General features: G+C 70.2%; 51 protein-coding genes (2 of these 51 running past the window's edge). 38 read left to right on the top strand and 13 right to left on the bottom strand.

Annotation, left to right across the window (positions count from 1 at the left end; genetic code table 11):
* From ABD987_RS28225 to ABD987_RS28210, 4 genes are all read left to right on the top strand, one after another.
* Window positions 1-411: the end of an MFS transporter gene (locus ABD987_RS28225; protein WP_345400303.1), read on the top strand. The gene continues 810 nt to the left of window position 1, outside the view; 411 of the gene's 1,221 nt are visible here — the last part of the coding sequence; the start codon falls outside the window, past its left edge; it ends in the stop codon at window positions 409-411.
* On the top strand, window positions 411-2,147 hold the full coding sequence (locus tag ABD987_RS28220; protein ID WP_345400300.1) for a glycosyl hydrolase family 95 catalytic domain-containing protein: 1,737 nt from the start codon (window positions 411-413) through the stop codon (window positions 2,145-2,147). The genes ABD987_RS28225 and ABD987_RS28220 overlap by 1 nt, the downstream gene beginning before the upstream one ends.
* Window positions 2,148-2,271: 124 nt before the next feature.
* Complete coding sequence (locus ABD987_RS28215) at window positions 2,272-3,183, top strand: ABC transporter ATP-binding protein (protein ID WP_345400297.1); 912 nt, start codon at window positions 2,272-2,274, stop codon at window positions 3,181-3,183.
* Window positions 3,180-4,745, top strand: coding sequence for an ABC transporter permease (locus ABD987_RS28210; protein WP_345400294.1), 1,566 nt, complete (start codon window positions 3,180-3,182; stop codon window positions 4,743-4,745). The genes ABD987_RS28215 and ABD987_RS28210 overlap by 4 nt, the downstream gene beginning before the upstream one ends.
* Window positions 4,746-4,817: 72 nt before the next feature.
* Here the strand turns inward: ABD987_RS28210 and ABD987_RS28205 are convergent, their stop codons facing one another.
* Both ABD987_RS28205 and ABD987_RS28200 read right to left on the bottom strand, forming a co-directional pair.
* The gene (locus ABD987_RS28205; RefSeq protein ID WP_345400291.1) at window positions 4,818-7,562 is read right to left on the bottom strand and encodes a ferritin-like domain-containing protein; all 2,745 of its coding nucleotides are present in this window, start codon (window positions 7,560-7,562) and stop codon (window positions 4,818-4,820) included.
* A 5-nt stretch (window positions 7,563-7,567) separates the two neighbouring features.
* Window positions 7,568-8,548 carry a TauD/TfdA family dioxygenase gene (locus tag ABD987_RS28200; RefSeq protein ID WP_345400288.1) on the bottom strand — a complete coding sequence of 327 codons (981 nt, stop codon included), beginning with the start codon at window positions 8,546-8,548 and terminating at the stop codon, window positions 7,568-7,570.
* A 239-nt stretch (window positions 8,549-8,787) separates the two neighbouring features.
* Between ABD987_RS28200 and ABD987_RS28195 the strand changes: the two genes are divergently transcribed.
* Window positions 8,788-10,275 (top strand): carboxylesterase/lipase family protein, encoded by a 1,488-nt coding sequence (locus ABD987_RS28195; protein ID WP_345400285.1) that lies wholly within the window; start codon window positions 8,788-8,790, stop codon window positions 10,273-10,275.
* 378 nt (window positions 10,276-10,653) lie between these two features.
* Here ABD987_RS28195 and ABD987_RS28190 read toward each other — a convergent pair whose 3' ends face one another.
* The 7 genes from ABD987_RS28190 to ABD987_RS28160 form a co-directional block, all read right to left on the bottom strand.
* On the bottom strand, window positions 10,654-11,241 hold the full coding sequence (locus tag ABD987_RS28190) for a hypothetical protein (RefSeq protein ID WP_345400282.1): 588 nt from the start codon (window positions 11,239-11,241) through the stop codon (window positions 10,654-10,656).
* Between the two features lie 116 nt (window positions 11,242-11,357).
* Window positions 11,358-12,050, bottom strand: coding sequence for a TIGR00645 family protein (locus ABD987_RS28185; RefSeq protein WP_345400279.1), 693 nt, complete (start codon window positions 12,048-12,050; stop codon window positions 11,358-11,360).
* A complete protein-coding gene (locus tag ABD987_RS28180; RefSeq protein ID WP_345400276.1) occupies window positions 12,047-13,060 on the bottom strand; it encodes a DUF4436 family protein in 1,014 nt (337 codons plus the stop codon). Before ABD987_RS28180 ends, ABD987_RS28185 begins: the two co-directional genes overlap by 4 nt.
* A gap of 517 nt (window positions 13,061-13,577) precedes the next feature.
* Complete coding sequence (locus ABD987_RS28175; protein ID WP_345400273.1) at window positions 13,578-14,003, bottom strand: DUF4234 domain-containing protein; 426 nt, start codon at window positions 14,001-14,003, stop codon at window positions 13,578-13,580.
* 19 nt (window positions 14,004-14,022) lie between these two features.
* The gene (locus ABD987_RS28170; protein WP_345400270.1) at window positions 14,023-14,559 is read right to left on the bottom strand and encodes a hypothetical protein; all 537 of its coding nucleotides are present in this window, start codon (window positions 14,557-14,559) and stop codon (window positions 14,023-14,025) included.
* 309 nt (window positions 14,560-14,868) lie between these two features.
* Window positions 14,869-17,697, bottom strand: coding sequence for an ATP-binding protein (locus ABD987_RS28165; RefSeq protein ID WP_345400267.1), 2,829 nt, complete (start codon window positions 17,695-17,697; stop codon window positions 14,869-14,871).
* Window positions 17,694-20,492, bottom strand: coding sequence for an AAA family ATPase (locus tag ABD987_RS28160; protein WP_345400264.1), 2,799 nt, complete (start codon window positions 20,490-20,492; stop codon window positions 17,694-17,696). The genes ABD987_RS28165 and ABD987_RS28160 overlap by 4 nt, the downstream gene beginning before the upstream one ends.
* Before the next feature lie 192 nt (window positions 20,493-20,684).
* Here ABD987_RS28160 and ABD987_RS28155 point away from each other — a divergent pair, with 192 nt between their 5' ends.
* The 15 genes from ABD987_RS28155 (at window position 20,685) to ABD987_RS28085 (ending at window position 52,058) form a co-directional block, all read left to right on the top strand.
* The gene (locus ABD987_RS28155; RefSeq protein ID WP_345400261.1) at window positions 20,685-22,493 is read left to right on the top strand and encodes a helix-turn-helix domain-containing protein; all 1,809 of its coding nucleotides are present in this window, start codon (window positions 20,685-20,687) and stop codon (window positions 22,491-22,493) included.
* Window positions 22,494-22,534: 41 nt separating this feature from the next.
* Window positions 22,535-25,159 carry an AfsR/SARP family transcriptional regulator gene (locus ABD987_RS28150; RefSeq protein WP_345400258.1) on the top strand — a complete coding sequence of 875 codons (2,625 nt, stop codon included), beginning with the start codon at window positions 22,535-22,537 and terminating at the stop codon, window positions 25,157-25,159.
* A gap of 102 nt (window positions 25,160-25,261) precedes the next feature.
* Window positions 25,262-25,930 (top strand): hemerythrin domain-containing protein, encoded by a 669-nt coding sequence (locus ABD987_RS28145; protein WP_345400255.1) that lies wholly within the window; start codon window positions 25,262-25,264, stop codon window positions 25,928-25,930.
* A 181-nt stretch (window positions 25,931-26,111) separates the two neighbouring features.
* The gene (locus ABD987_RS28140; RefSeq protein WP_345400252.1) at window positions 26,112-26,429 is read left to right on the top strand and encodes a WXG100 family type VII secretion target; all 318 of its coding nucleotides are present in this window, start codon (window positions 26,112-26,114) and stop codon (window positions 26,427-26,429) included.
* Window positions 26,430-26,465: 36 nt separating this feature from the next.
* Window positions 26,466-26,774 carry a WXG100 family type VII secretion target gene (locus ABD987_RS28135; protein ID WP_345400249.1) on the top strand — a complete coding sequence of 103 codons (309 nt, stop codon included), beginning with the start codon at window positions 26,466-26,468 and terminating at the stop codon, window positions 26,772-26,774.
* A 3-nt stretch (window positions 26,775-26,777) separates the two neighbouring features.
* Window positions 26,778-27,335 carry a hypothetical protein gene (locus ABD987_RS28130; protein WP_345400246.1) on the top strand — a complete coding sequence of 186 codons (558 nt, stop codon included), beginning with the start codon at window positions 26,778-26,780 and terminating at the stop codon, window positions 27,333-27,335.
* Window positions 27,336-27,356: 21 nt separating this feature from the next.
* A complete protein-coding gene (locus tag ABD987_RS28125) occupies window positions 27,357-28,787 on the top strand; it encodes a hypothetical protein (RefSeq protein ID WP_345400243.1) in 1,431 nt (476 codons plus the stop codon).
* Between the two features lie 276 nt (window positions 28,788-29,063).
* Complete coding sequence (locus ABD987_RS28120; RefSeq protein ID WP_345400240.1) at window positions 29,064-29,525, top strand: YbaB/EbfC family nucleoid-associated protein; 462 nt, start codon at window positions 29,064-29,066, stop codon at window positions 29,523-29,525.
* Complete coding sequence (locus ABD987_RS28115; protein ID WP_345400237.1) at window positions 29,525-29,857, top strand: WXG100 family type VII secretion target; 333 nt, start codon at window positions 29,525-29,527, stop codon at window positions 29,855-29,857. The genes ABD987_RS28120 and ABD987_RS28115 overlap by 1 nt, the downstream gene beginning before the upstream one ends.
* Window positions 29,857-42,183, top strand: a complete 12,327-nt coding sequence (locus ABD987_RS28110) for a WXG100-like domain-containing protein (protein ID WP_345400234.1) — start codon at window positions 29,857-29,859, stop codon at window positions 42,181-42,183. Before ABD987_RS28115 ends, ABD987_RS28110 begins: the two co-directional genes overlap by 1 nt.
* Window position 42,184: 1 nt before the next feature.
* On the top strand, window positions 42,185-43,375 hold the full coding sequence (mycP, locus tag ABD987_RS28105; RefSeq protein ID WP_345400231.1) for a type VII secretion-associated serine protease mycosin: 1,191 nt from the start codon (window positions 42,185-42,187) through the stop codon (window positions 43,373-43,375).
* On the top strand, window positions 43,372-47,319 hold the full coding sequence (eccCa, locus tag ABD987_RS28100) for a type VII secretion protein EccCa (RefSeq protein ID WP_345400228.1): 3,948 nt from the start codon (window positions 43,372-43,374) through the stop codon (window positions 47,317-47,319). The genes mycP (ABD987_RS28105) and eccCa (ABD987_RS28100) overlap by 4 nt, the downstream gene beginning before the upstream one ends.
* A complete protein-coding gene (eccD, locus tag ABD987_RS28095) occupies window positions 47,316-48,695 on the top strand; it encodes a type VII secretion integral membrane protein EccD (protein WP_345400225.1) in 1,380 nt (459 codons plus the stop codon). The genes eccCa (ABD987_RS28100) and eccD (ABD987_RS28095) overlap by 4 nt, the downstream gene beginning before the upstream one ends.
* A gap of 1 nt (window position 48,696) precedes the next feature.
* The gene (gene eccB, locus ABD987_RS28090) at window positions 48,697-50,124 is read left to right on the top strand and encodes a type VII secretion protein EccB (protein WP_345400222.1); all 1,428 of its coding nucleotides are present in this window, start codon (window positions 48,697-48,699) and stop codon (window positions 50,122-50,124) included.
* Complete coding sequence (locus tag ABD987_RS28085; protein ID WP_345400219.1) at window positions 50,121-52,058, top strand: hypothetical protein; 1,938 nt, start codon at window positions 50,121-50,123, stop codon at window positions 52,056-52,058. Before eccB (ABD987_RS28090) ends, ABD987_RS28085 begins: the two co-directional genes overlap by 4 nt.
* 45 nt (window positions 52,059-52,103) lie before the next feature.
* Here the strand turns inward: ABD987_RS28085 and ABD987_RS28080 are convergent, their stop codons facing one another.
* On the bottom strand, window positions 52,104-53,558 hold the full coding sequence (locus ABD987_RS28080; RefSeq protein WP_345400216.1) for an amino acid permease: 1,455 nt from the start codon (window positions 53,556-53,558) through the stop codon (window positions 52,104-52,106).
* A 277-nt stretch (window positions 53,559-53,835) separates the two neighbouring features.
* On the opposite strand from ABD987_RS28080, the gene ABD987_RS28075 reads away from it, so the two are divergent.
* Window positions 53,836-55,218: a hypothetical protein gene (locus ABD987_RS28075; protein WP_345400213.1), complete on the top strand. Its 1,383-nt coding sequence runs from the start codon at window positions 53,836-53,838 to the stop codon at window positions 55,216-55,218.
* Between the two features lie 156 nt (window positions 55,219-55,374).
* Here the strand turns inward: ABD987_RS28075 and ABD987_RS28070 are convergent, their stop codons facing one another.
* Both ABD987_RS28070 and ABD987_RS28065 read right to left on the bottom strand, forming a co-directional pair.
* On the bottom strand, window positions 55,375-56,106 hold the full coding sequence (locus ABD987_RS28070; RefSeq protein ID WP_345400210.1) for a response regulator transcription factor: 732 nt from the start codon (window positions 56,104-56,106) through the stop codon (window positions 55,375-55,377).
* A 477-nt stretch (window positions 56,107-56,583) separates the two neighbouring features.
* Window positions 56,584-59,301 carry an ATP-binding protein gene (locus ABD987_RS28065; RefSeq protein WP_345400207.1) on the bottom strand — a complete coding sequence of 906 codons (2,718 nt, stop codon included), beginning with the start codon at window positions 59,299-59,301 and terminating at the stop codon, window positions 56,584-56,586.
* Between the two features lie 219 nt (window positions 59,302-59,520).
* Here ABD987_RS28065 and ABD987_RS28060 point away from each other — a divergent pair, with 219 nt between their 5' ends.
* The 4 genes from ABD987_RS28060 to mycP (ABD987_RS28045) are packed head-to-tail and all read left to right on the top strand — an operon-like array spanning window position 59,521 to window position 68,485.
* Window positions 59,521-62,196, top strand: coding sequence for a helix-turn-helix transcriptional regulator (locus ABD987_RS28060; RefSeq protein ID WP_345400204.1), 2,676 nt, complete (start codon window positions 59,521-59,523; stop codon window positions 62,194-62,196).
* A 37-nt stretch (window positions 62,197-62,233) separates the two neighbouring features.
* Window positions 62,234-64,651 carry a right-handed parallel beta-helix repeat-containing protein gene (locus ABD987_RS28055; RefSeq protein ID WP_345400201.1) on the top strand — a complete coding sequence of 806 codons (2,418 nt, stop codon included), beginning with the start codon at window positions 62,234-62,236 and terminating at the stop codon, window positions 64,649-64,651.
* A gap of 1 nt (window position 64,652) precedes the next feature.
* Window positions 64,653-67,256 (top strand): hypothetical protein, encoded by a 2,604-nt coding sequence (locus tag ABD987_RS28050; protein WP_345400198.1) that lies wholly within the window; start codon window positions 64,653-64,655, stop codon window positions 67,254-67,256.
* Window positions 67,253-68,485, top strand: coding sequence for a type VII secretion-associated serine protease mycosin (gene mycP / locus ABD987_RS28045; RefSeq protein WP_345400195.1), 1,233 nt, complete (start codon window positions 67,253-67,255; stop codon window positions 68,483-68,485). Before ABD987_RS28050 ends, mycP (ABD987_RS28045) begins: the two co-directional genes overlap by 4 nt.
* Before the next feature lie 816 nt (window positions 68,486-69,301).
* Here the strand turns inward: mycP (ABD987_RS28045) and eccCa (ABD987_RS28040) are convergent.
* Window positions 69,302-73,282, bottom strand: a complete 3,981-nt coding sequence (gene eccCa / locus ABD987_RS28040) for a type VII secretion protein EccCa (RefSeq protein WP_345400739.1) — start codon at window positions 73,280-73,282, stop codon at window positions 69,302-69,304.
* A 148-nt stretch (window positions 73,283-73,430) separates the two neighbouring features.
* Between eccCa (ABD987_RS28040) and eccD (ABD987_RS28035) the strand changes: the two genes are divergently transcribed.
* The 13 genes from eccD (ABD987_RS28035) to ABD987_RS27975 form a co-directional block, all read left to right on the top strand.
* A complete protein-coding gene (gene eccD, locus ABD987_RS28035) occupies window positions 73,431-74,828 on the top strand; it encodes a type VII secretion integral membrane protein EccD (protein WP_345400192.1) in 1,398 nt (465 codons plus the stop codon).
* Window positions 74,828-76,252, top strand: coding sequence for a type VII secretion protein EccB (gene eccB / locus ABD987_RS28030; protein ID WP_345400189.1), 1,425 nt, complete (start codon window positions 74,828-74,830; stop codon window positions 76,250-76,252). The genes eccD (ABD987_RS28035) and eccB (ABD987_RS28030) overlap by 1 nt, the downstream gene beginning before the upstream one ends.
* Before the next feature lie 174 nt (window positions 76,253-76,426).
* Window positions 76,427-76,774, top strand: a complete 348-nt coding sequence (locus tag ABD987_RS28025; protein ID WP_345400186.1) for a WXG100 family type VII secretion target — start codon at window positions 76,427-76,429, stop codon at window positions 76,772-76,774.
* Window positions 76,775-76,823: 49 nt separating this feature from the next.
* Window positions 76,824-77,123 (top strand): WXG100 family type VII secretion target, encoded by a 300-nt coding sequence (locus ABD987_RS28020; RefSeq protein ID WP_345400183.1) that lies wholly within the window; start codon window positions 76,824-76,826, stop codon window positions 77,121-77,123.
* A 130-nt stretch (window positions 77,124-77,253) separates the two neighbouring features.
* Window positions 77,254-78,405: a hypothetical protein gene (locus tag ABD987_RS28015; RefSeq protein ID WP_345400180.1), complete on the top strand. Its 1,152-nt coding sequence runs from the start codon at window positions 77,254-77,256 to the stop codon at window positions 78,403-78,405.
* Between the two features lie 134 nt (window positions 78,406-78,539).
* On the top strand, window positions 78,540-81,134 hold the full coding sequence (locus ABD987_RS28010; protein WP_345400177.1) for a hypothetical protein: 2,595 nt from the start codon (window positions 78,540-78,542) through the stop codon (window positions 81,132-81,134).
* Window positions 81,135-81,137: 3 nt separating this feature from the next.
* On the top strand, window positions 81,138-82,967 hold the full coding sequence (locus ABD987_RS28005) for a hypothetical protein (RefSeq protein WP_345400174.1): 1,830 nt from the start codon (window positions 81,138-81,140) through the stop codon (window positions 82,965-82,967).
* Complete coding sequence (locus ABD987_RS28000) at window positions 82,957-83,412, top strand: YbaB/EbfC family DNA-binding protein (protein WP_345400171.1); 456 nt, start codon at window positions 82,957-82,959, stop codon at window positions 83,410-83,412. The genes ABD987_RS28005 and ABD987_RS28000 overlap by 11 nt, the downstream gene beginning before the upstream one ends.
* Window positions 83,413-83,417: 5 nt before the next feature.
* Window positions 83,418-83,735 (top strand): WXG100 family type VII secretion target, encoded by a 318-nt coding sequence (locus ABD987_RS27995; protein ID WP_345400168.1) that lies wholly within the window; start codon window positions 83,418-83,420, stop codon window positions 83,733-83,735.
* 210 nt (window positions 83,736-83,945) lie between these two features.
* The gene (locus ABD987_RS27990; RefSeq protein ID WP_345400165.1) at window positions 83,946-112,814 is read left to right on the top strand and encodes a DnaJ domain-containing protein; all 28,869 of its coding nucleotides are present in this window, start codon (window positions 83,946-83,948) and stop codon (window positions 112,812-112,814) included.
* A 283-nt stretch (window positions 112,815-113,097) separates the two neighbouring features.
* A complete protein-coding gene (locus ABD987_RS27985) occupies window positions 113,098-114,384 on the top strand; it encodes a YrhB domain-containing protein (protein ID WP_345400162.1) in 1,287 nt (428 codons plus the stop codon).
* A gap of 11 nt (window positions 114,385-114,395) precedes the next feature.
* Window positions 114,396-115,076, top strand: a complete 681-nt coding sequence (locus ABD987_RS27980; RefSeq protein ID WP_345400159.1) for a type VII secretion system-associated protein — start codon at window positions 114,396-114,398, stop codon at window positions 115,074-115,076.
* A 22-nt stretch (window positions 115,077-115,098) separates the two neighbouring features.
* Window positions 115,099-115,343: the start of a toxin glutamine deamidase domain-containing protein gene (locus ABD987_RS27975; RefSeq protein WP_345400156.1), read on the top strand. Its footprint extends 418 nt past the window's final position; only the first 245 of its 663 coding nucleotides appear in the window; the start codon lies at window positions 115,099-115,101; its stop codon lies off the right edge, out of view.

Genomic DNA, 115,343 nt, shown 5'->3' with positions numbered 1-115,343 from the left:
ATCGGCGCCGCGATCGCCCCCCGGCTCCACGCCGCGCTGCCGGCGCCGGTGATCGTCATCGGGGTGTCCTGGATCGCCGCGCTGCTGACCCCGTTGCTGGCGTTCTGCTCGACCGCGCTGCAGTTCGGCCTGGTACTGGCCATGGTGATGGTGTTCGCGCCGACCGCGAACACCACGATCATCACCTACCAGATGATGACGGCCCCGGACGAGTTCCGCGGGCGGACCAGGGGCGCGGTGCGGCTCGGCACCGGCATGGCGGGGGCGCTGGGCCCGATGCTGGGCGGCGTGCTCACGGCCGTCACCGGCGGCCGGAACGTGGTGCTGGTGTGCGTGGCGGCGCTGCTGGTCGTCGCGGTGGCGACCACGGCGAGTCCCACGATCCGCGGCCTCGCCGGGAAGGACCGATGATGGCCGGCGTCACCAGGAGGACCTTCCTGCACGGCGTGGCGGGCGCGGCCGCGGCGGGTGGCGTCCGTCCTCTGTGGACGGAGACGGACCGGCAGGCGGTCGCCGGTTTCGCCGAAACCGTCACCAGGGACGCCCGCCTGGTGTGGCGCCGCCCGCCGATGGACTGGACCACCGCCGCGTGCCTCGGCAACGGGGTGAGCACGGTGCGGGTCCAGCGGGCGGCCAGGGAGGACGCGCTGGCCTTCCGCTTCGGCGACACGGCGGCGTGGGAGTCGGCGGGGCCGAGCCTGGAACTGGTACTCGCCGGTACTCCCACCGCCGTGGACTGGGAACTGGACCTGTGGGACGCCGAACTGACCGGCACGGTCACCACGACCAGGGGCAGCGTCGGCCTGTCCGCGCTGGTGCACCGTGACCTCGGCGCGCTCCTCGTCTCGCTTTCCCCCGGCGCCGGTGAGGAGGCGGCGGCCTGGGCGCCCACGGCGGGGGTCGCCTGGCGGGAACACCGGATCGGCACCCGGCGGCTGCTGGTCGCCGCCACCCGGCCCTCGGCCGTGACCGGCGCGCTGGCCGGCACCCCCGACTCGCTCGTCGTCACACACCGCGCCTGGTGGCACCGGTTCCACTCCGGCGCCGTACTGTCCATTCCGGACAAGACGATGCAACGGTTTCACCGGGTTCAGCGCTACCACGCCGCGGTGACGCCCCCGAGCGTGCCGTCGCCCTCCGGGTTCACGCTGCCCGGTACCGGCTCGAAGTCCGGGCCGCGGACGCATCCGGTCCTCGCCGGTGATCTTCCGGGCCGCTGGCGGAACTGCCGTCACGACAAGGAAATGCTCCGGGACACCGTCCGTCCGGCGTTGCGGGACACCGTCGACTTCTACGCGGAGTACCTCGTCGAGGGCGCCGACGGCAGGCTGCACCTCCCGCTCACCCATTCCCCCGAGTACGCCGACGTCGTCGACTGCACCTACGACCTGTCGATACTGCGGTGGGCGATCGCCAGGCTGGGCGAGCTCGACCGGCCCGCGCCGCCCCGGTGGGCGGACCTCGCCACCCGGCTGGTTCCCTACCACACCGACGCCAGTGGCGTCATGATCGGCGCCGGGGTCCGGCTGGCCGAGTCGCACCGGCACGCTTCGCACCTGCTCTGGCTGTACCCGTTCCGGGAGAAGGTAGGCCTGGCCCGGCGGTCCTTCGACCACTGGACGAGCATGCGCTCGGGGTGGCACGGACACTCCCACGTCACCGCCGCGACGATGGCCGCGTCGCTCGGTTGTCCGGACGAGGCGCTGGAGCACCTGCGGCACTTCCTGGGCGGAACCGCCCTCCTGGACACCGAACTCACCCCGAACGCCTTGTACCGCAGGGGATCCGTGTCGGACCACACCGTGCCCGCGGCCGCCGGGGAGGCGCTTCTGGAGATGGTGGTGCGCGCCGGCGAGGACGGGCCGGCGGCGTTCCCCGCGATCCCGGCCTCCTGGCGGGACGTGGCCGTCGCCGGGGTGCCGGTACCCGGTGCGGGGACGATGGACGCGCTCCGGCGGGACGGCCGCACGGAGTGGGTCCGGATCACCGACGATCGGTCCACTGTGGAGACAACGGGCGGCGCGGTCGTGCCGGGCGGGGGAGCCGGCCCGCCACTGGCGGACGTGCCCGGCGAACCCGGCGCGCGCCGGTGGGGCCTGCCGGACCCGTTCGTCGGTAGACCTACGTCTACCGATCGCCTCAGCTGACTGGAGGTTTTTGTTCGGGCTGACCTGGTTCCGCGCCCGGGCCCCGGCCGAGATGCTGGTGACCAACGGTGAAACGACTTCCGGGTACCGACGTGGAGGCGTCGCCGGAAGGGAGAGGATCGTCATGGAACTTGACATCTCCGAGGTGTCCAAGGTCTACCGCGGGGGTAAGCGCGCACTGGGTGGTGTCACCCTGCGGCTCGGCCCGGGGGTGCTCGGGCTGCTGGGCCCCAACGGGGCGGGCAAGTCTTCGCTCATGCGGATCATCGCCACCATCACCCGCCCGTCCGACGGGACCGTGCGGTGGGACGGCGAGGACGTGGTGGCGCGGCCGGACCGGCTGCGCCGGGTGCTGGGATACCTGCCCCAGGAGTTCGGCGTCTACCCGAACCTCACCGCGGCGGAGTTCCTGTCCTACCTGGCCGCGGTGAAGGGGCTGTCGGCCCAGTCGGCACGGGCGCGCATCGACGAGCTGCTCGAACTGGTCAACCTCACCGACGTGGGCAAGCGTCCGCTCGGGAAGTTCTCCGGTGGCATGCGGCAGCGGGTCGGGATCGCCCAGGCCCTGCTCAACGATCCGGAGCTGCTCATCGTGGACGAGCCGACGGCGGGGCTGGATCCCGAGGAACGGGTGCGCTTCCGCAACCTGCTCGGCGACCTGGCGGCCCATCGGGTGGTGATCCTCTCCACGCACATCGTGTCCGATGTGGAGGCCACCGCCGACGACATCGCGATCATGGCCCAGGGACGGTTGCTGCGCCGGGGAACGCCCGAACACCTGCTCGGCATGGTCGACGGATACGTCTGGGAGACCATGATCCCGTCGGCGGAGCTGATCGAGTTCCGGGAGCGGCACGTGGTGAGCCGGGCCGTGCGCACCCCGGACGGTATCCGCGTCCGGGTGCTCGCGCCGGAGCCGCCCACGATCGACGCGGTCAACGTGCCGCCGGACCTGGAGGACGCCTACCTCAACGTCGTGCGCGGCGTGAACCAGGCGACCGCCGCGCGGGCGGAGTTCACCAGGGAGGCGCCGTGAACCCGCGGATCCTCGGCGCCATCGCGCTGGCGGACTTCCGGGACCGGGTGCGCCGCCCGGCCTTCCTGATGGTTCTCGTCGCCGCGGTCGCGCTCGGCTACTTTTCCGCGCCGCCGGGCGATTCCCAGTGGATGGTCTTCCGGCTCGGGACGTATCGCGGCGTCTACACCAGCGAGTACCTGGGCGCGGTGACCGCGCTGGCCGCCGGCGCCTGGCTGGCGCTCGGTGGTTTCTACTTCGTGAAGAACGCGGTCGCCAGGGACGAAACCACCGGGGTGGGCCAGATCCTGGCCACCACTCCGCTGCGCAGTTCCGCCTACGTCCTCGGCAAGTTCCTCAGCAACCTCCTGGTGCTGGTCGCGATGGTGGCCGTGCTCGCGGTGACCACGCTGGGGGTGCAGCTGATCCGGGCCGAGTCCACCTCGATCGACCTGGTCGCGCTGTGGCTGCCGTTCCTGGTGCTGACGGTCCCGATGCTGGCCGTCTCGGCGGCCGCCGCGGTGGTGTTCGAGACGATCAAGCCGCTGCGCGCCGGGCTGGGCAACATCGTCTGGTTCATCGTGTGGCTGGCGGTCTTCGGCGTGGGCAAGACCGTGGCCGCGGTCGACCTGATGGGCTATGGCGCGGTCGAACCCGCGATGCAGCGCGACATCCTCGCCCAGCACCCGGATCCCGGCGACACCAACCTGTCGGTCGGCCTGAACTTCTCCGAGGCGCCGACCGGCCGGTTCTTCGCCGGCGGTATCGACCTGTCGGCGGGCATGCTGGCCGGCCGGCTGGCGTTCCTCGCGGTGGCCGTGGTGCTGGTGGTGCTGACCGCGTTGTGGTTCCGCCGGTTCGACCCGTCGCGGGACAGCCGGAAGGGGGCCGACACCGCGCCCGCCGCGGAACCGGAACCCGTCGCCGTTCCCGCGGCCGCCGCGTTCGGACGGCCCACCACGCCCGTCGAGTTCGGCAGCACCGCGGTCCGGCTGTTCGTCGGCGAGACCCGGATCCTGATCCAGGGGGTCTCGCGCTGGTGGTGGCTGGTCGCGCTGGCCGTGGCCGTCACCGCCGCCCTCGTGCCGCTGAAGTTCCTGATCTCGTTCGTGCTTCCGGCGGCGTGGATCCTGCCGATCCTGATCTGGTCCCGGATGGGAACCCAGCAGTACGAGCACGACGTACGGCTGCTCGTCGGCGCCTGTCCGGCACGCCGGACCCGGCTCGCGGCCGAATGGCTGGCCGGGCTCGCCCTGACCTTCGTGACCGGCCTGGTGCCGCTGGTGCGCCTCGCGGTCGCCTCGGACTGGCCCGGCGTGCTGGCCTGGCTGGGCGGGCTGGTGTTCATCCCGTCCCTCGCGCTCGCGTTCGGCCTGCTCGCCCGCAGCCACCGGCTGTTCCAGATCGGCTACCTGCTCCTGTGGTACGCGGTGGTCAGCCAGACCCCGGTGCTGGACTTCATGGGTGCGGTGCGGGTGGACGGGCACCTGGCCGGGCCGAACCCGGTGGTCTTCATGGCGATCGCCGCGCTGTTGCTGGCCGCGGCGTTCACGACCGGGGAAACCCGGCACGCGCGGCGCTGACACCCCCAAAGGCGCCGCGACCGGGCCCGAGTGGACTCCCTCCCCCAGGGCAGGTCACTCGGGCCCGGTTCTTCAGAACTTCACGCCTGGCGACTGGAACGCGGGCCCGAGCACGGTGTGCTCGTCGAACCGGATGCCGTAGAGCTTCTTGGCCTGCAGCTGGAGCTGGAACATCAGCCCCACGGTGTCGTCCAGCCCTTCGGAATGGCCGTTGAACACCCGGTGCAGCGCGGTCAGCAGACGCGTGTACGACTCGTCGCACATGATCGATTCCCGGCGCGCGACCGACCCGATCGGCGACCGGTAGGTGTCGGCGTCGTCAACCACTGGGTAGACCCCGTTCGGGTCGAACGGGATCTCCGGGCCCGTGTACGCCCACCTGCCGCGGTCGTCGCGCGCGAGCTGGCGGCCTTCGACGATCTCCGCGAAGCGGTAGTAGTGGCCGAGTTCGTTCGGATCGCCGAGGCCGTCGCCGTTCAGGTCGTGCGGGCTGCCCTCGCCCTGCTCGACGATCTGGTAGATGCCCAGCAGCGCCGAGCGCCGGTCGGTGACCTTGTACAGCAGGCCGGGCGCGTCCGGCCAGCTCACCTGGGTGGCGGGATCGCCGGTGAACAGCCGTCCCTCGCGGTCGAGCCGGATGATCGCCCGCGCGATCCGGTTGTAGAACCAGCCGATGGTCATCGGGGTGTATTCGGCTCTTTCGAACCATTCCGCCAGGGTCCGCATCGCCCCTTCGTCCGCGGAGAGCACCGCGCCCGCCCGGTCCAGCCGCACGCTCGCCGGGTCGATCACCCGGCCCCGGAACGTCCGGCCGTCCACGGTGGGATGTGCCGGCCGTTCGATGGCCATGAAGACGTCACGGACGTGTTCGATGGACAGCCGCCGCAACCGGACCCGCAGGTCCGGCAGGACCGGCCCGGGAAGACGGCCGGGATAGGTCGGCACGAACCCGGGCCTGCCGATCTGCGGTTTCCCGCCGACGGCGTTGAGGATGTTGCAGACCTGGGCCAGGTGCTGCATCTCCTCCAGCACCACGCCCCGGATCAGCTCGGCGATCTTGAGGTTGTGTCCCGGCTTGACGGAGAACAGCGCCGCCAGGTACGGCGGGATGGTGGCCAGCTCCACCAGCAACGCCTGCTGGAGCGTGTCGCGAAGGTCGGCGGGTGACTCGATTTCGAGCACCGGTGGCGCCGGTGTGGTGTTCAGCCAGTTCACGATCATGTCTCGCTTTCCGGGGGACAGATCCCTGGTCGCCGGCATGTGGTTGGGGGAGTGCACGTCCGCCAGCAGGGTCCGCCTGATGTAGTCGGCGTGGCGCGTCACCTCGTGGTAGTTGCCGAGGTCGAGCACGTCGTGCATGACCGGGACGAGGTTGGCGTAGCGCTGGAAGATCGGCTGCACGTCGCGTACCCAGGTCGGCCGCCGCGGTGCCCGGTACAGATCGAACACCCGGACCATGAGCCGTCCCTCCGGTTCGGTGGGCCGGTCGGGGAACCCGTAGTGCAGGGCGGTGAGGGAGCCGTCGATGAACCGGCGCGGATTGCCAGGATCGGTCCCGGTGATCGTCACCGGTGCCCGGCCCCGCTCGTCGGTGACCACCAGCGCCGGCACGGTGAGCTCGCGCGGTGGCTGCCCGGTGCCGACGAAGATCCGTACTCCCGCGGCGGGCAGGCCGAACCGCGTGGCGTGGATGACGGTGCCGACGGTGTCGTGTGGCGGCCTCGGATAGAGCCGGAACACCTGCCCGTCGGCCTGGACCATGGTGGCGTCGTGGTTCTCCGCGAGCAGGATCATCCCCGTGCCGTCGGTCACCGCGAGCCGGTTCCCGGCCACGAGCGCGCGCTGTCCGGGATCCAGGCGGGCGGTCACGATGCCCGCGTCACGCCGGTAGAAGTCCCCGCCGACGCCGTCCAGGGGAGCGACCACCCGCGGCTGGTCGCCACCGGTGAGCACGGCGAGGAACAGCGCGCCGACCTCCACCAGCGGCCCGCCGCGCGAGGTGGCCGGAACGCTGTTTCCGAGGTCGACGAAGACCAGACCGGACTGCTCGTCCACCCGGCAGGGAGCGTGGTTGAACCGGCCGGCGCCGAACTTCCGCAGCCGCCGGCCCGCCACGAGCCGTTTCGGCTCGCCCGTGCGGTAGGGCCCGAGCGAGCCGACGATCCGGCCGAACGTCACGTTGTCCGGCCAGTGCTCGGAGCCGTCCTCGACGCCGTCCGTCGTGAACTTGATGGACAGCGTGTTCTCCTGCGTCGCCGAACGCAACGCCCGCAGGAACGGCGAATTCACGCCTTCGCCCCACTCCAGGCCGGTCAGCACGGACTGGTAGGTCGCGGACATGTCCGGGCGCCCGGTGGGCAGCTGGGCGCGGGGAAACAGGTCGGTCATGGACGAGGGCACGAAGTCACCGCGCAGCGCCTCGCGGCCGGTGCGGTCCACCAGCCGCAGGCGCACGCCGAACAGCTCGGTGACGAGCTGGTTGTGCGGGTCGAGATCGACGAACTTGCCGTGCGGGCGCCGATCGTCGTCGGTCACCCTGCTCCCGACGACCGGATCCTCGGACGGGGAGGTCACGATCCGGCCGTCCCGGTCGTACACACTGGTCACCCGCACGTCGGTGAAGCGCAGGTCGTTGGTGCCCCGCGGGTTCCACTGCCCGTTGACGTCGACGTTGCCGTCCGGCGACCACACCAGCCGCCACTGGAAGCGCGGCTCGAACACGTTGTTGTCGTGGTGGGAGGCGGGATTGTTCGCGGTGTCCACATCGGCCTGGAAGGTCCCCGCGAAGTTCAGCCGTGGATATCCCAGGTAGGACACGGCGCTCAGGCCGCCGTGCCCGCCATGGCCACCAGGATGCGACGCTTGCCCGTGTACGGGCGGCGCCCGTGCGACATCAGCAGGTTGTTGATCACCAGCAGGTCGCCGTTACGCCAGGGAAACTGGTGGCACGTCTCGTCGAACGCGCCGCGGATGGCCGCCATGTCGTCGTCGCTGATCGGGGACCCGTCCCCGTAGTAGGCGTGTCGCGGCAGGTCCTGCTCGTCGTACATCTCCAGCAGCGCTTCCCGGACGCCCTTCGCCAGGTTCGACACGTGGAACAGATGCGCCTGGTTGAACCACACCTCCTCACCGGAGGCGGCGCGCGCGGTCGCCGGCCGGTGGTGGCGGGTCCGCAGCCCGTCCCCGCCGGTCCACTCGAACTCCATCCCGTGCCGCCGGCAGAACTCCTCCACCTCACCGCGGTCCTGGGTCTGGAAGGTCTCCTGCCAGGTCAGGCCCATGCCCTCGCGGTAGGCCCTGGTGTAGAGCACACCCTTGTCCCGGAACCGCCGCACCAGATCCGCGGGCAGCCGGTCGACCACCGCGCGGCTGTCCGCGAGCGGCGTCTCCCCGCCGGTCTCCGACGCGAGCGCGCAGGCGAAGAACAGCCAGAGCGGATACTGGTGCGCGTAGGAGTTTTCGTTGTGCTGCGGGATAGTCTGGTTCGCCGGGTACTCGGTCGAGGTGTACACGTTGCCGCTGACCACGCTGCGCGGCGTGGATCGCTCGGTGTACTCCAGCAGGTCGCCGGCGCCCACCACGCGGGAAACCCGGTCCAGCAGTTCGGGGTTGTCCACCGCGTTCCTGATCAGGACGGCACCGTAGGATTCGAGCAGCTCCATGAGCGCGGGGCGGTGCGCGGTCACCCACCGGACGATGTCGATGTCCTTGTCCTCGGGTTCGTAGACCGCCACCTGGGTGTGGTCGGTTCCCCTGACGTCGCCGACGAAGGGGCCGAGCTGGGTCGGAAGTCCGTTTCGCATGCTTCTCCTCAACGCTGCCAGGACGGTCGACCGAGCCGATTCTTCAGCGGCGCCGGGGCGTACGCAGTGAGCTTGACTCCTGGGCGAAATGCGGGGCCGGTCGTTGTCATGGGTGGCGAGGGTGAGCATCGCGGTCCGGGTCGAGAAGTAGTGCCGGATCTGCCCGGCAAGACACCCCTTCCCCTCGTTGCAATACACATGACATAATACAGCTGACCTGAAAAACTGAGGGGGCGATGATGACCGACCGGACGCGGCAGCCAGAGGTCCGCACGAGCGAGGGGGTCGTGGCGGGCCGTTGGCGATCGGGGGTGGCGGAGTTCCGGGGTGTTCCCTATGCCCGGCCTCCGGTGGGCGAGCTCCGTTTCGCCGCGCCCGTCCCGAGTCCGTCCTGGGCCGGTACGCGGCAGGCGACCGAGTTCGGGCCGCTGCCTCCGCAGTCCGGGCCGGTCCGGGTGGAGGCGGCGCACGAGACGGACTGGCTGACGCTGAACGTCTCGACGCCGGATCCCGGCGCGGCCGGGCTGCCGGTGCTGGTGTGGATACCGGGCGGCGGATACGTCATCTCGGTGAGCGGTGATCCGACCTACGACCCGGCCGCGCTGTGCGGGGCGGGCGTGGTCGTGGTCAGCGTCAACTACCGGGTCGGCGTCGAGGGGTTCGGGTTCATCGACGGGGCGCCGGCCAATCGGGGCCTGCTGGACCAGATCGCCGCCCTCGACTGGGTGCGGCGCAACATCGCCCGCTTCGGCGGCGACCCCGCGCGCGTCACCGTCGCCGGGCAGTCGGCGGGCGCGGGGTCGATCGCGGCCCTGCTCGTGACGGCCCCGGCGCGAGGGTTGTTCCACCGCGCCATCGCCCACTCCGTCCCCGGCCTCTTCGCTCGTCCCGCGCTCGCGGAACGGGTCACCGCGGCGCTCGCGAAGGGGCTCGGAACCAGTGCGACGGCTCTTCACGAGGTCGATCCGTGGCGGCTGGCCGACGAGCTCACCGCGTTCAACGCCGGGCTGTCCGGCCGCCACGATCTCTGGGGCCCGATGGCGCAGACCGGGACAGGAGTCTGTCCCGTCCTCGACGGGACCCTCCTGACGCGGACGCCATGGTCCGCCCTCGCCGACGCTCGCCAGAGCGGCGTCGATCTTCTCGTCGGCCATACCCGCGACGAGTTCCGGCTGTTTTCCGTGATGGCCGGACTGGTCGGCGCGTTCACCGCCGAGCAGGCGCAGACCGCGCTCGACCGCTTCGCCCCGCGTCCGGACGGCGAACACGGCTACCGCGCCGCCTACCCGGAAGCCAGTCCGGCGGAACTGCTGGAGACCGTCCTTTCGGACGCGCTCTTCCGGATGCCGTCCCAGCAGCTGGCCGAGGCGAACGCCCTGGCGGGCGGCACTTCGTACCTCTTCGAGCTCTGCCTGGCCGCTCCTGGCCTTGGCGGATCCCTCGGCGCTTGCCACAGCCTCGACGTGTCCCTCGCGTTCGGCACCCTGGACAGCCCCACCGGTCGTCAGGTGTTCGGCGAGGTGCCCGCTCCCGCGGCGCTCCGCGTGTCGCGGGAACTCCAGCGGGCGTGGATCGGCTTCGTCACCACCGGCGACCCGGGATGGGCCGCCCATCGCCCCGATCGGCGCCTCACCCGCGTCCTCGACGTCGAGTCGAAGACCGTGCCCTATCCCGAAGAGGCCTCGCGCCGGATCTGGGCGCACCACACCCCGGTCCCTTTCGGCTGATCGGGGACGCCGCGTACGCGTCGTCGAGCCGCGGCAGGCCCGTTCGACCTCCACCCGGCCCGGATTCGGGCCCATGAGGTGACTACCGCCGGACACCTGCTCACGGAGATGCCCACCTCGCGCGGCCGGGACCGCTCCGGCGGATTCGGCGACAGCTTGCCCGCACCACCGTCGCACGGAACGGGATCCGCCCGATGGAACCCATCACCCTGATCACCGGGACAGCCATCGCACTGGCCGGCTACGCCATCGGCCAAGGACCGGTGTCGCGAATGCGACATTCGCGGCGTTGAACGTCGGCAATGCGCCATTCGCGACATCGCACACCGCGCGGTGCAGCCGGTCACCCGCGTCGGCGGGTGACCGGCCACCTCCGGGTCAGCTGGCGAGCTTCTTGCAGGCCGGTGCCTTCGCCGCGGCGTCCTCGATGCTCTTGTCGGTCTTGGTGTCGAAGTCGAAGGTGACCTTGGCGACCTCGGCCTCGGTGTCCTGGCCGAGCTGCACGAGCGCCGGGCCGTCCGCCGGATCCGCCTTGTCCACCTTGTCCTTGAGGCCGTCGGCCACCTGCTTCAGCTGACCGAGGGACCCCGCGAGTTTGCGGGAGGTCTCGTCGAGACTCGTGACGGGTGCCTTGCCCAGTGCCTTGAGCTTGTCCACCATGCCGCTCAGCGAGGTGGACAGCTGGCCGAGGTACCTGCCGAGTTCGGCCTTCATCTGGCTGGGCGAGGCGGACGCGTCGAACTGCGGGGACTTCTTGGCGAGATCCGTCATGGGGCCTGCCGCGGTGCAGAACTGGTCCAGCCACTTCACGGTGTCCGCGCCGGTGTTCGGCGCGGACACCGACGTCGCGGTGGGTACGCTCGATCGGTCCGCGGCCTTCGGCGTCTCCGGCTTGGAACCGCACGCACCGAGCCCGAGCGCGCAGGTGATCGCGAGCAGCGCCGCGCCGATGGTCTTACTCTTCATGAAACAATCCCTTTCACGACAACATTTTTCACCGACGCGCCGCGGGCGCGTGGAAGTACCGTTTCCGATCTCTGGCGACTGTGCCGCCCGCCGGACACCGATCGGTCGACGTCCGGTCAACGCACGGATTCCCGGCCGTTGACGGTGGCCGGGACGTGGTCCGCGCCGGACGGCCAGGCCGTCAGCCCGTCTTGGTCGGCTTCCCGATGGGCCCTGGAGAGTTTCTCGGTTCCGCTCATGATTCTGTCCACAACGGACAGTCCGATCGCGGAGAGGATGAACACCGTGTGCAGGATCGCCTGCCACATCACCGCGGTCACGTCGATCTCGCCGGTGGCCCGCAGATCCGGTTTGATGAACGTCCGCAGCAGGTGGATCGAGGAGATGCCGATGATGGCCGTGGCCAGCTTGGCCTTGAGCACGTTGGCGTTGACGTGCGACAGCCATTCGGGTTCGTCCGGGTGACCGCGCAGCCGGATCCTGGACACGAAGGTCTCGTAGCCGCCCACGATGACCATGATGAGCAGGTTGGAGATCATCACGATGTCCACGAGCTGGAGTACGGTCAGCATGACCTCCGACTCGGCGAAGGGCCCGCCTTCCGGGCCGCGCCCGCTGAAGCCGTGCAGGGCGAGTTCCCAGGTCTCCAGGAGGAAGCGCCAGACGTAGACGGCCTGTGCCACGATCAGTCCGACGTACAGGGGGAACTGGAGCCACCGGCTGAGGAACAGCGCGTAGCCGAGCCGGTTCGGGCGCCGCCGGCGGGGGTGGTCCTCGTCGTGGCGCACGCCCGCCACCTGTTCGCTCATCGGGGGAAGTGCTGGCCGGGCCAGCCGGGCTGGTGTCCCTGCCGGACAACGGGGCCGGCCGGTGCCGGTGGGGCCGCCATCGCCATCGGCATCGGCAGGGGCCCCGAAGGCAGGGGCCCCGAAGGCGGGGGCCCCGCGGGCGGTGGTGCCGGGTCGTTCTCGGCCGCTGCCTTCTTCTCGTTGCCGCGTTCGACGATGTACCCGAACACCACCGTGGTGATCAGCGAGATGGAGATCAGCGCCTCGGCCATGAAGAACGCGCCGAAGTCGGCGATCGAGCCGATGGGCGGCGAGCCGGGCAGCGCGTTGCGCAACGGCACCAGCGCGAACAGCAGCGCGCCCATGAAGCTGAGCGACGGCCAGAGCAGACCGCGCCTGCCTCCCGTCGCGAACCGGGCGGCGATCATCGCGGCCAGGCTCAGGCCCCACATGAAGGCCATGATGAACACCGCGAAGACCATCGTCCCCGTGGATCGCCCCGCCTGCGCGGTGAAGGTCAACGCGCCGCCGTCGGTCTTCAGGTCGGCGGGCTTGATCTTGAAGAACGAGTCGGCGTTGGTGAACGTCACGCTCACCGGGACGGCCTGGTTCCCCGACTCGGCCGCGAACAGGAAGTCGAACTTGTAGCGGTCGAACGGGTAGTCGGTGACCACGCCGTCGTGCAGGGCGATCTTGAAGTCGGACACCCCGGCGTTCTTCCCCGGCTTGAGTGAAAGGGTTTCTCCCTTGAGTCCGTTGGTGTGGACGGTGATCTCGCGCCGTGGCGCGCCGGTCTCGCCGTCGGCCAGCTGTCCCTGCGGGTGCAGTTCGACCTGGACGGACAGTTCCTGGGTCACCGCGTCGACCTTCTGGACGAAGACGTAGACGTCCACCCGGTCGGCCGCGTTCGTGTCCCCCATGACGATCTGGCTCTGGCCGTTGCTGCGCTCGACCGTGTAAGCCCATAGGCTGACACCGGTGAGCAGCGTGACGACCGCCGAGACGATGACCGCTTTGACCCAACCTGCCATGCCGCGCATGGCGGTCCCTCTCGAATTCATTTCATCCTTCTCTGCTTCACACGTGCGCCAGGCAGGCTAGGAAAACGTCGTCAACGGGTGCTCGACAACGGGTAAACGTCGGCCGCGATAGGCGAAGGCTCCGTTGGGGACGTTCAACGTCGCGTACGGAGCTTTCGGGACATCGCCGAGATCACGTGCCACCTCGCCGGCCCTGCCAGCCTCACCAGTCATGCCAAGGCGCCTTACCCCGCGCACGACGCTCCCGCATCAGTGACCACGGCAAACAACCCTCGCCACACAGGTCACACCCCACGAGACCCACCGCACGCCCTGAAGGGGTCCTTCACGGCACTCAACGCCCCCAAGGCCCCCTTCACAGCGCCAAAGTCCACAAAGGAGCTTTCGCGGCATCGTCGAGAGCACGTGCCGCCCCGTGAAACCACACGGTCCGTGAATGCCACATTGAGGGACTCAGAGTCCCTCAATGTGGCATTCACGGACCGGGGATCCGGGCGAATCCGTCAGGTCACCGCGACTGGCCGCGCGACTCCGCGATCTTGTTCAGTTCGACCTGGTAGTAGAGGACACCGGCGCCCCACAACAGCATCAGCAGCGTGCCGAGCGCGGGGTTGCAGGACTCGGGCAGTCCGGCGTGCCGCTGGGCCTGGCGGATGCGTTCCCCCGTCCGGTAGTAGGAAACGAACGGCGCGACGAGGGTCCAGGACAGGAACAGGAGCACCAGCATCGGACCGGCCACCGGGGAGTCCGGCTTCCGGTGGAGCGCGGCCATCTCACGGTGGATCTTGTAGTACCAGACGAAGTGGTAGATCCCCAGCGTGATCAGCGGCAGGCCGAGCCAGACCCCGACGGGGTTGCGCCGCTTGAACTCGGGGCCGGTGATCTCGGTGTCCTGCGGCGCCAAGGGCGCGTGGGTGGCTTCCGGGTAGGTCATGTCGTCAACCTCTCTCTGGCTACTTCTGGCCCGCGGAGGGGAGCTTCTTGCAGTTCGCGGCTTTTCCTTCGGCATCGGCCAGATCGGCCCCGACGGTGACGCCCTTGTACCCGGCACGCAGCTTGTTGACCTCGTCGGTCTCCTTGTCGACCGTGGCGATGGCGGTGTTCACCGCGGCGGTGTCCTGCTCGTCCGCCGCCCGGATCGCGGTCCGTGCGCGCTCCAGCCCCGGCTTCATCTTCGTGTACAGGTCGACCAGTGCCGAGACGTACTTCTCGGAGTCGGCGTGCGGTCCCTTCTTCAGGGCGTTCAGCTCGTTCACCGCCTGGTCGACGGCCGTCACCCGAGCGTCCGATTCGGACACCGACTGGGCCCTGACCTTGGCCGCCTCGTCGTTCATGGGCTTGGCCGCGGCGAAGACGTCGCCGAGCTTGACCGAAACCCCGCACACCTTGTCGATCCAGGCGATCGTCGCACTGTCCGCTGTGGACGAACACGCGGCGAGCGGCAGTACGGCGGCCACGACGCCGGCCGCGACGATACGTTGATACTTCATTGGTTTCTCCAGATGAACAGCGAACTAATTGTCTTTTGACGGAGCGGTTTTTCGCCGAATCGCGTGCGTGATCGTGGTCGGCGGCGCCGGAACCCGGTCACGCATCCGCACAGGGCCCAGCACACGGACATCGCCACCGCGCCGGCGAGCAGCTGCACGGCCACCCGGGAAAGGACCACTCCGCCGAGCGTCAGCTCGGAAATACCCACGAGTCCCTCTCAAGCCCTCAGGCCCGGCGAATTCACCGTAGAGCGCGCGAGTTTTGCTTACCAGGAAGAACAGGTGGCAGAAGTACGAGGATCGGCGGAACTAGCGGGAACGCAGGGCGCCGGCGAGTTCACGACGGCCGTCGATGCCGAGTTTGCGGTAGACGGAGGTGAGGTGCTGCTCCACCGTGCGCAAGGTGAGGAACAACTCCTCGGCGATCTCCCGGTTCCCGGCGCCCGCCGCGGCCCGGTCCGCGATCCGGCGTTCCTGGGCGGTCAGCGCGGCCACCCCGATCCGGGGCGCGTTCGGCCGGCGGCCGGCGATCCGCTTGATCGCCTCGGCGGCGTTCTCGGCCAGCCGGAGGGCACCACATTCGTGCGCGAGGTGGTGCGCCTGGGTGAGCACCGTCCTGGCGTCGGCGCGGCGGCTTTCCCGGTGATGCGCGAGTCCCAGGTGGAACAGCGAAAAGGCACGGGCCAGTTTCGCCGGGGAATCCGCCAGTACGGCGACGGATTCGACGAGCGGTTCGGTGTCGCGGGTGATCCGGCCGAGCGCGCGCAGGGCCTGGCCGAGCGCGCGTGGCGCGCCCCAGCGGCGGGCCAGCTCGAGTTCCTCGGTCGCGAGTTCGACGGCCGGTCCGGTCCGTCCCAGCCGGTGGCTGACCAGCGCCGCTCTGGACCGCCACGGGATCTCCGCCGGATTGTGGATGTCGTATCCGGCGAGACTGCGGCCGCATTCCCGGTAGTCGGCCAGCGCGCCTTCGAGGTCCCCGCGCAGCGAACGCACCTGCCCGCGCTCGTACAGCAGCCAGTTCACGAAGTAGCTCGGTTGCCAGGTACCGGGTTCCCCGGCCGAGGCCAGCAGCTGTTCGGCCGCTTCGAACTCTCCTCGGGCGAGGTGGACCCGGATCAGGTGCCCTTCCCAGCCCGACGCGGACCAGCTGCCCCCGGACAGGCTGTCCCGGAGTTCGATGGCCGCGCGTGCCTCGTCGAGCGCGTCGGTGAGCCGTCCGGTGTGGAAGGCGACCACGCCGTGCAGCGCGTGCCCGAGTTCGGCGAACATCGGCTGGCCAGCCAGCGACGCGCCGGCGATGAGTGCTTCGCTGAACCGCGCGGCGAGGTCGAACTCGTCGGCCCGGCACAGCCCGGCGGCGCAGAACGCGAAGGCCCCCAGCCGTTCGATGGCCGAGGCCGCGGGCATGTCCCAGGCCCGTCCCAGATCCTCGACCACCCGCTCCCGGTCGGTTCCGGTGCCGGATCGGTGATGCGCGGTCAAGGCCGCCGCCAGCAGCGCGGAGTCGGGAAAGGACGCGGCCCGTGCGCGCAGGCGAGCCAGCCGTTCCTCGTGCGGGAACCCGGGGATGCCGACGCCGGCGCCGATCGCGTACGCCTCCAGATCGCAGACCAGCTGGGGTTCGCTGTCCCCGAGCGCCGCCGCCACCTGGTCGAGCACGTCGCGGCCCATCGAGAAGTTCCCGCTCGCGCCGGTGGCGAGGGTGAGATCCTTCGCCACGGTCGCGGTGAACAGCCGGTCCGGCCAGGATGCACGGGGCAGCGCGACCACGGCCTCGAACGCGTCGGTGAGATGCGCCGCGGCGGAACGCAGATCGACGGAGAGTTCGGCCCGGCCCAGTTCGGCGGTCACCACGATCCTGGCCGCCTCGTCGCCGCCTTCGGCGAGCGCGCGGCGCAGGTACCGGATGGCCGGCTCGGCGACACCCCGGTGCAGCGCCAGCCGGGCCGCCCGGCGCAACGCGCCCGCCGCCCACGGCTCGCCGATCGGATCGCAGGCGAGCAGATGCGCGGCGATCCGTTCCGCGTCGCCGCCGCGGGCGTCGAGCACGCGGGCGGCCTGCGCGTGGACGGTCCGGCGCCGCCCGGCCGGGATTTCCCCGTCGACCGCGGCGCGGACGATGGAGTGCGCGAACCGGATCGGTGCGCGGCCGTGGAGCAATCCCATGCGGGACAACACGTCCGCGGCGTGCCCGGTGGCCTCCTCGCTGAGCCCGGCGACGGCGGCCACGATCGGTGGATACGCGCTCTCGCCGAGGATCGCCATCGCTTCGGCCACCGCGGCGCAGGCGGCGGAGGCGGCGGGATCGGCGCGCCGGATCCTGGTGAGCACCCAGCGCGACACCTCGTGCGGGCTGAACTCGGCGAGCCGGGTGATCGCGTCCTCGGTGGGCGGTACGCCCTCCCCGGCCAGGGTGGCGAGCAGTTCCCCGAGCAGAAACGGGTTCCCGCCGGTGACCTCCCGGCAGGCGGCCACGAAACCCCGTCCGGGTTCGGCGCTCAGCGCGGCGCGGGCGAACGCCGCGACGTCCGGTTCGGACAGTCCGGACACCGGCACCGGGCGTAGCTGCCCGGTCAGCTGGTCGACCAGTGCCTCCGCGGCGCCCCGCATCCCGGTGGTGCGCGCCGCGATCAGCAGCAGCGGCACCGGGTCCACGCGCCCGGCGAGGTAGGCCAGCCACCGCAGCGAAGCCTCGTCCGCCCACTGCACGTCGTCCACGACGAGCACGATCGGGCCCTGCTCGGCCAGCCGCACCGCGAGCCAGTACAGGGCGTGCGGAACGGCGAAATGCGAGTCACCGGCTTCGGCGGGCGGTCCCGGCTCGGGCCACACCGCGGCGACGCCCGGTGCGACCGCGCCCGCGAACAACGCGGTCCGGTCCGGTTCGGACAGCTCGGCGATGACCGGCTGGAAGAGCTGGCGCACCAGGCCGAACGCGTAGTCCTGCTCCAGCGGATGGGCGCCTGCCCACAACACCCGGTGTCCATTTCGGACAGCGAGGTCGGCCGCGTTGTCCAGCAGGGCGGACTTCCCGGCGCCGGAAATCCCCGACAGCACCAGATGACCCGGTTTTTCCGCGGTGAGGGCGTCCGTTATGGCGGCGAGGTGGGCGTCGCGGCCGAACAGCGGGGTGGTCACGATTCCGCCGCCGCGAGAGCGGCCGCGAGCTCGTCACGGCGATCGATGCCGAGCACCTGGTACACGCCGGTGAGATGGTGTTCCACGGTGCGCAAGGTCAGGTAGTGCTCCTCGGCGATCTGCCGGTTGGTCCGTCCGGCCGCGGCCAGCTCGGCGATCCGGCGCTGTCGCGGGGTGAGTGCCCCGGCACCGGTCCGCGCCGCGCGGGGCCGCCGGCCGCCGGCGCGGGTGATGGCTTCCCCCGCGCGCTCGACGAGCGCGTCCGCCCCACATTCCCTGGCCAGCCGGTATGCCTGGCGCAGCTGGGCTCGCGCGTCCTCGGCGTGACCGCGGGCGTGCAGGGCCAGCCCGAGCCGGAACCGGCTGCGAGCGTGTTCGAGGCGGGCGGGCGAACCCGCCAGCACCTCGGCCGATTCGGCCAGCGTGTCCAGGTCGTCGTGGATGATTCCGTGCGCCCGCAGCGCGATGCCGAGCGGGCGCGGGACACCCCACGCGCGGGACAGCTCCAGTTCCGCACCGGCCAGCCGCGTGGCCTCCGCGGGCTCGCCGAGCCGGTGGTGGATCACCGCGGCGCGGGACCGCCAGGCCGACAGCGCCGGGCTTCCGATTCCCAGCGCTTCGAGGATCCGGCCGGCGCGCAGCTGGTCTTCGAGCGCACCGCGCGGGTCGCCGCGGAGCAGCCGGATCCGGCCCCGCACACCGAACAACGCGGACGCCCCGGTGCTCTCGGGAACGTCACCGTCGAGAAAACCGAATCTGGCGAGCACCGCATCCGCCTCGTCCGGCCTGCCCTGGTCCACATAGGACTCCGCGAATCCCGCGTAGACGTCAGGATGGTTGCCCTCGCCGTTGACCGATTCGGAGATCTCGTCGGCGATCCGCATTTGCTCGATCGTGTCGGTGACGTGGCCTTTCTGGTACGCGACGAAGCCGAATGTCCAGTGCGCCCATTTCGCGATCGTCGGAATTCCCGTGGCGCGCGCGAGTTCGAGGATCCGGTCACCGCTCGCGTCGGCGAGGTCGAACCGGCCGGCGTAGCAGCTGGCGGCCGCGGCCAGCCCGGTCGCCACCAGGGAGAGCTGATCGTGCCCGGCCTCGAGCTCCAAGGTCCGCTCGGCCATGGCGACCACCTCCGCACACGAGCCACCCGCCCATGCTCCGTAGATCGCCAGGGACGCGGCCGCCCAGCGAACGATCTCCGGGCTCGTGGCCGTGGCGAACAGCCGGCGCGCCCTGGCGGCCATCGGTGGCGCGAAGGCGGCGAGTCCGATCATCATGCTGGTCGCCTCCAGCTCCATGATCAGCTCGTGCTCGCCGGGGCCGAGGCAGGCCATCGCGTGGGCCAGTACCTTCTCCGCGCGCGCGAACTCGCCGCACTGCGTGATCGCGACCGCGAGACCGCTCGCGATCCGGGCGGCGCGGCGGGGGTCCTCTGCCTTGTCGAACGCTTCGCTGAGGTGGGCGACCGCGCTCGGCGCGTCCACCGCGAGCTCGGCCTGGCCCAGTTGAGCGAACAGGTCGACCTCGAGAGCTTCGGGCGCCGGCTCCTTCAGCGCGCGGCGGAGATAGGTGACCGCGGCCTCCGGACCGCTCCGGCGCATCGCCGTGTCCGCGGCCGCCCGGAGCGCGTCGACCGCCCACGGTTGCCCGGCCGGGCCCGACGCCAGCAGCTGAGCGGCGATCTGTTCGTCCGCCCGGCGCCGCTCGTGGAGTAGACGGGCGGCGCGCCGGTGGGCTGCCTCGCGTTCGTCCGGCGCGATCCCGGAGAGGACCGCGTTGCGGACGATCGAATGGACGAACTCCAGCGGATGCGTCCCGGCCAGAAACCGCAGCGCGGCCAGCGCGTCCGCCGCCGCACCCGCCCGGTCCAGCGGCAGATCGACCAGCGCGGCGGCGGTAGCGAGGTCGGTGCCGTCCCCGAGCACCGCGACCGCCTTGGCCAGCCCGGCGGTCGCCGAATCGGCTCGTATCCGGGCGGACACCCATGCGGACACGGTCTCCGGGACCAGGTCCGGCACCCGGTCCGCCGCCTCCGCGGTCGGGGTGAGGCCCTGGGTGGCCAGCGAGGCGGCCAGTTCACCGAGCAGGAACGGATTGCCCGCGGTGGCGCGGTGACACGCGGCGCTGAAACCGGGATCGGGCGAGCGGCCGAACACCCCGGTCATCAGCTCGGCCGCCTGGCCGGTGGTCAGCCAGGGCACCTCGACACCGGCGAGCGCGTCGGCCAGTTCGGCCAGCAACCCGGGATCCGCGCCGGGCTCGGCGACGTTGCGACAGGCCAGCAGCACCACGGGCAGCCCTTCGGCGCGCCGGGCCAGGTAGAGCAGCCAGCGCAGCGTGGCCGTGTCCGCCCACTGGACGTCGTCGATCGCCAGTACCAGGGGCCGTCGCTCGGCGAGCCGCGCGGTGAGCCAGTACAGCGCGTGCACCACGGCGAAGGTGTCCCCGACATCGTTGTCATGCTCGGCGTTCCCGCCGATCACCTGTCCGGCGGGGGCGGCCAGGCCGCTCAGCGCGACGGCGCGTTCCTCTTCCGGCAGGGCCGCCAGCAGCGGTTCGAACAACTGCCGGACGACGCCGAAGGTGAAGTCCCCCTTCAGCGGATGCGCCCGGGCACTGGCCACCGGCAGGCCAGCGGCCCCGGCCAGCTTCCCGGCCGCCGCCAGCAGGGCGGTCTTGCCTGCGCCGGGCGGTCCCTCGAAGACCAGCATGCCGGCACCGGCCGTGAGCAACTCGCGCACACGGGCGAGCTGTTCCTCGCGCCCGATCAAGGGCCGTTCCGATCGTTGAACCACCGTGGTACCTCCCCCGCACCAGGATCATCACCCGCTGTCACCAATACGGGATGCCCGATTGGTTAATCCGGGGTGCCCGCTAAGTATTGCGGTGGAGACCGTGAGGCAAAACGGGGGGTCAGGCCTAACACTGTGTGATGTCACGCCGCTGGGGGTTCAAGGCGCCGGGACGAGAGAGCAATGAGGGGCACCATGCAGTGGGGGCAGGAAGCGGCGTTCGGCGAGTTGGTGCTGCGGCATCGGCGGACGACCGGGCTCACGCAAGAAGAACTCGCCGACGCGGCGGGCATGAGCGTGCGCGCGATCGGCGACATCGAACGCGGCAGGGCCCGCGGTCCGCAGCGGCGTTCGGTGGACGCGCTGGCCGACGCGTTGCGGCTGGCGGAACGGGCGCGGGAGGAATTCCTCGCCGCGGCCCGCCGGGGTCGTCGTCGCACCCCGGCCGGGCCGTCGAAGCCCGACCCGTCCGGAGGACTGATCGGCCGCGACACCGAACTCGCCGAACTTCGCGCGTTCGCCGAGCAGGTCGCCCGGGGAGCGGTGGAGACGCCGGTCGCCGTGATTTCCGGGTTGCCGGGCGTCGGGAAGACCAGCCTGCTCACCGCCGCCGCGCACACGCTGGCGGACCTGTTCCCGGACGGCCGCTTCCTCCTCGACCTGCGGGGAATGGACGAGCCGCTGACCCCGGCGCGGGCACTGGACCGGTTGCTGCGCCTGCTGGGCGTGCCCGAGACCGAGATCCGCGGTTCGCTCGCCGAGCGAACGCGGCGCTACCGCTCGCTGCTCGCGGGCAAACGGGCACTGATCACACTGGACGACGTGCCCGCCGCGGCCGCGGTCCTGGCGTTGCTCCCCGGTACCGCCCGGTGTCTCGTGCTGGTGGCGGGCCGGCGCGCGCTGACCGAACTCCCCGGCGGCCACCGCAGGGTGCTCGACGTGCTGCGGCCCGGCGACGCGGTGGCCCTGCTGGCGCGGATCGCCGGGGCACGCCGGGTGCGCGCCGAGCCCGGCTCGGCCGCGGAAGTCGCCCGGCTGTGCGGAAATCTGCCGCTGGCCCTGCGGCTCGCCGGGCACCGGCTGGCCATGAGTCCACAGTGGATGGTGAAGGACCTGGTCGCGATGCTGGCCGAGGAGCGGCGGCTCTCCCTGTTGTCCGCGGGCCATCTCCAGCTCCGGACCGCCTTCGCGGTGTCCTACCGCCAGCTCGGCGAACGAGCCCGGCTGGTCTTCCGGCATCTGTCGGTCCTCCCCGGCGCGGACTTCACCCCGGCACTGGCCGCGGTGGCCGCCGGGATCGCACCGGACGACGCCGCACGCGTGCTGACGGCACTGGCCGAGGCCAGCCTGGTGCGGCGCGACGGTAACCGGTACCAGCTCCACGGACTGCTCCGGACGTTCGCCGTCGAACGGTTCCGGGAGGAGGAGCCGCCGTCGGCGCGGCGGGCGGCCACCGACCGGGCGAACGCGTGGCTGGTGCACACCGCCACGCGGGCGGGCCTGCTGTTCGACGTGTGGCAGCGGGCCGAGCCGGGCGGCGAAGCCGCGACGATTCCGCTGCGCACCTGCGCGGAAGCCGAGGCCTGGCTGGACGCCGAGGCGGGCAACTGGATCCCGGCGATCCGGTACGCGGCACACGCCCGCTGGCACCACGACGTGATCGCGGTCACCCGCGCCCTGCACTGGTTTTCCTACGTGCGGCTGCGGCCCCATCCTTGGCCCGAGTTGTTCGGCCTCGGGCTGTCCGCCGCGCGCGCGGCGGACAGCCCGGCGGAGGAGGTGGCGCTGCGAGACCTCCTCCGCTGGGCACTGGCGCACCGCGCGGGCCACGGCCGAGGGGCGCTGCCCGTCCGCGAGCCGGCGTTCGAACTCACCGGCGCGATCGGCGACCGGCCGGAGGAAACGTGGGCGAAGGGCCACCGGGTGGCGGTCCCGCTCCGGCTCGGCGAGCCCGAAGCCGCCTTCCCGCAGCACGAACCGGCGGTCGCGGTTTCGGCGCGCTGAATTTTCGAAGGGACTGACGGAAACGGGACGAGGGACTTCAGATGCGCGGTCGGCAGGGCGGACTCCGATTTCAGCTGCTCGGGCCCGTGGTGGCCCGCGCGGACGATGTGCCGATCAACGTGGGTTCCCCGCAGCAGCACGCCGTCCTCGCGATGCTGTCGCTGCGCGAGGGCCGGGCCGTCTCGATGGCCGAGCTGGTCGACGGTCTGTGGGGCGAGGAACCGCCGCGGACCGGGCACCGTACGGTCCTGACCTACATTTCCCGCCTGCGCACCGTCCTCGAACCGGGCCGGTGCGCGGGGGAGGGCGGGGACGTGCTGCCTTCGGTGCCGGGCGGGTACGCGCTGCGGGCGGGGGACATCGAGGTCGACTCCGTCCTGTTCGAACGGGAGGCGGCCGACCGGAGCGGTGGTGTCCGCGTGGTGCACGACCGCCTGTCCGGGGCGCTGGCGCGGTGGCGTGGCGGCGCGCTCGCCGGTGTGCCCGGCCCCTGGGCGCGGCGCGAACGGGACCGCTTGGAGGAAATGCGCACCACCGTGCGCGAGGCGCTGCTCGGCTACGCGCTCGATCTGGGGCGGCATGCCCAGTCGGTGCCCGAACTGCGGGCGATGGTCGCGGAGTTCCCGCTGCGCGAGCGGCTGAGCGAACTGCTCATGCTCGCCCTGTACCGCTGCGGACGGCAGGCCGACGCGCTGGCGGTCCACCGTGCCGCGCGGCACGCACTGCGTACCGAGCTCGGGGTCGAGCCGTCGGCCGCGCTCGCCGAACTGCAGCGGCGGATCCTCGCCGCCGACCCCGGGCTCCTGGTGTCCACAGTGGACATCCAGTCCGCCGTCGGGGCGGGCACGCCGCCGCCCGTGCCCCCGGTCCGTCCGCTCCTCCAGCAGCTTCCCGCCGACATCGCCGACTTCACCGGCCGCGCCACGACGGTCGAGGAGATCCGCGCCGTCCTGGCAGGCGAGGGCGCGGGCCATGGCCACGCGGTCACGGTGTGCACCGTCAGCGGCAGCGCGGGCGTGGGCAAGACCACCGTCGCCATCCACGTCGCACACCTGCTGGGAGAAGCGTTTCCCGACGGGCGGCTCCACGTCGATCTGCGGACCGGCAGCACACCCGCCGAACCGGCCGGGGTCCTCGCGGACCTCCTGACGGCACTGGGCACGCCGTCCGACCGGCTTCCCCTCGGCCTCGCCGGACGGGCGGCGCTCTACCGCAGCCTGCTCGCGGACCGGCGAGTGCTGCTCGTCCTCGACAACGCGCGGGACGCCGAGCAGATCCGCCCGCTGCTGCCGGGCACCGCGGGCTGCGCCGTCCTGGTGACCAGCCGCGCCCGCGACCTGGCACTTCCCGGCGCGCGCTGCTTCGATCTCGGCCTGCCGCCCGAGTCCGAGGCGCTGGAGCTGCTGGCCGCGATCGTCGGCGCCGAGCGGGTGGACGCCGAACCGGCGGCCGCGCGTTCCCTGGTGGCGGCCTGCGGGCGGCTCCCGCTCGCGGTCCGGATCGCGGCGTCCCGGCTCGTCGGCCGCCCCGGCCGCAGCATCGCCTCGCTGGACCAGCGGCTGCGCGACGAGCACGCCCGGCTCGACGAACTCCGTGTCGGCGATCTGGCCGTCGCGTCGGCCTTCCGCCTCGCTTACGAGGCGTTGACCCCCGAGACCGCCCGTGCCTTCCGGCTGCTCGCGCTTTCCGACGCGCCGGACGTCACGCTGCCGGTGGCGGCCGCACTGCTCGACACGGACGAACGCGCCGCGGAGGTCCTCGCCGAGACCCTGGTGGACGCCGCCATGCTCGAGTCGCACGCACCCGGGCGCTATCGCTTCCACGATCTCCTGCGCCTGTACGCGCGCCACCGCGCCGAGCAGGCCGAGAGTCCCGCGGAGCGCGAGGCGGCGGTCGTGCGGGTGGCGGAGATGCTGATCGCCACCGTGCTGCGGGCCGCGCGCACGGTCGTCCCCGGGGAGTCCCCGCGTGCGTGGCTGCGCCCGGTGCGGCACGCGGGCGTGGCCTTCGCCGGGACCGCGGAGGTGCGGGCGTGGTTCGGCGCCGAGCACGCGCTGCTGACTGCCACGATGGAACAGCTGCTGCCGAGCGGGCCGCGGGCGCTGCGGACGGCCGTCGAGCTGCTCGGGGTCGTCGGGGTCAGCGGGCACTTCATGGGCCTGACCCACTACCTGGAGATCAGCAGGATCGCCGGGGCCGCCGCCGAGCGGGCCAGGGCGCTGCGGGATCCGGAGTACCGCGCCCGCGCCCTGCACATCCGCGCGTGGCTCGCCTTCCTCGCGGCGCGGCACGACCTGGCGGAGGCCGATCTGCGCTTGGCGCTCGCCTGCGCCGACGAGGCGGACGACACCCTGCGCCGTCATATGGCGGGTAACCTGCTGGCACTGGTGCTCTGGGCGACGGACCGGCCGGAGGAGGCCGAGCGCGCGATGCGCAAGGCCGCGCGGTTCGCGGGCGACGAGGGGAATCCGGACAGCCCGGCCGCCGCCGCCCGGTACGTCGCGCGCCTGTACACGGCGCTCAGCTCCCGGGAACCCGACGTGACGATCATGACGCCGGTGATGCGCGCGGCGGACGCCACCGGGGCGAACCTCACCACTGTGGACGGTCTGCAGCGCCTGGGCAGGCTCCTGCGTAGCCCGGGTCCGGACCGGGCGCGCTGTTGATCCGCCGATCGTTACGTGCCGCGCGGGGGTCGGCCTGCTTTTGGCCGGATCAGTAACCGGTTGTCGACCCCGCGTTGAGCATCGCTGTGCACGGTGGGCGGCATGACGAACAGCTCCGCCCCGCCGGCGACGGACCCGGCGCCCGCGCTGCCCGACCTCACCGGCATCCGCCTGAGCCACCGCGCCATCCTCGGCGACATCACCCGCCTGGCCGCGCTGCTGTCCGGCGCCGAGGCGAGGATGCTGCCGCTCGCCCGCGCCGGCGCCGTGGCCACGTACGTCCACCGGTACAACGCCGCCGTGCGCCATCATCACCGCAACGAGGACGACCGGCTCTGGCCCGCGATCGCCGCCGCGGCGGGCCGGGCCGTCGACCTTTCCCCCTACACCGGCGAACACGAGGTGCTCGACCGGCTCCAGGACGCCGCCGACCTGACCGCCGCGCGCTTCGCGGCGGACCCCGCCCGCCACGCGCCGCGGCTCGCCGTGCTCCTGGCCGAACAACGCGACCTGCTCGTCGAGCACATCGACGCCGAGGAGCAGCATCTCTTCCCGGTCATCCTGCGGCACGTGAGTGCCGCGCGGTACGCCGCCGTCGAGAACGGGATCCGCGGCTCCACCCCGCCCGAACTCGTCCCCTGGATGCAGCCCTGGTTATGGCGGTACGCCACCGCCGACGAGCGTCGCCTGCTGCCGCCCGCACCGGTCATCGGGCCGCTACTGGCGGCCTACACCGACGGCGAGACCCAGGCCTTCGGGCCCGCTCGCTGACCATACGCTCCGGTGTCCTTTATGGACTCCGCGGAGTGCCGGTACGAGGCCGTTGACCCGATGTCGACCGGCCGCTTACCGCGCTGCCCCACCCTGATCGACAGATTCGGCGCCTTGCCACCCGCCGACGAGAACTTGTGCGAGGCCCGGGAACCCGGGATCTCGCGGAGAGGGGAAAACCATGACGTCACCCACTTCGGTTTCCACACCGGCGATGCAGAAGGCGGCAGGCGAGTTCGAGGCCGCGTTGAGCACGTCCAACACCACGCAGAACGCCATGCAGAACAACATCCAGCAGCTGAACGTGGCGTGGACCGGGGACGCCTCCGTCCGGTTCAAGACCTCGATGAACGCCTGGTGCCGCGAGTACCAGAACATCGTCAAGCAGCTCGGCACGATGCTGGAGGCGTTGCACGGCACCACGAAGTCCTATGTCCGGACGGAGCAGAGCGCGGTCGACATGGCGGGCAGCGCGATGCCCGGCCTGCCCGGCATGTAGTCAGACCTCGAGTACCGAACAGGGAGAACCAGCGACATGGCGCAGTACACCATCGACTTCGGCCGCGTGCAGGGTGTCCTCGAGCAGATGGAGGGCGTCGACAAGCAGATCAAGACCATGCTCGGCACGCTGGAGAGCAACACCGAGAAGAGCCTCGCCGAATGGCAGAGCGAGGCGAAGTCCTCCTACCGGCAGTGCAAGGCGAAGTGGGACGCCTCCGCGGCGCAGATGCCCGTCCTGCTCGCGCAGGCCCGTCAGGCGCTCGCCGAGATCATGACGAGCTACGGCAGGGCCGAAAACCAGGGCTCGGACCTGTGGAACAGCGTCGGCGTCGGAAGGAAGTAGGCCGTGACCGTTGAAGGCATCGCCACGGCCGAAGCCGGCCGCAACGCCGCGGCGAACAGGGCCAAGGACGATTTCGAAAAGACCGGACACTACACCGCTTTCGGTGACCGGCCCGCGGACCACAAGCCGGAGGACGGCGGAGCGCTGCCGGTCCCGCCGGTGTACAAGTCCCAGGGCGGCAACGGCCAGGTCTCGGTGGACGAGATGGCTCTCAAGCATTTCGGCCGGGCCATCGAACAGCTCCTGCCCACGCTCAAGGAAGCGTTGAAGGACATCCAGTCGATCGACATCAAGGCAGGCAACTTCCAGCACGGTCACAAGATCAGGGCGGTGGCCGTGGGAGCCGACGGCGAGGGCGGGTTGAAGAAGGAATACGTCACCACGCTGACCAGGATGGGTACCTCCTTCGAGAAGCTCGTTTCCGGCATCAACGACCTGGCCACCAAGTACCGGACGACCGAGGAGCTCAACTCGAAGGGCGCCGGGGACCTCGCCCAGCTGATGCAGGCGTTCGGGCGGGGGATGCCCGGCGGGGGCGGTGCTCCGGCCGGCGGGGCCTAGAAACGGGATTGGCGCGAGAAAATGGTGCAGTCGAAGGACGTTCCCACCGGGGACGATTACGGCTCCTGGACATGGAAACAGATCAAGGCGGCGGTCAACGGCGGTTCCGAGGAGCACGGCGGCGAGGCGGCGAGGACGGCGAACGCCGATCCCCGGTCCTTCTTCGACGCGGGGAACAAGTTCGCCAGGCTGGCACGGGTGTTCGAGCTGTGCCGGGACACCGTGCAGGTGCACGCGAAGGCCATCGCGGGCCCGGACGGCCCGTGGAAGGGCCCCGCGGCGGAGGGCTTCCGCAATGCCATGGACTACTACGGCAAGGTCTTCGACGCCCACGTCGAGCGGGTGAACAAGCCGCCGTTCGGCGGCACCGGGTCGCTTCCGCTGTCCATTGTGGACGCCGGTAACAAGCTGAACGCCGCGCAGTACCAGCTCGAGGCGATCGACCAGTGGTACGCCGTCCAGGCGGTCAAGCTCGGCGCGCCGAAGATGGCGAACGGGCTGATCCAGGTCTCCGCGAAGCCCGAGGTCGTGAAGATGCTCGACCAGGACATGCGGAGGGTGATCAAGGAGCTGGCCGGGGAGTACGCGGTCAAGGTCCGGGACTTCGACGCCCCGGTGCCGAAGTCGCCCGACGAGGTCAAGCCCCCACCGGGCGGTGGCCCCGACGGGATCACCCCGCCGCGGTTCCCGCTGCCGGGTGGTGGCGGAAGCCCGGGGAACTTCCCCGGTACCGGGCCCGTCCCGTTCCCCGGCGGCGACGGTCAGGGCGGGCCGAGCCCGTATCCGGGCGCCGACGGTTCCGGCGGGCCCGGTCCGTATCCCGGTGGCGTGCCCGCCCCGCTGAGCCCCGGTGACCTCGGGCTCAAGCCGGATCCGTACGACCCGGGCACCGGCCTCGCCGGTGCGGCCCCGGCGACCTACCCCGGCGGCGGAGTGACCCCACCGCCCGGTGCCGGTCTCACGCCGTACCTGCCCGGTGGCGGCGGTCCCGGTGGTGGCGTCGGCTTGGTGCCCTATTCCGGTGGGATGCCGGGCGGTCTGGCGCCGTACGCGGGCGGGAAGCCGGGGAGTCCGTACCCCGGGGGCAAGTCCTCGGGCGGCGGCCTGGCTCCCTATCCCGGTGGCGGTGCGATGCCGCGTGGTGGCGGCAGCGGCGCCGGTGGCGTCAAACCGTACGGCGCCGGGGGAGCGTCGCTGAGCGGCAGTGGTGTCAAACCCTACGGAGCCGGAGCCGCCGGTGCCGCCGGTGGTGCCGGGCAGGGCGGCACGACGGGCGCCGGTACCGGCAAGGGCGGCTCCCTCCCCGGTGGGATGCCGATGGGCGCCGGTGCGCCGGGCGCGGCCGGTCAGGGCGAACGGGAACGGGAGCGGACCACCTGGCTGGTGGAGGACGAGGACGTGTGGGGCGCCAACCCGGACGCCCCGCCGGGCGTGATCGGACGGCTCGGCTAGCGCGGACCGCCGTCCGCCTCGGGTCCCGCACCCGCCGGGCCCGCACCCGCCGCCGAGGTCCGTCCGGCCGGTCCACGGCTCCGCGCCGGACCGCTCCGGTGACCAGCCCGCCGAAGCGCCCCAATGTGGCATTGGGTGCGTTGGACGCACCCAATGTGGCGTTCGGTGCGCTGGATGCAGCGAATGTGGCGTTCGGTGCGTTGGACGCACCGAACGCCACATTGGGGCGCATTGGAGTCCGCAAGGTGAGCTTTTCCCCGCCCACAAGGAGATTTCATGACCTCGTCCTACGACGAACGGATCGGTGACCTGCTCGCCGACTACCGGCGGCAGCGCGACGAACTGGCCGAGACGCGGCGCAAGATCGAGGAGATCTCGGTGACCGCCACCGCACCCGGTCGCGCGGTCACGGTGACCGTCGGCGCGCAGGGCGAGATCAGCGAGCTCGGCTTCCCTACCCCGGCCTACCGGCGGATGGCGCCCGCCGAGCTGGCCACCGTCCTGCTCACCACCATCGCCGACGCGCGGCGGCGGGCGACGGCGGAAATGGAGGCGGTGCTGAAACCGCACGTGCCCCCGGAGTTCCGGGACCTCGCCGCCGGTGTGGTGCCGGAACACCCGCCGATGACCGAGGACGTGCGCAGGCTGGTCGAGGACGATCCGCGGTTCGTCCGTCCACAGGAGACGGACGAACGGGACGGGCGCGAGCGGGCCGACGGCGAAAAGCGGTGGTGGTGATGAGCGGGCCGTTCGGCGTCGACACCGAGCGGCTGGGCAGGACCGCGGGCGACGCGGAGCACCTGGCCGCCCGGTTGGACCGGATCTACAACGCCCTGCACAACGCCACGGTTTCGGTGGGGAACTGCTGGGGCGCCGACGACACCGGCGAGGCGTTCGAGAAGAACTACGACAAGAACGGCAAGGACGTCCTGCAGGCCATGCGGGAAATGGGGGAGGTCGTGCGCAGCATGGGGGACGGGGTGAACACCATGGCCAAGGGCTTCCAGCGCACCGAGCGGAACGCCGTGGCCTCGGTGGAGCAGGCGACGAAACGGGCCAAGGGGGCCTGATGAGTCTGCAGATCCCCGCCGAGCTGACCTGGCTGGTGCAGATCGTCGGCGGTGACGCGTGGCCGGAGGGCGACGAGGACAAGCTCCGCGTCCTGGCCACCGCCTGGGAGGAGGCGTCCAGGGAACTCACCGCGGTACAGGGCGAGGTCGACTCGGTCACCGCCGCGGTGCTTAGCGCGTTGCAGGGCACCGCGTCCGAGGAGTTCCGGAAGTTCACCCAGGCGTTCAAGGCGCAGGTCCCCGACGTCGCGGTCACCGCGAAGCAGCTCGGTGACCTGGCCAGGGAGACCGCGCTCCAGGTCGAATACGCCAAGTACATGATCGTCGGGACGCTGATCATGCTGGCGATGCAGATCGCCTGGGCGCTCGCGAACGCGTTCTGGACCTTCGGCGCGTCCACCGCCACCATTCCCGCGATGCAGGCCGCGGCCCGGACCTCCGTGCAGGTCGTGCTGAAGAACCTGGTCATGGCGGTGCTGTTCGGCATCGTCTTCCAGGTCGGGATGGACGCGGCGATCCAGGGCATCCAGATGCTCAAGGGCGATCGCACGAAATGGGACGCCGACCTGACCAAGGGCGCCGCGATCGCCGGTGCCATCGGCGGGGTGATCGGGTTCGGCCTCGGCGCGGCGGGGAAGAGGTTCGCGCCGAAGTTCTCCCGGTCGATCGCGGGCGAGATGACGAAGGGCGGCCTGCACGAATGGCTGACCGAGCAGGTCAGCGGGGTCGTGCAGGGCAACTGGAACGGGCTCAACCCGGCCGCCGCCTCCGCGGGCGCGATCGAGGGCGCTGTCGACGGGTTCGGCGGGCGGAAGAAGCGGGGCGGCGGCACCCAGGCGGGTAAGAACAAGATCGCCAACGCGCACATCGAAGGTATCGACAAACTGGACCTGTCGAAGATGCCGTCGATGACCGACTCGCCGGTGTCCGAAACCGGCGTGAAGCCGACCAGGGATCCCGGCACGCGAACGGCGAGCGCGCAGCCGGATCCGGTGCCGTCGCCTCAGCGGTCCACATCGGACAGTGTCGGGCAGGCGGACACCACCACGCCACCGGCGGCGCAGGGGCAACCGGTCGCGACGCCTTCGGTGACACCGAAGCACCCCGAGCGCCCGGCCTCTCCGAAGACCGAGCCCGCACCGGCGTCGCCCAAGACACAGCCGGTGTCCACGGAACCGGTCAAGCCCGCGGTGACGCCCGAGCAAGCGCAGCCGAAGCCGACGGTTACACACCCCGAGACGCATCAGCAGGCCACTCAGGTCAAGCAGCAGCCGGTGCAGCCGTCATCGAGCCACCAGTCCACGCAGTCCCCGGCGGCCACACACCCGCAGACCGAACCGGCTCCGAAGCCGGTCCGTACTCAGCACGCGGAATCCACGCAGGCAGTCACACCGCCTTCGACAACCACGACGCCCGCTTCGGCAGCGCAGGCCCCGGTCAGCGCGCAACCCGCGCCCACGACCCCGCCCGCTTCGCCGAGCGCCGCGCACCAGAACACCGCTGCCCCGCAGGGAATCCCGGCACTGGACGGTCCGGTCAAGGCCGCTCCGCAGACCCCGCCGCACGGCTCGCAGCTCGCGGCGTCCACGCCCGCGCCCACGGTCACGCCGCCGGTGTCCGCCGAACCGAAGCCCGGCCACCCGGCGCCGCAGCCGACTCCGGTACCAGTGCCCGCCAGCGCCACGCCGTCGCTCACTCCGTCCACATCGGACACGTCAACCCCGAGGCCGGTACCGCCGATGAGCCGCCCGGCCCCGCCGTCACCGCAGGAGACCAGCCGCCGGTACCAGCCGACGCTCGGCCCGGACCGGCACTACCAGCCGACGGTGGTGGCCCACCCCGTCCCGCCGAGCCCGAACACCGACCTGGCGCCCGTCCAGCACACACCGTCGCCGACGGTCGATCTCGTCACCAGCCAGGAACTGGCCGCGCTCGCCCCGGACTGGACGAAGCCCGGGGTCGGCCTCGAGTTCCAGACCTTCCTCTCGGTGCACACCGGAACCGGCGACGCGAGGCCGAAGACCACCGTGCTGAAGGACGTCGTCCGGGGCAGCGACGGCAAGGACCACACGCTGTGGGAGCTCACCGTCGACAACCGGGACAAGGCCTCCACGAAATGGCTGGGCACCGATGGCGAACCGATCGGCAAGTCCACCGTGCTGGAGTACGTGACCCAGCCGGTGGGCACGCACAACCACCAGGCCGTGCTGGACCGAATCACCCGGTTCACCACGATCCTCGCCGATCAGCTGGTCAAGAACGGTGGTCAGGTCGATATCGCCAAGGTGTGGGACGCCTACCGGGATCAGCTCAAGAGCGACGGGAAGCCGAGGCCGATCGCGGACCGGCCCGATCAGCCAACCCTCAAGGTCGGCAAACCGAACGAAGCCATCGATATCGCCTTCCAGGTGCGTCCGCAGGCCACCTTCGACAGCTCGCTGGCCGCGTTGCCCAAGGTGCTCAAGGAAATCGCGGACACCGGTTTCGGTCGGGAGGCCACGGCCGGGAAGCACGACCTGCAGGCCGACCTCAAGGCGCGGATCGCCGAATTCGATCACATCAACATCCCCGGCGACACCAGGGGAAATGTGAAAGGGCTGGCCAGCCTCGCGCACCTGTACCTGACCCTGGACAAGCAGGGCTTCGGCTTGTTGCAGATGGGCACCGTGCAGCAGAAACCCTATCACCACTTCATGGTCCGCCGCGATTTCCATGGCCTGTGGCAGCAGCTTTCCGATCCGGAAAAGGTATTGTGGCAGCAGCATGTGGACAATCTCAAGGTTTCGGACAACCAGCTGTTGTACCCCGACAATTTCAAGGAATCGAGCCGGGTCACCGCGCGCGCCTGGCTCGACTCGATCGCGGATCCGGCCACGGTGCTGTTCCCGAACGCCAAACTGGACAATAACTCCACGCCGTGGGTCAAGCAGATCGAGGATGTCGTCCGGGAAGAAGTCAAGGGGCGGAAGACGCGTCCGGACCAGGCCATCACCGATCTCCTCGCGGACCTCAAGAAGGGCAACGACATCCTCGGCGCCAAGGTGGAGGCGGCCAAACAGCACCTTTCCCTGAATGGTCAGTCCAAAATAGAAAATATTCTCGACGAGGTGCGCGAGCATGGCAAGGACCTGGTTTCCACGCTGACCGGCGAGGCGATCGGGAAGATGCCCAAGGCCGCCGACCCGAGCCGCGCGGTCACCTTCGAGTGGCGCGGCATGGCGGACGTGCCCGGCGGGCAGACGCCGAGCCTCAAGCGGACGCCGGCTCAGGTCACCGATCTCAGGCAAATCACCGGTTACGGGATCTGGTCGGAGCGAACGGCGAAACTGGTCGGCCTGCTCCCGCCGGCCACCGACACCAACCGGTCGGTCCCCTATCACCCGACCGTCGCCCCGGCGGACCACCGGCAGTACTCGCCCACGGTGCTGCCCGCCGCCCGCCCGGCCCCGCTGCCACCCGTCACGCCGCCGACGACGAGTACCGGCCCGGTGTTCTCGGCGCACCAGCTCACCGCGACCCTCGGCAAGCAGCCCACGCCGGATCACCCGAAGCTGGGCAAGGACCCGTTCGGCGTGCGCCGGGCGCCCGAGGCGCCGGACTTCCTCGGCGAGTACGACTACGCGAAGCTGCACGCGGGGAAACGCGTCGACTTCTTCCGGAAGCTGGACCTGCTCAACCCAGCACCGGAGTCGTCGGCCTTGCGGCCCGGCCGGCTGACCGAGCACCGGGACCGGGTGACCGAGGGGGCGCTGGTCGGCCGGACCAGCGGATGGGGCGTCAAACACCAGAAGGTCCCGCATCTGGTGCACAGCATCTGGATGGGCGGCGCGCTGTTCGACGACGGCGGCGCGAGGCAGGAGTTCCGGGAGAACATCGCGCGGTCGGCACAGCACAATCCGGATTTCGACTTCGTGGTGTGGACCGATGTTTCGCGGCAGGACGTCGACCAGGCGCGGAACACCCGGGAAGAGGACCGGACTCCGCGCCAGCGCGACGTGGCCGAGATGGCGCACTGGGCCGAGCAGCACGACGTCCGCCTGGTCAACCTGGACGAGGTGTTCACCGCGCAGAACCCGATGGTGTTCGACGCCGAGGTGCGCACCGAGCGTGCCAGGGGAAATCCGGCCGGGTGGGCGAGCGCGAGCGACCTGATCCGGCTGGAGATCCTGAACCGCTTCGGCGGGGTCTACACCGACGGCGACAACACCGTCCAGCCTCCGGAGCCCGGCGCGCGATCCCCGTTGTCCGCCAATGTCGAGCAGATCGCCGGTGACAAGCTGGGTTTCGGGTTGTCCAGGGACCGGCACGGCCGGATCACCAACTCCGCGCTGGTGGCCGCGGCCGGGACCACCGCGGTGCGCCGGTACCTCGACCTCATCGGCGGAAACCTCGGCAAGAGCAAGCTGGAGCTGTTCGGGCTGGAGAACGCGTCGGAGGCGACGAAACATCGGGTCAACCTGAAGGAGAACGTCAAGGACGACACGATCTTCCGGACCGGTCCGCACATGTTCACCTACACCGAACTCGCCCAGCAGCTCGGCATCACCAAGGACCAGTTCCCCCAGGTGCCGGACACGGTAGTGCACGTCGAGTCCTCGCAGAGCTGGCTCGGCGGTGCTGCCAAGGGACCCGCGTTCGATCGGCAGACCGTGCTGGACGCGGTCAAGGGCGCGGTGACCAGCCTGCACCGTGAACTCGCGGCGCGGCCGGGTTACCTGTTCCTGGCGCCCGCCGCGCGGACGATCAACCGGCTGCCGGAGCCCCAGCGGGAGGCGGCCTGGCACGCGACGCTCGACCTGGTCACGGAGGTGGACAGGAACTCGGTGCGGGCGATCTCCGCCTTCGAGATCAGGAACGCGCGGGCGGTCGAGGTCGGTGTTCCGGAGAGTGTCCGCGCCCGGCTCCGGGACGACTTCCCGGCAGCCGACTACGTGCACGGGACGAAGGACGGCACCGAGAACGCCGACCCGCTGGTCTGGACCCAGCAGCCGGACACCCCGCAGGCGCGGTCGGCGCCACGCAAGAATCCCGGCAAGACCGGTCAGCAGCCGAGTGCTCCGGCACAGGTCACCGCACCGGATGTCTCGAAGTACTACGAGCGCTTCGCCGAGGCACCGAGTTTCGCCCAGCCGCTCCGGGACTACCGGGTCACGCCCATTGTCGAGCCGCGCCGCATGGGACCGGCACTCGGGCAACGGGATCCGGAAACACCGCCGACCGGGTTCGTCGCCACCGTGCCGGCGACCAGTGACATCAACCTGATGGATCTCGCCGAGCGATACCGGCAGGCGTTCGGCAGCGACCGGTCGCGGCGGGGCAGATTCGCACTGGTGATCGGGATCAACGGCTACGCCGGAAATATTTCCGCGACCGAACTTACCAGAAAGATCGAAGACTTCCGCAAGGAATGGGACCGGAAAGGCACCTTTCCGATCGTCGTCTCCGGCTTCAGCTGGTGGCAGCGTGATATCGCGAACAAGGGCTTCGCGATCGACCAGAAGACGATTCCGTACGGGCTCATCCGGGAAGTGCTCGCGCGCGACCCGGAAACCGTCGAACTGGTCGGTCAAATCCGGGACCAGGGTGTCAAGGACGTGTACCTGCATGTCGGTGACGCCGACGCGCACAGCCTGAACACCCCGAATGGCCCGTTGTTCGACGCGGTGTCGAAAACGCTGAAGGAGGCTGAAGCGCTGCCGGAAATCGTCAGCGGTGGCTACACCCTCCCCGAGGGAACAGGGAAGGAGAAAACCGCCCGGATGACCGCCGAGGTCGATCTCGCGGTCCGGAAGGCGATGGCGAAGGTCGACCCGCGCACCGTCTATTTCCCGGAGCCCAACCTGTTCCTCCGGCTGGACGAGACGAATTCGATCGGGTTCACGGCCACCTTCGGCAGCGGGTACCTGGAGGGCCGGACCCTGGTGGAGAGCGTCCAGCAGGAGCGGGGATTCGACGAACCGGGCAAGGCCCTGCTGTTCGATCCCGGGCTGGCGATCACCACCGACGGTGGCCGCATTGCCGGGAAGGTAGGCGAAGGTGACGGCGCACGCGCGGTGATCGCGGCGTTGTCCGGGCTCACCCAGAACCACGCGAACAGCGGCGTGTGGGCCGACCAGGTCGCGCATTACCTGAAGAAATACCATGACGAGTACCCGGCGAAGGAGAATCTGAATGCGTTCGCCGAACTCGTCCTCGATCGTTGGATCCGCGCGAAACTGCTCGACGACGGCACGGCTCCGGTCGAGCAAGAGGAGTTCCAGCAGGCGCTCGAAAAGCTGACTCTGTCGGAGAAGGCTCAGAAAAAGGTGGGCAAGCTCGCCGCTGCCAGCACGAAGGCGCTTGAGGCGAAGATCAGGGAACTGACCCAGGCGGCTTCCCGCTCGGCGCCACCACCGGGACCCACGGGCTCCGTCCAGCCGTCCGCGAGCAAGCCCGGGAACGATTGGCAGCACAGCGAGTCGGCCACCGCGGACTGGGCCGAACCGAAGCACCCGCTGCCACCGTCGCGGTGGGAGTCGCTGCGGGACAGGGCCCCGGTCCGCACGGTGGACTACGAGGCGCGGGACATCCTCCGGTCCAGCACCCCGAAGAAACCGGACTTCATCCCTGGTCTGGTTCGCTACGACGTGCGGCGGATGGAGGCCGAACCCGGGCACTGGGTCCAGGAGTACACGCTCAGGGTGCGCCTGGTGCCGGGCGACGGGATCTCGCCCTCAGCGTTGGCGGACGCGCGGGCGAAGGCGCTCGCGGGCGTGTCTTCGTTGCTGAACAGGGGATATCGACTGCCTTCGGGCGACCAGTTCCACGTCCGGGTGGAGTTCACCGACGAAACCGACGCGCACACCACGGTGAAACTGACCAAAACCGAGAACGCCAACCAGGTCGAGTGGGGTACCGAAACCTCGCCGACCGTGCTGGCGCACGAGATCGCGCACTACTTCGGCCTCCCGGACGAGTACCGGGACACCGGGGACTGGAAGCGGATCTTCAACAGCGACGGCAAACCGTTGCCGGACGGGCGGAAACCGCTGAACGCGGTGATCGAGGACGACGGCCTGATGGGACAGCGGGTGCACTACTCGCCGACGCTGCTGCCCCGGCACCTGTGGCGGATCGAGCAGACGATGACCAGCCAGGTGCACCTGCCCGACGCGAGTCACACGCTGTTGACCAGTCCGGAATCCGCGGTGCCGGTCCCGCCGGAACTGGGATCGCCTCCGCCCGCCCGCCCGGCACCGGGGAAGACGGGGTACGAACTCAGCGACCGGCAGCACACCGAACTCGGCCGCCTCGGCCACCGGGAACGGTGGGTTCCGGCGGACGGGTGGTGTCTCTTCCACGCGCTGGCGGCGACCGCGGGCGAGCGGCTCGGCGACCCGGGCTGGGAACGGATCCGGCAGGAGGTGGCCGACCGCGTGGAACACGCGACCGGCCCCGAAGCGGACCGCTACCGGCTGCTGCTCACCCCGGCCGAGGGGCGGACCGCGATGACACCGGCCGAGGCGGCGACGGCGATCCGGACCGATTCCGGCTACTACACCACGGCCGCCGGTGACCTCGCCGTGCAGGCCGCGGCCGACCGGTACGGCGTGCGGCTGTCCGTGGTCAACGAGGACGGTTCCGTCACCTCGGTCGGCGACGGCCACGAGGTGGTTCTCGTCCGCGCCTTGAACGAGCGGAAGGCCGCCCACTTCTGGGCTACCAAGCCCCTGCGTGAGCCGGTCGTCGAAACGCTGCCGGTACCGGTCGTCGAAACCTCGACGGAACCGGTCACCGAGGCGCCGCCGGAGCCGGTCGTCGAAACGCCGCCGGTACCGGTCGTCGAGACGCCCACGGAGCCGGTCACCGCGACGTCGCGAACGTCCGCTTCCGGCACACCGCCGGTCTACCTGAGCCAGGGGCTGCTCGGGACCGGTCAGGTCGAACGGGTTCTCGGTCACCCGGTGAGCGAACCGGACGCCATCGCCGCCGCGCTGGCCGACGCGGTGACCGACGACCTGCCACTCGCCGGGGAAAAGCAGGCCCGCCAAGCGATCGCGGACCTGGTCGAGCGGCACGGGCCGGCCGGGGCGATGCGCAGGCTGCTGGCCGGGGAGCACCTCGCCGCCGGGGACACCCCGGTGCGGGTGCGCCTGCGGGTCACCGGAACCGAGGCCGCCGCGACCGATGTCGCGACGCCGAAGGCAGCCATGACCGGCACCGTCAGCACGGTCGACACCACGACGGCCACCGGTACCGTCAATCCGCTCTCCGCCGCGGTGGCGGTGACCTCGGCGGTGGCGGACGGGCACTTCCTCACCGTCAAGCCCACGCTGAAACCGGTCGACGAGCGGACCCGCCAGCAGGCCACCACCCACACCACCGAGACCGCGCAAACCGTTACCGCCACCGGGAAGACGGGTTTCGACGTGGACGCCGTGCTCGACGTCTCGGCCGGGGGCCGGACCCGCACCACCGAACTGCCGTCGGCGCTGCGAGTGCGTTATCCGGGCGAGGCCGTATCGGTGACCGCGGACCGTCAGGCCGTCACCGCCCCGGAGGCGGTGCACCGCGTCTTCGGGGTGGTGGAGGACGCCAGTGGTCTCACCACGATCCGGGACGCGCTGCTGGACCGGCCCGGGATCGTGCCCGGATCACCACTGCACCGGGCGATCACCGGCCGGTTTTCCGTGGACACCCCGGCCACGCACGGCAGGCACCTGCTCGGCGGCGTGCTCACCGCGACAGACGGCACCACCGGCGTCGCCGTACGGTCCACGCCCACGCATTTCCAGCGCGTCGAGACCTCCGACCTCACCCTGGAACAGAGCGCGAGCAGCACCCGCAAGGACAAGACGGCACAGGCGGGTGCCTTCGGCGCCGAGGTCGGCGTGGCGCTTTCCTACGGCGCGCCCGGGGTGAAGATCCCGTCGGGAGAGGTGAAGATCGCCGCCACCGCGTCCGCCTCTATGGGCCCGTCCAGGAGTCTCACCACCGCGGCCACGATCGAAGGCGCGGCGAAGACTACGCTGAAATACGACGGCGACACCGTGTTGTACCGGGTGGACACCGAGTACGCCGTCGAAAGCACCGGGCCGGACCACCGCGAAACCCATCGAGGCCAGGTCTACCTCCGCGTGCCGTCGTGGCAGGCCGCGGAGTTCGAGGCCGCGCTGCGCGGCGAAACCGTCACCACCGCGCCGGAGGCCGCCCCGCTCGTCCTGGCCGACGTGCCGACCGGAGGCACCCCGACCGCACTGTCCGCAGTGGACAGTGTGACGGGCCTGGAGCACGTCACCGGAAGGGCGGCCGGGCTACTCGACGAGTTCTTCGCGGACCGGACGGCACGGCTCGGCACCGTGAAGGCGCGGCTCGCCGAGACGCTGTCCGCGGCGAACCTGAGGGACTCCTACGAGCAGGTGCGCGAAGGGCTGCGGGTGCCGATCTCCCTCGACGGGCGGGACCTGACCCTGACCGTCAAGGCCTACCTCGGCGAACCCTCGGCGGCCCGCCGGATCGGCACCGTCGAGATCGCGAGCAGTACCGGCAGTACGGGATCGGCGGAGAGCAAGGACACCAAGAGCAGCAACCGGGGCGTCGGTCTGGAGGCCGCCGCCAGGGTCGGCGTGGACCGCGGCAAACCCGGCCTGCTCGCCGGGCTCACCCTCGGCGGCGCGGCCAAGTGGCAGGACGCCGACAGCTCCGCGACCTCGGTCGCGGCGGGCTCGACGCACAAGCTCACCTACGCCGGACCCGGCGTGGCGGTGGACTACCCGGCCACGTTCGAAGTCGCGCTGGCCGAGGGGAACCGGGCGAAGGGCGGCTACGTTCCCGGCGCGGTCCGCGTGGTGCTGCCCGAACCGGACTGCCTGCCCCCGGCCTTCGCCGCGATCCCCGCCGCCGCGAACGCGCTGTCCCCGACCGGCGCGGTCAGCCTGCCACCGGGCAGTGCGCTGCCCGGACGGCTGGACCACGTGGACAAGGTGAACGCCGCGATCGCGCGGGCGCTCGCGGTGACCAGGGAGGGCGTGGGCGCGTGGCGCGGGCTGACCCCGCTCACGGTGCCGACCTCGGTGGCGCACGCCGGGTTCGACCGGATGCTGAACGGTGGCCTCGACCTCCAGCTGCTCGCGCCGGGAACGGTGCACCGGCGGACCGACGCCGTGCGGGTGGAACTGGAGTTGCGCCACCCGAAACTGGTCGCCGACGGCGAGGGCGTCACCTCGGAAACGCAGCACACCTCCTCGGTGAGCACCGAGTCCGGGCACAGCAGGTCCTGGGGCGTCGAGGGCTACGCGCAGGCCGGAGCGGGTGTGGCCGTGGGCGTGCGCAAGGGCGTCGGCGGCGAAGAGGGCACCACGGACAGCGTCGGCGGGAAGAACACCTCGACGATCAAGCGTTCCGGAGCCCATCTGAAGTACCGGGCGGACGCGGTGTACTGGGTGACCGCGTACTCCTGGCAGGACGGCCTCGGCGCGAGCGGCCATCCGGCGACCCACCGGATCCCGGTCGCCGTGCCGGACGGTGTCGAGTACTGGATGCCGAAGGACCGCGCGGAAAAGGCGAACCTCCCTGTCGCAGAGCCAGTGTCGTCCACTGTGGACGACAAGCGCTGGTATCTTCCCGAGCACATCGGGAAGTCACTCGGCAACGCCGCGGTGGACGAGGTGAGCCCGGCCGCCCGGATCCTGCCCGAGGCACAACGCCTGCTGACCCGGCACGCGCCGGAGTTCGCTCCGCACTCGCGGGACACCGGGGCGCCGACCGGCGTGATCCCCGCGCTGCGGGCGGCGTTCTCCCCGAGCGACGTCAAGGCCGCGCTGCGCCGGGCGGCGGCGACCGGGCAGTCGGTGGTCGTGCACCGCTCCACCTGGCGGGGCCTGCGGCAGCTGGAGATCCGGGTCGCGGCCAGGCTGGACACCGCTAACGCGAGGTCGGCGGGGCCGGAGCGGATCGCCGTCGACAGCACGGCCGAGGGTTCGTCCGCGCACGCCACCTCGAAGACCACGAACTCGACCATCGCCGCCACCCTCGACGCGATGGCGCCGAAGGTGCAGGCCGACCCGGCCTCCGCGGTCAGCGGGGTGCCCTCGGGTGGCCTGCTCGCCGGCCGTCAGACCGGCGGCACCGAAAGCACGGGCCACACGGTCAAGAACACGGACAAGATCAAGGGCGGTGAGCGATCCGTCCGGTTCGAGGTACCGGTCGAGTACGTCGTGGAGATCTTCCGCGACGGCAACCGGGTGGACGGCACGACCCTGCGCGACGGCACGGCCTCGCTGCTGGTGCCCGAGGAGCTCTGCCCCACCACCGAGCCGGCGGGTGCCGTGGCGAGCCATCCCGGGGCCGTCGACCTGCGTGGTGCGCGAGTGCTCGCGGAGGCGATGCCCGGCGGCCCCGAACTGGCCGCCGCGCTGCGGCACCTGATCACCGATTCGGCGAACGAGGTCGCCGTCTTCCGCGCCGACGGCGTCACGAAGCTGGTCGCCGAGGGGAGACACGGCGGGCAGAAGACGGCCGTGTTCACCGACGAGGACCTGCGGATCGGCAACTTCGGGCGGTTGCTCGACGGGATCGGGCAGACCGTCGTCGACAACGATGCGGCCACCACGACCGGCTACCGGTTCGGGATGCGGCTCGAGGTGGTCGCGCCGGAGCTGCTCGGCACGGTGGAACTGACCACCGAGCAGGCGAGGAAGATCGCCGTCGAGACCGGGACCGCGAGCCAGGCCACCACGATGGGCACCGTTTCACTCGGCGGGACCGCGCAGGGCACCACCGGCCCCGGGACCACCGGCGGCACCCCCGGCACCGCCGCGACCGCGAAGAAGAGCACGGCCGCGCAGACCACCGGCACCGGAACCCGGGAGGAAACCGTGACCGGCGGCGGCACCCACTACCGGTACCGGGCGACCGCCCGGTACGACCTTTCGGTGTCGCGCGAGCAGGGAAACGTGCTCGACCGCCGGTTCGGCACCGGGTCCGTGCACCGCGTGGTGACCCTGCCCGACGGCGTGTACTTCCTGGTACCCCAGGCCGAGGCCGAACGACTGAAGCTGCCTCTGCCCGGACAACCACCGGCGGCGCGGTCCGCCCCCGCAGGGCAATCCACCCCCGCAGAACAGCCCACCCCCGCAGCGCGGTCCGCCACCGAACCGGAAGCACCGGCCGATCGCGAACTGCCCCGCGAAGCCGAAGACGTGGCGCGGCCATGGCATGAACTGTCCACTGTGGAGGCGCTGAAGCTCGCGGCGAACGCCAGCAGCGCGACGCACGAAGAAGAGGACGAGGACGACGTGCGGATCACCCCGCCGCCGTCGATCACGCGGCCGAAGGGCAGGGCGTGAAGTGCCGAGTTCCCTCCTCGTACGCGTCGGTTCACTGACGGCCGTCCTGTTGCTCGTCATCGGGCCCGCCGCGTCGGCCGATCCCACGGTGCCGCCGCTGGAACAGGTTTCCGGTGGCGCGAAGTGCGCGGCGCCGTCGAACGCGCTGTTCCCCGGCACCCCGTGGCCGCAGAAACGCCTCGCCCTCGGCCGGGTGTGGCCGCTGACCAAGGGGGAAGGCCAGCTCGTCGCGGTGGTCGACTCCGGGGTGGACGCGGTGCCCCAGCTCGCCGGGCACGTCCGCCCGGTGGTGAACATCGTGGCCCCGTCCGGGAAGGAGGCCGACTGCGTCGGGCACGGCACGTTCGTCGCGAGCCTGATCGCCGCGCAGCCGCGGGAAGGCACCGGGTTCGCCGGGGTGGCTCCCGGCGCGACGATCCTGCCGCTGCGGCAGACCGATTCCGCGGGCGGCTCGGCCTCGGCCATGGCCAAGGCGATCGTGGAGGCGGTGAACGCGGGCGCCGGGGTCGTCAACATTTCGGCGACCACGTTCCATCCCAGCCAGGACCTCGAGGCCGCGGTGCGCTACGCGAGCCAGCGCGACGTGGTGATCGTGGCCTCGGCGGCCAACGAGGCCGAAAACGGCAATCCCACCGCCTATCCGGCCGCGTATCCGGAGGTGATCGCGGTGAGCGCGATCGCCGCGGACGGTTCGCGCGGCAGGTTCTCCGAAACCGGGGACTTCGTGGATCTGGCCGCGCCGGGGGTGGACGTGGTCGGGCTGAGCGCCGCCGGGACCGGGCACGTGGTGGCCCAGGGCACCAGCTTCGCCAGCCCGTTCGTGGCCGGTACCGCCGCGCTGGTCCGGGCCCACCATCCGAAGCTGACCGCCAAGCAGGTCAAGCACCGCCTCGAGGCCACCGCGGACCGGCCGGGGACGAACGTGCCCGATCCGCAGGTCGGCTGGGGTGTGGTCAACCCGTACGCGGCGGTCACCGCGGTACTGCCGGAGGAGTTCGCCGGAAAGTCCACTGTGGATGATCAACCGGTGGTGGTGCCGCCACCGGCGCCGGCCGCGTCCGGCGGCCCGGCGCGGCTGGCCGCGATGGTCTCCGCCGCAGGGGCGGTGCTGGTGATCGGGGCGGCCTGGGTACTGCGCGGCGCGGTGCCGCGCGGACGGCGCCGGGGCCGGCGTTCAGGAGGAACCGAGTGAGCACGATCGTCATCAGCCGTCCGCCGCGCCAGGCCGGGCCACCGGCCCCGCACGGTGAACTGGAGCTGCAGGAACCCCCGGACCTGCCCGAGGTGCAGGGCGCCGACATGTCCTCGGTGCTGACCTATCTGCCGATGGGCCTCGGCTCCGGGGCGACCGTGCTGATGTTCGCCAACCCGGGCACGGGCGGCGGGATGTACGTGGCGTCCGGGCTGATGGCGGTGTCCACGGTGGGCATGATGTTCGGCCAGCTCGGCAGGGCGTCCGGTGAGCGCAAGCGGAAACTCAGGGGTGAGCGGCGGGACTACCTGCGCTACCTCGGCCAGGTCCGCAGGCAGGTCCGCGCGGCGATCGAACAGCAACGCGCCGCGGTGGACTGGGACAACCCGGCACCGGCGCGGCTGTGGACCGTCGCGTCCGGCCCCCGGCTGTGGGAACGCAGGCCGAACCACGAGGACTTCGCCGAGGTGCGGATCGGCACCGGCACCCAGCGCGCGCTGCTGCGCCTCGTCCCCGCGCGGACCAAACCGGTCGAGGACCTGGAACCGTTGTGCGCCGGTGCGTTGCGGCGGTTCATCGCGGCCTATTCCACGGTGTCCGAAGTGGCGGGCGCGCTGCACCTGCGCGGCTACTCCGGCCTGGAGCTGACCGGGGACCCGGAAGCGACGTACGGGCTGGCCAGGGCGATGCTGGCGCAGCTGGTCACCTTCCACGCCCCGGAGGACCTGCGGGTCGCGGTCCTCACCGGCCGGGACCGGATCGGTGCCTGGCAGTGGACGAAATGGTTGCCACACAACGAAAGTGGCCACGAAACCGACACGGCGGGACCGGCCAGGCTGTTCGCCACCGAGCACGACGAACTGCTCGCCAGGCTCGGGCCCGCGTTCGGCGGGCGGCCCGCGTTCGCACCGGACGCGCCGCTGGACCGCGGCGAACCGTACACCGTGGTCGTCTGCGACGGCGTGCGGCTGCCGGAGTACTCGCCACTGGCCGCGGGCGGGCTGCGCAACGTGCTGCTGCTCGACGTCGGCGGCGGCAGCGGCCACGAGGGCCCGCGCCGGCTCGGCCTCACCGTGCGCGCCGACCGGATCGACCGCACCGACGACGGCTCGGCCTCGCCGCTGGCCACCCCCGACCGGATGGGCCTCGCCCGCGCCGAATCGCTGGCCAGGATGGTGTCGCCGCTGCGGACCGCCGGGGCGGCCGACGCGGACGAGCCACTGGCCGCCGACTTCGACCTCGCCCGGCTGCTCGGCATCCGTGACGTCCGGGGCTATCCGGTGCGCGAGCTGTGGCGGCCGCGCGCCGAACTGCCCGCCCAGCTGCGGGTGCCGATCGGGCTCGGCGCGGACGGTTCGGTGATCGAGCTGGACATCAAGGAGTCCGCGCAGGGCGGGATGGGACCGCACGGCGTGCTCATCGGCGCGACCGGTTCCGGGAAGAGCGAGCTGCTGCGCACCCTGGTGGTCGGGCTGGCCGCGACGCACTCCTCCGAGGTGCTCAACCTCGTCCTGGTCGACTTCAAGGGCGGCGCGACCTTCCTCGGCATGGAGGACCTGCCGCACACCTCGGCGGTGATCACCAACCTCGCCGACGAACTGCCGCTGGTCGATCGCATGCGGGACGCGCTGCACGGCGAGCTGACGCGGCGGCAGGAACTCCTTCGCCGGACCGGATACAGCTCGCGGCTGGAGTACGAGAAGGCCCGCGCGCAGGGCGCGCCGCTGAGCCCGTTCCCGACCCTGTTCATCGTCTGCGACGAGTTCAGCGAGCTCCTGGCGACCAAACCGGAGTTCATGGACCTGTTCGTGATGATCGGGCGGCTCGGCCGCAGCCTGGGGGTGCACCTGCTGCTCGCCTCCCAGCGACTGGACGAGGGCCGCATCCACGCGCTGGAAAGCCATCTGTCGTACCGGATCGCGCTGCGGACCTTCTCCGCGATGGAAAGCCGCAGTGTGATCGGGGTGGCCGACGCCTACGAACTGCCCTCGGGCCCCGGCCACGGATATCTGAAGAAGGACACCACCACGTTGGTGCGTTTCAAGGCCGGGTACGTGTCCGGCCCGATCGCGGCGGCCGGGGAACCGGACGCGCCGGCGCGGGAGGCCTCCGCCGGGCGGGAGGTGGTCCGGTTCGGCCCGTTGTTCCAGCCACTCCGCGAACCGCTACCGGCCGAGGGGGAGCGGCCCGCCGTCCCCGGCGGGGACACCGATCCGGCGACCGTGATGGAGGCGATGCTGGCACGGCTGCTCGGCCAGGGACCACCGGCCCGGCAGGTCTGGCTGCCGCCGCTGGCCGAGGCACCCGGCCTGGACGTCCTGCTGCCGGGCGTGGTGCCCGACCCGGACCGTGGTCTGTCCACTGTGGACAGGCCGGGCGGCGGGGCGCTGCGGGTGCCGGTCGGCGTGGTGGATCGCCCGTTCGAGCAGCGCCGGGACCTGCTGCTGGCCGATCTCGGCGGGGCCGCCGGACATGTCGGCGTGGTGGGCGCGCCGCAGACCGGCAAGAGCACCATGCTGCGCACACTGCTGTTCGCCCTCGCGCTCACCTACACCCCGGCGGAGGTGCAGTTCTACTGCCTCGACTTCGGTGGCGGCACGCTGGGCGCGGTCGCCGGGCTGCCGCACACCGGATCGGTGGCCGCGCGGCTGGACCGGGACCGGGTCAAACGGACCGTCGCCGAGCTGACCGGGCTGCTGGAATGGCGCGAGTCGAGGTTCGCCGAACTGGGCGTGGAGTCGATGGCCGCCTACCGCGGGCTCCGCCGGGACGGGGCGGTGGACGATCCCTACGGCGACGTGTTCCTGGTGATCGACGGGTGGGCCACGGTCCGGCAGGACTTCGAGGACCTGGAGCCGGTGATCTCCGAACTCGCCTCACGGGGGCTCGGTTTCGGCGTCCACGTCGTGGTCGCGGCCACGCGGTGGTCGGAGATCCGGCCGTGGCTGCGGGATCTGCTCGGCACCCGGTACGAACTGCGGCTGGGGGATCCGCTGGAGTCCGAGATCGGCAGCCGCGCGGCGGCCGGGGTCCCGGCACTGCCCGGTCGCGGGCTGACCTCCGAGGGCAGGCACTTCCTCGGCGCGTTGCCGCGGCTGGACGGCGGTGGCGCGCCGGCGGAGCTCGGTACCGCGACCAGGAACCTGGTCGAGGAGATCGCCGGGTTCTGGCCGGGCGAGGACGCGCCGCCGGTGCGGCTGCTGCCTTCGCGGCTGCCCGTCGAAGGGCTTCCCGCCGCCGAAGGGGATTTCCGGCTCGCGCTCGGGCTGGACGAGGAGCGCCTGCGGCCGGTCTGGCACGATTTCGGGCAGGTGCCCCATCTGATGGTGTTCGGAGACGGCGAGACCGGTAAGACCAACCTGCTCCGGCTGGTGGCCAGGGGCGTGCTGGAGCGCTACGCCCCGGACGAGGCGAAGATCCTGCTCGCCGACCCGCGGCGGCAGCTGTTTCCGTTGGTGCCGGAGGAATACCGGGTCGGCTACTCGGTGGCCACCGGGACGCTGGCCGAGCTGGCCGCCAACGCGGCGGTGTCGATGCGCCGCCGGTTGCCCGGCCCGGAGATCACCCCGGACCGGTTGCGGCTGCGGGACTGGTGGAGCGGGCCGCGGCTGTTCGTGCTGGTGGACGACTACGACCTGCTCACCCCCGGGATCGGCGGGCCGCTCGAGCCGCTGGCGGAGCTGCTGGCACAGGGCGCGGACATCGGGATGCACCTGGTGATCGCGCGCAGCAGTTCCGGGGCGATGCGGGCGATGATGGACCCGCTGCTGCGCCGGATGTGGGAACTCGGCTGCCCCGGCCTGCTGCTGTCCTATCCGCGCGAAGAGGGCAAGTTCCTCGGCGAGGCCGCGCCGAGACAGTTCCCGCCCGGCCGGGCGCAGTTGGTCACCCGGCGCGGCGTCCAGGTTGTCCAAAGTGGATTCGTAGAGGGGAATGTCCGTTGAGCGATCTGTGCCGGTTGACCGTGCTGGCCCCGGCAGGCCGCGCCGATTTCGCGGTGCCGGTGCGTACCCCGGTCTTCGACCTGCTGCCGCTGCTGAGCCGCCGCGCGGATCCGGACCCCGCGCCGGCCGCGGCCGGGCGCGGCCACTGGGTGCTGCAACGGCTCGGCGAGGAACCGCTCGACGAGGAAGGCACGCCGGAGTCGCTGGGCCTGCGCGACGGGGAGGTGCTTCACCTCCGCCCGCGCGAGGCGCCGATGCCGCCGATCGACTTCGACGACGTGGTCGACGGGGTGGGCACCGCGATCCGGCACCGCGGTGACCGCTGGCGCCCGGAACTGACCCGGCGGCTGTTCCTGGTACTCGGCGGCACGGCGCTGGCCGCCGCGCTGGCCGCGGCCGGGCTGTCCGGCGGTACGGAGTGGGTCCGGTCCGTCGCCGCCGGGGTGTTCGCCGTGCTGCTGCTCGGTTTCGCCGCGATCACCTCGCGTTCGTGGGGTGACCGCGTGCTCGGCGTGGTGCTCGGCGTCGCGGCGATCCCGATGGCGCTGGTGGCGGGTCTGCTGGTGCCCACGGCCGTCGCGGGAGCCGCCGGGCCGCCCGGCGGTTCCGGCGTGCTGGCCGGGGGAGCGCTGGCGACCGCCGCCGGGGTGATCGCGTTGTTCGTCGTCGGTGCCGTGCCCGCGGTCTTCTTCGGCGCGGTGCTGTGCTGCGCCGCCGCGGCCATCGGTGGCCTGCTGGTGCTGTGCGCGGAGCTGACCGGACCGCAGGCGGCCGCGCTGGTCGCCGGGGTCGCCTATCTCGCGGAGGTGGCCGCGCCGTCGCTGGCCGCCAGGATGGTCCGGATCCGGCTGCCCCAGCTGCCGACCGGCGCCGCGGACCTGGACTCCGACACCGACCCGGTGCCGGAACGGCTCGCGCTGGCCAGGGCGGCCGGCGCGGATCGGTTCCTGTCCGCGATCTTCGTGGCGGCCTCGGCGATCTGCGCCGGAAGTTTCGCGCTGCTCGCGTTCGACAGCGGCTGGGCCGCGCAGGTCTTCGTGGCCGTGGTCTCGCTCGGGCTGCTGCTGCGTTCCCGGGTACTGGTGAGCGTCTGGCAGCGGAGCGCCGCGGTGGCCGGGGGAGCGGCGGGCCTGGCGTCGCAGGCGATCGCGTTCGCCGGTGCGCTCGACCCGATCGCGCGCACCGGCGTGCTGGCCGGTCTCGGCCTGGCGGCCGGATTGCTCTTCCTCGGCGCGGCAAGGCTTCCCGGCCGCAGGCTGCTGCCGTACTGGGGACGGGCGGCGGACATCGGCGAGACGCTGCTCGCGGTCGCCGTGGTGCCGATGATGCTCGCGGTGCTGGACGTCTATTCCTTCTTCCGCGCGTTGGCCGGCTGACATGCAGAACAAACGGGATCATCTGCACGCCCACCTCTTCGGCGTCGGCAGGCTGGTGTCGGCGCTGGTGACCGGTGACCCGGACGCGCCGGAGACGCCGATGCGGCGCGCGGGCGTCGGCGCGGTGGCCGGGATACTGATCGCGGTGGTGGCCGCTGCCGCCTTCTGGGTGATCGGCCTGGTCGCGGGCGGTGGGGACGGCGGATGGCGCAAACCCGGATCGATCATCGTCGAGAAGGAGACCGGCAGCCGGTACCTGTTCCTGGACGGCACCCTGCGGCCGGTGCTGAACTACGCCTCCGCCCGGCTGGCCGCCGGTGGCGGGAACGCCGAGGTGCGCACGGTGTCGAAGTCCTCTTTGGACAGTGTGCCGCACGGCCTGCCGATCGGCATCCCGGACGCGCCGGACGCGCTGCCGGATCCGAAACGGCTGAACACCGACCCCTGGCTGGTGTGCGCGGCCACGGTCGGCGGGGCCGACGGTCCGCGGCGGCCGGGTGTCGCGGTCTCGGTCGGCGCCGCGTGGCAGTCCGCGCCGGTGCCCGAGGACCGGGCGCTGCCGGTGACCACCCCGGACGGGGCGGTCTTCCTGGTGTGGCGCGGACAGCGGATGAAGGTCGAGGACAGGGCCCTGCTGATCACGTTCGGCTTCGGCGGTTTCGAACCGGTGCCGGTGAGCACCGCCTGGCTCAACGCGCTTCCGGCGGGCCCCGGCCTCGTACCGCCTCCGCTGCCGGACCGCGGGCAGTCCGGCCTGTCACTGGCCGGCCGGTCCGCGAAGGTCGGTCAGCTGTTCGAGGTGCAGGTCGCGGGCGGTACCGGGGCCTACTACCTGATGCGCGCGGACGGGCTGGTGCCGATCTCGCGCACCGAACTCGCGTTGTTCCTCGCCGATCCGGCCACCGGCGGCGCGTACGACCAGGGTGAGGTGCGGACGATCCCGCTGACCGCGGCCGCGGCGGCCGCCGCGCCGAAATCGAAGACCACGGCGGTCACCGGGCTGCCGAAGGAACCACCCCGCCCGGCGGACGCCGCGGGCGGGCGATCGGTGTGCGTGCGCCTCGGCTTCTCCGCCGATCTCGGCCCGACCGGCTCGCTCGTCACGGTCGCGACCGACCAGCTCCGCGTGTCCGGTCCGCGTCCACGCGGCGAGCACGACGACGGCCGGGTGGCCGACCAGGTCCGGGTGCCGGGCGGTTCCGGCACCCTGGTCGTCGGGCAGCCCGCGCCGGGGGTGGAGAGCGGCACCAGGTTCCTGGTCACCGACGTCGGCATGAAGTTTCCGCTGCCGAGCGCCGAGGTGGCCGCGGCACTCGGCTACGGCGACGCCAAACCGGTCCCGGTGCCCACCACCGTGCTCGCCTTCCTGCCGACCGGGCCCGCGCTCGATCCGCAGGCGGCCAGGACCCAGCGGAGCGGACCGGCATGAAGATCAGCTCCCCGCACGCGGGCACCGGGCTGATGTGCCGCCCGCTCGGCGCCGCGCTGCTGGTGCATCCGCCGGAAGGACCGTCGGCGACGGTGCTCGAACTGGCCAGGACGCTGCCGCCGGAACCCGGGTACACGGTGGTCGTCGTCGATCCGCCAGAGCTCGGCGGGACGGCACTGGCCGAGGAACTCGCCGCGCTGGTGCCGGACCGCCGGCCGCTGCGGCTGGTGCTTTCGCGGGCCGGCACCGGCGGGCCGCGCTCGCTCGCCTACGCGCTGGCCGAACGCAAGCAGACCGAGGTGATCGCGCCGGACGGGGAGGTGCGCCCGGTGGCGGACGGGTTCGCCTTCGTCGCGGGTGGAGCGGGCTGGCTGCGGTTCCGGCCCGGCGGTCCGCCGCGGCCCGCCGGGCTCCGCTATCCGGTGCCCGCCTGGGAACCGGGCACCCCGCTGCGGCGGCTGGCGCCGGGCGCGGGGCTGGTGGTCGAACCGATCCCGGCCGGGTTGTGGCTGCGGCCCGGGTCCCACCCCGATCCGGCGCCGGTGCTCGGACTGCCGTGCCAGGCCGAGATGCTGACCGTGGTGCTCGAACCGTCGGTGCCGGTGCCGGAGATCTGCCGGTTGCTCGCCGCGCTCCCGGCGACGGCCCGCACCCGGGTACGGCTGATCCCGCACGGCACCCACGAGCGTGCCGGGGAACCGGTCGGCCAGCTGGTCGCGGACGAGTCCGGCGCGCCGGTTACCGTCCACACCGGACTGATCGGGTGGGCGTTCGCCACCGTGCTCAGCTACTGGCCGCGCAGGGTCCCGATGCCCGCGGTGCCCAAGGTGGTGCGGTACCGCGCACCGCTGCCCGGCCTCGCCGAGCCACATCCCGGGGTTTTCCGGCTCACCGAAGACATCATCGTCGAGACCGTCCAATCCGGACTGTGGGTGCGCGACAGCACCGAGCCGATGAACGGCGGCGAGATCCGGGCGGTGCCGCCGGACCCGCACCGGCTGCGGGTCACCGTCGGCGACCCCGGCACGCCGCCGTCCCGGACGCTCGCCGACGCGGCGGCCGGACTCGTCGAGCGGCTCGAACCCGCCGCGCGGCAGGCCGCCCAGCTGGTCTTCGCCGAGACCCCGCCCGTGGAGGAAGAACCGGTTACGCAGTGGATGCGGGTGGAGACCGCACCGGCGGAGGAACCCGAGGAGGTTCCCGGCGCCGACCGGATCGCCCCGGACCACCGCAGCGGACCGGCGGAACACGAATGGCTGCGCCGGACCCTGGGCAGCCGGTTCGACGGCTACGCCGGCGCGGTGTCCCGGCTGCTCGCACAGCGGCCCGGACTGCGTGGAGAGGAGGAGACCACGCGCTTTTCGGAGGCGGTGATCACCGACCTGGTCGCGGTCCGTGCCTACGCGGAAGGCACTTCGCAGGGCTTCGATCGGGCGTTGCGCACCGGCACTCTCGGCGCGTTCCGGCCCTACGCCGGGTGCATCGTGTCCGGCCTCCGGCGCCTCCCCACCCACCGCGGCCCGGTACTGACCTCGGCCACCCTGGACGACGCGCAACGGGCGCGGTACCGCCTCGGCGAGGTGCTGACCGAACGCGGCCTGCTCCACGCGCTGGCCACCCCGTTCGTCGAGCTGCCCGGCACGGTGGAGTTCTTCGTACTGGCGCTGACCGCGCGGCGTACCGGATTCCTGACCGGCGGCGAGGGTCCCGAACAGGAGCGCGTGATCTTCCCGCCGGACACCCGTTTCAAGGTGCTCGCGGTGACCGAAGGGCGGGTGCTGCTACGCGAGGTCACCGGCGCGGGCGATGGCCAGGACCACCCCGCGCTGGCCAGGCTGACCGAGGTCGTGGCGGCCCGGGACAAGGTCGCCCCGGGCCGCCGCGAGGAACTCGAAACCCCGGCCCGGTTCGACCACCCGATCGGGCTGGCCTGACCGAGGGCGGCGAGAAGCTGACCGGTATCGGACGCCGGGCCCGCCTCAGCTCTCCTGTCCGGCAGGGGCCGGCGCCGCCTCGGACGTCTTGCGGCGGTGGAGGCTCCGGCGTACGAGCGGCCAGAACACGGCGATCACCACCAGCGACAGGACGCTGGTGTACACCTGGGTGCGCGCCTTGTCGTCGGTCACCAGCATGACCACGATGATCACCACGATGGCGGTCACGGCCAGGATGCCCAGCCACGGGTGGAACCACATCCGGAGTTTCAGCCGGGCGCGTTCCTCGGGCGTCATCCTGTTCCGCGTGCGCAGCTGCGTGAACGTGATGAACGCGTACACGAACAGCGCGACGATGCCCGCGGAGTTGAGGATGAAGTCGAGGATACCGGCGTCCGGCGCGAGGAAGTTCACCACGACCGCGACGAAGCCGCCGACCGTGGAGGTCAGCACCGCCACCGTCGGCGCGCCGGATTTGCCCTTCCTCGCGACCAGCCGCGGGGCCAGGCCCTGTTCGGCGAGCGCGGAGAACATCCGGCCCGCGGAGTAGAGCCCGGAGTTGAGCACGGAACACGCGGCGGTCAGCACGACCGCGCTCATCACGAGCCCGGCGCCGGGCAGGCCGAACAGGGTGAAGGCGTGCGCGAACGGCCCCTCCTTGTCGGGGTCGGGAAGCTCGTTCCACGGGACGACGGTGGCGATCAGCAGCACCGCGCCGACGAAGAACAGCAGGATCCGCCAGATCACCGCGGTCACCGCCTTGCGGATGCCCTTGGCCGGGTCGTCCGATTCGGCCGCCGCCATCACCGCGATTTCGGTGCCGAAGTAGGAACAGACGACGATCGCCACGCCGCTGAGCACCGGCCACCACCCGTTCGGCGTGAACCCGCCGTGCGTCCACAGGTTCGGGATCGCGAAGTGCGCCTTCGGCCAGAGCCCGAACGCGAACAGCGTGCCGACGGCGAGGAACACCACGATGGTGGCGACCTTGATACCGGCCAGCCAGTATTCGATCTCGCCGAACGAACGGGCGGAGAACAGGTTCGTGGCGGTGAAGAAGAGCAGCAGCGCGACGGAAAACGCCCACTGCGGCACGGCGGGGAACCAGCCGTGCAGCGTCGAGCCGCCGACCACCGTCTCGAACGCGATGACCCCGAGCCAGTAGTACCAGTACAGCCAGCCGACCAGGTAGCCCGCCCACTCGCCGAGGCCGGCCCTGGCGTACTCCATGAACGAGCCGATCGCCGGGCGCGCCGCGGCCATCTCGCCGAGCATGCGCATCACGAGGAAGACGAGCAGCCCGCCGATCAGATAGGACACCACCGCGGCGGGCCCGACCGAGCGCACGACGTTGCCCGAACCGACGAAGAGGCTCGCCCCGATGATCCCGCCGAGGGTGATCATCGTGATGTGCCGGGAACGGAGCTTCTTGCTCCGGCTCGAAGCGGTGTCGTCCACCGCGGTCGCCTGGTTCTGGTTCCCGGTGATCAGATCGGCCATCGATCGATCTTCCTCTCGAATGCGGACGCGGTGGGGAACTGCCCTGGAACTGCGAGTCCGGCGCGGTCGGGTGCGTAGAGGCTAGGCGGTGCCGAGGAGGACCCCGCACGGGGGTAGGCCGGGAAAGCCTCCGGGATCACCGGGCCGGTACTTTCACCGGACAGCCGATATCGGGGGTGACTTTCCCGTCAGCGGTTCGGATACGTTCCTGGGCCGAAAGTCCTCGATCCCCGCTCGGTGAGTTCCGGGGTCGCCGAGCGGGCCGCATGCTGTGCACGTGGATACCGTACTTTCCGCTCTCGCCACGGGTGCCCCGCTCGTGGCGGTCACCGGTCCGGCCGGGATCGGCCGGACGACCGCGCTGGGCGAGGCCGGTGATCTGCTGGCCGCGAAAGGGATGGCGGTCACGGCGATTCGCTTCACCCGTGACGGCGATGCCATACCGGTGCGGTCACCCGGCACCGAGGCGAGCTTCGTGCCGCTCGCCCCGGTCGCGGGCGCGCACCGGGATCCGGGGATCGCCCGGCGAGCCGCTTCGGAAACGGCCGCCGAATTGCTGGGCGGTGCGTTGCTGATCGACGATCTGCAGTGGAGCGACCGGGATTCGCGCGCCGTCCTCGGCGCGCTGGTACGAGGAGGGCTGACCGGAAAGCCGGTCACCTGTGTCTGCGCGGTCCGCACGCCGATTCCGGCCGTGCAACTGGCTTGGTGGCGGGATCTGCGGGAGGGCGAGCTGGTTTCCGCCGTCCGTCTCCGGCCGATGGGGGAAAGCGAAATCGCGGACGAAATCGTGACGGCCACGTCGGTCGCGCCGGACGACGAGCTGGTCCGCCGGGTCGCCGAGCTTTCCCGGGGGATTCCGGCCGCGGTGCGCGACTCGATCGAGATGTTGCTGAGCAACGGTTCCGTTCGTGCACTCGGTGACGAGGCGTCGCTGGCCCCGGCCGTGCTTCCGGTGCAGTACCCGCTGGACAACAGATTCCTCCGGCGCGTCCGCGCCCTGGACCCGAAAGCCGGTGCCGCGGCGATGGCGGCCTGCGTGTTCGCGCCGCTCGGGGAGACGGTACCGCGACTGGTCGCCGAAGTACTCGAAACGACCGAAGCCGAGGTCGTGGCATTGCTGGATGTCCTGCGGCAGGAGGGAATTCTGCATCGAGGCCGGAATGGACAGTCGTGGCGGGCGCTCGTGCCGGTCTTCGCCTCGTCGTTGACCGGCGCCATGGCCCCCTTCGAACGGAGGCAGCTCGCGGCGAGGGCCGTCACCGCGGTGTGGACGGGCGAAGCGCGGTGCGCCGACCTGGACCAGCTCGCCGATCTGGTGGTCGACGCCGGATGGCTGATCGACCCCGCGCTCGCCTGCCAAGCGCTGCTCGACCGGTCGGCCGAGGTCGGGGCCCGGACGCCGTCGCGGGCGTCGCGGTGGCTCGACGCGGCCGTCGATCGCGCGCAGAACCCCGCTCAGCGGGCGACGGCCATGCTCGCGCACACCGAACTCTGCTACGCCTGCGGTGATCACGAGCGTGGCCTGCGCGGCGTCCGGCTGCTCCTGAACGGCTTCGCCGACCAGCTCGCGCCGGAGGTGGCACCTCGGCTCCACGTGCTGGCGGAGCGCGCATCGGGAGGTACCGGGCAGCGGGAAGCACTGCGGCTGGCCAACTGACCGTGCCCCGGGAGTCCGTTGAGGACAGTGGATGGACGGTCGCGGGGCGGCGGTGGACGTTGCCACCGGCGCCCCGCGACCCGGAAGCCGTAACGACCGCACCGTTTTCCGTGCTCCGGCATATCCTGCCGACTACGACGCCGGTTACGACATCCCTCAGATGATTCCGGACCGGATCGCGTGTGCCACCGCGTGCGAGCGGCTGCGAAGGCCGTAGCGATCCATCAGGTCCTTGAGGGTTTTCTTGATCAGGCTGCCGGAATAGGCGAGTTCGGCGGCGATCTGTTCGGTGTCGTAGCCGTTCGCCAGCAGCCGGATCACGTCGTGCTCGCGGGCCGAAAGCCCGCTCAACGTGATGCCCCTCGGTTTCAGTACCTTGTTGATCACCCGGTCGAACTCCGCCAGCAGGCCGGCCTGCAGCCGGAGCGGGAAATAGGCCATGCCCTGGCTGACCCCGACGATCGTCCGCGTCAGCACGCTGGTGTCGATTCCGCTTCGCGGCAGCATCGCGGCCATACCGCATTCGATCGCCGGGACCAGCATGGTGTCCGGGAAGTTGTCGGTGACGATCACACATCGCGGGGGCGTTTCGTGTGGCGACGCCGCGCGGACCTCCGCCGGTAGGGTGAGAGTTTCGCCGCGCACCGTCTCCTCGACGATCAAAATCACGTCGGCGACCGCGAATTCGGCCGGGTCGGTGAGTATTTTCAGGTGACGCTCGGCGGCCAGCATGCTCGTCATGCCGATCCTGGTCATCGCGTCCGAGGCGTGTATCGCGACCGCCACCAGCGCGCCCAGCGAGTTTTCAGCTGCCCAAATCCCATTGTTCATTCTTGCGGTTCCCTTGAGCCATACCACCGATTGGCGACCGGTGAGGTGGAACGTCATTCGCCGATGACGGCGTTCCGGTGCCGGTGCGGTCGTGTCACAGACGACTTTGGCGGTAGCAGTACCTACAGCGGTCCCATGTTCATCCAGCACACCACTTGCTTGTCCGGCGGACCGGCCCGGTGCCGGAAGCGCTTCCTGGCATCTGTCGGTCCGTGGGTCGATCATCATCGACCGGCCGGGGCCCGCGCCAGTCCTGTGCCGTGCTCACCGGTGCTCACTTGTGCCCGGGCACGACGGACCGCGGCGGCGCCGGGTGTGTCGGCGAGCACGGTGCGAGGCGTGGCCTCTCGCGGGGTGGGGAACCGAAACCGCGGTCCACGGGACCGGGGTTCATCCGCTCTCCGAGTGTGGCACGGTCGCTCGCTCGCGGGGACTCGTTCGCGGAACCTCGGGTCACCGAGGTACGCGGAGAGTACTTTCGGGCAGTCGTGATTGACCTTTTCGCGACCGGGTGCGCACCGCGCCGGGCGATGCTCAGCCGGGGTAGTCGCCGTGGAACATCGCGGCGGCCAGCTCGGTGCGTGATCGGCAGCCGGTCCGGGAGAACAGCCTGCTCAACCGGCCTTCGATCCCCTTCTCCGTGCTGCGCAGGACGGTCGCGAGCTGCTTGTTGCCCAGTCCTTCGGTGACCAGGACGGCCAGCAGCCGTTCGTTCTCCGCGATCGTCGTCCGGCGGCCGCTTACCGCGATGTCGTGCCGGCGCATGAGATCGCGCGACCAGGACCGGTAGAGCAGGGCGTCCAGCTCACCGAACAGCGCGTACGCCTCCGGCAGCAGGGCGGGGTCGCCCACGCCGTGCCGGACGACGGTGTCGATGACGCCGGCGATTTCGAACGGCCGGCCTCGCTCGTTCGCCAGGCGTACCGCGCTGTTCGCCGCCTCACGGTCGTGCTCGACGAGCGCGCGGGCGAGGAGCAGATGCAGGGCGGCCCGGCCGGTGCCCGTCCGTTCGGCGACGTGGCCCAGTTCCGTCAGACAGGTTCGCGCCTCCGCGTGGTCGGTACGCCGGACCGCGAGTTCGGCGAGGTGCCACCACAGCGTGTCGGTGTCGAGCACGACTCCTTGTTCGGACGCGAGAGCGAGGTCCCGGCGCAGCCGTCGCGCCGCTTCGCCCGGTTCGCCGAACGCGCGATCGAGGAGCGCTTCCGGCTCGCTCAGCAGATGGGGCAGTGGTGGCTGTGCCGCGCGTGCCGCCACCAGCAGGTCCCGCGCCTGGGCGATCCGGCCCCTGGCGTGGAGGATCGTGGCCATCGCGTGCTGCACGAGTACCTGGGCGGGGCCGGAGCCGAGCGCCGCACCGGCCGCCGTGGCCGCCCTGGCCAGCTCGAGTGCCTCGTCGAACCGGCCCTGCTGGGTGGCCAGCACCGCCTGGTCGGGGAGGCGCAGCCGGTCCGCGGGCAGTTCTTCGGCGATCAGGAGCTTCTCCGCGCGGGTGGTGTCGCCCTGCAGCAGCAGTGCCCGCAGGTGGGCGGAGGCCTGTTCGTATCGATACCACTCGGTCTCGCGCCGCGGCCACTCCTGCGGCCGCGCCAGGCTCTGCTCGAAGTGCGCGGGTCTGCCGGTGATCAGTCCCGAGCACCAGTGCGGCAGCGTGCCCAGGTTCCCGGCGACCGGCGACGGCGCCCGGTCCAGCAGTTCGTGTGCTTCCCGCCAGCGGTTGAGCAGGGCCAGTGCCGTCGCCACGGCCGGTACCCGGTGCGCGCCGGGACTTCCCGGTGCCGGCCGGGTGTCCGCCACGATCTCGTTCAGCGCCTCGAAGTCGCCGACGCTGTACAGCGCGACGACGTGGCGGACCTGGAGTTCCTGGAGCTGTCCGGGGGTGAGGTGCTCGGCGAAGTCGCCGAGCAGGGTTTCCGTGGTGGCCAGGCAGCCCCGGTAGTCACCACGGACGAACCGGCCGGCGGCCCGCGTGAGCAGGATGCGAGCCCGGCGGCCGCGGTCGCCTGCCAGCTCGGCCGCGGCGGCGAGCCATCGATCGGCGCGGCCACCGTCGGTCAGCACGGTGGCCGCCGCGCGGTCGACGAGGATCGTCTCGGTGCCGGCCGGGTCCACCAGGCTGCCCGCGTTCGCGAGCTGGTCGGTCAGGTAGCCGGGGTCCTCGCACCGCGCGTGCCCCGAGCGCAGGGCCGTCACCGCGAGCTGTGCCAGCCACCGCCGTTCGTACGGGCCGCACGCGTCGAGCAGCGCGGTGGCGACGAACGGCACGGGGAACCGCCAGGTCCGGTCACCGCCCCGGAATCGCAGTACGCCTTCTTCGCGCAGCAGTTCCAGCAGCCGGAGCGTTTCTTCGGAAGAAACGTCGAGTGCGCCTTCGACGAGTCCCGGCATCGCCGGGCCCAGCGGCTCGAACACCGCGACGGCCTTGGCCGCCTGCCACGCGGCGTCCCCCAGCCCGACGATCGGAGCCAGCATTGCGTGTCCCGCGGGCAGTTCCGCGAGCCGGTCCGGGCGTGTCAGGTAGGCGCGCTGGTCGACGACGTGAATCGAGTCCGCTCGCCGGTACGCGTCGAGGGCGGTCGCCAGCGCCAGTGGCATGCCGCGGCTGAGGTGCCGCAGCCGGTCGATCAGTCCGGGGGTGGGCTCGGCGGCGAGCGTGTCCGCGACGACCTCGGTGATGTCCGCCCTGTCCAGTGGTCGGAGCACGAGTTCGCGGACGAGCCGGTCGGCGCGCAACCGGTCCGCCGCCTGCCGCCCGGCGGCCCGGACGGCTTCCGGGGCCGGTGTCCGGACCGCGCAGACACAGTGGACGGACGTGCCGGCCAGCCGGCGCACCACCATCTCCAGTACGGCGAGGTGGTCGAGGTCCATCCACTGGGCGTCGTCGATCAGCAGGACGGTCGCGCCGCGTTCGAGCAGGTGCTCGGCGACCATGCTCGCGGTGCGCCCGGCGGCGGTGGGGGAGGCGTGCGCCCCGGTGATGGCTCCGGTGACCGGCCACACGGTGCCGGAGGCCACGGTCACGGCGGGTGTCCCCGTGGCCGGGGTCCAGGTGGGTTCCACCGGGGCGCCCCGGTGGAACCGCAGCGTCGCGGTGGGTGTCCCGCGTTCGAGAAGCGCGCTGTGGAGCGCGTGCAGGACGCTGGTGCGGCCGAGCCCGGGACGACCGGCCACGATGGTCAACGGCGCTTCGCCCGGGGTGGTGACCGCGCGAAGCAACGCTCGCACTGTTCGGCGTCGTCCAGCCGGTCCCATTCTCGTCCCTTTTCCGGTAAGCCGCGGACCGCGGTGCTCGCAGTCTGCCGTCCGGTCCGGCCTTCTCCGGGGACTTGGGAGGAGTTCGGACACACCCCGTGACCACAAGTCATCGGTTCCGCCCGGTCCGGTGTCCGCGCGGACGAGGATGGCGTCATCTTCGGAAGTGCCGGAACGACGCGGCTGGGTGTGATCGCCGGTGAGGGGAGGCAGGGCGGGATGGCACGGGACCGGGACGGGATCTTCGGGCGGGACGCGGAACTGGCCGCGGTGCGCGCGGCCGTGCGCGAAGAGCGTGGGCCGGCGGAGCTGCTCATGGTCCGTGGGCCCGCCGGGATCGGCAGGACGGCCTTTCTGCGCGCGCTGGCCGAGAACTGGCGAGAGTCCGAAGTGGACGTCGTCGAACTTCCGTACCGGGACGGGGCCGAGCCGTGGGACCTGTTCGGCGCCCAGGCCGCGGTGCACGCGGCCCGGGAGCGGTTCGATCGGCTCGGGGACCTGCGGCTCGCCGACGCGATCAGCCGGGTCAGCAGGCTGTGCACGCCCGAGACCTACCGCGTCGAGCGGGACCGGACCGCGTTGCTGATCGCGCTCGCCAGGATGTTCGGCGGGCTGCGGCGGACCGGCCCGGTGGCGCTGGTGATCGACGACGTGGACCGGGTGCCGCGCCCGGAGCTGCTGCTGACGGCGGCGAGTCACGCCTTCTCCCTGGTGGTCGCGACGTGCCGCGACGACGGCTCCGCGGCCGGGGTGCCCTGGTGGGCGACCCAGCTCGCCGACCGGCTGATCACCCTCCCCGCGCTGCCCGACGACTGCCTCGGCGCCGTGGTGTCCCGGCGGGCGCGCCTGCCCCTCGACGACTCGGTCCTGCCCGAACTACGTCGCGCGCTCGGCTCGCTGCGCGGAAACCCCGCCACCCTGGTGTCCACTGTGGACACATTGCTGAGTGAAGGCCTGCTGGTCGAGGTGCAGGGCCGGCTGTGCTTCCGGGAAGGCGCCGCCGTCATGCTGCGCGCGGACCACGACCTGCTCGGCCGGATCCGCCGGTTCGGCGAGCCGGGCTGGAACCTCACCGCCGTGGTGGCGAGCGCACTGCGGTTCACCGTGGACGATCTTCCCGCGCTCGCGGCGGTCACCGGGTATCCCATCGCGGCGTACGGGCAGACGGTGGACGGGCTGATCGCGGCCGGTGTCCTGGTCTGTACCGCCCAGGGCACACTGGCCTGCCGCTGCCCGGCCCTCGCCCGATCCGTCCACGCCCTCGTCGGCGAGCACGCGGTGCGGCACCTGCACCGGCTCCTCGCCGAGCGTTCCCTGGCCGGTGACCCCGCCACCGGCCTGGACACCGCGGTCCTCGCCGATCACCTGGCGCTGGCCGGTGCCTCGCTGCCCGTCACCCCGCGGGTGACGGGCCTGCTGGTCGAGGAGGCCGACCGCGTCGCCGAGGCCGACCCCTACCGGATGGCGCACCGCTATCGGGCGGCACTGCGGCACGCCGGGCCGGACGGTCCGGGGTGGCCGTCCCTGCTGTCCAGGACGCTACGGGCCCTGGTGCGCGGCGGTTGTTACCCGGTGCTCGGCGGAATCGTCGCCGAGGTGGTCACGGACGAGCGGGCCTTCGGCCGTCTCACGGCCCCGTGCCGGGCGGAACTCGCCGCGGCCATCGCGCTGGCCGCGACGCACACCGGACGGCCCGTGCCGCCGGTGGTGGCCGCCGGACTCGCCGGCGGTCCCGGTGACGGCGCGCTCGAGGCGGCGGCCCGATGGTTCGCGGGGGAGTCCACCGGGGAGCCGGAGGAGTTCCTGCGGCACTTCGCACCGCTGCTGGCGCCGCACCCCTCGGCGCGGCCCGGCGAACCGTCCCCGGCGGTACTGCACCGCGAGGAGATCGCGGAAGCCGCCGCGCTGGGTGATCTGGTCACCGTCTTCGCACTGGCCTTCGGCCCGGCATACGGGGCACCGGCCGCCGGCCCGCCGGCGCTGTATCACCGCGTGGTGCGCGGATTCGCCGCCGGTGCGTGGACGGACGCCCTGTCCGCGGCGAGGGAACTGGAACTGACCGGCGACGCGGGCGTCCTTCCCTGGCGCTACGCCCGGTTGTTCGCCGCGGAGATCTGTTCGGCGCGGGGGCACGGGAAAAGCGCGGCGAAATGGGCGGAGACGGCGTCCCCCGGCGGTCCTCCCACCTTCCTCGACGGATGGGTGCGGGCCGGGATGCTGGCGGGCGAAGGGAACACGCGGGCGGCGTTCACCGCGGGCCGGTCGGCCTACGAGCAGGCGCGCGCGCTCGGCGGCGGAGCGGGCCGGGAGTGGTTGCTGATCCGGCTGTTGTCCATCGCCACGGAGGGCGAGCGCGCGGATCACGCCGACTACGTCGCCAGGGAGATCACCCGGCTGCACCGCGACGTGGACAGCCGGATGACCCGCGAGGCGGCGTTGCTGGCACGTGGCCTGGTCTTCGGGGACGCGGCGAGTGCCGAGGCGGGCGTCGCGCTCGTCCGTCGTCGCGGGCATGTCGTGGATCTGGGAGTCGCCTGTCTGTTCGCCGGGCTGGTGTCGGAGCGGCCGGAAGCCTGGCTGGGCGAGGCGTATGCCATCGCCAAGCGCCTGGACGCGGTCGCCCCGCGCGCGCGTGCCCGGAAGCTGATGGCCGAGCACGGTGTCCCGGTTCCCGGGTCGCGCGCGCCGCGGCGGATGTTCTCCGACACGGAGTCCCGCCTCATCGAACTGATCGGGGAGGGCCGCACGAACCGCCGGATCGCCCAGGACATGCGCATCAGCGTGAAGACGGTGGAGAACTACCTGACGAGGTTGTTCGCGAAGACGGGGTGCCGTTCGCGGCTCGACCTCGCGGCGGCGAGCCGGCGGGGAAACCTGACCGCGATCGTGGCGTAGCCGGGATCGTCGGCACGGACGCGGAGGACGGAGAAATGTGGGCCACGACGTGATCACGGTGACCAAGGGATCGCCGCGCGGACACCGATCCATCGCGACCGCGGTGGAAGAGGCGTCGGACGGCGCGGTCATCCTGGTGGGTTCCGGTCACTACAAGGAGAACGTGGTGCTGACCAAGGCGGTGACGATCACCGCCGAGGACGGGCCCGGCACGGTGCGTGTCACCGCCGCCAGTGGTGTCGCGGTGCTGCTGGCCGCTCGGTCCGCCGCGCTGACCGGGCTGGTCATCGAGGCGGCGGACGGGGAAAGCCCCGCGGTGTTCGCCTCGGCGGGGCAGCTCGGCCTCACCGAATGCGAGGTGGCCGGTGCCGCGTGGACCGCGGCCTACGCGATGACCGACGCCACGCTCCTGATGCGGAACTGCGAGGTGCGCAACCCGGCCGGGGCCGGGGTGGTGATCACCTCCGGCACCGGGAACCTCCTCGACTCCTGCCACCTCCACGACGTGGGCACGTCGGCCGTCGTGGTCGCCGAGAACGGCTCGCTCACCGTGCGTTCCTGCGTGATCCGCACCGCCGGGGGCAACGGCATCTGTCTCAACGGGAGCGGCCGGATCACCGTGCATGACACCGAGGTCGCCGACGCGGTCAAGCCCGCGGTGGCCGTCGAACAGCAGGCGAGCATGACGGCGAGCAGGCTGTCGGTGTCCCGCACCGGGGGCGCCGGGTTCTTCCTGGCGAGCTCGGGATCGGTGGTGCTGGACGACTGTTCGGTCACCGCCAGCGGCGCGGAGGGGGTCTTCACCGCCGAATCCTGCGCCCCCGTCCTGCGCGGGTTCCGGGTGCGCGAGGCACGGGGCCACGGCTACCACTTCGCCGGCCAGTCGGCGGGCAGTGTCAGCGACTGTGTGGCCGAGGGAATCGACGGAGTGGGTGTCGGCGTCGCCGAGCGCAGCCGCACCGAGTTCTCCGCGATGACCGTTTCGCGGTCGGCCTCGGCCGGGGTCCGGGTGGCGGGCGGCGCCGACCCGTTCTTCCGCCGTCTGCGGGTGCTGGGATCGGACGACGCCGCGGTGGAGTTCGGTGGCGGCGCGCGCGGCAGACTGGAGAACGCGGAGATCGACGTCAGTGGCCGGAGCGGATTGCGGGTGACCGGATCCGCCCGGCCCGAAGTGACCGGGCTGAGCGTGCGCGCCGCGGCCGGGGCGGGCGTCGAGGTGTCCGACGCGTCGGTGACGCTGGCCGACTGTGACATCGCGGGGTCCGGCGCGGACGGGATCCAGGTGGGCGAAGGCGGCGAGGTGTCGCTGGTCCGCTGCCGGGTGCGTGAGTCCGCGGCGAGCGGCTGCCGGTTCGGTGACGGGTCGTCCGGGACGGTCGACGACTCGGAGTTCGCCGCCAACACCGGGGACGGTGTCCAGGTGGACAGCGCCGAATCCGTGCGGGTCTCGGCCACCACGGTCCGGGACAACGGCGGCTCCGGGGTACGGCAGCTCCGGCCGGGTGGCGACGTGGTGGTCACCGGGCTGATCAGCTCGGGCAACCGGCGCCCGGACGCCTACGGCAGTTCCGTGGCGGCCACCGCCGACGTGCCCGCCGCCGAGGTGACCCCGAAACCGACGGCGCCCGCGGCTGCCGGCGATCCGCTGCGGGAACTGCTGGCGCTGGTGGGGCTCGACGGGGTGAAGCGGGAAGTCACGTCCCTGATCAACCTGAACAAGATGGCCAAGGTACGCAAGGACGCCGGCCTGTCCGCGCCGCCGATGGCGCGGCATCTGGTGTTCGCCGGCGCACCGGGCACCGGCAAGACCACCGTCGCCCGGCTGTACGGGGCGATCCTCGCCGAACTGGGCGTGCTGCGGTCCGGGCACCTGGTCGAGGTGGCGCGTGCCGATCTGGTCGCGCAGATCATCGGCGGCACCGCGATCAAGACGACCGAGGCGTTCACTTCCGCGCTGGGCGGCGTGTTGTTCGTCGACGAGGCGTACACGCTCAGCTCGGGTCAGGGCGGGACCGGGCCGGACTTCGGCAGGGAAGCCATCGACACGCTGGTGAAGCTGATGGAGGACCATCGCGAGGACGTGGTGGTGATCGCGGCCGGGTACTCGCGGGAGATGCAGTCGTTCCTGGAGGCCAACCCCGGGATGGAGTCGCGGTTCAGCCGCACGATCGAGTTCGCGAACTACACCCCGGACGAGCTGGTGACGATCGTCCGCTCGCACTGCGGCAAACACGATTACCGGCTCGACGAGGACGCGGCCGAGGCACTGCGCGGCTATTTCGAGCGGATCCCCAAGGACGGCACCTTCGGCAACGGCCGGACCGCGCGGCGGGTCTTCGAACGGATGGCGGACCACCAGGCGTCCCGGCTGGCGCTGTCCTCGTCGGTCGCCACGGCCGAGCTCACCCTGCTGACCTCGGCCGACCTCGACGGCGTGCTGGAGGGGAGCGCCTGAGGTGGAAAAAGCGTCGCAGGAAAGGGAATCCCCCCGGCCCGCGGAGAAACTGGCCGGTGGGCTGGTGGCGCGGTGGCACGGTCCGCACGCGCTGATCCGGCACCGTGACGAGCCGCCAGGGCACGAGTTCGTCGAGACCGTGCCGGAGCTGCCCGGCACGGTGCTGGTGCTCGCGTCGGAGCGTGCGCGTCGGCAGCCTTCCCTGTTCCAGGCGGCCGTGTTCTTCCTGCGCTCGTCCGTGCTTCCCCATACCGGCGCGGGCACACCGGCCGCGGTGCACGCGGTGTGGCTGGGCGTGGCCGACGCGAGCGCGTTGTCCGCCTCCGACCGCGAACTCCTGCACCGCCTGGCGCACGCGCTGTCGGTCGATCTTCTGGTCCCGGACGGCACGCTGACGGGCAAGCCGGGCGCGGGGCTGTACGTGGGGCACGGGACCGGCGGGGCGGGCTGGCTCCGGTTCCGCGCGGGCGCCGACGAGAAGGTGATCACCACCCGCTGTCCCATCCCGTCCTGGGAGTTCCTGGTGCCGAGGGAACAGGTGGGCAAGGGCGGGCTGGTGGCCGAGCCGGTGCCGGCCGGGATGCTCGTCCGGGACAAGCGCACGGCGGCGGTGTCGGTCGACGAGCGGGCGTTCGCGGTGGCGGTGGACGGGCGGCGGCCGCGGTTGGTCGTCGGCAGGCCGGACGAGCCGCTGCCCGCGCCCATCGAGGTCGCCACGCTGCTCGGCCAGTTCGAATCCGGACTCCGTGCCCGCTGGGTCCTCACCCCCGGCCATCCCGGGATCGCCGAGCCCACCTGGATCGGGGAGCTGGCCTGGCGGCTGGGCGAACCGGTGCTGCTGAGTGCCGGGGACCCGCCGGAAACCGGCGACGAGCTGTTCCGGCCGTTCGCCACCCTGCTGCGGCAGCACCCGGAGATCGGCAGGCAGACCGTGCTGAGCGCGGCTCCCGCGCCGCCGGGATGGGAGCGGGAGGCGGACACGCGTTACCGGTTCGCCGGAAGCGAGCCCGGCGTGGTCGCCGAGGTGGTGCCCTCCGGGCTGGCGGTGCGGCACGCCGACCAGCGGGACGCCGGACCCGCGCATCCGTTCGACACCGGGCGCTGGACGTTGTGGCTCGGGGTCCCCGGCAAGGCTGTCGGCAAAACGCTCCTGACCGCCGCGGAGTCGATCCTGGCGCGGCTGGGTGTCGCCGAACGGCGGAGCGTCCGGCTCCAGGTCGTGGGGAAGCTGGACGCGGACGGTCAGGCATACCTGGCCCGGATCGTCGGTGAGGCGGGGCTCGCGGCCCTGCCGGGCCCGCCGCCCCCGCCTCGTGTGCCTCCGGTTCCTCCCGCTTCTCCCGTGGTTCCGCCGGACCACGACGCGGCACCCGCGCCCGCCGAAACACCGCGGCGGGAGGCGGGGTGGATTCGCGAGCGGCTTTCCGGCGCACCGGTGCCCGCGCTGCCCGTCCCGGCTCCGGAGGAGTCCTCAGTGGACACTGTGCCGGGAGCGGTCGGGAAGCAGGACGCGGCACGCGGGGAGGCCCCGAGGCTCGTTCCCGAGCCGATCCGGCCACCTGGACCCGGACAGCCCGTCGTGACGGTGTCTTCGACTCCCGACACCGTCTCCAGTGGACCCGGTGTGGCGCGCCGCGCCGAGCCGGAGCGGCCACCGGAACCCGAGGTGGCCGATCCGGCCCCGGTGCCCGGTGCCGAAGTGTCCGAAATGGACATAGAGCCACCCGTTACCGTTCGGCTACGGCCGAACGGGAACGGCCCGCTGGTACTCGCCGACCGGCTCAGCACCGCGGCCGAGCAGACGCGGTTCTCGGTCGAGGCGGGGGACACCTTCACCGAAGCGCTCGCCACGGTGAACGCCGCGCTGGCCACCTGGCCCGCGTTGCGGCACGCCGACGACGCCGCCAAGGCCGACTACGTGGCCGTCTGTCTGTACCTCGGCACGGGCGAGGGCGTCGCGGCCAGGGTGCGCGAGGCCCTGCGCGCGGGCTCCGCGTCCCCGCTCGAGGGCTACCTCCCCTGCCTGGTTTCCGGCATCCGGCGGCTGCCGACGCATCGCCGCGCGCTGTTGCGGCAGGGCGCGCTGGCCGAGCCCGTGGAGCGGCAGTACCCGGTCGGCGAGGTGCTGACGTTCCCGGGGTTCCTGAGCGCCAGCGTGCCGCTGGACGTCACGGTGCCCGGTGCCGACATCGACCTGCTGATCTGGCCGCGGTCGGCGCGGCGCACCTCCGAGCTGGGCATCGACGGGCCGGTCGAGGAGGCCGTCTTCCTCGCCGGCCCGCGCTTCAAGGCGCTGGCCGTACGAACGGCCGACCCGGACCCGGAGTCCGACGAGGCGCGTCCTCCCCGTACCGCGGTACTGGTTCGTGAGCTGTGGCCGGGAGAGGAACCCGGAGAGTCCGAAGTGGACGAACGGGATCGGGAGGCGCTGGCGAACCTGGACCGGGTGTGGGCCTACCGGCTGCACAACGCCGTGCGGGTGATCGACGATCCGGAACTGGGTGCCCGGCTGACCGCTCCCTTGCTCGACGTGCGCGCGTCGGCGACCGCGGGCGGGTACGCGATGCGGCCACCGCCCGGCGCGGCGATGGCGGCGGTCTCGTGAACGCCTTCGGGACGGTGACCCGGTCGCTGGTCGTCGTGACCGTCGTGCTCGCGGCGCAGGCGGCGGGCCCGGCGGCCATGGCGGACCGGGGAACCGCGCCGCCACTTCCGTCGGGCCCCACGACCTGTCTGTCGCCGCCCTCGGTCAGCGAACCCGAGGTGCCGTGGGGACAGCGGCAGCTCGCGCCGGACCGGGTGTGGCATCTGAGCCGGGGCAAGGGGATCACGGTCGCGGTCGTGGACACCGGGGTGGACGCGGGCACCCCGCAGCTGGCCGGCCGGGTGCTGACGGGGACCGACGTGCTGGACCCGCACGGCAAGGCGAACACCGACTGCTACGGCCACGGCACCTTCGTGGCGGGCATCATCGGCGCCGCACCGGATCCGGGCACCGGATTCGCCGGTGTCGCCCCGGACGTCACCATTCTGCCGATCCGCGCGGCCACCGGCCAGAACAACCCGACCGGCGCGCTGGCGGACGGGATCCGCGCGGCGGTGGACCGGCAGGCCCGGATCATCAACGTGTCGGCGAGCACGAGCGCCCCGTCCCCGGAACTGCGCGCCGCCATCGACTACGCGGCGGCGCGGGGAGTGCTCGTCGTGGCTTCCGCCGCGAACGGGGCGAAAGAAGGCGATCCGGTGACCTACCCGGCGGCCTACCCCTCGGTGCTCGCGGTGGGCGCGATCGACTCCTCGGGCGCGCGGGCGGACTTCTCCCAGACGGGCGGGTATCTGGGCCTGGTCGCGCCCGGCGTGGACGTGATCAGCATCGGTCCCGGTGGCCCCGGCCAGTGGCAGAGCAGCGGCACGAGCTACTCCGCCCCGTTCGTGACCGGTGTCGCCGCGCTGGTGCTGGCCTACCATCCCGGCCTGAGCGGTGAGCAGCTCCGGCACCGGTTGGAGGCCACCGCGGACCATCCGCCCGCGCGGCTGCCCGATCCCGGCCTCGGCTGGGGAACGGTGAACCCGATGGCGGCGGTGACCACGGTGCTCCCGGAGGAGGAGGCGCAGGGCGCACAGGGTGGCATGGTCACGCCGCCGCCCGTGCGGCCCCCGGCCCCGCCGCGGCACGACGACCTCGCCATCGGGATCGTCGTCGCCGGACTGTTCGTGGTGGCCGGATTCGCGTTCGCGGTCCGGCTGGCCTGGCGGCTCGTCCCGGCCGGACGTCGCCGCCGCTGGCGCCCGGCCCGCGTCGCCTGGCACGGGTCCGGGGAGCGGGACGGCTGACGCCGTGCTCGTGCTCCGGTGTTCGACGACCGGCCGGCCTGGTCGGCCTGGTGCGCGAACGGGAATGAAGGGCACCGCATCCTGGAACGGTTCTTCCCCCGGACGCGTCGCGTCCGGGGGTGTGCTGGTGTCACGAATGTCGCATTGCCGACGTTCAGCGTCACGAATGTCGCATTCGTGACATCGTCTGAGCCGAGCCCGCGTCCCGAGCGGAGCGCTGGGGATGGTGAGCGTTGCTGGTGGGCTTTCGTGGGGCACGCGGGGTGCTGAAGGACGCCTTCAGTGCGCTGAGCGCACCGAAGGCGTCCTTCAGCACACCCCCGGGCGCCAGAACTCACCACTCCCAGTGAGAAAACCTCAATACGGCATGATGTGCTTGCTGTCGTCGCACCACACCTCGCGGTAACCGTTCTGCCGGGCACCGTCGATCTCGTACGCTTCGCACTCCGCCTTCGAGCTGTAAGCGAAGGCGCCGACCGGTGCCCAGCCGTCACCGGGGGCGGGGCGGCGAAGGCGGTGGTCGCGGTCAGGGGAACGGCGATCACCGCCGCACCGATGGCGAGACCGACACTGATACGGGAACGCCAGGACAGTTCATGCCCACCGGAAAGGCCGCACGCTTCATGAAGATCACTTACCCGTCGAACAGCAGCCGGTCGGAAGTCCGAACTTTCGGCGAGGCCATCCTCGCATCACGAGGAGTCCCGGCCACGTTCCTTGATCCACTTCTGCCTGGTCACCCAAGAGGTCTGGCCTTTCGTCCTTGGCACGGCATGGCGGCACACGCCCCTTCCCCGCCGCGGCGGGGAAGGGGCGTCAGTTCTGTTTGGGCGCTGCCCCGGGCACCAATGGTGTCTGCACGAGGCGGATCGCGCGGCGCCGGTTGACGAACTGGGCCCGTCCGGGCGGGAGGGTCCGCGGCTTGAGGTTGCCGAGGAACGTGCCTTCGTCGCGGGGGCACGAGAACAGCAGCGCCGGGGTGCCCAGTTCCCACATCCGGCGGATCGCCGGGTTCATCATGGCGCGGCTCGCGCCCGCGGTGCTGCGGGCGATGACCAGGTGCAGGCCGATGTCGGCGCTCTGCGCGAGCAGGGGCAGCAGCGGGGCGAGCGGGTCGTTGCCGTAGCCGCCGCCTTCGGTCATGTCGAAGTCGTCGATGATGATGAACAGCCGCCCCCCGGTCCACCAGTCGCGTTTGCGGAGCCGGTCGGGCGTGATTTCCGGGCCGGGTACCCGTTTCTGCAGCAGTTCCGCCGCTTCCCCGAGCAGTCCCGAGAGCGCGTCCGCGGCCACCGTGTAGTTGATCTGGTGCTCCTGCGGAATGCAGTCGTAGAGCTCACGCCGGAAGTCGGCGAACATCACCCTGGCCTCGCTCGGCGGGTAGTACGTGGCGATCGACTGGGCGATGTGCCGCAGCAGGTTCGTCTTGCCCGTCTCCGCGTCACCGAAGATCATCAGGTGCGGGCTGGCGTCGAAGTCGTGCCACTGCACGGAAAGCCCGACATCCTCGACGCCCAGCGTCACGTTGACCTCCGCTTCGGGGGAGGGAGCGCCGGGCGGGGGAAGCTCGCGCGCGCTCAGCTCGTGCGGCAGCAGCCGTACCTTCGGCGCGGCCGGGGCACCGGGCAGGACGAACGCGTTGGCCAGGTCCTGGGTCGCCTCCGCGAGGTCGTCGGTGCCGGGGACGCCGTCGATGCGGGGCAGCGCGGTGAGGAAGTGCAGCCGGTCCACACTGAGCCCGCGGCCGGGAACGCTGGGCACGGTGGCCGCGGCGCGGCTGTTGATCTCCGATTCGATGGAGTCGCCCAGCTTCAGCTCGAACCGGGTGCCCAGCACGTCGCGCAGCCACGCGCGCATCTCCGACCAGCGGCTGGCCGCGACGACCAGGTGGACGCCGAAGCTGAGGCCGCGCGCGGCGATCTGGGTGAACGGGTCTTCGAGCTCGTCGAAGTCCTGCCGCACCGTGTACCAGCCGTCGACGACCAGGAACACGTCCCCGTAGGGATCCACGTCGCGGAACGCGCCCTGGGCGCGGGCGCGCCGGTAGGTGCTCATCGAGTCGATGTTGTGCTCGGCGAACAGGGTTTCCCGGCGTGCCATGAGGTTCAGCATTTCCAGCACGGTGCGGGTGACGCGGTCGCGGTCCATCCGGTTGGCCACGCTGCCCATGTGCGGCAGTTTCGCCAGCGACGTCAGCGTGCCGCCGAAGTCGAGGCAGTAGAACTGCACCTGCTCCGCGGTGTGGGTCAGCGCCAGACCCGCGAGGAGGGTACGCAGCAACGTGCTCTTGCCGCTCTGCGGACCGCCGACGACACCGACGTTGCCCTTGCTGCCCGCCAGGTCCGCGGTGAGCAGTTCGCGCCGCTGCTGGGCGGGCAGGTCGACCAGCCCGACCGGGACGGCGAGCGCGCCCGCCTGTAGCTCGCCCACCGGACGCGGCCCGAGCACCGGGTCGTCGATCAGCGGGGGCAGCAGCTGGTCGAGGGTCGCGGGTTCCCGTAGCGGCGGCAGCCACACCTGATGCGCGCGCGGGCCGATGCCCTCCAGCCGTTCGAGCAGCACGTCGAGCATGGTCTGCTCGGGGCCGTCGGTTTCCTCCGGCTCTTCGATCTCGGGTTCGGCTTCGACGCGGGGTGCCACGTACTCGGTGCCGAACGCGGCGAGGTGCTCGGCCACCATGCCGCGTTGCCTGCGGCGGGTCGCGGGCCGGTAGCGGCCGGAGACGTAGGCGCCCTTGAACCGCACCAGGGTCTGGGTGTCGGGGCGCAGGTAGCCGTTGCCCGGGGCGTTCGGCAGCTCGTAGGCGTCCGGGACGCCGATCACGCTGCGGCTTTCCATCGCGGAGAAGGTACGCAGGCCGATCCGGTAGGACAGATGCGTCTCCACCTTCTGGATGCGGCCCTCGTCGAGCCGCTGCGACGCCAGCAGCAGGTGCACGCCGAGGCTGCGACCGAGCCGGCCGATCATCGCGAAGACTTCGATGAAGTCCGGCTTGCTGGCCAGCATCTCGCTGAACTCGTCGACCACGACGAACAGCACCGGCATCGGCTCCAACGGGACGCCCTGGGCGCGCGCGGCTTCGTAGTCGCGACGCGAGGCGTAGTTCCCCGCCGCGCGCAGGTGTTCCTGCCTGCGGTTGAGCTCGCCGGTCAGCGCGTCCTGCATCCGGTCGACCAGTTCGAGCTCGTCCTCGAGGTTGGTGATCACGGCGGAGGTGTGCGGCAGGCGGTCGAACCCGAGGAAGGCCGCGCCACCCTTGAAGTCCACCAGGATGAAGTTCAGTTCCTCGGAGCCGTGCGTGGTGGCCAGTGCCAGCACCAGCGTCCGTAGCAGTTCGCTCTTCCCGGAACCCGTTGCCCCGACACACATTCCGTGCGGGCCCATGCCCTCCTCGGCGGGTTCCTTGATGTCCAGCTCGATCGGCGCGCCGTTGCCCGCGATGCCGATCGGCACCCGCAGCCGCCGCCGGGCGGTCATCCGCTCGAAACGGTACTTCTTCGGGTCGAACGTGCGGATGTCGCCGATGCCCAGCAGCCCGGCGAGGTCGTAGTCGGTGGCCAGCGGCTCGTCGCTTTCGGTGGCTTCACCCGCCCGGTAGCGCGCCATCACCTTGGCCAGCGCCGCGACCGCCCGTTCGCTCATCCGGTCCGGTGTGCACAGCGGGCTGGTGTGCGGCTTGCCGAGCCGGTCGAAGGCGACGGTGCCGACCTGGTCGCCCTCGACGTCGAGGTACAGCGCGTGCGGCCGGTGTTCCCACGGCAGGGCACCGGACACGTCGATGATCACGGCGTTGCGGTAGCCCCCGTACCGCATCCGGTGATCCGGCGGCACGCTCACCCCGTCCAGGACGATGATCGTGAGCGGTTCGGACGGGGTGACCGGTGTGTCCGGTTCGAACGACGGCCGTCCGACGAAGGCGGCGCCCCCCAACAGGTCTTCCAGCTCGGCGACGCTGTCGCCGACCAGGCGCCGGGGCCCGGTCGCGTCCTGGGTGTCGAGATCCTGGTTGTGCGGCAGCCATTTCACCCAATCCCACCGCTCGCGCTCGGCCGGGCCCACGCAGACGGCGAGGGCGAGGTCGCCGGGCGCGTGCGCGGTGACGGCCTGCGCGAGCATGGCCCGTGCCAGATCGAGCACGGCGCCCTCCTCGCCCTGGAGCTGGATCTGCGCGAAACCCCGCAGGTACACCGCGATCGGCGCCTCGGACAGGGTCGAGTAGGCGCGCAGGAACCGGCGCAGGGCGTGCGCCGCCAGCGGTTCGAGATCCTCGACCGGCTTGGTCTCCGGCGGCACGAGCTTCAGCGCGGACCGCTGTGTCCCGAGCCCGAGCCGGACCTCGCCGAAATCCTCGTGCGCGGGACGGCGTTCCCACAGCCGGTAGCCCAGCGCCAGCGACCACAGCGCGCCCGGGTCCGGATGGGACCACCGGGCGGCCTTGCGTTGCTGGAGGAGGGCTTCCCGCATCGTCGCGCGCAGCTGGGTCAGGTAGCGCAGGTAGTCGCGGCGGTGGCCGTGCAGCTTCTGCTTGTGGGACACGGCGTTGCGCATCAGCTGGGCGATGAGCATGCCGACCGCGGCCAGCATCATCATCCCGGCGCCCAGATAGGCCAGGGTGCCCGAGCCGGGACGGACGAACATCATCACCATCGCCAGCGAGCTGAGCCCCATCGGCGCGTACATCAGCACGGAGCTGAGACCGCCGTCGGCCTGTTCGGGGACCGCGGGCGGTTCCTGCAACTCGATTTCCCCGTCGGGCGGCCGGGGCCCGGTACGACGGGACCTCCTGCTGAACAACATCGTGCCCACAGCGCTCTCCTTCTGCCGGAGGGTTTCCCCCTGATTCCCGGCCGGCGCCCTCGCGGGCGACGTGCGGACCGGGCGCGGATCGTTACGATCCGCCGACGTCTCGGTTCTCGCCCTGGCAGGAAGGATCCGGACACTCGACATGGAAGAGCGCACACAGCATCGCACAAGCGCGCCGGGAAGGCTACGGTTCGTACTGGGTGACACGGCCACCGACGTGGCACTCCCGGCCGAAGTGCCGTTGGTGGACCTGCTGCCCGCCGTGCTGCCGCAGTTCGGCGCGGAATGGGTCGAACAGGGAGCCGACCACGAGGGCTGGGTCGTCCAGCGGCTCGGCGAACTGCCGCTGGACGAGGATCGCACCCCCGCCGAGCTGAACCTGATGGACGGCGAAATCCTCTACCTGCGGCCGCGGGCCGACCAGTTCTCGCCGATCGACTACGACGACCTCGTCGACGGAGTGGCCGAGCAGGTCCGCGAGGACGCCGGGACCTGGTCGCCGGACCGGACCCGGTGGATGCTGTCGCTGGGCGCGGTGGCCGGGCTGCTGGTTGCACTGGTGACCTTGCTGTTCGACGGTCCCGCTCTGCCGCGCTGCCTGCTGGCCGGCGGTGTCGCCGTCGTGCTGGTGGTCGGTGCGGGAGTGCTGGCCAGAGCGGCGGGCGAACTCGTCATCGCGGTACTGCTGGCCGCGGTCGCGCCCTGCTACGCGGGCGTGTCGGGCTGGCTGCTGGTGCTCGTGATCGACCCGTCCGCCCAGCCGGTGATCGCGCTGACCGGCGCCGCCGCGGGGGTGCTCGCCGCGTTGTCGGCGGGACTGGCCGTGGTCGCCGACGCGGCGCTGGTGTTCACCGGCGCGCTGACCGGCGTGCTGATGCTGCTGGTGTTCGGCGTCGTCGCCGCGGTGAGCCCGGCGGACGTGCGGCAGGCGGCGGCGATCGCGCTGGTGGTGTCGCTGATCGCCGGGATGTTCGTGCCCACCACGGCGTTCCGGCTGAGCGGGCTCACCCTGCCGATGCTGCCCACCAATGCCGAGGAACTGCGTGAGGAGATCGACCCGGTGTCGCATCGCGTGGTGGTCGAGCGCGGCGCGGTCGCGGTCGGCTACACGAAGGCGCTGCACCTCGGTCTCGGCGCGGCCCAGCTGGTACTGCTGTTCCTGCTGGTGGCCGGGGGCGGGACCTTCCCGCTGATCCTGGCCCCGACGATCGGCCTGCTGCTGTTCCTCCGCTCCCGCCATCTCGACGGGGCCGTGCCGCGCTGGGCGATGCTGGCGCCCGGCGGGTTCGCGATGGCCGCGTCGGCGGTGGTGCTCGCGCTGGGCGTCGAGTTCCCGGCACGGCTGGAAATGCTGGTGCTCCCGTTGCTGGCCGCGGGGACCCTGCTGGTGGTGCTGAGCAGGCGGTTGCCCGGCAAGCGGTTGCGGCCCTACTGGGGACGCGCGGTGGACATCCTCGAGACGCTCACCGCGATCGCGGTCCTGCCGTTGACGCTCGCGGTGCTGAACGTGTACGCGCTGGTCCGGGGAATGAGCGGCTGATGCAGTCGAGGCGTGATCAGGTCCAGGCCTACTTCTTCGTGGTCGGCCGTCTGGTGGCGGGGCTGACCCACGGGAAGCCGGACGCGGTGGAGGCCCCGAACCGGCGGATGAAGACGGGCACCGTGCTCGGTTTCGTGGTGGCGGGCCTGCTGGTCGCGATCTTCGGGATCTACGGGCTGTTCGTGCCGGGCGGCAACGAGTCGTGGCGGCAGAACGGCGCGATCGTCATGGTGCAGGAGACCGGCGCGCGGTACCTGTACCTCGACGGGCAGCTGCGGCCGGTGCTGAACTACGCGTCCGCGCGGCTGGCTACCGGCGGTTCGGGCGGTGAAGTCGTTTCGGTGTCGCGGAAGTCGTTGGGAGACACCGCCGTCGGCGGCACGATCGGTATTCCCGGCGCGCCGGACGACCTCCCCGTCCCCGACCGGCTCGACGCCGGGCCGTGGACGGTGTGCCTGCGGGACAAGGGGACCGGCCCCGGCGCCGGAGCGCCCACGACCACCCTGATCCTCGGCCGGAGTCCCGGGCCGGAGCTGTCCGACCGGCAGGGCCTTCTGGTGTCTACAGTGGATGGTAAGAAGTATCTGCTGTGGCAAGGAAAGCGCTACCGGCTCACCGACCGCGCCGCGGCCGACGCGCTGGGCTACGGCAGCGCCCCGGCCCAGCGCGTCACGGCCGCCTGGCTCAACCCGCTGCCCGCCGGACGCGATCTGGCGGTGCCCGTGATCCCGCGTAGTGGCGACCCCGGACCGGTACTCGGCGGACGGCAGAGTCGCGTCGGCCAGGTGTACGAGGTGCGGAACCCGGCGATCGGCAGCGACGAAATGTATGTCGTGCAGGCTGACGGGCTTAACCCGTTGAGCCGGACGGCGGCGGCGCTGCTGCTCGGCTCGGTGTCCTCGAAGGACCTGAACCCGGGCGGGAAAGCGGTCGAGATCGGGCCGGGGGAGATGGCGGGTGTGCCGGTCAAGCCGGTCGGCGAGCTGGCCGAGGGCTATCCACCACCACTGACCGGCAGCGCGCTGGCCGGGCTCGCGGGTGACACGGTGCCGTGTGCCCGGTACACCCCGTCGCCCGGTGGGGCCACGACCACGACGCTCCTCTCGTTGCCGGTGGGAACCGTGAACACCGCGGCGACGCCGACCGGCAAGCACGTGGCGGGCACGATCGCCGACCAGGTGTCGATCCCCGGCGGCAGTGGCGTGCTCGTGAAGGAGGTCGCCGCGCCGGGATCCCTGGCGGGTACCGAATACCTGGTCACCGCCACGGGGGTGAAGTACCCGCTGGCGAACGCGTCCGTCGCGGGCGCCCTCGGCTACGGCAGGCCGCCCGTCGACGTGCCGGGCGCGCTGCTCGACCTGCTGCCGACCGGGGCCGTGCTCGACCCGGCGGCCGCGCTGAACAACCAGGCCGCGGGGAGCTGACCGGCGATGACCAGCGGGGAATCTGCCGAGGGATACCCCCTTTCCTGGCCGTGTCCGCGCTTCGCGTCACCCGGGCGGGCGTCCGAAGTGGAACGATTTCCAGTGCAGCGGGTGGCGGTGTCTGACCAGCGACCACCGGCAACGAAGTGATTTCAACGTTGAGGAGGCGGAGCAGTGTCCACCAGCACCAGCAAAACCGGTCTTACCCCGGACCAAGTCAAGAACGTCGCGAAGCAACACGCCAATGTCGCCGCTCAAATCGATGGACGACTGAAAGCTCTCAGGACGCAAATCGATGCCGTTGTGCACGGTAACCGGGGCCAGATGATCCAGGCCCTCGCCAGCGCGCACCAGACGTGGGACGCGGACACCGCGGAGATCATCAAGAACCTCAACATCATGGCCGGTGACATGCAGACCGCGGCCAAGGAGTTGTTCTCGCAGGACGAATCGGGGGCGCAGGACATCACCAAGGCCGCCTCCTCGGGAAGTGAGAACGCCTTCAGCGGACTCAACCGCTGATCAGCCGCGTATTCCGCCTCGCCAATAGTATGTGTGGAAAGGAAATCCGATGAGTAGCGATGGGGAAATCAGTATCTCCTACGGGCCTGCCCGGCAGGGGATCGATGACATGATGAATGCCAACAACGAGATCACCGCACAGATGGAGGACCTGGAAACCCAGGTCAAGAACATCCTGCCGAACTGGACCGGAACCACGGCGGACACCTATCGGCAGTGCGCGCAGAAAATCTCGCAGGCGCTGACCCACAGCACCATGGTGCTGGCCAACACCGCCGGTGCGACCGGCCAGGGCGTCGAGGACCTTCAGAACCGGGACAAGAAGCTGTCCAACCTCTTCGCCGGCTGAGCTGCCGCCGCGTGCCGGGCCGGTGCCCCCGGCCCGGCACGAAGCACCCTCGTGAGCTGATCGTCACCGCTCGTGGGCGATACCGGAAGCCCCGATCCCTTTTCGCGGAAACCGTTCTGGAGTCATCGACATGAGTTATCCGTACAACCAGCAGTATGTCCGCGGTGGTGAACCCTTCGGCGGCGCATACGGCGGCGCCTACTCCGGCGGTGGCTCCGGTGGGGGTTACCCAGGCGGCGGCTATCCGCTCGGTGAGACGAAGATCGACCCGGACTGGGCCAATCGAATCTCGGCGGAACTCCAAGCCGCCGTGGAAGACATCTCGGCGTTCACCGACCTGCTGGACTACAATCCCAACCCGGGGACCTTCGAGGTCGCGAAATGGCTCGGCGACCGGCTGACCGACCGGCAGAACGGCACGTCGCAGTTCGGTCAGAATCTGCAGGCCGTCGCCAACGACATCGCCGAGGGTCTGGCGAAGGTCTCCATGGATCTCCAGGGGGCCGACAAGGACGCCGCCGGCAAGATCAAGGCACAGCAGAACGCCATGGACGACGTCAACAGCATGGGCGAGAACATCGCCGACGACATGGGTGGCGGCAGCAGTGGTGCCCCCGGTGACGGCATGGGTGGTCCGGGCGGTGGCGCCGGCGGGAACGGGTACGGCATGGGTGGTTCCAGCGGCGGTGGTTACGGCTCCGGCTACGGCATGGGCGGCAATGGTGGCTACGGCTATGGCATGGGCGGTTCCGGCGCCTATGACGCCCTCGGTGGCGGTGTCTACGGCTATGGGAGCGGAGGTCAGCCGGGCGGCGGATCTCAGGGCGGACAGGGGTACTCGTCGTCGGGTGCCGGCGCCCCGTATTCGCAGAACTCGTCCCCGATGGTCCCGATGCGGCGCGTTCTCAGTTCTCCCTTGCAGTCCACCGAGATGAGTAAGCCGGCGGAGCCGTGGGTGGCGGCGCGGGTGGATCGGATGGAGCCGGCGGAGCCGCTTACGGGGGCAGATTGGCGGGAACCGGCAGGGTCGCTTATGGAGCCAGATCGGTGGGAGCGGGCTGAGCCGCTTACGGAGCCAGATCGGTGGGAACCGGCCAAGTCGTTTACGGAGCCAGATCGGTGGGAACCGGCGGAGCCGCTTTCGCGGGCGGATCGGTGGGAATCGGCCGATTTCAGGCCTTCCGTGCAGTCCGCCGATGTGACGGGTCGGCCGGAGCCGTATACCGAGCAGGTCCGGTACCAGCCGGAGGCGCCTTCGAAGGATGAGCAGAAGCTGCGGTAGGAGACGGAAATCGGCACAGGCGGCTGATCTTGGCTCTTCGGTGCGACTGACGAATCCGATACGAACTTTCCAACCAAGATCATTCATGTTCATCGGGTAACGAAGAAAGAACACTAGGTTAAGGACTCCCAGCCATGGCTGACTCGTCGTCCGATTCGAAAGAAAACAGTTCCTCGACCGGATCGAACGCCGATCCGGCGACGAAGAACGGCTCGGGTAACAGTGGGACGCCTGCCGGGCTGGGCTCCGATCAGACTCCGGCGCCCAAGCAGGACAACGAGTACAAAAAGTGGAAGTCCTTCGATCATGACACCTACGACCTGACGCACGGGCCCGGCGGTGACCACGACTACTGCAATCTTGACCACAATCCCGTTGCGGATGAATGGGGTCAGCTGGGTCAGGCGTTCAGTAACCTTGAAAAGCGCGTCATCAAGCCGGTAGGCGACAAGCTCTCCGAGATCTACCGGAATTCGCACGAGCAGTTCTCCGGTGCGGCGGCGGAGCAGTTCAGGGCACAGATCCGCCAGGTGCAGAGGAAAGTCGAGAGCCTCGAGCACGCGGTGCGCCGGTACGCGAGCAGTGCGAACAACATTGATTCTGCGATCAAGCATTTCGCCGCCAATGTCTGGGCAGACGTGGATGAATGTCACCGGAGGCAGCGGGCCGAGGTGGCGAAATGGGGGAGCGCGCACTGGGCCTTGATCCTTATTCCTTTTGCAGGTATTGGCATCTGGAACGAGGGGAGAAAAAAGGTCGCGAGAGACATCGAGAACAAGTGGCTGATGCCGAGGCTGAGCGGCCGGATCAAGACGCTGTGCGCGCAGTACACCTCCAATGGCAACAACATGGTGGCACTGGGAGGATCCCAGTTCGGCCTTGGCGGTAACGGCGGCGGCCAGGGGGCCGGTTCCGGAGGCGGGGGCAACAGTTCCGGCGGCGGTTCGTACGGACCAGGGGCCGGCGACCCGTATGCCCAGGGCATGGGGAGTCCGTACGGCCAGGCGCTGAACAATCCGTACGGCCAGGGCGTGGGGAATCCCTATGGTCAGGGGACGGGTGATCCGTACGGCCAGGGGTCGAACAATCCGTACGGCCAGGGAACGGGCAATCCGTACGGTCAGGGCCAGGGCGGTTACGGCGACCCCTATGGCGCCGGTGGCTCGGGCAACTCCTCCGGCCCCGGCGATCCGAACGGGCAGGGTACCGGTGGCGGTAGCGGTTCCGGAGGACAGTCCGGCCCGCCGGTGACCTCGTCCGGTCCCGGCAACGGCGGCTCGTCCGGTAACGGCGGGCAGCAGGTGGATCCGAACGCCGCGGCGCGCAACAAGGCTTACCAGGACGCACAGAACGCGATCAAGGCCCTGCAGTCCGAGGGCACCCCAAGCGACAGTGGTGGTGCTACCGGCGGCGGCAGCGGCGGCGGCACCGGTGGCGATCCCGGCGCCGGTACCGGTGGCGGCACGGGCGGCGGCTCCGGCGCTACCGGCGGCGATCCCGGCTCCAGCGGTGGTGCCACCGGCGGGGGCTCGGGCGACTCGCCGGGCGCGTCCGGTGGGGGCGCGATTCCGCCGGTGACCTCGACCAATCCCGGCAGCGGCGAGACCGGCGGTTCGGGGCCGGGCGCGGGTTCGGGCGGCAACCAGCGGCAGAAGGACGATCCGGAACGGGCAGCCCGGCAGCAGGCACTGAAACAGGCTCAGGAAGCGCTCAAGCAGTTGCAGGCCGGAGGCGACGGCGACTACGGACTGGGGTCGGGCTCCGGAAGTGGCGACGGCACCGGTGACTCAGGCAGCTCCGGATCAGGTGGTTCCGGCTCGGGCGGTTCCGGCTCGGGTGAGCAGCACGGGAACGGCTCGTCCGGCCCGAATTCGCAGCATCCGAACTCGACGGACCCGAATTCGCCGGAGGCACAGGAGAAGGCACAGCGTCAGCAGGCCTTGAAGGACGCGCAGGAAGCGCTCAAGCAGTTGCAGGGCGGAGACGACACCGATCCCGGGTCGGCTGGGTCGGCTACGGGTGACGGGAACGGCGACCCGCGGAGCGAGGAGCCGAACAGCGGCGATCCGAACAGTGGCGACCCGAACAAGTCGCAGCTGGAGAAGTACTTCGACGGCAAGGACCCCAGCCAGCACCTCGATCCGAAGGTGGCGAAGGACGTCCAGGGCGAAATCCACAAGGCGCTGTCGGATCTGCCGCACTACGACGACAAGACCCCGGACGGGCACCTCACTCCCTACGCGCAGGCTCTGCACGACGCGGAGAAGGCGGCGCTGCAGGCGGTGGACGCCGACACGATCGGGGGCGGCGGTGGCGCCGGTACCGGCAACGATCCGGTCACCCTGCCGCAGACAGTCGGCGGTGGGCAACTCGGAAATGACCCGGTCGTCATGCCGAACGAACCCGGCAGCGCGACCTCGGGCGGCGGCAACCAGATCCAGCTCGACAACAACACCGCGGCGCAGCAGGGCTTCACCCAGCCGAACGGCGGCGGGCGCGTGCCCGTCACACAGAACGCGGCCGTCGCGACCACCGGGGGCGCCCAGCAGATGGGTGGCTACCCCGGCGGTGGGATGCCGATGGGCATGGGCGGTATGGGCGCCGGTATGGGCGGTGGCCAGCAGAACCAGCAGCGGCAGCCGGAGGTGTGGATGCACGCGAAGCCCGGGGCGTGGACCGGTGACGACGACGCCCGCGCCAACCCCGAGGTCATCGGCAAGGGGAACTGATCGATGTCTTCCGCACTGGGCCGTCAGGCGCGACGTCCGCCGGAACCCGCTCCCGGACAACCGACCCTGGACACGGTGCTCGGCCAGGTCGAGGCAGCCGATCCGGCGTCCTTCCTCAGGCAGGCCGAGGCCATCGACCGGGTGACCGAGCACCTCCGGGGCGTCATCGGCGGATACGAGAACCGGACCCGCGAACTGGAGACCAGCTGGGCGGGGCACAGTGCCACCGCGCACTCGGAGCTGGCCGGCCGGGTGACGGCGGAGGTGAAGCGCCTGCTGCGGTCGTTGGCGGAACCCGGTTACGGCAACGTCCTTCGTCAGGCCAGTATCGCGGTGACCGCGGCGCAGCAGCAGTTGCGGGCCCTGAGACAGCAGCGAGACCAAGCGCTCGCGGCCGAGCCGCAGCCGTCCGACCCGGCCGCCGCCACGGCCAGGAACGCTCAGTTCGACAGCCAGGCGGGGCAGATTCTGCGTCAACTGTCCATTGTGTACGAAGACGCGGGCCGGGCACTGACCGCGCTGCCCGGCTGTACCGTCTTCGGGAGCCCGGTTCCGGACGGACCGTCTCCCGGCTCGGCCACCGGTGGCGGAAGCGGGGCCGGCGGGCAACAGCCGTCGGTGTACTCCGGCGGTGGTGGCCACTCCGGCGATGGTCACCCTGGCAACGGCTACTCCGGCGGCGGTGACCCCAGTGGCGGCTATCCCGGCAGTGGCTACTTCATCGGCGGTACGTCGGGTCGGAGCTACTCCGGAGGAGGCACGTCCGGTGGCGGTTACTCCGGCGGCGGTCCGGCGTCGAGCTGTCCGGGCGAGCAGGTACCGGGTTCCGGGGGCTCCTCGGTCCCGTCGGTGCTCGGGGGCAAGCGGGTGCGACGGGAGACGGGCCCGGTGACCACCGGGGGCGAAGCTCCGTTCTCGACGTGGCAGGGCGGTGATCCGAGTCCCGGGCCGGAGATGTTCAGTTGGCGCAGTGGTCCGGTCGGCGAAGCTCCGTATTCGACGTGGCAGGGCGGTGATCCGAGCCCTGGGCCGGAGATGTTCAGTTGGCGCAGTGGTCCGGTCGGCGAAGCTCCGTATTCGACGTGGCAGGGCGGTGATCCGAGCCCTGGGCCGGAGATGTACAGCTGGCACAGCGGTCCGGGCTTCGTCACGAAAGCACTGGGGAAGCCCGAGGAGGCTCCGGCGACCGGGGGTGACGTACGGGGCGGTGGCGGTTCCGGGCCGCAGGGCGAGAACTCACCGGGCAAGTCCGTCCGCCACGAGCCGGTCGCGGTGACGACGTCTTCGGCGTCGCCGCCCGCTTCGGTGCCGTACGAGACCGTGTCCGGTGGCCAGAGTGGCTCACCGGCGACGACGGCCGGGACGAACGTGAGTACGTCCGGCGCCTCTTCGGTCAAGTTCGACAGCACGTCGAATTCCTTCCAGTCACCGAACTCCGGCTCGTCGTCCGACGTCCTGACCTCGGCGGGCCAGCAGCAGAGTGCCCGTCCGCAGCCGTCGGCGAACGGGTTCCCTGGCAGCCAGGCGAACGCGGCGGGGACGGACTACGGCGCCGCTGTGTCGCGGGCCTCGGGTGTCTCCGGTACCCCGGCGTCCGGGCACATGGTGCCGATGACCGGCGGTATGGCAGGCGGGGCGATGGGTGCACAGACGAACCCGCGCTTTCCGTTCGTCCCGCTCACCGCGGACCCCAGCGCGTGGGACCCGCTCGGGGGCGTCACCGCGCAGCACGGCCCGCCGGGTGTGGTCGGCCGCGGGGACGGCACACCGGTTCGAAAGTTCGATGCAGAGCCCGGAAACGGAGAATACGGAGAAGAAGACGATGACGACTGACTGGAATGCCCGGGCCAGTGATCTGGCGGAGGCGGCCGAGTTCTCCGATTTCGACCTGGAGAAGGAAAGGCGCCGTATCGAGGAGTTCGAGGTCAAGTCCCAGGAAGCGACCACCACCCGCGCGAAGGATCGTTCGCTGTCCGTTTCGTTCAACGGCCGCGGTGAGCTGACCGAGTTGAAGTTCCACGGCACCAAGTACCGCGAAATGCCGCCGGCGCAGCTCGCGCACGTGATCGTCGAGACGATGACCGCCGCCCGCGTCGAGGCCATGGCGAAGATGAGTTCGCTGATGGGGTCGGACCTGCTGCCGAACGTGGACTTCGCCGGGCTGGCCAGCGGGAAGGTCAAGATCAGCGAGATTTTCGACGAGTTGATGGCCCCCTTCGACCTCGACGCTCCCGACGGGGTGCTCGGCCGTCCCAGCGAGCCGAAACGAAGGATGTGAGGGCGGTGTCGCACGATTTCCAGCTCGACCCCGAGCAGCTCCAGCACGCCAGGAAACAGATCCAGAGCAGCGCGGAGGAATCCGTCGGGGCATGGCAGGACGCGGTGCACAAGATCAGCGGGCATTGGGGCTGCTGGAGCGAGGATTCCTACGGGCAGGCGTTCGCGAAGAAGTGGGTTCCCCAATATCAGAAGTTCTACGAGGAAGCCAAGCCGCTGTTCGACTGGCTGGAGACCCTTTCCGGCTCGGTCGGCGCGGTTGACAGGAACCTGACCGAGGCGGACGAGAACAATGCGGCGCGTGTGCGCCGCCCGGCACCTTAGTACGGCAGGCGACAACGCCGACGGCCTCGTGCCGGCTGTCGGAAGTCGCGCCCGGCCGCCATGGCCGGGCGCGCGCCGCTCGGGTGGCAGGGGATAACCCCCTGATCCGCCGATGTGGCACTTCGACGCGCGCGCCTCTCGCGCGCGTCGGCTGAACTGGGCACAGGCTGCGCGGATCGGCGCCCGGCCCCCAGTAGCGAAGGAGGCGTGATGAGCGAGTCGTCCTCGCCTCCGCCAGGGGCGGCCGAGGTCACCCATGTCCCGCACGCGGTGCAGAAGTTCCTGCAGCTGATCGCGATGGAATGGCCCGAGGGCTCCGAGAGCGGGCTCAAGGCTATGGCCGACATGCTTTACAAGCTGGACGAGGATTTGGCGGCGCTGGAAGGCCAGCTGCCGAACCTCGTCCGCGGCGTGCGCGAGGGCCTGGTGGGGAAGACCGGGTCCGCGATGGGGACTGCGGGCAACATCTCGTTGCAGCAGGTCGCGCATCTTCGCGAAACCAGCCGCGGGTTGGCGAAGGAGGCGAAGAACGGCAGAGCGGACCTGATCAAGACCAAGATCCTCAGCGCCCTTTTCATGGGACTCGCGGTCATCATGATCGCGCAGCTGGCGACCTCGATCTACGGTTCGGTGCTGATTCCGGCGGTCGAGAAGGCGGCGGGGTCGCTGCTGAAACGGCTGTTGCTCACCCTGCAGGAAAAACTGGCACAGACCTCATGGACCCAGATCACGAAGTCGGTGGCGAAGGAGATCGTGGTCAACGCCGCGATGGGCGCCGGGATCATGGCCGGGGCGGACCTGGTGGTCCAGGTGGGCCAGAACATCTCCGGTGACCGGGACGGGATCGACTGGAAGTCGGTCGGCCACATGGCGCTGATGGGTGGCCTCGGCGGCGCCGGGTTCGGCACGGTGAACGCGTTCGGCAAGGGGATCGCGGCCGGTGCCCGGGAAGTGGATGTCGCGGCCAGGGAGGCGGCGGCCAAGGCACTGAAGGACTCGGCGAAGCGGGTCAACGAGGCGCAGAAGAACCTCGGAAATCTCAAGGGCAAGGGGGCCAAACCGGAGACTCCGCGCGAGGCGGACGGGGCGGTCACAAAGGCGGAGAAGGAAGCGGCGGACGCCGCGAAGCGGGTACGGGAATGGCAGGACCCCAAGGCGACGATCTTCAATCGCCGGTGGCGGCTGGGCGGCCAGGGACTGTACATCGGCGCGCAGATGGGCATGGGTGTCCTGACGGGGATGCTGGGCGGCGCGGCGACCGGCAACGGCTGGCACGCGACGCCCGCGGGCCTGCTGGGAATGCTCGCTCATTTCAGCGGTACGCCGTCCCTGGGGAAAGGGTCCTGGACCGGATCGCCGCGTGATCCGTCGACCTGGGGCGAGAAGTCCGACTCCGGCTCGGGTTCCGACGGCGGGACGAACGCTCCGGGCTCGGGCGGCGAACCGTGGCGAAGGCACGTGGGGACCGACGGTACGTACGGCGGCACCGAGCAGCGCGGTGCTCACGGCGATACCGGGCAGAGGGAAGCCCGGGGCGCTACCGGGCAGCGTGGCGCTGACGGTGGGGCGGGGCAGTTCCGGCCGGAAGGGCAGGCACAGCAGGGCAGCGGGCACGCCCCCGGCCAAGTGCGGACCACCTCGTCGCTGGGGGACTTCCTTGGCGGGCGCGATGCGAACGACACGTCCTCGGCCGCCACCTCGGCGCACGGCGAGGGCGCCGCGAGAACGGACGGCACCGAGCACGCGACGGGTCCGAACTCCGCTCGGCAGGTCGTCGGGGGCCAGTCCGGTACGCATGACTCGGGCGCTGGGGCGTCGCGTGGTATCGATGAGCATCCTGACGGGTATCAGGCCGGTGGTGATCGTTCGCCTGAGGTCGTCTCGGACCAGTCCGGTACACACGATTCGGGTGCCGGGGTGTCGCGGCACGCCGGGGAGGAACGGCAGCCGGGCCGTCTCGAAGACGCGCCGGTCCACTCCGAAGGCACGTCGCGTGGTGTCGACGAACATCCTGGTGCGGCTCGGGGTGGTGATCGTCCGCCTGAGGCCGTTCCGGAGCAGTCGGGTGCGCACGGTTCGGGTGCCGGGGTGTCCCGGCACGTCGGGGACGAACAGCACTTGGATAGCCCCGAAGGCACACCGCGTAATGTCGATGAGCATCCTGTCGGGTATCAGGCCGGTGGTGATCGTTCGCCCGAGGTCGTCTCGGACCGGTCCGGTGCGCACGACCCGGACGCCGGGGTGTCGCGCCAGGCCGGGGACGAACGGCAGCCGAGTCGTCTCGAAGACGCGCCGGTCTACTCCGAAGGCACGCCGCAAAACGCTCCCCGACACGAAACCGCGGCGCCGCCCGTCGAACGCGCGTCGCAGGCACAGCAGCCACCAGCGGCCCGCGCCACACCGGCCGCTTCGCAGGGCAACCACCCGGCGGCGCCCGCTCTACCCGCCCGGCCCAAGCTGACGCTGGAGACCTCGGTGGACACAAGGTCGCCGGCGAACACGCTCAGCCCGGCGACCCCGAGGGAAGCCTTTTTGCCGGGTTCCCAGCCGAATCATGCTCCGGAGTCGCCGTCGGCGCCGGGGCGGGCCGACGACGCGTTCGGGGACAACCCCCCGGCAGGGGCGGGGCCGGACGGTCGTCCCCGTACCGAAACGCCGGATGTCCCGCCATCACGGGAATCCGGTCCGGCGCAAGCCAGCGCGGCCACTTCTCAGCCCACGGGGCAGGGACGCCCGGCTCGCGGCGTGAGTGACGAGGCCGCGACGTCACTCGGCAAGGACGCCACCCCACCGCCCAGGCCCCCGGCGCTCCCGCCGAGGCCGGAAACCAGCAGCAGCACCCCCGGCGTGTCGAGCGGCCACGGCGGTCCCGGCCCGGACGGCAGGCCGAAGCCGGTGCTGCCCTTGTGGGGCAACACGGGCGTGGGAGCCCCGGCTCACCCGGGGCGGCCCCAGCACGACCAACCGCTGTCGGTGGTGGAACCGACGGCGGGGGGAGCGCCCGGGAATCGCCACCGGGGCGAGGACCGCGACCGCCACCACGACGCCACCGCGCAGACGGGTCCGGTGCCCGTCGCACCGCACCTGGACCCGAACGGTGCCCTGGCGGAACAGGGCTCGGGCCGTCCCGAGCACCGTGCCGGTCCGAACGACCTGCCTCCCGGCGACCGGGGGCCGGACCGTTCCGGTCGATCCGGACCGGCGCGCTCGTGGCTGTCGGCACTGCGGGCCAAACTCGCGCGCCGGCTCGGCCCCGAGATCTCGCGCGAAGAGGCCTACGGCTATCGGCGGGAAGAGATTGTCGAACGTCGCGTGTCCGACAGCGACGGAGCCGGGCTGGGCGTCGGTTTCCAGCGAGGCCCGGCGCGGGACGGGCGTTCGGCGACAGTGGTGGAGCCGCGGCGGACTTCGTGGCGGTCGGCGGCGCGTCGGATTCCGGGCCGGGTGTCGGATAGCCGGTTCGCGTCGTGGGTGCGCGACGTCCGGGACTCGCATGAGGTGGGCAAGCTCGACAAGCGGGTGGCGAAGCTGCGTGTGCGGGCCGAGGAGTTGCGGGAGGGCCTGACCGACTCGGAGCGGGCGGAGCGGGAACGGCTTTTCCGCGCGGCCGATGAGCAGGACAGGGCGGCCGGAGCGAAGCAGATCGAGGCTTCGGAGAAGCGGTACGAACGTCGTGAGCTGGTGGCTCGGTGGACAGACGAGCTTTCGGCCGCCGATGGGTTCCGCGGGCCTGCGGAAGAGCATCTGTCCGAGCAGCAACGGAACCAGCTGAAGAGCCTGGACGATCAGGTGCGGCAGCTGGACGGGGAACGGCAGCAACGGGCCGCCGAGGCGGCGAGGCTGCGTGCGGAGACGGACAAGCTGGAGAGCTCGGCGCGAAGGATGCCTTCGGATCCGGAGTCGTTGACCCGGGCCGCCGAACTGGAGCGGCAGGCTGACGAACTCGAGCAGCGAGCGTGGGCGAAGCTCGCCGAGATCGAAGGTCGTCGGGCGCCTGCGGCGAAGCGGCCGGACGAGGCGCTTGGGGATGCTGGTCCGGCGCACGCCGACCGTCCTGTGGAGGGCACGCCAGGACCCACGAAGCGGACCAGGGACGAGGATGCCCCCAACTCCACGGAGCGGTCCGATGACGGCCTTCCGGCTGGCCGGCCGACGCGTCGCGTTCGGCCTTCGCATGACGTGGGCAAGCTCCACCAGCAGGTGGCGGAGCTGCGTGCGCGAGCGGAGGAGTTGCGGGAGAGGACTTCGGATCCGGAGTCGCTGGACCGGGCGGAGGATCTGGAGCGGCGGGCCGGCGGGCTCGAGCAGCGGGCGCGGCAGCTCGAAGGCGGTCCGGAGGAAGCTCGTCCGGCACCCGTGGAGGGCTTCGCCGGGCCTCCTCTGGAGGCTTTGAAGAACGGCCCACTCGGCCGTGGCGCGGCGATTTTCCACACGTTCGGTGGCGGGCGGAAACGTCTGTTGGGCGCGGAGGACACGCCAGGGCCCGCGAAGCGGGCCAAAGACGAAGATGCGGAACTCATCACTGCCACCAACAGGCAGGGCGAGATCCACCGGTTCTCGCCCAATGATGCTGTTCTCCATGAAATCCGTGATTCACGGGGAAGGCGGATCGGGCTCGCGTTCTTCGCACATCAGGCTGAGGTGGAGCAGATCAAGGCCTGGGCGGCGAGTTCCGATAAGCATGACACCTACTATCAGTTCAGTAGTGAGCATGCTCCGGTAGATGCGGATGCTGGCACCGTCAACCTTAAGGAGCCTTTACTCAATAAATCGTACAAAACCTTCGTGGCGCCGTGGTTCGGGAGCTATGAAAAAGGCGGAACCGGGCCCCTGTTTCTCCCGGGTCATGGCGGGGAAGAAAAATTCAAGATACCCTTGGGTGCGCACGAAGACCTCGTGTTTGAGGTCACTCCTGAGGAGTACATTCGATTCCTGCGAGGAAATTCGGCGACGCGAGCTGCGCTTAGTGCCCATCGCAATGGCGACGTGGTTCTGCTTTCCTGCGAAACAAAAACCGGAGGTGCGAGCCGAAGCGTTGGCTCCGCAGCGCGGATCGAACGGGCCGCCAAGGCGTTGGCGGCCGACCCGGGGTTCACTGGCCGGGTGCACGGACCGACAACGAGAGTGGTGTCGGGCAGATCGATTTCTCTTAAATCGGGCAAAGTGATGCCCTTGCATGCGGTTCTGGAGGGAGGCGAATATGTAACGTACGCTTCCGGCAACCTACCGACAGTGGGTGGTACCCTGTACGTGTTGGACGGTTTACGGCAAAGTTTCGAACTGAAATCGGTGCTGTCGTGGCTGGACTCGCGCGGCGAGCTGGGCGATCACCCAGTGATCCAGGACGCATTACGCAGTTTTGACGATGAACAGCCGGGAGGCCATGAACCCTCGGATCCTCCTCCGGTTGACGCGGCCACTTTCCTGGAGGCCATGAGCGACCCCGAGCTGGTAGCTGTCTTGCGGTGGATGGATGACAAGGGGCTGCTGGATCACTATCACACGACTGTTCAAACCTTTCTTCGGGGGCCGGATTCTCCGGCGCGATCAAATGACAAGGGAATTGCGCCGCCGAGCCTGGAAGGGCTCCTGTCCACCCTGCTCGGGCATGTCGATTTTCTGAACGCCATGAGGGTCGGAGACGGCGCGATCGGGACCTATCACCTGTTCGACCCGGAATCATACCCTGAACCGTATGATCACCAGCTGCTGGGAAGCGTCCGGCAGGAGATCGAGACGCGAAATGCGGGTCATGAACTGGCCTCAGCGGGCCTCGCCGGTCTGACAAACCTGCGAACATTCCATCAGCCGCCGCGACCGCCGGTTGCCGGTGTTTGGCGGGTGGGTCCCGTTACCGGCACCTTGGAATTTATCGATGTATCCGCCGCAAGGACAGACAGGCCCGAGGATATTTATGCGGAATTTCGAGATGACGGCACAACTACGAGAATCCAACCCAATCGTCTTGAGCCGCTGGTCAGGCAAAATTGGCAGACTATTCCCGACGCTACCGTTGGCGACCGGAATGCCGATCCGTTTTCTGAGCAGCGGTCGGATGTCGATTCGCTTTCTGAGCAGCGGAGCCCGCGCGAAGACGAAGTGGCTGCTCATCAGTCTGTGCAGCAGGCGCTGCAGCTGAGTGGCGATTTTGCGACCGTCCTGTCGTGGCTGGATCAGCATGGTGTGCTGGTCGACGAATACTCGTCTTTTCATGACGCGTTGCACAGCGTTGACCAGGGGCTTTTCGGATGGTTTGAGTCCGCGGACGGGAGTGTGGAACCGCTGCCGGTTGATGCGGCCGGTTTCGCCGATGCTATGCGTGATGTCGAACTATTGGACGCCCTGCGTTGGATGAATGAAAGGGGGCTGCTGGACGATCGTCATCCGACTATCCGACAATTTTTGCAAGGTCACGATTCTTCGGCATGGTCGCCGAGTTGGGTCGCGCCGAGAATTTCATTGAATCCACATGCCGTCCTGAACCCTCTGATGCGGCATCTTGAATTCATGACTCGAATGTTTTTGGATGACCGAGCGATCGGGGCGGAGCCGCAGCAGCACGCGGAATCATACAACGGTCCGCTTTTGGCGGATGTCTGGCAGGAGATCCAGCGTCGGTATCCGTACCTGGGGGAAATGTTTCTCAATCCGGATTTGATCGCTGTCGTACGCTGGTTCAATGAACAAGGTGGTGAGCTCGGGGAACAGTTACGTGCGCGGGAAACCGTGCAGCTCATTGACCGAGGTGTCATTCCGCCGCAGTTGCGGATGGAGCAGCCCGTCACCACGCGGGTTGATGTGGACTCTTTTCTGGACACTATGCATGATCCCGGCCTTGTGCGTGCCTTGCAGTGGATGGACCACAGGGGATTGCTGAACGGGCAGCATTCCACCATTCAGTACTTCTTGCGGGAGCATATTCGGCCAGAGCGAGAGAATGGTCACCGTCAAGGCGTTCAAGATATCGCGAACGTGCTTAACTCGTTGATGCCTAATCTGCCCTTCCTGAACACCATGCGGGGCATAGACGCGAGCGATGGAACTCTGTTCCGTAGTCGCGTCTTGGCGGCGATCGAAGACGGCTTGGTCCCGGATGATCACCCCTTTGTCAATCAGCGAACGTCCGAGGAACGGGCATTCTCGGAGGATGAATCGAGTTCCCCCGGGTTCGCCGAAGGTGGTCCAGGGGCGGCTGATCGACTGGACGTGCATTATGCGCTACAGTTTGAGGATCTGACGAATGTCTTGGATCTGCTGGACCAGCATGGTGCCCTGGACGACCATCCTGCTCTCCAGGACGCTTTGCGTAGCTCCGACCGTGAGATGGTACGCGAGTCCGGAGATGCGGAGTCGCTGCCGCTTGACGTGCATTGGTACGTGCAAGCAGCGGGTGACAGCGGATTCATGGACGCTCTGCGATGGATGAATTCCAGGGGGCTGTTGGACGAAGGTCATCCGACTGTTCAACAGTTTTTGCGGGAATTCGATGGTCCGACGCGGACACGCGACGATGACGTCTCGCCGGGGGGTTCGGTCGATCCGCGTGCTCTTCTGGACCCCTTGCTGCGCAATGCCGAATTTCTGCGGAGCGCGCGTGCCAGAGATCTGGAGATCGAGCTGACGCGGGCGTTCGATCCGGAAGAGCATCCGGAACCGCATGACCGGCGGCTTCTGGACGAGGTGTGGCGGGAGCTCCACCGCCGGTATCCGAGGCTGGCCGGGCCGCACAATCCGCTTGCCGATTTCGGGGGCATGCCTCGGCGGAGGGCCACCGAGCCCGATATCGGGTCGGACGAGTCGTGGGTGCGGTTCGAGCGGGAGTTGGCAAGGTGGGAACGGCAGGAAGAGCCGGAATGGCAGGCGCGGCGCCAGCAGCTTGACGAGGACGAGGCGTCCGGGCGGCTGAGCGACGCGGACCATCGGCTGAGGCTTGGCGACCTGGAGCGGTCCCGTGGAGCGCTGCGGGACGAGTGGACGCGTAACTGGTGGGGCCAGGAGCAGGAGCGCGGCCTGGGACGGACGTGGCGCCCGCCGGCGACCCGGGATCAGGCGGGGCTGGAGGGGCTGGGCGAGGGCTCGGACGGCGATGCGCCACCGAGCTATGACGAGCCACGGAGCGAGTGGAGGCGGACGAGCGAGTCGGGGGCGCCGGAGGAACCGCCGCGCTACCGACCTTCGGCCGCGCGTGTGCCGAGGCTCTTGGGGCAGGGTGCTGAGGAACCGCTTCACGCGCGAAGTGAGGCCGCCCCGGATCGTGGCGTTCCGGTGGTCAATCCGGCGTGGTTCAAGTCGTCGTACCGAAAGGGCGATTTGATCGATGAGCACGTTTTTGTCGGTGCTGGGGCTGAGCGTGAGTTTCGGAAGGCGTTCTTCCCGTTTGTGAAGGACATCAACAGTGTGGGGCGTGAGCGTCGCGGTCCTGGGGATGACACGAACTGTGCGGACGCGACGTACATGGGGGCGCGCGCGTTGGACGACCCGGAGCACGCGACGAGGCATCCGGAGGTTTTCCGGGCGCGGCCGAGCGCGCCGGTGCACAAGAACGACCTGGCGAGGTTGCTGCGTGGCGAGTTCACCGGTGTTCGGAACAGGTCTGAGGTCGCGGAGAAGATCCGGAGTATGCCGGTCGGTCGGCATGGTGTGGTGTTCGAGAAGTCCGCGGAGGACCTGGGCCACTTCCTGAGCGGTGTGCACGCGAAGCTGGGCGATGGCTGGGACGCGCCCGTGCTGCTGGACATGAAGGGTGGAAAGGTCGGGGCATTCGACGAGGGGCGGACCGCGCTTGAGTTCCTGAGCAACGCCCGGCCGACCATGGATCGCCCGAGCCTGTTGCCGGTTCGGAGCGAGGTACTTCGCGGTGAACTGAGCGAGTTCGGCGCCGCGGGCTCAGGTCGGACGACGGATCCAGCTGTCGCCCCACCGGAGCACGGGCTCCTGTCCGGTGGTGTGCCGGGTTCACGTGGTAGCCGGTTCGTGTCGTGGGGCCGTGATGTTCGGGCGTCGCATGAAGTGGGCAAGCTTGACAAGCGGATAGCGAAGCTGCGTGAGCAGGCTTTTGAGTTGCGGGAGGGGCTGTCCGAGCCCGAGCGGACGGAGCGGAAGCGGCTTTACCGCGCGGCTGATGTGCTGGACAAGGCGGTGAGTGAGAAGCAGCTTGAGGCTTCGGGGAAGCGGCATGAACGTCGTGAGCTGGTGGCTCGGTGGGCGGAAGAGCTGTCGGCCGCGGGTGGGTTCCGCGGGGCTGTGGAAGAGCATTTGTCGGAGCGGCAGCTGGGCCGGCTGAGGAGCCTGGATGATCAGGTGCGGCAGCTGGGCGAGGAAGAGCGGGCGCGGGCTGGTGAGGCGGCTGCGCTGCGTGCGGAGACCGACAGGCTGGAGAGTGCTGCTCGGGAGCGGCCGCTGGATCCGGAGTCGTCGGCCCGGGCCGACGAACTGGAGCGGCGGGCTGACGAACTCGAGCGGCGGGCGTGGGCGAAGCTGGGTGAGATCGACGGCCGCCGGGCGGCCCGGTCTTCCGCGGCGCCGGTTGCCGGGCCGTCCAGCCACGTCGGCGTGTCTCGGTCCGACCACGATGGTGCCTCCCGATCCGGCCTGTCGGACTACGGCGGTGCGCCTCGGACGGAAAGGAATCAGGACGGTTCGGCGGGCCCTGCTCGCTCGGCCGACGAGTACCTGCGTCGGGTCGCGCCCCGGTCGTTATTCAAGAGCGTGAAGTCGTTCTTGAAGAACGACAGTACGGTTTATCCTGATTCGGTTGTCGTGGGCAAATATGCCGATACGGGTGAGCGGGTGGAATTTCGAGAGGGGGGTAATGGTATTTGGTCCGCCCCGATCAGGAACAAGAGCGGCGAGGTTGTCGGTGTCACTTTTAATCGTCCGGGACGGTCCGAAGTCTTCGAGTATTACGCGAGTACCGATCGGCACGACAAGCTGGTGCGTCTTCTGCCGGGCCAGGAGGTCGCCGATGCGTTCGAGCATACGGTTATCGAACCGGGCGGTCCTGACAAGGTCGACGCGATTTGGAGCAAGGACTACGAGCCGAGTGGTGACTCGAACTCCGCGCCGCGGGAGACGGTGGCCGGTGAGGAATCTGTCGCGTCCGACGGTCCCATCTTCGTCGATGCGCACAAGCGTGAGCCGATTCACGTACACGATTCGAATGGTCGCCTGGTCCACCTGGATTCCCTGAACTTTGCGAAGCGCTTGTGGTTCGACAAGTGGTACCAGCTCAACCGGAAAGCCCGGCCGGATGCTTCGACAATGATGTCGATGTGCTACATCGGTGGTCAGGTGGATGGACATGATTTTGCAACTGTGCTTCACGGGTATTTTGGTTTCCCGAACGAGATCCACTTGCCTCGCCACCTGCTCTATTCACTAGTTAAACGCAGAGGTGGCCCACTAAGGGCTGTCGAGGACAACGCGGGTATTGCGACCTATAAGCCCGGCGATTCAATTCATGATGCCAAGGTCACCGGCCAGTACGAGCGCAGTGAGCTCGGGCCTGCCCGGCAGCGTGCTCGGCGGCTTGACGACTTCAGGAAGAGTTTCCCCGAACCTATTGTTATCAAGGCGCGGCTTCAGGAACTGGTGGATCGGGAAGGCGGTCTTCGGGCCGATATCGCGAGTCTGCGCGCGAAGTCGCAGGACGCGGCTTCGGAGCAGCGTGCGCGGGAGCTGGAGCAGCGGGCGGACGAGCTGCGTGTCAAGGCGAGGGCAGAAGCCAAGCACGTCTATGCCGAGCTTGAACGTCGTAATCAGGAGCTTTACGGGGCTGCCGAGGGGAGTGGCTCTCAGGGGTTTTCTGCCGCACCCATTATTTCGCGTGGGTCCAAGAAGCAGGAGGGCTCGGAAGGTCCTGCTCGCTCGGCCGACGAATACCTGTGGCGGACCCGTGCCCAATCGAAATTCTCGAAGATCCTGAAAACCTTCTCGCGAGAAGAAAAGACGTTCGTCCCTGACGACGTGATCGTGGCTGAAAATGTATATGACGGCACGTTGCTGAAGCTGTCGGCGGAGAATATTTTGTCCGCCCCGGTCAAGAACAAGCGTGGCGAGGTCATCGGTGTCACTTTAAGTATGGGTGAACGGCACAAAAGTGACCAGGAGGACTTTGCGAACAGTGACCGGCACGACAAGTTGGTTCGCCTGTTGCCGGGTGAGACATGGTCTGAGTACCACGATCGTATGCTCGTTGGCCAAGGAGACATCGAGAAGATTGATGCTGTTTGGAGCAAGGACTACCGGTCGAGTGGTGATCCGGCCGCTGTGTCGCGCAGTACTGTGGACTTCGAGAACGTCGATGCGTCTGATGCTTCGCCTGTGGCGACCGATGGGCCTATCATTGCGGATGCGCACGCAGAAGAGAGTTTCGAGGGCTACCGGAAAGTGTGGGACGGGGAATCCCCGGATGGGCGCATCCGTCTTGATGGGCTCAATTACGCGAAGTTCTTGTGGCTCAACAAATGGTACCAGCTCAATCGTCAAGCTCGGCCCAATGCTTCGACGGTGTTGTTTTCGTGCTACGTCGGCGACAAGCAACATGCGCGTGATTTCGAAACTGTTTTACAGGGATATTTCGGTTTTCCGAACGAGGTCCATTCGGTTCGTGACCTCTTGACATTTTCTCGGGATAAAGGGCACGGCTTCGTTTTTGGTGTCGAGAATAACAAGGGCATTGCGACCAGTAGTCCCGAACATCCGGGACGCGATGTTATGATCACCGGCCGGTATAAAGGAGGTGAACTCGAAGCTGCCCGAGGGCGCGCCAAGCGAGCCGATGCCATGCGTAAAGAGCTCGACAACGAAGTGCGTGCTTCCAAAAAGAGGTTGCGGGCGCTGCAGGAGCGGCAGCACAAGCTGCTTTCTCAGATCGAGAAGTTGCGTGAAAATTCACTGGATGCCGAGTCGGTGCTGCGGGCGCGGGAGCTCGATCGGAAATACGATGAGCTAGAGCCCGAGAAGTCTGCGGAACGGCAGCTTCAGCATAAAATAGCGTCTCGTGATGAGGAGTTCCTCGAGTCCTGGAGGAAGGGAACGCAAGATCCCGCCTCCGCGCCGTCGGTCTCGAAGCAGCCCGAGGTGGGTACGTCGCATACGATGGCGGCTCACCGCGGCTCGCCCAGGTCGGCCGGTCTGACCCGGGGGCTTCGGCTGCTGTCCTCCGACTTCACGGTGTGGCGGCAGCGGGCGGCGGAGCTGCCGAAGTCGTGGCAGGCGGTGCTGTCGCGCTCCGGGGCGGTACGGCACGAGGCCGGAAAGCCGGAGGTGCCCTCGTCGATCTCGAATTTCGCTTCGGCACTTCGGGAGAAGGCGGCGACTTGGCGGGAATTCAGGTACGGCGGCGAGGCGGGCCGGCTCCGGCGAAAGGCGTGGGAGCTGCGGGAGCCCGAGGAACGGGCTCGCGAACTCGAGGAAGAGGCTTACGAGCTTCGGCAGGAAGCGGCGGAGCTGCGTGGCGAGGCCGCGGAGACGCGAAATCGGTCGGCGGATTCGCCGGACGGGGAATCCGCACGCACCGAGCACCGGGACTCCGGCGCGACGCCTCGCGCGGAGGAACTGGAAGCGCGGGCGCGGGAGCTCGATGAGCAGGCGGCGCGGGCGCGGGCGGAGTCACCGCATGTGGGGCAGGGTGCCGATGCGCGCGCACAGGTCCTGGAACGGAAGGCCGATCAGGCCGAGCAGCGTGCCGACCTGGCCGGACAGCGGGCGCGGGAGGAACGGGCCCGCCGCGGTCTCCGTCAGCAGCGTCAGGAACCGGATGCTTGGCCGCGGATAGCGGAACTGGAGGAACGGGCCGGCGAACTGCGGCGGGAAGCCGCGGGACTGCGTGCCGAGGCCGAGCGGAACCGGCCCGTGGACACCGAGGAGCGCGACAACGGCGCGGCGCGGACCGTGGGCGAGGACAGCGGGCCGACGCACCGCGAGCCGGTGCGTGCGGACGAAGGGCGGGCGCGGGAACTCGACGAGCAGGCGCGCGACCTCGACAAGCAGGCGGCGGACCTGCGGACGAGGGCGTCCGAGCCGGGTGCCTCGTACCGGTCGAGGGCCGGACAGGTTCGCGCGCAGCAGCCGAAACTGCGGGGCAAGCTGGACGGTTCGGCGATCCGGGCCGAGATCCTGGCCAAGCTCGGCGAGGATTCGTCGTATCGCGATTTTGTCGAGGTGGCCGCTTCGGACGAGAACCTGACCAAGGCGTGGGGCAAGGTCGGTGGTGGGTGGTTCCGGATCAGTCTCGGCAACCGGGCGCACAGCGGTGGTCCGGAGGAGATCGCGATCCTGCTGGAAGGGCTGGGCGAAGGGGAGAACTCGCGGTCCGAGTTGCTGGATCGGGACAGTACGACCACAGTGGCGCGGGAACGCGGTTCCTCGATCGAGAACCTGCCGCACTTCACCGAGGCGGCCAGTGTCTTCGTTCCCACGCCGAAGGGCACGGTCCGGGCGTGGCTTTTCGGTGCCTTCAACGCAAGCCGTTCCGGCCTGAGCGCGACCTCGTCCAGGATCAGCGAGACGCGGGTGATCCAGCAGGGCGTCGAGCACGACACCATGGATCACTCCGCCGTTTTCCGGCTCGAGTTCACCCAGTCTCGCCGGCGGCCCTGGCAGGCGACACCACCGCCATCGGTGAGCCGGGTGGCGGGCGAGGTCACCCTGGCCTGGCCGAAGGCCAAGCCGGCCGCCTCGGACGAGCGTCCGGTCAACCCGGGGGATGTCGAACACCTCGTCTTCTCCGACCTTGGAGCGGTTTATGACGGGGTGTCCAGGGAGCTCGGTGGCTTCGCCCCGAACGACGTACGGTCGCGCGCGGATCTCGAGAACTGGCTCAGCCATCGGGCGGTCACCAAGGAACTGCTGAAAGGCAAGGTGGTCAGCGAGACGTTCGCCTTCGCCGGTAAAGGCAAGCTGCCCGTCTACGTCGCCCTCCGCGGACGCCGGGACGGTGAGCCGCTGAAGTCCCGGCCGGTGCGGGACGGCGACGGCACCGTGCGGCGGGAGAAGCTGACCGGTGGCCAGGTCACCACCAGCGGGGCCACGGTCAGGCGTCGCGGGGTGGGTGTGTCCTTCGCCATCGGCGACTACAGCGGCAAGGACGAAGGGTTCGCCGTCGGCCCACAGGTGCGCTTCCACCGTGGCACCGAGCTGGACGACGGGGTCACCGACGCACTCGGCAAACAGGGGGAAGAACTCTATTCGGGTCCGCTGCAGGAACACGAAGCCGACTTGACGCTGGTGGTCCGCGTCGGCGACGAGCAGCACGCGAGTGAGGGCGCGGCGGCGGCCCGCACCCCGATGGAAGGCAGGGGCCGCGGCGACGAGCAGTCCGCGACGCCCGCGACGCACTATCGGCCGGACCGGATCATCCGGGTACCGGGCAAGGCCACGCTGTTCCTGCGCGGCCGATCGGACGACCCGAGCCCGCACGTCCTGGAACAGGAACACGGGTTCACCCTGTCCGAGCAGCACCGGTTGCAGACTCTGGTGGACCGGCACGGCCTCGTCGTCGACATGCGGCCGCCCCACCCGGACGCGGTGCCCTGGATCGCCACCGGCGAGACCATGCCCCGGCCGGGAGGGCTCCCCAACCGGCTCATCGACGAGGTCGACGTGCTGCTCGGCGCACCGTCGGAGAAGGTCGGACTGGTCGGCCACTTCAAGCCCCGGCTGCCGGAGATCGACGATCCCCGGCTGGACGTGCTGCCCGGCGGGTTCGCCGTCCTGGAGAACCGGTTCGAGCAGCGCTTGACCGAATTCACGCGAGGTCTGCCCGAGGATGGCGACTACCGGGTGACCGAGGACGGGGTGGTCGAAGAGCGCTCGCCGGACGGCGAATACCGGCCGCTGACCGAGCACCCTGCCTTCAGCGTCCGTTCCGCGGCGGACGACCGCCCGCTGCCCCAGGCCGAGCTGGACCGGTTGCTGGCCATCGTGGGCGAAGACGAGCTGGGTGGCCGGCCCGGTGCACTCCGCTCGTGGGAGCCCGGGCCGCGGCGGGTGGCCGACCTCGACGCGGAGCCGTCGCGGGTCATCCGGTTCGCCCCCCGGCAGCGGCCGGCGCTGGCCGCCCCCCGGCTGCTGCCGGAGGTGGCGCAGCACGCGGCGGACTTCGGCCAGGAAATGCGGGACCTGTTCCCGGCCCGTGACGACGCCGCGGCGGACGGCCGCGCTCAGCACCGTGGTCCGGGGCCGGAACTGGATGCTCCGGAGGCCCACTTCCCGCCGGGAGTGAACCCGCGGGTGGCGTTCGACCAGCTGGGCGCGGTCAAGAAGCTGCCGGACGAAACCATCGAACACCTCACCGGCATGCTGCTGCACCGGCTCGACGCCGAAGGCGTGATCGGCGGGCAGAGCTGGTGGCGACGGCTGCTGCATCGCCCGAAGGCCTTCCCGTTCCGTGACCTCAAACAGGAAATCGTCGCTTTCCTCCAGGACGGGGACAACGTCGCGGAGGTCTTCAACGGCGGCGACGGGCTCCGGATCCCGCTCAGTAGGTGGCACCGGGGCGTGCCGGACCAGTTCGTGCGCGGCTGGGCGGACCGGCAGCACGCCGGCTACCTCGGCGGCACCGGGACCGAACGGATCGGTGGCCGGATCGTGCCCAGCCGGTCCACGGCGTCGGGGGTGGACAACTCCCAGTTCTTCAACACCGGTGTGGTGGTCGCCGGTTACGGCGACCACCAGTCCATCTGGCCGGGTGGCCAGCTCGTCGGGAAGGCACGGTCCGGCGACGGCACCGTGATCGACCAGGGGCACGGGTACGAGCTGCCGTTCGACATCGAGCGGCCCGTCCACCACCTCGGCTATCCGGCCCGGTTCGAGTTCAGCGGGGACGGGCGGTGGGCGGACCGGCGGCCACCGCGGCTGTGGCGCGATTCCTCCGGGGGGATGGGCAGCGGGATCCCCGGGGAGGTCGAGGTGACCGTGGCGGCGCTGCCCGGCCGGAGCACGGCGACGATCGAGCGCGCTCCTGCGGACGAGCCCGCTCCTGTCTGGCGGCCGGACGGCGCTCCCAAGCCCGAGATGCGGCCGACCGGTCCGCCGCCGCTGGACGCCGAGCTGGTGGCGTTCACTCCGACGCCGAAGGGGCTGAGCACCGCGGCGAAGATGTTGGACGTCCCGCGCTCGGCGTGGTGGAAGGAATGGCTGAAGTTCCCGTTCGTCGGGAGCGCGGCCAAACCGATCGACCAGCACAACCCCAGCCTGTTCGCGGGCGTTCACGAATTCGGCGCGGGCACTCCTGGCGCGTATGACGGCGCATTGGACGGGTTGGAGTTCTTCTACACCAGGGACCGCCAGATCGCGGGTTTCCCCCGTTCGCTGGTCGAGGATTCCGTCGAGGTGAAACCGGTCGAGAGTTCCGCCGAGCCGAAACCGGTGGGAGACTTCCGCGAACTGCGGACGCGCAACGGCGGTGGCATCTTCGGCAACCGTGAGCTGACCGCGCGGGTAAGGCGGTTCAACCAGCTGGGCGATCCTCGCGTCCTCGGCAAGGTCGAGAACCACAAGTTCGTCGAAGCACCGCACTCCACCACCGTCCTGACCAGCGGGCCCACCAAGGGGCGGGGCATGAGCCTGAAGGTCAACCTGCTCAATCTCCACCCGTTCAACGGGTCCTACCTGGGCGGGCCGGTGGCCGGGCTCAACGGCAAGTTCATGCGGACCGAGGAAAGCAAGAACACCGTCGCCGGTCGCGACACCGACGTGAATGTCGACATCGAGGACGGTTACCTGGTCGCCTACAGCCGGACCGAGGAGCAGACGAGCTCGGCCTTCCGCGGCTGGCACGACGCGTTCGGAGCGCTGCACGAAGGCACCGTGCGCGAGGGAAAGCAGTGGATCCACCTTCCCGGCTCCGTCGTCTACCTGGTGCGGTCCAGTGCCATGCACCAGGTGGAAGGGCTGCGGCCGGAGGACCTGGCGGTGCTGGACCCGGCCGTCGCCGAGCGGTACCGCCAGGAGCACCCGGCCGCGCGCGACGGTGACCAGGACAACGGCGTTCCGGTCGACGACCGGCCGGAACCGGCGGTGACGGAACCTCCGGCGCTGCCCGAAGGCACGCGGGTACGTCCTCCGAAGAACGTGGGCAGGGGCGAGGGCTCGGTCTCCTTCGCCGACGCCAAGGCTCCGCGCGAACTGGGCAAGGAGGTTTTCCGCAGGCTCACCGAGTGGTCCCGGCGGGAAGGCGCGCGGGTTCAGGCGGAGAACGAGGGCAACCGGGTCAAGCGGTTCGCCGATTGGCACAACGAGGTCCTTTCCCAGCCGGCCGAGGGCAGCCACGAGCCGGTGTCGCTCAAGTGGTTCGACCAGATCAACGACCGGATCCACGAGGACGTGCTGCATCCGGTGCTGGCCACGCCCGCGGCCGACATGTTGTTGCGCCAAGCGAGGAACGGCGGCGTGCCGCTCCTGCGCTCCGCCCGCACACCGTTCGGTGAGGTGGAGCAACTGGTGGTGTTGCACGCCGGTCTTGGCGAGGGCCAGTACCACGACACCGTCCGGAATCACAGTTCCTCCCAGCACAACGAGGAGACGCGGGGGAGGTCGGAGACAAGGGACCGCAGCTGGGTGCTGGAGGCGCACGCCGGCTTCGGCAGCTACACCATGCACGGTGCGGCCGACCTCACCCAGGCGTTGCTGCAGGGCGAGTTCCACGAGTCGCACGACGTGGGTGAGGCGCGGCAGATCACCGAGTCCACCACGGCGGGCACCGGGGCGCGGAAGGAAATGCGGTTCCTGCACGACCTTGAGATGACCATGAAGGTCTACCCGACGGCTGCCGCCGGTACGTACACCAGGGCGCTGGGGAAAGCCTGGTCCTCGCTCGAACCACACCAGTTCGGCGAGCCGTGGGAGACCCGCTTCTCCCTTCCGCTGGCCGTAAGGTCCAGAGTGGACGAAGGCCTGGTCATCCGGGAAGACACCGAGCCGAACCGGCCGGTCGAGCGGATCCCCGGTCTGTGGCAGCACGGCAGGAACGGTGACCGCACCGAGTACGGCTTCCGTCGCGACGACAACGGCCGCACCATCGCGGATGTCCACTTCCGTCCGTTCGACGCGCCCAAACGCGACGAGGCACTGGAGAACCTGATCGCGGGCCGGGTGCCGGACGCGAACGGCAAGGTGCCGGAACTCCCCAACCGGCCACCGCTGCCCGCTCGGGTCGCGGCCAAGATCAAGGCCGCGACCGGACTCAACCAGCGGCAGATCCACCTGCACGAGGCACTGTCCAAGCGGGGGCAGGTGCTCGAATTCCACGAAGGACCCTTGAAACAGCTGAAGATCCGGGTGGAATTCGCCGAGGTCAAACGGATGGGCAGGCCCGAGGGCTCGGTGCACCGGACCGGCATGGAGAAGGAGACGGTGGCGACCGGTGTGTCGCGCCGCGGCATTCTGGAGGCCGTGGAGACCAGCGACATCCGGGGCGAGCCGATCGCCGGGGCGGCCGGACGGCCGGGCGTCACGCTCACCGAGTACGTGCGACCCATGCTGGACTACGGCAACCGGCGGCAGAACGTCGTATCGACCGAACGGGAGCTGGGTACGCCCGGCGGCCACTCTCCCGGGGGTCATGACGTGTCCGAGGTCGTCCCACGGTGGACGATCACGCCGACCTACCGTGCCGAGAAGGCCGAGTGGCTCGGCTGGAACCGGCCGATGCGCACTGGCCGGGACGACACGATCACGCTCGATACGAACCGTCAGGGCCTGACGGAACTTGGCTTTCGCGCGCCGGACCGCCCGGCCGAGGAGGAATTGTTCACGCGGCAGGACGAAGCGTGGGAGGAACACTGGGAGGAGCAGGTCGCCGCCGCGAGGAAGTGGATCGAGCTCGGTAAGGCGAACGGTCGGCACCGTGAACTCGCGGGCGCGGTCGTCAGTGCCGAATTCCAGCTTCCGTCGCGCATCGAGCGGCCGACCTCGGCGCCGGAAGTCAGGCTGGACAAGCTGATGGGCGAGATCCACGACGTGGTGTTGCGCCATCTGGTCGTCGAGGGCGAATCCGCGGCTCGCGACATGTCGCGCGAACTGGCTGAGCGGTACGGCCTTCGCCGCACCCAGGGCCTCCCTGGCGGTGGCCCGCGCGACATGGTGAAGCGCGCCTTCAGAAAGGTCGGTGAGAGCAGTCGCAGCGGGATCGAGCGCGTTCGGCAGCGGACCGACGGCCCGCAGAAGCAGACCGACGATCCCGACCCGCTCCTAACCTACGACGATGCCAACTCCCCGGGCGAGGTCGCCAGGCAGGCCGCTGATCTGGGCGTGCACGAGTGGGAGTTCACGAGGTTCACCAAGCTCGGCCTGGACATCGGCCCGAGCCAGCTCGTCACGATGGCCAAGAACGCGGGCGAGCCCGACGCCAGTGCTTTCGTCCGGCTGGCCACGCTGTTCGAACGGACGCCCGGCAGCATTCTCGAGCAGGCCAAGAAATCCGCCGACGCCATGGGGCTGCCCAGCGGGAAGCCGCTGATCCGGCTTGCCGATCGGCTGGGGGAAAGCCCGGAACGGCTGGAAGTCCTGGGCGAACACCTTCGCGAGCTGGTGCCGGACAGGGAAGCCGCGGATCGGCTGACCGGGCCGGAACTGGAGCAGGGGCTGCGCGATCGGCTGGGTGAATTCGGGCTACACGGTGAGAACGACCTCAACCACCTGATCGCGCTGTCCGACGTGCTGGGCTGGGGAAGTGAGGGAACCCGATGGCTCTGTTCTTACGTGAGCAAGCGCGACGTTCCGTTGGACCTGCTGCACGACCTGCCCCGCAGGTTCGTGAAGGAGGGGCTCACGCGGCTGCGCGAGGCCGAGCGTCTTGGTGCCGAGATCGAAGAGTGGCTTTCCGATGCCGGGAAGGCGGCGGCGCGTGACGAACTGGCGCGCCTGGCCGGTCTGCCCGACGGCGAGGTACTCGAGGCCGTCGCGAACAAGCTGAACGTCGAAAACCTGCCTGACCTGGTCGCTCTGCACGACGACTTCGCGGCCATCGAAAAGGACTTCGCCGCCGACCAGCAGCACGCGGCCGGGCGCCCCGAGGAGCGGGCACAGCGGATCGTCGACGAGTTGACGGCCCGGCTGCGTGAGCGGGGCATCGACAGCGCCGCCTTGGTGCGACTGAGTACCCGGCTCGGCCTGCGATTGGAGGATCTTGCCGCGCTGCAACCTTCGCGGCACTTCGCCCGGCTGATCGGTCAGTTCGTGCAGCGGCTGACCGGGGCGAGGCTCGCCGGGTCCGCGACCAGCCGCTACGCCCGGATGTTCGGCGACTACCTCACGGCGCGCAGCGAGAACGAACAGAATCGCGCGCTGGACGACTTCGCGCGGTCCCGACAAGAATTGCCGAACGACGGTCTCTTCGGCAGGCACATCGAGGCCATTCTCCCTTCGGCGCTGGAGGTGCTTCCGGCGTTCGACCAGGGCCCGCGGCGTGCCGTTCCGAGCCCGGGCGGGAAGATCCTGGCTGAGCTTCCGCGGAATGACTACGCCCCGCACGAGGCCGATGAACTGGCTGCCCGGCTGGATATCGAGCGGTGGGATTTCGACCAGCTGACGAAGAAACCGTGGTTTGATCCTCATGCGCTGATCCGGCTGTCCAAGAAGACCGAAGTTCCCATGGAGAATCTGCTCCTGCTGGGCGAGAGGCTCGGCAGGGTGCCCGCGGAACTGCCACAGACAGCGCACCGGCTCGGGCGTCATCCGCTCGAAGTCGCCGTGCTGGCCGACGAGATCTTCACTCAGATCAGCTCCGACAGTGTCTTCGTTATCGACCCACGGGATCTGGTGGCCCTGCGCCCCGTGATCGATCGGCTGGGACTGGAGCCGAATGGGAAGCCGCTGACCACGGAGGCACTTGCCGCAGAGGTCCGGCAGCGTGTCAAAAGTGTCAACGGTGGACTCCTAGAGCGGCTGGCCGTGCTCCTGGATCCTAATTATCGCCGGGGCCGGGTCATGGCGGAGGCGCGGCTCGGCGAGGCCGGCCTGACGCCGGAACGGCTGCTGTGGACGCTTGGCCGCGTCGAGAAGGGGCGATTGCGGACAAGCCCGCGGGAAGGCGATGTATGGCTCGCCGACTGGTGGGCGCACCAACTCGGGCTGAGGAGGGGTAGTGATACCCGGCGGGCTTTCAAGGAGCTCCTGAACAGAGCTCCCAACGTCGATCTCGGAGCGATCGTCGAGCTGGTCCACGACCACTACGAGGCCGACAGCTATGCCGAGCGAATCGCGGACCTCCATACGGCGAGTGTGGAGGCCGGTCGGACGATCGACGGCGTCGAGCAGGTGGCGAAGCAGCTCGACATGGAGGGGAAAACGAGGGATCTGCTGGAGCTGGCCGAGGAACTGCCGGCTCATCCGCGGGTGCTGCCCTCGTTCCGCTCCCTGGTGAAGACGCTCAACTTCGGCAAAGCTGTCCAGGATGTCGGCAGGAACATCGATGCGCGCGTGGAGGGCTATCGGGAGAAGCTGGGCTGGCCCGCCGAGAGCGGAGGCAAGCGGGACGTCTACGACTTCCTGGCCGACCGCCAGCCCACACCCGAGCAACTGGCCGACGACAACTGGCTGATCAGGGCGGCGCGCGACTGGGAAGAGGAGAAATTCGGCCCCGAACAAGCCGAGACTCGTCGCCTGTCCGCTCGGCTCCCGAAGGAGACCTGGTTCAACGCCGACGACTACCAGGAGCTGCTGGAGCGCCTCGGCTCGGAGCATGACGGGTTGATCCTGCGGGCGAGCGAGCAGCAGCACCGGGTGCCGAAACTCCACGAGATCTACCAGCCTCGGCTGCTCTCCACCATCGAGCTCCTGCGCGTGGCGACCGAAACGAACAGCGATCCGCGCGAGGCCCGCGTATACCTCGAGCACTATGCGTTGGACCACCGGGAGCCCTGGGGCTTGGTGGACCAGAAGCGTTCGGCGTACGAGGCGGTGCGCGAGCGGCTGCCGCGATGGCTGGCGTACCAGAAGGAACGGCTGGCTCTCGACGGGCTCCCGCTGTGGGAAGTGCACGACGGCTTGCAGGAAGCGGGCCGGCGCTTCCCCGATCTGGACCGGTTGTCGGATGAGGACGCGATCCGTGCGGCCCGGGGTGGTGGATTCCCGGTGCCCGTCCACGCCGAGGCCGCGTTCGACGGGTACGAGCCCGGACATGAACCGGGCCCGGGGCGACCCGTGGAGCCGGGGAGTTTCCGTACTCCGCAGGACGAGCAACGGTTCGTCGACCGCTTCCTCGACGATCTCAAGGGGGTGAACGAGCCGGTACCGGGTGAGCGGGGTGGCTCGGCGGGGCGGTCGGAGAACTGCGTCGCGGTGACCGTTCAGGCCGCGAACACCCGCCGGTCGGGGATGCTGCACCGGGCGGAGCCCGGTCGTCCGGTCAGCGGCGCCCGGGTCGTGGAGATCATGGGCCCGGACCACCTCCGGCGGCGCTTCGCGGATTTCGGTGAGTTCAACGCGGCCGTCGAGCGGGAGGTGGGCACCGGGAAAACGGCTCTGGTGTCGGGCCAGGTGAGGCCGGGGTTACGGCACACCTATCTCGGCATCAAGCTGGACAGTGGCGCGATGGTTTACCTGGATATCGACACGGACGGCGTCCACATCCGGGATCTGTCCGAGGTCAAGGATCTGCGTTTCGCGCCGTTCGACGATCGATCGACGTACGCGCCACCTCGGGCACATGACGAGACGGCCGCCGGGGCGGGGCGAAACGACCGGTTCGCCGCGGCCGACCCGTTCCTACGGGAACTGCACGCCGGGGGGTGGAAGTTCGCCGACAGCTACCGGGACGGTGATCCGATCCACTTCTCCAGCTTCGCGACCCCGGCCGACTCGAAGCGCTACTACGAGGAGCATTACGCCCACCTGAGCCCGGTGAACCAGCCGCGTGCCGGTGTGCGTGAATCCCGGCTGGAAGCTGTGGGCCGGAAGGCCAACTGCATTCCGGTGACGGTCCAGGCCGTGAATACCGCGCATAATCCGGGGTCGCTGTTCCCTGCCGAGCCTGGTGCGCTCAAGATGGAGAGCTTTTCGGCTGAGAAGGTCTTGGACGCGAAAATTGGGCCCGCACAGCCGAACCTCGGTGAAGTGAACGATGCCGCGAAACTGTCGATGCCCAAGGACAGCTATGGGACGCTGCTGGTAGCACGGGCTCGCCCCGTCCCCGCGCATGCGGCGATGGTGCATCGGCAGATGAGCGGTCAGGTCGCGTTTGTGGACGTACAAGCCCGTGACATGTTCCGCTCTTCGTCGTACGACGTTGGTTACGTTGCTGTTCCGATGTCGCGAAACAAGATCTACTCGCCGCCGCAACAGGATTTGGCGGCATCGCTTCTGTTGAGCGAAAGTGAGGTGGCCGAGGACATTCGCGACGTTCCCTGGTTCAGCCAGGAAGGTCATGATCGCTACGACCGCGCCCTTCAGCTGTTGGAAGAAGCTGGCTTGTCGCCAACGTTGCATTTCAGGGATCTGCGTACGTTGAGCAGAAAGATCGACCAGTTCCCGGACGGGCTGTCGGCTGTGGCCGAGCAAAACGGTATAAAAGCGTGGGTCCTGCTCCGGGCAGGCGCGGAAACAGGACTCGCTCCGCGAGAGCTCGCGCCGTTCCGCCGCTTGCTGACCCGATTCAACGACGACCGGGTGCAATCGCCTCGAATCCAGGCCGGGGCGAAATGGATCCAAGACGTAGTGGTGCCCGGCCTGGCGCAGGTACTCCGCTGGGATCGGAACACCTTTGACCGGTTCTTGGCGGACGGGAATCCCGTGCATCCGGAACTGGATCAGGCATTGGACCGCCTGGTGCAGCAGGATCCCGCCTGGACCAGCGGCTTGCGTGAGTGGGCGCAGGGCGCCCAGCGTTGGCGGTTGCAGAACACGGTGCCCGGCTTCGCGGGTCAGACCTTCCACGGCGGACCTGGCGGCGATCTCGTTCAGGGACCGGCTCTTGCTGTCGACAAGGGCCCCGTCGTCGCCGAGGGCGCGTCGGGTTCTGCCGGAGACTGGGCTGCGGGGTTCGCGCAGGTGAACAAGCCGGAGCCCGGTGTGACCGAATCGGCTATGGAGACCCTTGGCCGACGCTTCAACTGCGTTCAGACCGCGGTGATGTCGGTCAATTCCTACTACCATCCAGGAACTGTCTTCCGCGCCAAGCCCAGTGCGGGTAACACGGTGCACGACCTTTTGGTCGCCACGGGTAAGTCGCAGGAGGGGCCGTACCAGAACCTCTCGGATTTGACCAAGGCCGCTCTGCGGGTAATGCCCGAAGAGACTGCTGCGGTTTTGCTTGTTCACCGAAAGAGCTCCCCTAGCCATGCGGTGATGATGGCGAGGGAGGCGGAGGGTGACCTGTTTACCCCGCCTGGGCATAACTTAAAGGGAGATTACTACCATATAGTGCCGATGCCCAGAGGAGAGGTTTACCGGCCGCCGACCCCCACGCCGGTGGAGCGTGTTCTGGGGCTGGAGGACGGTGACATCGCCGCCGATGCCCGTGACGTGCCGTGGTTCAGCGAGGACCGTTATGAGCGTCCTCTCCAGCTGTTGAACGACGCCGGCCTTGATCCCCGGCACTATTTCGGGTCGTTGCGTGAGTGGAGCCGGAAGCTCGACCGGTTGCCGGACGAACTGCGGGAGGTCGCGGAGGAGACCGGGGTCGAGGCGGGAGTCCTGCTGCGGTGGGGTGCGGCGACGGGGCTCGCGCCGCGGGCGTTGGCGCCGTTCAAGCGCCTGATGGTGGAGCTGAATGGCGAGGGGGTTGATTCGCCTCGGTTCGAGGAGGCGGCGAACCGGTTCACCCATGATGTGGTACCGGCTCTGGCCAAGGGCCTCGGCTGGGACCAGGGCACGTTCGAGCGGTTCCTGGCGAACGGCACACCCGCGCATCCGGCGCTGGACCGGGCGCTCGGGCAGATGCTGAAGCAGGACGGTTCGTGGTCCGGCGATCTCTTCCGAGGTGAATGGGCGCGCGACGCCCAGGCCTGGCTGTTAAGGGATCTCGGCGTATCGACACAGGATGTCGACCGCATCCTCAGGGAGGCGGCGGAACTCGGCGCCGAGGACCGGTTCGATGTCCGCGACTTCACCGGTCTGGTCGAAAAGGTGGGTGGTGCGCACGCGGCGACGCTCTTGGAGGTGAGCAGGGCCCAGCACCGTGTCCCTGGCGACCTGCCGCGGCTCGCCGAGCTGCTGGGGATGCGCCCGGAGGATTTACTCGATGCGGCGCACGGGGTGCAGCGTGATCCGCGGGAAGTCGTCACCTTCCTCGCGTCCACTCAGCGGTCCGATCTGACGCCCGAGCCGCAGGACCGGGCCGCGTGGCTGGAATCGTTGCGGAGCGAGTACTCGCGGTGGGAGGACGCTCAGCGGGAGCGGCTCGGGTTGGCGCAGGACCAGTCGATGTCCCGGGTGTGGGAGAAACTGCGGGATCACGGTCTCGAGTTCGCCGCGCGGGAAACGCCGGATCGGCCGGTGTTCCGGGACGGCTGGCGGCGAGGTGACCCGTTCTCGAAGGACGCGTTCGTGGACCCGTTGGACGCCCGGCGCTACGCCGTGGTGCACTACGACCTGGCGCTGGAGGTGAACGAACCGCTCCCCGGCGAATCCCGTCGGGACCTGGAAGGTCGCACGACGAACTGTCCGGCGGTGGCCGTCCAGACGGCGAACTCGATCGAGTTCGGGCGCGAGTACGAAGCGGGGCCGAGCGGTCCGCTGACGGGGACGCAGATCGAGCGCCGGAGCCGGGTGGAGTTCGGCAAACCGTTCAAGGATTTCGGAGCGGCCGACGAGTACGTTCGAGGCGAGTTCGAGCCGGGTGACCAAGGGCTGCTTTCGTTCCGGGGAGCCGATGGGATGCGGCATCTCTACAACGTCCGCAAGCGCATGGAGGACGCTGTCGACTACCTGGACATGACGCGAGTACCGAAAGAACTCGGCGGCAGGACGGGCATGGCCGACCTGAGCGTGCGGCACGAGGATGTGCGCCTGGCAAAGCTGGAGCGGCGCAAGGAGTATCGACCGCCGTACGCGGACACGAATCCGCCGGTGCCCGGCCCAGGCCCGGCCTACTTGGGCGAGCTACACGCGGGCTCTTCGGTGGAGGTGCGGGGCAGGACCCGTGACGGTGACCGGAGGTGGTTCGATCCGGGCAGGGTACGGGTGGAACCGAGTTCCGTCCTCGTCGGCAGGCATGGTGGTACGGCGGGACTGGACGTCGGGGCGCGGCAAGCGAGCGCGGATCTGGAAGGCATCGTCGCCGAGTTGCAGAAGACCGGCAGCGTGATCCGCACGGCGCCTGGTGAATCGGTGGGTGAGGCGGCCAAGCTGGACAACCCGGCAAGGTCGGTGCCACTGGCGTCTCGTCGTGTGCTCGTGCGGTTGCGGCCGCAGCGGGGCACGGATGACAGGGTCGAAGTGGTAGTGAGCGAAGGCGGACGCGACAAGACGAGGTTCGTCGGCGCCGAGGCCGCGGCGCGGATCGTCCACGCCTCGAAGGCCTTCGCTTCCGCTTACAAGGAGCTTTACGCTTCACCTGGGGACGCACCGGTGGTCTTGCTGATGATGCGCGACGGGCGATCGATAGGGACGTCCTTCGTCAGAAATTTCGCGGAGCGTCTGACCGAACTGATGATCACCAAGCCGGTCGAAGGTCTGAAGAACCACCACCCCGGGGTGCTCACCGGCCGGGACGCGATGGTCGAGGCCAGCGCGGATCATCGGCTCGGCGTTCCGGACAACCGCGGCTGGATCGCCTATACCCGGATCGCCGAGAACCCTTCGCGACTGAAACCGGGCAATGCTGCACGCCATCCCTTCGGCGCCAGTGATCTGCGGAAAACTGTGTTCACCACCGAAGAACTGGACCACCTCGGACGAGGACAGCACGGCGAATCCGAGAGTTCCAGCAGCGAGAGCACGGACGTCAGGTCCGATTCCGGGTCCTCGTCAGGTAGTTCCGACTCGGAGCGAGAGCATTCGGGCACGAAGGATGAGCCGGTTCGGCCCCCGGCCTCGGCAGCGGCGTGGAAGGGTAAGGAGCCCGTTCGCCCGCGGCCGGATGTCGACGCCGGGGCGACGCGGTCACCGAAGCCGGACGAGGGTTCGAGCCGGGAGCAGCCGCGGGGTTCGGCTCCGGAAGCGAAGCCGATGAAATCCGAGGCCGCACCGGCGTCGGGAGGCGGCCGTCGGGATTCGAGCTATGTGAACGCGGGTGCGGGGCAGAAGGAGTCGGTGGGGCGGGGTCCGGTGTCTCAGGGGCCGGAGCGTGGGTCGGCGTCGCGACCGAAGCGGGAGGGTGCGGCTGAGCCCGAGGTGAAGGCAGAAGCTGCTTCGAAGGGGACCGAGCCGGGTGTCGCGTCGGAGGGTCCGGTGCCGGGTGTGGGTCGTCGGGATTCGAGCTATGTGAACGCGGGTGCGGGACGGAAGGAGTCGGTCAGGCCGGAAACGCGGCCGAAGGGTCCGGAACCGGCTCCGAAGAGTCAGGAGTCGCCCTCCGGCACCGGTCCGTCGCGGGGCAGTGCTCAGACGGGTGGCTTCCCCTCCGATTCGCGGCCGAGCGAGCCGAGGCCGCGGGCGGAAGAGCAGAGTGCGCGAGCGCCGCAACCGCCTCCCGAGCCTGCGGCCGGGGCGACGCCCGGGAGTGCGCGGCCCGAGTCCGGTCCCAACGTCGATTCCGACAACCTGTACGAGGTTCTGGGAGTTCAGAAAACAGCGACCGACGCTGAAATAACAAAGGCATATCGAAAGCTGTCTCTCAAATATCATCCGGACAAGAACAAGACCGAGGGGGAGAAATTCAAGAGAATAGGCGAGGCCAGGGACATGCTCCTTGCCGAGTATGGGCGGAAGTTGTATGACTGCACGCTGAAGGTGGCAGAACTCGGGGAGGAGTTGGCACACCTGCGGCTACTGGAACGGGAACACCAGGGCCGGGCGCTTCCTGAGGGCATCGACGCGCGGCGGCGGAAGCTGCGCGAAGACTGGGTTGACCTGGGCAGGAACTGGCAGATTCTGTCCGGGCATCATGCGCAGTTCGAGCCCGGGTGGAAATACAAAGAAAAGTGCGATAAGTACGACGCGGCTTTTCGGGAGCACGAGCAATACCAGAACAAAAGGGAACCGCAGCCAGGGCAGCGACCCCAGGCCGCCGGGCAGCCGGACCAGGAGCGGGCTCGGCGGGCGGCGGAAGCCTGGTTTCAGTGGGTACGAGCCGAGCAGGCGACCGCGCGGGGGCAACGGAGTCAGGCTGAGCTGGCGGCTAAGTCGCAGGCTACCGCGGCGGGTCAGTGGGGCGCCCAGGAAGTGCGGTTGGGGCGTGAGCTGGAGAAGGTAGACGCGGACCTGTCGGGAGTGCAGGCGGAGTTGGCGTCCACGCAGGAGGCGCAGCGGCGGGCTGAGCAGGGGAAGCAGCGGTCGCGGGCCAAGTGGGAGGCAGCGCGGACGGTTCGATCGCGGGTCGCGCGTGTGCGGTCAGCGGATGCGGAAGAGCGATCGCTGAGGGAGCGGGGGCTGTCGTGGATTGAGACTGAGTACGAGCGATCGCGGTCTAAGCTGTCGCAGGCTGAGCGGGAGAAGCTGAGGCAAGACGTGAAGTGGTACCGGTCGAACGCTGCGCGGGCGGCGGCGCAGGAGGAGCAGGTGAAGGGCGAGCTTGCCTGGGCGGAGGCTGAGGAGGCTCGGTTGCGGGGTGAGATGGAGGCACTGTCGCGGGCCGAGGAGGACTACCGGTTGCGGGCTGGGGGGCTTGCGGCGAGCCGGAACCAGCTCGAGGCGGAGGCGCGGCGGTTGCGGGCTGAGCAGACCGCGGCGGGGCGAGCCCGGCAGCATGCGGAGGCGGAGCGGGCGCGGGCCGAGCAGGTGGCTCGATCGTGGGCCGATCGGGAGACCTGGCTCCGGTCCGAGGAGGAGCGATCGCGGAATGGGCAACCGCGGCAGCACCAGCAGGCTGGAGCGGAGTGGGCTCATCCGCGTTCCGACCCCGGCGCGCCGGGCGGTGAATGGGTGTGGGGCGTGGACGCCAACGGAAACCCGGCCTGGGTCTGGACGCAGGGCGTTCCTCGGCAGCCGGGACCTGGTTTTCCCGGCGCTCAGTATGGTCCTCGACGCGGCTATTAGGACGCGCGCTCGGGTTCTTGCTTCCGCTCCGCCGCGACGATCGGCTTCACCGGCCGCTCTTCGGGCGCCTGCGGTCCGGCGGGGCGGGAACAGGGACGTTGGGACAGAGATGCTGTGCGATGGTGCCGGGCTGCGCGCCTCCTGCTGAAAAGCGGTCTCGGCAAGGGCATTGTGGGCGGTGAAACTCGATCGTGGAATTCCGCGGGCCGTGGTCCGGTGTGCGCGGAAGCCGAATCGGGTTCAGGCGCCAGGCAACCCGTGGTGGACGTGAAGAGGATCGACGATGGTGACGACGGTGGAAGAGCCCGCACAGCTGGCGGCGGCCTGGCTCGATCGGACCTACGCGGGGCGGGTGGAGCTCGCCGATCCGCAGCCCTTCGTGGAACAGCCGAAGGCATGGCTTTTCGCCTGTCGGTACGCCGAGCAGCCGGAGGAGCCGATGCTGGCGGCGACGTTGGCGGTGCCGAAGGACGGCGCGGAGCCGTTTCCGGTGGCCAACGCCGATCCGCTGGACGGGGAGCTGAACACGCCGGACGGGACGGATTCCTGGCGGCGGCGGGTCAACGCCCGCAACTGTCTCATCGCGGCGGAGGCGACGTTCCGCAGGCAGCCGACCAGCGCGTTGCCATGGCACCCGGAGGACGAGACACCCGGCTGGTGGGATCGGCTGCTGGACGAGTTCTTCCCGGACGCCGAGCGGGGTGTCTGCGCGACGTGGTCGCAGGTGGCGTCCGCGGTGGCGGCAGGGGGCCCCGGCACGAACGCCGTGGTGTGGCTGCGCCGGCAGCGGGACGGGGTGCCGATCACCGGTCATCTGCTGTATGTGCGCTATTGGGAGGGCCGCGCGGTGGTTCTCGACGCGGTACGCGGCGATGTGGCCAGTACCGACGACAGTGAGGTCGCCGAACTCAGGGTGGCCAGGTTCCACCGCCCGGAGGTCGACGCGGCCGCGGCGCCGTCGTACCCCTGGCAGCGGCCCGCGCCGGATTTCGAGAGTGCGGTGGCCAAGGCGAACGAGTGGCTGGAGCACGCGTATTCGGGGGCGGTGGTGCTGGTGGATCCGGCACCGGTCGACGAAACCCATCGCGGCTGGCTGTTCGCGTGTACGACTCGTGCGTTCGCCGAGACCGGGGAGTGGCGGGAGCAGATGCTCGACGCGGCGCTGGTGGTTCCCAAGGCGGCCGGTGAATCGCCGTTCGGTCTGCCGAATTCCGATCCCTGGCCGTGGATGGCGCGATGGGACGACGGGGAACCGGATCTGCCCGATCCGCCTGCCTCGGGTTCGGCCGCCTGGTTCGCCGTCACCATGGAACAGATCGGCGAGGTGGTCAGCGTGCACGAGTACGCGGGCTGGGCCGAGGCGATGGAAGAGATCGTCAATTTGTCCGAAGGGGCACGTGCGGTGATCTGGGTGCGCCGGAAGGATTACCGTGACCGGGAAACGGTGGGCAATCTGATCGTCCTGGCGGTCGAGGAGGACGGCGTCCGGTTCGTGGACGGGATGGCCGAGAACGGCACGGCCACCTTCGAGGCGAACGCGGCGGGCGTGCACGTGATCCGGTACCGGTGAGGGAGAACGACATGGCGAAGAAGACACCCGCGGCCGGACGGACCGTCGACGTCGAACTGCCCGCCGATCCGGACGGCGGCGAGGAAGCGGTCAAGGCCGAGCCTGGTCAGCGGCCGGAGCAGTCCGAAGTGGACGAGTCAGGAGCGGGAGAGGACCAGGTCGGGGAGGAAACGCTCGACCTGTCCGACCGCTGGATCTTCATGATCGACCCGGCGTGGCAGGCCGCCGACGAGAACGGCCAGCCACCGCTCGCCTCCGTGGTCGGCGGCTGGTACGTCGACGACGACGGGGAAACCGGCCTGTTCCACCCGAATCCGGACTACCAGCCCTCGGAGCCAGGCCTGCCCACCGACCCGGTGGACGCCGCCCTGCAGCTGGTGGTGCGCGGCGAGATCGACGGCGACGAGCTGCTGAAGTCGCTGCCCGACATCACCTACGGGGTCGCGCTGGACGAGGACGGCACGCCGGTCGTGGCGCTGTCCCCGGACGACGTCCCGTCGGTGCTGGTGACCACCGCGCCGGCACACCGGGCGAGGGTGAACGTGTCCGGCTGGACGGAGGTGACCGCGAGCGGGCTGGCCGAGGCACTGCCCGACGAAGGGATCGACGTCCTGCTCAACCCGGGCGCACCGGCGTCGATGCGGTTGCTGGCCGGGGCGTTCAAGGAGTCGGCGACGGCCGCCGCCGAGTAGGCGGACGGGAGCGACAAGGCAGATGCGCGATTTCGCCGGCCGGGCCGGGGACTGGATCGAGAGCACCTATCAGGGGCGTGTCGAACTGGCCGATCCCGAACCGATCCGCGCCACCGGGCGATCGGCGCTTTTCGGCTGCCGCTACGCCGATGTCGCGGAGCCGATGCTGGCGGCCACGATCTGTGTGCCCGCCGACGGTCGCGAGCCCTTCCCCGTGAGCAACTCCCGGCCGCTGGACGAGGAGGCCACGCTGCTTCGGCCATCCGG

The organism is Amycolatopsis samaneae (assembly GCF_039541975.1).
Taxonomy (GTDB): Bacteria; Actinomycetota; Actinomycetes; order Mycobacteriales; family Pseudonocardiaceae; genus Amycolatopsis; species Amycolatopsis samaneae.
The sequence above is the reverse complement of the archived record's forward strand: the minus strand, read 5'-3'. Positions and strand labels throughout refer to the sequence as shown.

Coding starts and splice junctions, on each gene's coding strand:
- ABD987_RS28220 (WP_345400300.1), top strand. CDS start 411: ATGGCCGGCGTCACCAGGAGGACCTTCCTGCACGGCGTGGCGGGCGCG.
- ABD987_RS28215 (WP_345400297.1), top strand. CDS start 2,272: ATGGAACTTGACATCTCCGAGGTGTCCAAGGTCTACCGCGGGGGTAAG.
- ABD987_RS28200 (WP_345400288.1), bottom strand. CDS start 8,548: ATGCGAAACGGACTTCCGACCCAGCTCGGCCCCTTCGTCGGCGACGTC.
- ABD987_RS28195 (WP_345400285.1), top strand. CDS start 8,788: ATGACCGACCGGACGCGGCAGCCAGAGGTCCGCACGAGCGAGGGGGTC.
- ABD987_RS28190 (WP_345400282.1), bottom strand. CDS start 11,241: ATGAAGAGTAAGACCATCGGCGCGGCGCTGCTCGCGATCACCTGCGCG.
- ABD987_RS28185 (WP_345400279.1), bottom strand. CDS start 12,050: ATGAGCGAACAGGTGGCGGGCGTGCGCCACGACGAGGACCACCCCCGC.
- ABD987_RS28180 (WP_345400276.1), bottom strand. CDS start 13,060: ATGGCAGGTTGGGTCAAAGCGGTCATCGTCTCGGCGGTCGTCACGCTG.
- ABD987_RS28175 (WP_345400273.1), bottom strand. CDS start 14,003: ATGACCTACCCGGAAGCCACCCACGCGCCCTTGGCGCCGCAGGACACC.
- ABD987_RS28170 (WP_345400270.1), bottom strand. CDS start 14,559: ATGAAGTATCAACGTATCGTCGCGGCCGGCGTCGTGGCCGCCGTACTG.
- ABD987_RS28155 (WP_345400261.1), top strand. CDS start 20,685: ATGCAGTGGGGGCAGGAAGCGGCGTTCGGCGAGTTGGTGCTGCGGCAT.
- ABD987_RS28150 (WP_345400258.1), top strand. CDS start 22,535: ATGCGCGGTCGGCAGGGCGGACTCCGATTTCAGCTGCTCGGGCCCGTG.
- ABD987_RS28145 (WP_345400255.1), top strand. CDS start 25,262: ATGACGAACAGCTCCGCCCCGCCGGCGACGGACCCGGCGCCCGCGCTG.
- ABD987_RS28140 (WP_345400252.1), top strand. CDS start 26,112: ATGACGTCACCCACTTCGGTTTCCACACCGGCGATGCAGAAGGCGGCA.
- ABD987_RS28135 (WP_345400249.1), top strand. CDS start 26,466: ATGGCGCAGTACACCATCGACTTCGGCCGCGTGCAGGGTGTCCTCGAG.
- ABD987_RS28125 (WP_345400243.1), top strand. CDS start 27,357: ATGGTGCAGTCGAAGGACGTTCCCACCGGGGACGATTACGGCTCCTGG.
- ABD987_RS28120 (WP_345400240.1), top strand. CDS start 29,064: ATGACCTCGTCCTACGACGAACGGATCGGTGACCTGCTCGCCGACTAC.
- ABD987_RS28115 (WP_345400237.1), top strand. CDS start 29,525: ATGAGCGGGCCGTTCGGCGTCGACACCGAGCGGCTGGGCAGGACCGCG.
- ABD987_RS28110 (WP_345400234.1), top strand. CDS start 29,857: ATGAGTCTGCAGATCCCCGCCGAGCTGACCTGGCTGGTGCAGATCGTC.
- eccB (WP_345400222.1), top strand. CDS start 48,697: ATGCAGAACAAACGGGATCATCTGCACGCCCACCTCTTCGGCGTCGGC.
- ABD987_RS28085 (WP_345400219.1), top strand. CDS start 50,121: ATGAAGATCAGCTCCCCGCACGCGGGCACCGGGCTGATGTGCCGCCCG.
- ABD987_RS28080 (WP_345400216.1), bottom strand. CDS start 53,558: ATGGCCGATCTGATCACCGGGAACCAGAACCAGGCGACCGCGGTGGAC.
- ABD987_RS28070 (WP_345400210.1), bottom strand. CDS start 56,106: ATGACGTTCCACCTCACCGGTCGCCAATCGGTGGTATGGCTCAAGGGA.
- ABD987_RS28065 (WP_345400207.1), bottom strand. CDS start 59,301: ATGGGACCGGCTGGACGACGCCGAACAGTGCGAGCGTTGCTTCGCGCG.
- ABD987_RS28060 (WP_345400204.1), top strand. CDS start 59,521: ATGGCACGGGACCGGGACGGGATCTTCGGGCGGGACGCGGAACTGGCC.
- eccCa (WP_345400739.1), bottom strand. CDS start 73,282: ATGTTGTTCAGCAGGAGGTCCCGTCGTACCGGGCCCCGGCCGCCCGAC.
- eccD (WP_345400192.1), top strand. CDS start 73,431: ATGGAAGAGCGCACACAGCATCGCACAAGCGCGCCGGGAAGGCTACGG.
- eccB (WP_345400189.1), top strand. CDS start 74,828: ATGCAGTCGAGGCGTGATCAGGTCCAGGCCTACTTCTTCGTGGTCGGC.
- ABD987_RS28020 (WP_345400183.1), top strand. CDS start 76,824: ATGAGTAGCGATGGGGAAATCAGTATCTCCTACGGGCCTGCCCGGCAG.
- ABD987_RS28015 (WP_345400180.1), top strand. CDS start 77,254: ATGAGTTATCCGTACAACCAGCAGTATGTCCGCGGTGGTGAACCCTTC.
- ABD987_RS28010 (WP_345400177.1), top strand. CDS start 78,540: ATGGCTGACTCGTCGTCCGATTCGAAAGAAAACAGTTCCTCGACCGGA.
- ABD987_RS28005 (WP_345400174.1), top strand. CDS start 81,138: ATGTCTTCCGCACTGGGCCGTCAGGCGCGACGTCCGCCGGAACCCGCT.
- ABD987_RS28000 (WP_345400171.1), top strand. CDS start 82,957: ATGACGACTGACTGGAATGCCCGGGCCAGTGATCTGGCGGAGGCGGCC.
- ABD987_RS27990 (WP_345400165.1), top strand. CDS start 83,946: ATGAGCGAGTCGTCCTCGCCTCCGCCAGGGGCGGCCGAGGTCACCCAT.
- ABD987_RS27985 (WP_345400162.1), top strand. CDS start 113,098: ATGGTGACGACGGTGGAAGAGCCCGCACAGCTGGCGGCGGCCTGGCTC.
- ABD987_RS27980 (WP_345400159.1), top strand. CDS start 114,396: ATGGCGAAGAAGACACCCGCGGCCGGACGGACCGTCGACGTCGAACTG.